A 115343-nucleotide genomic window follows, 5' to 3' on the forward strand; every position below is an offset into this window, starting at 1 on the left:
CAACCTCAATACCATTTTCAAGGATAATCTCATTACATCTGACGTATGTGCTGTTATTATACAGCAGTGTGACATCATAACAACTTCCCGGCGAAAACGGGGTAAAATAGCGTTTATTCTCTTTGATAGTATCCAACAAAAAAATTTCACCGGATTCTTTGGATGTAAAAAAGAGATTATGCACACCGGAACGCCCCGGTTCGTCAGGAAGCATAAAACTCATACTCAAGCCTGGTAATTCGATATAGAACATTTTAGGATGCCACTTACCGGCTGAAATATCTGAAGTATCTGCCGGAATACTTTGGAGATGATCTTTTGCAGACATAGGATTGTCAAGAATAAATATCAACAACAATATGCATATAACATGTAATAATTTCCAGAGCGTTTTCTTTGTTTTCATAATAACATCTTTATTACTTTGTTCCGTAGTAATTTAAACCACGTATTTTCTTCTTTTTGTTTTCATCAGTCACTATAAAACTTACCCTATGTTGAGAGTCGTACATTATTGGTTACTACTTTAGCTTGAGAAGAAAACCATTCATCTGCTAGGGCTTCTGCCGCTTCTTCAGAAGGATAGTATCCTTTCCAATATGCAACGCATCTCCAAAAACAGTCGTTGTTATGCATTCCCCAATAGTTATTTCTTTCACTTTTAGGGATTACACTTATCGTTTTCACCAATTCTTCAAGGGTCTTTTTGTTAACTTTTTCATCGTAATTAACGTGAGTTCGGCGTAAGAAAATCAGATAAATATTAGGAAAATGGCGGAAAAATTAGTATTTTTAAATCGTTGAAAATAAAAACGTCACTAATAATTACGCTATGATTTCCAGCCATAAAGTTACAGAATTTTATTTCATAGTGGACGATTTTTTCGAATAATTTAACGCTCTGATTAAGGATTATTCGCTACAGGAAGCAAAAACAAGGACGAGGAATCGTAAATTCACGATGTCGCAAAGCGAAGTGATGCCTATCCTAATCCTCAACCGTTTTGAAGAAAGAAAATTATGGAATATACATTACGCGATTGGAACATTTCTGCCCGTCCTTTTTCGACAAACAAAAGGTCTCAGAAAGCTTTGGAAAAAACTGGCTTCACATTGGAAGCAAAATTGGAAAAAGCAATCTATAAAAACGGAGAGTTTCTGGATGAATTGATCTACTCGATTGTACAATAGCCCTGATTGAATAAGCAATTGAATAGGAATAAATTCCCCGAAATCATAACCTTGGGTTGAGGAATCTGGTCTGTTATTGGTTGAGATGGTTGATTTGTTCCTTTGATATGTCACATCCCGTGCAGCCGCCACAAATGGAGTGGTCTCTTCCTGTGAAAAAGAAACGATATATTGACCGTGCGAGGATAACCCCCACGATGACACCAATGATAATGACTATAAATAGTTGTAGATTCATACCATAAAAACAACTTTGCGCCGTGAAAAGTTTAGATACCCACTTCTTACATAAAGAGGCTACCTATCTGGAACACCAGAAATGCTACTAACCAGGCGAGCCCGGTCGAGTAGAATACGCTGAACAGCGCCCATTTCCATGAATGGGACTCCTCCTTGATGGCAACCACCGTGGCCACGCAGGGGAAATAGATCAGGATGAACAGCAGAAATCCCGCCACCACGAGAGGGGTGAAGATGGGTGATCCATCGGGATAGGATTCTGCTTTTAACCGCTGCTGCAATGATTGCTGATCTTCACTGTCGCCGGTATAAAGTACACCCATGGTGCTGATCACGATCTCCTTGGCTGCCATCCCCGAGAGCAGGCTGACCGATATTTTCCAGTCGAACCCGAGTGGGCGCATTACCGGTTCTATAAACTTCCCGATATTCCCTATGTAGGAGCTCTCCTGATGGGTCGTATTGCGGATATGCTCTATCTCTGTTACTTTCTCCTCTCTCTCTTCTTCACCTATTTCGTTCCGGTCGAGTTGTGCATCGATCAATGCAATTTCGTTATCGAAGGCGGCATCTCTTTCTGCATTATAAGGAAAATATCCTAAGAACCAGATGATGATAGAGGCAATCAGGATGGGACCTCCCATTTTCCGGAGATATTGGCTCGACCGGTCCCACATATGGGTAATGATAGACTTGTTGGTCGGCATCCGGTAGGGTGGGAGTTCCATGACGAATGGGGTCTCTTCTTCTTTAAAGGCTGTCTTGCGTAATATCTTGGCCGTGACGGCAGCGATTAAAATACCAAATGCGTATAACCCCAGCATCACCAGGCTTCCATATTTGGGTATGAAAGCACTCACGAAAAGGATATAAACCGGTAGCCGGGCACTGCACGACATAAATGGGACGATGAACATGGTGATCATGCGGCTGCTTCGGCTTTCGATAGTACGGGTCGCCATAATGGCCGGTACATTGCAGCCAAATCCCATGATAAGCGGGATAAACGACTTCCCATGCAGGCCGATCCGGTGCATCAGCTTATCCATGATAAAGGCCGCCCGTGCCATATACCCCGAGTCCTCCATGAAGGAGATAAAGAGATATAATATCACGATATTGGGAAGAAAGACGATAACACCTCCCACTCCGCCGATAATACCGTCTACGATCAGCGCTTTCAGTGGTCCTTCAGCCATGCTGTTCCTCACAAGATTGCCCAGTTGTTCTACCAACCACTCGATCCACTCCATCGGATAGCCTCCCAAGCGGAAAGTGGCTTCGAACATCACCCAAAGGAAGAGGAAGAAGAGGGGAAACCCTATATACTTATGGGTTACGATGGCGTCCAGCAATTTTGTTTTTTCGGAAAAGAGTGTTTTTTCAGTCAGCGTTTCCTTCAATCCGCCAGCGATAAAACCGTATCGGGCATTTGTAATGGCTGATTCAGGGTCTTCACGAAGTAGTTTCTCAATATAAACCCGCTCTTTATCCCGACGGGAGAAGATCTGTGTATGTTGCGGCAGTGTGTGGACACGCCTCTCAATATCCTTGTCCCCCTCAAGCAATTTGACACAGATATAACGCAATGGCATATTCCATCCTGCATACTGGCTCGGATCCACACTTTTGAACTCTCGTTCCATGATGGCGATCGATTTCTCCAGCACCCGTCCATAGGGAATCTGCACAAAGTCGTACTGATCTTTCTTGTAGACTTCTATCACTTTCTCGAGCAATTGGGGAATCCCTTCGCCTCTCTTGCCTACGGTGGGGACAATAGGAATATTGATCAATGACCCGAATGTCTCATAGTCGAAGGTCCGGCCGCTCTCTTCCAACTCGTCATACATGTTCAGGGCAATCACCATCGGCACTTGCAGATCAATCAATTCAGTGGTAAGATAGAGATTGCGTTCTGCCGCTGATGCCGATACGACGTTCACAATTACATCAGGTTTTTCCTCCAGAATATGTTTTCTTACGAACAGTTCCTCCGGAGAATATGCCGACATCGAGTAGGTGCCGGGAAGGTCTACCAGGGTGAACTCATATCCGTCATGACGCAAGATACCCTCTTTAGAATCGATCGTCACACCGCTGTAATTGCCCACATGTTCATGGGCGCCGGATGCCAGGTTGAAGATGGTGGTCTTTCCCGAGTTGGGATTACCGAGAAGAGCCACCTTTATTTTTTTATCGGTATGGATGCCTTCGTTCTTATGATGAAGGATGATATGCTCGTCGTCGTTGATGAGACTTGTTCCCTGTTGTTGCTGAACATCTTCCTCATAAACCGCTTCTTCCCTGTATGGAGCACCATTCCGGGCATCCGCCGCGATCATCGATATTTCAATCATCACCGCCTCACTCCGGCGCAGCGATACCTCGTACTCCATGATCTCATATTTGATGGGATCCTTCAAAGGGGCGTTCAGTATCGATTTGACTTCCTCCCCGCGCACAAACCCCATTTCGAGGATGCGTTTCCTGAAAGCTCCGCTACCGTTTACTTTTACGATGTATGCTTTTTGTCCCGTCTGTAGTTCTGAAAGGCGCATGAATGATTTTTTATCTTATGATTAATTCCTTTTTCTCAACCCAATATCAGGTAAAGGATAGGGATCAGCAGACCGATCAACAGGTACCATTTCCCCCTTTGTGCGATGCCATGTTTCCCTTTGACCATTAACAGGCCTGATATTGCCAGGAAGATGAGCGAGCCGGCAAATATATCGGCCATGGGTGACCATCCTTTGATCCGGTTATAATGTAAACGGTTTACCCAATAGGCGATCGGTTTTTTCTTACTTACCTGATAATGGGCGATACCTGTCTGCGGATCATACTCTCCGATGGTGCCTTGTAGCATCAGGCGGTATTTTCCCCGGACCTCACCTACATTATTCAGCTTGGGCCTGTCACTTTCCGATTGCCATGCCTGTGTGAACTCTTCCGGTGTCAATCCCTTGTCAAAAGCGAGGCTTATATCCTTTACCTTGTAAGAGGGATCCTTGCCGTTCATGTGATTAAGCAAGATACCCGAAATTCCGTAAACGAGTGATAATCCCACCATCACGAAACCGATATCGCGGTGGAGGATCCGTATCCATTTCCTTACCTGGGGACTAATTGTGAACTTCTTCATAGTTCAACCCATCGATATAATAGATGGAGTAATAATCTTTACCCTGGGCTTTCATCCATTCTTTCATTTCGCTGATATTGGCCAATTCGGCTGCACAGGTCTCTGCCGAACCGTCTTCTTTGGCCAGTTTTTCATTGGTACTCTTTTCCATATCGGCTATCTCGACCTGGGTGAGTCGGCGTTCACGTAATATACCGTTCACCTGCAACTGAGTACCTTCCAGTTCCCTGTTAAATCCACCGATTTCGCCTTTGGCTTCCACCCGGATGGATTGTTTGTGTCCCTCCCCGGTCAGGAAGCATCGTTTGCCGGAATGCTTACAAGTGTGGGTGACATATCCCTTGATGGTAATCTCTTTGTCGATATACGTTTCTGCAATATCGTAGATCGAATCGGCATCAAAAGCAACAACTACGGCTTGGGTGGACTGTTTATCATCCTGGTTTTTTTGCGTTTGTCCTGCATTGTTACATGAGATTGCGAGCAACGCGAAGGCGACTAAAATAAAAGATAACTTTTTCATTATTTAAACTGATTATAAATTAGTTTGCAAATTTACTGCTTTTTATTGATTATTATCTACTCTCCGGAGTTTCCTGATTTGTATGATTGCATCCAAAGGTTTACGATTTGGTTGCATACGGTACATATAAATCATTCATTACTCTTTCTGCGAGACAATTGACAAGGCGATCAATCCCGCTATTCCTGTCAGCAATATCCATAAGCTGCCCGGGAGTTTCTCCTTCTTCCTTTTTATCAGGAAGAAACACAGAAGTGCAAGGATGGCGTTGAGGATAAACGCATTCCAGGTAGCAAAATGAATCTGTGGCCCGATATACTTCGTGTTACTTTCCTTTAGCGTAATATAAGCGGGGAACAGCCATTGGGAGGCTTTGTCCCAGTTATCCCTGTTGGCAGCGATAAAGGCTTCATCCACTCTTGTCAGGTTGTCGTTCTGCAGGGCATAAGTATACCGGCCACCAGGCTTGATAACGTTCACCGTCCAGAAGAACATATTGGCCATGATCATCACATCGTCGTTCCTGACATCGACGGGCGGAATATCGAGTTTCAAGAGGTGGTAACCCGGGGCTTCGAGGATATACATGCTTCCTTCGGTATCGAAGAGGAAGCCGTAAAAGCGTTTGTCGGGTACGGCCTGCATGGTGAAGTAGGCGATATCGATGCTGTCACCGGCATGAGTATCACGGATAAACGGGCGACCGTTCACCATCTTCATATGAAATAGTTTTCCTTCCGCATCCAACGTAAAGTAACCTTCATCATAGGGTTTGCGTATCGTCAGAATTCCTTGTGACCATTGTGCCGGAAAGGAGTAACCTCTCTTTTCCAACTCTTGGGTAAAGAGATCGCTTTTCTCGTGGTTCACCTTGTTGGTGGTCACATCGATAAACTCGATCTTCTCCTTCATCCTGAACACATCGTCGGGCGTTTCCAGGTTCAACCGTTTCGGTAGGGATTCGTACATCACATACAAGCCGAAGTTGGGGGCGCTTGTCTCGTTGCTATTATAACGGAACGTGAAACTCTTTTGCCGGATCAGCGGCATTGTCACTGCCTGGCCTCTGATGGAGTCGGGCATCCTGCCGTCAGTCGATAACTGGCGGTAATACATCATCGGTAGGATGGAGTCGAATTGGGCCTCGGTGTATTGTCTACCCGAAGCATCCCTGAGGGTTGTCTTTTTCCCTTCGACCTCCCTATAGCAGAACTCTTCGATGATCGAACTGTAATAGACAAACGGGTACTTCTGCGGTGCACTGGTGGCTTTCTTGACGATAGCAGGCATCGCCCACATGGCGACCAGGGTGACAATGAGGATAATGATTATTCTGTAAAACGATTTGTTCATCATACTTCAGCTGTTATTATTGGACCCCGTTCTTGAAGCGGGTTACCGAGACGAAAGAAAAGGCAAAGACTGCCACCACCATCACGATTAAAAAGGGCAGGAAGGGGGTATAAGCACCGGAAGGACCCTCCATATAAAAGAAGGAGACAAGGGCGACTGCCGGCAAGGCATTCAGCACACGTTGCATCCATACCGGCTCGAAAGAGATCCATGCGCCCAGCAAGTAGGTGGCATATCCGGCGAGGAGCCAGGGTAGCATTTTCAGGAAGTTGGCCATCACGATTTCACTGCTGAACGATGCCGATATCCCTCCCAGAAGGATGAGACAGGTGATCATGAACAGTAGCGAAAGGACAACCACGCCGTATCCCAGCATTGCACACAGGTTCTTCGACTCGTTGAGGGGCAGATGGAGTGTCAGCTTCAGTCTTTTGGACTGCATTTCCGGGGCGAACTGCACGATGGCAAAGAGCAATCCTGCCGCTCCCGGGAAGAACTTGATCAGCGATACCAGCATGAGGTTATTCTCTATAATCGATCCCCAGAGAGGGATCACACCTGCCTGTATCAGTTTCGAGATATTCAAAAAGATATATCCCGTCACGCCCGCGAAGACGATAGCCAGCAACCATACTAATCGGCGGGTTTTGATCCATTCCTTGAAAAAAAGTGATCTGTACATATCCTTAATATTTACCTGTTAGGCCGATAAAAGCATCCTCGAGTGATAACTTTGTTTCGGTGAGATTGTGGATGTCGGCTCCGTTTCTCTTAAGTGTTCGGACTACCTCGTCCGTCGGTGCGAAGGAGTAGGTTTCCCAATGGTCTCCTATCTTCTCTGTATGCCACAACGGGTTGTCCGTCATTGGTTCCTTGTCGGACTGGAAGTTGAAACGCCTGAATTGATCCATGATATAGGAGGTGGGCTCATGAAGCAGTATCTTACCATAATCGAGGATAATGCAATCGTCTATCAGCAGTTCCATGTCCTGGATGATATGGGAGGTGAGGAATACCGTTTTGTTTTCTGCTGAGATATATTCCCGAAGGTATTCCACGAACAGGCGCCGGTAACCGGGATCGAGACCCATTGAGAAGTCGTCGAGGATCAGCAGGTCGGGGTCTTGGGCGAAAAGCAATCCCAATGCCACTTGGGAGCGTTGGCCGCAGGACATGGTACTGATTTTCTGTGTAGGGGTGACCTGTAACTTTTTCAGCAGCTCGTAATAGGCTTCCCGTTTCCAGCTCGGGAAAAAGCGGCTGTAATATTTCTCGATCTGCTGCACGTTGAAGTAGGAATGCTGTATATGTCCTTCGAGGAGTAGGCCGATGCGGCTTTTAGTTGCAGGTGACAGGTGTGCCATATCCTCGCCGAAGATGCGGCAGACTCCTTCCCGTGGTTTCAGGTAGCCCGTCAGTATATTGATGATGGTGGTCTTGCCCGTACCGTTTTTTCCCAACAGCCCTAGGATCTTCCCTTTCGAGACGTCGAAGGATAGATGCTCGTAAATCAGCTTCTTACCGTAATAATGGGTGATATTCTCACATTGAATAATCTTCTCCATTGGTTATATTATATTTTATCTCGTTCAAAATATCAAAAGGTCTCCGCTTTAGTTGCAAAAACGTCCTCCTCTTTATTTATAATTTAATTCCGGCAGTCAGTTGGACTGCGATTGCATTTCTATCCTTTATTCCCCAAAAAGAGAGGTTGCCCGAGACAAACCATTTTACTTTATCCTTGAGATATTCGTATCGTACCATACACTCGGCCGATAAAGGGCTGGACAGCATGACCTCCAGATCGGGAGCCATCGAGGCATTGAATAGATCGTCGTTGTCGGACACATTTTTTTGAGAGTTAAGTAGCGGCCGATAGCCTACCTTCAACTCCGTGATCAATGAAGACTTGTCGCTGATAAATTCTATTCCTGTCCTTGCGGAAATATCGAGATGGATATGGGTGATTTGATAATCGGGCGAGATATAACGTTCAGCATAGGAGATAAATCCAGTCCCGGCTTCTACCCACAGATCGTTTTTTGTGCGGTACCACTCCTGGAGAAAACTTGCTTTTGTGCTTACCTTATCACGTACATATCGTCCCGATTCACTCAGAAGGCGGTATTCATACAAGATCCCGTCCGAATTACCTTCTATGGGAACATTCTCATAGATGCGTTCCTTGCCTTTGCCTTGCTGCAAGTATCCTTCGATCTTGATTGCCCTGGTGCCGTACCTACTCTTTTGGGAGGGTCCTGCCTGGAAATTGACGGAATTAATGCGAAAGAGGAACGGATACATGTTTGCTTTCGAGTAGGATTCCGTGTTTTCGGACAGCCACGCTACCGATCCGAGCCATCCGCTTCCTGTTTTTGGTAGCATAAATAGCGACAATCCGTAGTTGTTGCCCTCGTAGAGCCAACTGAAAGTTGATCCGTAATCCGACTGCTGGCGATCATACATCCCGAATCCTTTCATTGCGAAGTAGGTGTCGCTACGGTGAGACTCGACGGTAGTTACACTTAACCGCTGCTGATAGAGCCCGGCGGATAAAGTGGCACCCAAACGGTAATCTCCGGTCGGCATAGCTGCGCCTATCCTGAGATAGGGTGCTGAAATGGTCGTTTGGGGACGCGGGTCGCGCTTGCGGTAATCATTCCCAGCCCTGTAACCAGCTTCCGCACTCCAGGTATATTTACCGGCCGTCAAGCTGAATCCCCCTGACAGGAGGTACTCTTCACCCAGCACATTGCCGCCGATGGAATCGGTTACCTGATAGGGGCCGATCCTGTGCAGGTCTGTTACATTTGTCCATTTGGTGCCGTTCCGTGTATGGTTCCGGTACGAAGCAGAACCCCAGAAAGCTGATCGTACATCCCGCTGGATACCTTCGGCAGATAACTTGAAACTATTGCCGCTTCTACCCTCCCTGATAAGATGGTAATTGGGGGCATTATGCTGTTGCCATGCCGCTTCTACTGTCACCCGGTCTCTTACCGGACGCCATAGGGCAGCCGAAGGATGGCTGTAAGTAGTCTCGAAAAAGCCGATATAGGGAAGCGTGTACCGCACATGGGTGCTGTCGCCCGCTTGAACCGATAGGGCGGACAACAACAGCAGGTATATACAGTACACTCTTCTATTCATGAGACGCTTGTTATTGTAGGACAGTAATCCTTAGTTGGCTTTGAATTGTTTGGGTTGCGGATCTGCATCCGGGGTAAAATCGACCGTGGAGTTGTTGGTATCCTGGTAAACGGTCCTGCCATCAGCTTCCACATGGCTTACCTTTCGACGGACACTCTTACCGCTATAGGTTTCTGAACAGTAGGTGAATCCCAAGTCGAGTGACGGTGTAATTGTTTTTACCTTTATCTTGTCAGGATGACCCAAATCTACGGCATCCAATACCTTGGTATTGTCAAGTTTCACGGAAGACATTTCATTTCCCGCGTTATTCTTCCTTTTATCCATATTTTTCTCCACATAGTCGGCAATATTATCGGTCTTGAACAGCACAAAACCCCGGTTTGTCAGCACCGGCAAGACCCAAATGGTGGGAGAATAGGAAAAATGCTTGATCAGGTCGGGTACTTCGGGTACCTGGAGGGCAAGGCTATGTTCGTCGTACCACTGAAAGTCGGCGATGGAGAGATCCAACAGGTTATTGTCCACCGGATCGAATTCTGTAGGATGATTAATCGGATAGGGGGCAATCAGAATGCTCTTTCCCGGATCGACAGGATATTGTGTTCCATTTCCCGGTACGGAGTATAGTGTATGTACAAAGGTATGATTAACCATGTCGGGAGCATAATAGTTGGGATCAGTGACACTGGTAACCTGTGTTTCCCCAATGGCCAGACCGTCGGCATACATCTTTTCTCCGGAATTGTTGTATATCTCCACGAACTGCACTTTGTTGTAGTTTTTATTGCCCACCGAGGTCTTTGTGCCGGCTGCATATATCTCCTTGATCACCCATCCCGAGTTGCTGGTACTGATAAATGCCTTTATGACAACCATCTTGTTAGCCATGGAAGAGGAGATAGAAACGTTCTCTAGCAAGCCTGCAACCGATTCGGTTTTGGTTTGTTCTTTTCCTTCATAGTCGGTGTAGCTATAACTGATTTTACCAGTAGCCTCGAAATTGTAAACCCCTTCTTCGAGGGTCGTCATTGTCGTTTCACCGTTAGCATTGGCTGTAAACTCTCTGGTAACAGCGGTATTATTGTTTTTTACCTTGATAGCCAGCTCATCGAACTTTGATCCTGTGGGAGCTCCGCTCAATTCAACTTTTGCAGTCAGGTCTACGACTTGCGGAATCGGATCATCTTTTTCGCAACTGCTCCATACACTACTCATCAATGTGATGAGAGAAATGTAAAATGCTGATTGTAATACTTTTTTCTTCATTTTGAATATTATTTGATTGATATATATTATTTAAATTTTTATACTGATTTCCGCGCCAAAAAAGGGATATCCGTTACTACTCCCGCGAGTTTGGGAGGATACCGTTCTTCCATATTTGTCTTTATACGATGGCAGATAATTAAAAATCCGGTTCACGTAAAATCCGATCTGCATAAAATCGCCGATCTCCTTACTCATCTTCAGATAGACGTTGAGTGCCAACGGGACGATCGTTGGATCAAAATAGTGGCTCATGTAGGAGTCGGTCAGATGTTTCATTATCGGGTTGTTTGCTTGCTCAGCTTCGAAAGTGTAATACCGTCCTGCATCGTCCAGGTATCCTACCGGCAAGCCGTTGTTCCAGGGCTCCTGGGTTTTTGTAAACCATACCGCCTGAAACGATGAGGTGAATATCATCCGCAGCTTGGGGATATGGGTATCGAAGTCGAGGTTGGTATTGAACTGCGACCGTGTACGGTTCTCGGTGTCGTGGTAATTATATATTCCCACGTAAGGATAGGTGCGGCCGTTGATCACGGCTGACGGCTTGAAGTACCGCAAAGCATTCAATTTATATTCCGTCAGGAACCAGGCCCCGTTGAGTCTTACCGAGGTGTAGAGGGCATCAATCTTCCCCAAGTGAAGAGTGTATTCAACGCCCCGCTTGTTGACATACGAATTGTTCTGCGCCATGGAATAAAGTGAAGAGATGGTGTCGTTGGTAAAGGTGAAGTCCCTGAGATCGGGTTTCTGGGTAATCGTCGATGGATCCACTGAAGTAGGATCGTACTTTCGGTAGGTATGCGACACAAAAGTGCTTTCACCGGAAAAACCGTTGTTGAGCCGCTCGTTGAAGACAGTGACGTCGAGCGATATCTTCCCTGTTTTTATCTGTATACCAGTCTCATATTTACTGTTCAGGGCAGGTTGCAGATGGTAATTGGTAGGATCTTCGATCCATGTCCTCACATTCAAAAGGCGCAAATCGGGATTTAAGGCATAGTAGTTCAATTGTAAATAGTCGAAATAGAGCGGCGCAGGATATAGCTGTGCCTGGGTGGGGAAGCGGTAATGACGGCCCACACCTGCCGTCAGTGCGATACGGACTTTTTCTCCGTAGGCTTGAAAATCGGGTAAATCCAACTTTGCATTGAACCGTGGTTCGATATACCACTTTCCGGAAACAGCGTATTCTTGCGGCAGCATAAAAGGAGTAGCACGCAGGCCGGCCGTTACCGTCAGCGATGATTTCCCGATGTTGTACTTTAACCGGTCCTCGATATATAATCCCACATTATGTATAGCAGGAATATCCACATAAGGTCTTGGACGGGTACTCTTGGTCGCGGGGTAGGGCGGCCTGTTGAGATCGTATATTTCGCCTTTCCCGAAATTTTTGTTGTATCGCCATTCCGCCCCAGCGGTAAAAAGATGATGAATCGTGCCGGTAGTGGCACTTGTTTTACCTCTGATAATTGTAGTCAGGTTGAATGGTTGGCCGTCGACTTTGAGGAGCGACGAATATTGCGCCGGTAGGTACTGTGCTTCATATTCACCTTCGTTGATGGCGGAGGGAAGGGGCATCACGCCGGGGGTGATCAGATGTTTGCGATCCATCAATGTTCTGGCGTAAGAGGCTGAAACGTTGTAATACAACTCCTTTAAAATTTTTTGCGGCATAGTGAGCGTGCCGGCGGAGGACAAGCTGAAGTTGTTGTAGTCGTTATAGTCGTAATCGTCTTTTCCCTTCATCGCATCCGGATCGCTCTTTTTCTTGTCGAAGCTGCCGGTATAATGCATGTCGGCCTCTAATTTGAAGTGCACATCTTCCGAAAGGGAGAACCTGTTCTGGTACCTCCCCGAAGTGGTGAAGCGTGTATAGGATGATAGCTCCTTGCGGGGATCATCCTTGTAGTTCGTATAGTCCAGGTCGATATTCAGCGTGCCGGCATCGCCCGGCAATAGAAACCCTTTTCCAATAGCAAAAAGTTTGTTGTTCAGATCGGTCTTTACCCGCCCTTCCAACGGTGTTTTTCCCCTTTTCAACGCTATTTTTACCAGCCCGGAAGTGAGATTGCCGTATTCCACAGAGGGGATTCCCCGTACGATCTCTATCGACTCGATACGGTCGGTAGAAATGGAGCGCAGGTCAGCCCCATAGGCAACGGTGGGTTTTGGAGTTCCCCCATATGCGATGGTGGGATCGGAGGTCGGGGCATATACATTCTGAGCCGCATCGTTGTTCAGCGTTACCCCGTCAATCACGAAAGCCGTTCCCAATGAGGTGTTTACATCACTCCCTGCTTGCCTTAGTTGCATATATTTGGGAGTGGTCATCGTCACTTCTTTCGTCAATCCTCCAGGTAAGAGTTGTAACACATCGGCAAGACTGGAGGGTTGGATATGCTGGAGTGCCTCTTTTCCGATGACGGATGAGGTGTTCTCATTGGTGTTTTCTTTGGCGGAGACAACTACCTCTTCCAATGCAAAACTACGAGGCTTTAATGAGAAATTGATTTTTGTGTCCTCTTGTAGGGATAATACCGTGTCAACGGTCTGGTAGCCCAGAGAGGTGACGGTCAACCGGTACGATTCTCCCGGTTCGCACAGGAGGGAATAACGCCCGTTTATATCACTTGCAGCACCGCTGTATAATTCGTGGATATATAAAGAGGCAAAAGATAGAGGTTCCTTTGTGCTGGCGTCGGTGATATTTCCAGACACTTTTATATATTTCTTGTTACTGTCATCCGCAAAGAGGGGATTGATAGAGACAAAAACAGTTATCAGTATATATGTCAGACAAATATGTTTCATTTGCGCTTTTAAGGAGCGCAAAGAAACAAATTTTATCATTGTAAAACTATCCCTTAAAATGAGTATATTTTTATGGAAATATAGCAGAAAGTAGTAGTAGGTTTAGGTTTCGAGGAATTTAAAAACATACAATTACTTTGTTATTGTCTAACTGAAGGTTACTTTTGTTTTTTATACTAAAGGGCATATGAGAAAATTTTGATACACAACAAGAGTTGATTTATATTCACTCATCATTCATTTAATAAATTATGAAATCAAGAATTATTTTATTATTCGCAGTAATTTCCTTTTCATCTTTATCATTTGGTCAAATAAATAAAGGTAATTGGATAGTTTCGGGTAATTCACTACTTCAAGTTTCCTCGTCAAAAGTTGAAGGAGCGAGTTCATCATCTACAACAGTTGCTTTTACTCCTTCTGTCGGATACTTTGTTGCTGACGGATTCTCTGTCGGATTGTCTGCAAGTTTATTGACCTCTGAAGGTAGTACAATATATTCTATTCTGCCCTCTGCTTCCTATAGTGGTACCATAGGGTTTTCCCTCTTCTTTTAAAAAAATTCTATTTTAAATTTATTGTAAGGGAGACTTATTGAGTACTCCCTTTTGTTTTTTTCGGTTTCTTGTAATTTTGCTCTATTGCAATGTTGGAAGCATTGTATTTTTCTGCCATATGATTTCAGTATTTTGAGTTTGTCTTTAACGGTAATCTATTTATTGTATTTCTAATTATATCAGAATGATTTCAGCAATGAATGGTATTTGTAAGTCAATTTTATACCATTTCCCTTTTTCATTTCTTCTAAAAAGTCTTACCTTCGCAATTGGGTTATTTGACAGTATAGCATCGCAAATTGCAGAAAATTGCACTACTGCTAACTTGTCACTTTCATCTGTTAAGTCAAACCGTATAGTATAGTAACATTTATGAATTACAGAATTGAAAAGGATACGTTGGGTGAGGTACAGGTACCTACCGACAAGCTGTGGGGTGCGCAGACCGAACGGTCACGCAACAACTTCAAGATTGGAACTCCTGCTTCCATGCCGAAAGAGATTATTTACGGCTTTGCCTACCTGAAAAAAGGTGCGGCATATGCCAACCACGAACTGGGTGTATTGTCACGGGAAAAACGTGATTATATTGCGCGGGTATGTGATGAGATTCTCGAAGGCAAACTCGACGACCAGTTCCCGCTGGTTATCTGGCAGACAGGATCGGGAACGCAGAGCAATATGAATGTGAACGAAGTGATTGCCAACCGTGCTCATCAACTGGCAGGAAAGACAATTGGCGAGGGAGAAAAGACACTGCAACCTAATGATGATGTAAACAAATCTCAGTCCTCCAACGATACTTTTCCCACCGGAATGCATATCGCTTGTTACAAAAAAGTGGTAGAAGTTACCCTCCCTGGTCTGCGTCAGTTGTACAAATCGTTGGCTACCAAATCGAAGGAGATGGAAGATGTGGTGAAGATCGGTCGTACCCATTTGATGGATGCTACTCCTCTTACACTGGGACAGGAATTCAGCGGCTATGCTGCACAAGTGGAATATGGAATCAAGGCTATCGAGCATACATTGCCGCATCTGGCAGAACTGGCGTTGGGCGGTACTGCGGTGGGAACCGGATTGAATACTCCTAAGAATTATGATGTGACGGTTGCCCGCTATATTGCCGAATTTACCGGTCTTCCTTTTGTGACTGCCCCCAATAAATTTGAAGCGTTGGCTTCTCATGATGCAGTGGTAGAAGCGCATGGAGCATTGAAACAGGTGGCTGTGTCGCTCAATAAGATCGCCAATGATATCCGTCTGCTGGCATCGGGGCCGAGAAGCGGTATCGGAGAGATCATTATCCCTGCTAATGAACCCGGCTCTTCCATTATGCCCGGAAAAGTGAATCCTACCCAGTGTGAAGCGCTCACCATGGTATGCGCCCAGGTGATCGGCAACGATATGGCAATCGCTGTAGGAGGTATGCAAGGACATTTCGAACTGAACGTCTTCAAACCGGTGATGGCTGCCAACTTCTTGCAGAGTGCACAACTTTTAGGGGATGCTGCTGTGTCGTTCGATATCCATTGTGTATCGGGCATCGAGCCGAACAGACCCCGTATCAAGGAACTGCTCAACAACTCGTTGATGCTAGTGACCGCTTTGAATACCAGGATCGGTTATTACAAGGCAGCAGAGATTGCCAATGCAGCCCACAGGAACGGCACGACCCTCAAAGAAGAGGCAGTTCGTCTGGGTTATGTAACTGTGGAAGATTTTGATAAATGGGTGCGACCCGAAGATATGATCAAATCGCTGGATTAATAACAGATATTTTATACAGCATCTATTTTATACGGCATCGTTTTTCGATGCCGTTTTTTCTTTGTAATTTTGCCCGTTAATAGAAAACAACCTCCGACGAATTTTAACATAATCATATTTATGGCAACAAAACCATTTATTTATCAGGAGCCATTTCCGATGTCAAAAGACCAGACAACCTATTACCTGCTCACCAAAGAGCATGTATCCGTGGCATCCTTTGAAGGGAAAGAAATACTAAAAGTCTCGAAAGAGGGATTAACCCTATTGGCGGAAACAGCCTTCCGTGATGTGGAATTCCTGCTGCGCCCCGACCATCAGGAACAGGTGGCAAGCATCCTCAACGACCCCGAGGCGAGTGATAACGATAAGTTCGTGGCACTCACTTTCCTGCGCAATGCCGAGATATCCGCGAAAGGGATTCTTCCTTTCTGCCAGGATACGGGAACGGCGATTATTGTCGGGAAAAAAGGACAACAGGTATGGACAGAAGGGAACGATGAAGAGGCCCTTTCCAAAGGCGTCTATAATACCTTCGTGAACGAGAACCTGCGCTATTCCCAAAATGCGCCGTTGAACATGTATGATGAGGTGAACACGGGTACCAACTTGCCTGCGCAAATCGATCTTTATGCAACGGACGGGGAAGAGTATAAGTTCCTCTGCATCGCCAAAGGAGGAGGATCTGCCAACAAGACCTATCTCTATCAGGAGACCAAAGCGCTGCTAACACCGGGCAAACTGGAGGCCTATCTGATTGAAAAAATGAAGTCACTGGGTACCGCTGCTTGCCCTCCTTATCACCTGGCATTCGTGATTGGTGGTACCTCTGCTGAAACCAACCTGAAGACGGTGAAACTGGCTTCCGCCAAATATTATGACAATCTGCCCACGGAAGGAAATGAACTGGGACAGGCTTTCCGGGACATTGAACTGGAGGAGAGACTGAAGAAAGCTTCCGTAGAGCTGGGCTTGGGAGCACAATTCGGAGGGAAATATTTCGCCCATGATGTGCGGGTTATCCGCCTGCCACGTCATGGTGCCTCCTGTCCCGTGGGGATGGGTGTATCCTGTTCAGCCGACCGCAACATCAAGGCAAAAATCAACCGTGAAGGTATCTGGATCGAGAAAATGGAGGATAATCCCGCTCGTCTTATCCCTGAGGAATACCGTGAAGGAGGTGAAGCGGGAGGTGTGAAAATCGACCTTAACCGACCGATGAGTGAAATCCTCGCGGAACTCTCCAGATATCCGGTCTCTACCCGTCTTTCGTTGAACGGTACGATCATCGTCGGTAGGGACATAGCTCATGCCAAGTTGAAAGAACGCATCGATCGTGGTGAGGGACTCCCACAGTATATCAAGGATCATCCCATTTACTATGCAGGTCCGGCCAAGACTCCTGAAGGATATGCTTCCGGATCGATGGGACCCACTACGGCAGGACGTATGGACTCTTACGTGGATCTGTTCCAGTCGCACGGCGGCAGCATGATCATGCTGGCAAAAGGGAACCGCAGTCAGCAGGTTACCGATGCCTGTAAAAAGTATGGTGGCTTCTATTTAGGTAGTATTGGTGGCCCGGCAGCCATCCTGGCACAGGACAGCATCAAACGTCTCGAATGCGTGGAGTATCCCGAGTTGGGAATGGAAGCGATTTGGAAGATTGAAGTGGAAGATTTCCCCGCATTTATCCTGGTGGATGACAAAGGGAATGACTTTTTTAAGGTAGTCACACAACCTAATTGCTCGATAGGGTAGATAGGGTAGGAAAAAAGAGGTGCCATCTTTCCGCAACCCTTTGGAGGGTGTGAAAAGATGGCACGTTATGTAAGACCGGGGTTATGCTGTTAATTCAATACTTTTCCGGTCTCGTCTACATTTACTTTTCTTTCGGAGTTGCCTTTTTCAAGTTCCAATAAGTAGTAGTTACCGGTTGGAGTTTCTACATAATCGGCATCATCAATATGATATCCTGTGTAGGCGGGATCGTTCACGATGTTTTTGACAGCCTCGGGCAATCCGGCAACCGCTACATCCCAAGATGTTCTCAGCCAGTTGTTCTTCAGGTCGAAAACAACGTCCTTGCTTATATTATCGTGAATAATATCTGCCTCGATAGTTTTGTTGTCTTCCCGTTCAATCTTTACGACCTGGGCACCCGGATATTTGTTCTCGATAAACGATTTGATATCCTTACTTACTGCATCGGATACAAGATCATCTTCACAGCTCAGAAATGGCAGTGTTATTACCGCCAGAGCTAACATTATTAGGTTCATTTTTTGTTTCATTGTTTTTATTTTTGAAGTTTATTTTTTCTAGAAGTCAAAAAAAATGGAAATAAAGAAGTTAAGAAGTGGAAAGGGAACCGAGTCTTCAATCTTCAATCAATATAAATTCAATCTTACTCAATCTCCTCCTAATCCTACGCCTAAAATCTTAAATCCTAGAGTCTTGGTTCTTTTTAATCATCAATATTTGTTACATTAAAATTGGCATCGAATTCCAGTTCTAAGCCATTAGCCAACTCAATTTCATACCTGTTTCGACTCTTTTTTTCTATTTTTATTATTTTTGAATCAGGATAATTTGTCTTTACATAACTGCTGATTTTTTGAGGGATCACTTCCTGAGGAAGTTCCGTGTATTTACAGTTGATCTCTTTCCAGACACCTTTGTTGTCGAATTCTGCTTTGTTACCGTTAGTAAAAATGACCTCATAACTTTTCCCCGAAAACTCACGTTCCATCTTAACCAGTGCAACCGACTGGTCAGGAAAATATTTTTTGATCATTTGTTGAGAATTAGCTGGCAGTTGATTAAAACTGATGGATTTGTCGTTCCCTGCGTAGGTTGTTATATGGGCAGTTGCCAGGAACATGCATAAAAGAATTAATTTTCTCATCTGTGATTTTTTTTTCTGTTTGTATATGACAAAATTATCACTCGATTCTGAAAGGAATTTGAAATTTCAGGGATAGATATTGAAACAATGAAAATTATTTTCGAAAAAATAGTCAATATGCAGTTTTTCCTGATCGCAAATAGATTTAATCAGAGCCAATCCAAGGCCGGAAGATTCCGGTTTTTTATTTCCCTGGTAGAATCTTTTGAAGATAAGTTGGGAATCGAGTGCAAACTCTTGTCCGCTATTTTTGAAAATAAGCTTCGACGCAGAGGTTTCTATTATTATTTTTCCATCTGTGACGTTGTGCACGAAAGCATTTTTAATAATGTTGTTGATCAATATCTCGGCCAATGTTTCATTCATCATTATTTTGAATATACCGGACTCCTTAATCTCTACGTTGATATTCAGGTGGGTGTACACTTCTTTGTAGTCCTGTAAATTCTTTTTGATCATGGAATTGAACTCAATTTCGGTTGTCCCTGAAAATTGGTTGTTTTCTATCCTGGAGAGTAGCAGTAACGTTTTGTTGAGGCGGGTAATCTGTTCGAGCGTTTGAAGTGTCTTCGATAACTCTTCCAGTTGTGATTCGGTGAGGGAGTCGTCCTCCATCAGATTTTCCAGACGATTACGGCATACTGCCAATGGCGTTTGAATCTCATGGGAGGCGTTCCCTATAAATTGTTTTTGTTCCTCGAAGACTTTTTCGCTACGTTGCATGCTTTGAACAACGGCCTCATTCAATTTTTTGTATTCGGTGATGTCTGTATCGTTATTCAAAGCAATATTTTCTCTCCCTATCTTGTATCGGTTAAGCCACCCTAATAGTTTATGCAAGGGTTTGTTACTCTGATGATACACCCAGATATTAACAATGAGAATGCATAGTAACAATCCGAAATACAAAAAGATCATCCAGTAAAGAATAGCCTCTTTGAGATCTTTCTTTTCAATAGTGGGTATGGCGACAACCAATTCGTGGAATCTACCGCTATCGTCCATATATACTGTGGTGAGTATGCGTGCCGGCTCTGTCTCGCGTTTGAGCGGGATATAAATCATTGAATCCATATAATGGATGTGGGGTTTGCTTTGTGCCTCCTCCCACGTTATCTCTTTCAGATAGTATTGGTTGTTCGAATTATTGTTTTCCGAAGGTATTTCTTCTCCTGCAAGTTGTCGCATAATGATTTGTTCCGCGTAATCTTCCAATGAGTCGTCAGTTTCGTCGTTTATCTCATTGATCATCCTTATATAAAAGAGGATGGCCCATATAGCCAGGACGATACTAAGTACAATACTTAGGCGGATGATGATATGGTAGATCAACTTCATGGGTGCTTATTCAATGATTAGTTTGTAGCCGATACCGTATACGGCTTTAATCTCTATATTTGCCCCTGATTCCTTTAACTTCTTCCGTAGGTTTTTGATCTGTGCATAGATAAAATCGAAATTATCGACCTGATCGATATGATCTCCCCATACCGCTTCTGCCAGTGTATGTTTATTGATTAGCCGGTTTCTACGGTTGGCAAAATAAAAGAGTATGTCGTACTCCTTGCGGTTAAGTTCTATATCCTTGTTGTCGACTGTAACCTTGAATCCTTCAGGATAAATTTTCACATTGCCAATCTCAATATCCATGTTCCCATCTTGTTGTTTTCGTCGTACCACGCTCCTGATCCGGGCAATGAGTTCGGCAAGATGGAAAGGTTTAGCCAGATAGTCATCCGCACCCATTTCTAAACCTGCAATTTTATCATCCAATGCGTCTTTGGCAGAAATAATGATAACACTGTCTCGCTTTTGTATCTTCTTGAGCGCCTTAAGAATTGATAACCCGTTTCCATCCGGAAGCATAATATCCAACAAGATACAATCGTATTCGTAATCTTCTATCTTCCGCAAGGCCGATTGATAGGTAGAGGCACATTCTACCACATACCTTTCTCTTTCCAGAGTCCTCTTGATTAACTCCTGTAAAGATGGCTCATCTTCTACGATCAGTATTTTCATCTTTTATGTAGAACTTAGAAGTTAGAACTTATCCACTTAACCACATAGGCATTTAACCACTTCCCAAATAACGATATCATTTCTGAATTAATTCTGAAAACCGATATACCATATAAGGTATAACCCTTTTGTCTGTTTTTTAGTTCTCGATTTTATTATCCTATTTATTATTCTGGTTAGCCGGTTTCATCCGGATTACTTTTTTTATCTTTGTATAATATAAGATGCGCCTCAACATAGTTCAACAAGTTAGACTATTCCTGCGTTCGGCAAAACGAGTAAACTCGTTCTGCTCTCTCTTAACCGAATAGTTCAAGCAAGCTTGGCTCTGTATTCGGCTTTCATTATCTTTGTGCTTCAAAATGGTAGACAAGATGGCAAGAAAGAAAAAACAACTACCCATACTGGAGAATATATTGATTACAGATGTGGCAGCCGAAGGTAAGGCGATTGCCAAAGTAGACGGCAGAGCAGTTTTTATCCCTTTTGCTGTACCCGGAGATGTGGTGGATATTCAACTGACACGGAAGAAGAATAGTTTTGCCGAGGGTAGGGTAATACGTTTTGAAAAGTATTCAGAAGATAGAACTGAACCGTTTTGTATTCATTTTGGTGTATGTGGTGGTTGTAAATGGCAGATGTTGCCTTATGAAGGACAGTTGAAGCACAAGCAGCAACAGGTGATCGATAATCTGGAACGGATAGGGAAAGTTGATCTACCGGGCGTTAATTCCATTTTAGGTGCGCCTGATACAATTTTTTACAGGAATAAACTGGAATTTACCTTTTCAAATAAGAAGTGGCTGACCGAAGCACAAATCTCCAGCAGTGAAGCTTTTGATAATATGAACGCATTGGGTTTTCATATTCCCGGTATGTTCGACAAGGTGTTGGATATCGATAAGTGTTGGTTACAGGATGATCTCTCTAATCAGATCCGAAATGCAGTTCGGGAATTTTGTCTGGAAAACGGCTACTCCTTTTTTGACCTTCGGGACCAGACGGGACTGATGCGTACACTTATTATCCGCAACAGTTCCATTGGAGAATGGATGGTGATAGTGGTCTTTTATGATGAGGATCGGGAGAAAAGGGAAAAGCTGATGAGTTATATTGCCGAAAAATTTCCCCAAATTACCTCGTTACTCTATATCGTCAACCAAAAAGCCAATGATACCATAACCGATCAGGAGGTGATTACCTGGCGTGGACGTGATCATATCTACGAAGAGATGGAGGGTTTGAAATTCAAGATAGGACCTAAATCGTTTTTCCAGACCAATAGCAAACAGGCGTATAATCTATATAAGGTAGTCCGTGATTTTGCACAATTGACCGGAGAGGAAACGGTTTATGATCTTTATACCGGAACCGGGAGTATTGCCAATTTCGTGGCACGGAATGCCAAAAAGGTAATCGGGATAGAATATGTGCCGGAAGCCATTTATGATGCGCACGAGAATTCCCGCCTGAATGGCATCGACAATACAATTTTCTTTGCGGGTGATATGAAAGATGTGCTCACTGCCGATTTCATAGCTGAACACGGTCGCCCTGACGTGATTATCACAGACCCGCCCCGTGCCGGGATGCACGATGACGTGATCGATACGATCCTTTTGGCTGTACCACAACACATTGTGTATGTGAGTTGTAATCCTGCCACCCAGGCGCGCGACCTGAGCCTTCTCGACATCCGGTACAAGGTCACCCGTGTACAATCCGTCGATATGTTTCCACATACGCACCATGTGGAGAATGTGCTATTGTTGGAGAAAAGAGAGTATCTGCGTGATTAGTAGTTATATGTTATGATATAGCTACCTTTGATGATACCTGTGTTATATAGTTCTGCCAGACGCATAGAGAAGAAAATAATCTGTATAAAAACGAAACGACATGAAGAAATACATAATGAGTTTATCTCTTTTAGGATGTGCTGTATTACCACCTGTGGAAATAAATGCACAAGATGATAAAAGGCCGAACTTTATCGTGTTTATCGCGGATGACCTCGGCTGGGAAGATATAGCTCCTTATGGTCATCCTGTGATAAAGACCCCTAATATTGACCGGATTGCTGCACAGGGATGTCGTTTTGATAAAGTGTTCCTGACGGCCAGTAGTTCATCCCCGAGTCGCAGTAGCATAATGACAGCAATGTATCCTCATTCTACTGATGCAGAAATCTTGCACAAACCTTTACCCGAAACTGCTGAAGTTGTAGCTACGCCATTGCGTGGAGCAGGCTATTTTACCGCTTCTGTGGGTAAGTGGCATCTTGGTCCCAATGTAAAAAAACAGTTTGATCTTGTGCAGGATTATGGAGGAAACAGAAGAAATAAAATGGGGAATGACTGGGTTGCTATGATCGCCAATTGTCCTAAAGACAAGCCCTTTTTTATATGGGCAGGATCGAATGACCCCCATCGTCCCTATAATGATATTAAGGAGGTAGTCTATACTCCTGACGATGTGATTATACCTGCTTATTTTCCGGATACACCAGGCATGAGGCAGGATCTTGCGGATTACTATAATTCTATTGCCCGTTTTGACAAACATGTAGGAATGGCTTTGGACGAACTGGAACGGCAAGGGTTAATGGATAATACAGTGATAATGGTCATGACGGATAATGGTCGTCCTTTTCCGCAATGTAAAACAAGAACGAACCAACAAGGCATGCGCACTCCATTGATTATTCGTTATCCGGGTACCGTAAAAAAAGGTAGCACATCCAATGCATTAATTAGTTCTATTGATATAATGCCAACCATTCTGGATATTGCAGGAACTTCTTATTCAAAAGAGGTGGATGGTATTAGTTTCAGACAAATCTTGTCTGATCCGGAGGCTTCTTTTCGAAAATATGCATTTGCAGAACATAACTGGCATAATTTTATGGCCTATGAACGGGCCATTTATAGTGAGCGTTATATTTATTCGATGAATTATTTACCGGATCTTCCGGCAACTCCTCCACTTGATGCCCTGCGTGGTGCCGGTTATCAATCAATGATTTTATTATGGAAAGAGAATAAACTGAAACCGGAACATTCAGATTGTTTTATAGTTCCAAGACCCGGGGAAGAATTATTTGACTATTTATCTGATAAAGACTGCATGAATAATTTAGTGTCAGAAAGGAAATTTCATAAGGTGCATAATGAGTTGAAAAAGCAACTTAAAAAACATGCTCAAAAAACTTCAGATAAATTTCCGGGACGTGATAAAATCAGACAGGAGGATTTAGATCGCACGACAGGAGAAAAACTAGATAAATAGAATCAGATAACCTGTTTGTACGTCGTTTCCCGGTAGCCGCTAACAATCAATAAGGACTTTTTACCAATAATAGCGGGTAATTTTTCCGGTATTTACTGCTGTACTTTTGCAAAATCGGCATCGGGAGAATTTCCGAAACTGTTCTTTTCTTTGCCCAGACCCAGGAAATCGAATAAAAACCAGAATATTGTAAATGAAGGTACTACATCTGTAACCGGTAATAGTTCTTCAATGAAAGTAATCAATGAGGTGTACTTTCCTTTTCTCTCGCCGAACATTTTGTAACTGATAGAGGCGGCTATAGGTGCCCATACGACATCAATAAACGGACCGATGCCAGGGATGGCCAAAGAAACCATCCCGACAGCATCCAAAAGTATGCACTTAATCAGTTTTTTATATTTACTATCCATAGCTTTGGTTTTCATTTGAGGGCAAAAATAGATAAAAAAGATTTACCGGAATAAAAAAACAGGTTTTTTTGGATTTTCCTGATAAATCTCTATCGTGAAGAATTATTCACTATCGGACGACATTTCAAGCGGAGTATATGTCCTTTTCGATAGTTCCTTGTCCATCGTGTAAATGCCAAAACCGTTATCGCCGATCAGCTTTAAAGCGTCAATCATACCCTGTGCTGTTTCTTCCTCTTCTACCTGTTCACTGACGAACCATTGCAACGTGTTCTCAGTGGCAAAATCGTTTTCTCTGCGCGACATCGCTACCAGGTTGTTGATAAGGGAGGTAACAACCCTCTCATGTTCCAGAGTGACTTCGAATGCATGTAGCAAGGAATTCCATGACGTGTCTACTTTGTCGATGGGTTGTAACTCCACCCTGTTCCCTTTAGAGACCAGATAATGCATCAACTTGTGAGCATGGTCCTGCTCTTCCTTGAACTGTACCTTAAACCAGTTGGCAAAACCGGGAAGACCGTTGTTTGCAAAATGCACCGACATGGAAAGATAGAGATAACCCGACCAAAGTTCGGCATTGATCTGTTTATTGATAGCAACTTCTAATTCTTTACTTACCATAGTTCCGTCTGTTTATCATTATTAATGTCTACTGACGTTAAAACGTTTTTATGCTTAAAATGTTTAAAAGTAGATAGTTTCGGAAATATCCCATATATTTCAAAAATTAACCTTACTTCGGAAATTAAATTAATTGTTATCTTTGCAAATTGATTGCGTTCTTGATTGAAGAGATGCTTCCGATATTTTTAGGTGGGAGCTTATTCATTAAATTTTTTTCAAATGAATTTCTTAAGGGAAAAAATGATGAAATATGATGCTCCGCAGCGTGCAAAGGCGGCGGGTATCTACCCCTATTTCCGGGCTATTGAGAGTGACCAGGATACCGAGGTCGTCATCAACGGAAAGAAAGTGTTGATGTTCGGCTCAAATGCCTATCTGGGGTTGACCAATCATCCGAAAGTGAAAGAAGCAGCTATTGCTGCAACAAAAAAATATGGTACCGGCATGGCTGGTTCCCGTTTCCTGAACGGAACACTCGATATACATCTGGAGTTGGAACGGAAACTTGCCAACTTTATGAATAAGGATGAGGCTATCGTTTTTTCTACCGGCTTCAGCGTTAATGAGGGTGTATTAGGATGCATGACGGGAAGAGATGATTTTATCATCTGGGATGAAAGAGATCACGCATCTATTATAGAGGGGCTTCGTACTTCTTACTCCACAAAGTTTAAATTTCGTCACAATGATATGGCGCATCTGGAGAAGCAACTGAAACGTTGTCATCAGGGGAAGGTGAAGTTGATTATTGTGGATGGAGTCTTCAGTATGGAAGGAGATCTGGCCAATCTGCCCGAGATCGTGAAATTGGCGAAGAAATACAATGCCAATATTATGGTCGATGAAGCTCATAGTCTGGGTGTTCTTGGCCGGAAATACAGCGGCCGTGGAGTATGCGATCATTTTGGGTTACTGAATGATGTGGATCTGGTAATGGGTACCTTCAGTAAATCGCTTGCATCAATCGGCGGGTTTGTGGCAGGGGATTATCCTGTCATTAACTATTTGCGTCACAATGCCCGTACCAATATATTCAGTGCCAGTATTACTCCCGGTGCTACCGCAGCTGCATCAGCAGCCTTGGATATTTTGAAATCGGAACCTGAACGGGTAAAAGCATTATGGGAACTGACTCATTATGCCATTAAACAGTTGGAAGAGCGAGGATTTGAGTTGGGGCCTACTTCCACACCTATTATGCCACTTTATGTACGTGATAACGACAAGACTTTCCTTGTTACCAAACTTCTGTTTGAAGAAGGTATTTTTGTCAATCCGGTAGTTTCTCCAGCAGTTTCTGCCGGAGATACCCTTATTCGTTACTCGTTGATGGCAACACACACTAAGGAGCAGATCGATTACTCTATTGAGCATATTACCAAAATATTTAAAAAGTTAAATATTTTACCATAGGGATTCTCCTGATTTGAGCAATATGCAATATTTGATTGCATATTGACTGTTGTGTTGAATTAATTCCGGGATCTATTATTAAAATTAACATCCTCAATCGGATTAATTCCCGAAAAAATATCTACTTTTGTATGCAATAAAAAAATAAAGATAGAATCTTATGTCATTTATTGCAGATAAAATCATCATGGAAGGGTTGACTTTCGACGACCTTCTGTTAGTTCCCTCTTACTCGGAGGTACTCCCCAAAAATGTAGATCTCTCTACTCAGTTTTCCAGAAATATTTCGCTTAATATTCCAATGGTGTCGGCTGCGATGGATACGGTGACCGAAACCACAATGGCTATCGCTATCGCCCGTGAGGGAGGAATCGGTGTGATCCATAAGAATATGAGTATCGCTGAACAGGCCAAACAGGTACGGGCTGTAAAGCGTGCAGAAAATGGAATGATCCTTAACCCGATCAGTATCACTCCCGACAGGAAAGTGTCCGATGCGCTGACCATGATGTCGGAGTTCAAGATCGGGGGTATTCCCGTAGTGGACGGCGACGATAGACTGGTAGGTATCGTAACAAACCGTGACCTCCGGTTTGAGAAGTCGATGGAAAAGCGGATCGAGGAAGTGATGACAAAGGATAAGCTTGTTACCACCCGCCAGACGACCAATCTGGAAGATGCCGCCGAGATCCTCCAGCAGCACAAGATTGAGAAACTGCCCGTAGTCGACTCCAATAATAGGTTGGTCGGACTGATCACTTATAAAGATATCACCAAAGCAAAGGATAAGCCGTTTGCCTGTAAAGATGAACAGGGGCGTCTTCGTGTAGCTGCAGGGATCGGTGTGACACATGACTCCATTGAAAGAGCGACCGCACTCATTGAAGCTGGTGTGGATGCAATAGTGATCGACACTGCACACGGCCATTCCAAAGGAGTCGGTGAGATGTTGAAATTAGTGAAGAAAACCTTCCCCGATATTGATATCGTAGTTGGTAATATTGCTACTGCCGATGCTGCCAGATTTCTGGTGGATGCCGGCGCCGATGCCGTGAAAGTGGGTATTGGTCCGGGATCTATATGTACTACCCGTGTAATCGCCGGAGTAGGTGTGCCGCAGTTATCGGCTATATATGAAGTAGCTTCGGCATTGAAAGGTACTGGTGTTCCGGTGATTGCCGACGGAGGTTTGCGCTATTCCGGGGATATTGTAAAAGCATTGGCTGCTGGTGGTTCTTCTGTAATGATGGGTTCATTGCTTGCCGGTACGGAAGAGTCGCCGGGAGAAACTATTATCTTCAATGGACGTAAGTTCAAGTCTTATCGTGGAATGGGATCGCTCTCTGCCATGCAGCAGGGTTCGAAAGACCGTTATTTTCAGGATGTAGAGGATGATATCAAGAAACTTGTTCCGGAAGGAATTGAAGCACGTGTACCGTTCAAAGGGACATTACAGGAGGTGATCTATCAGATGGTGGGAGGTTTGCGTTCCGGTATGGGTTACTGTGGTGCTGCAAACATCGAAAGGTTGCATGAAGCCAGGTTTACCCGTATTTCTGCTGCCGGATATGCTGAAAGTCATCCACATGGTGTAATGATCACACGTGAAGCACCGAATTATAGTAAGGGGAGTGAATAATTTCTAATAGAACCAGGATAATTAGAGTCAAGAATCAAGACAATGCATTATTGGTTGTTCAGATTCCTGGCTCTGTTTTTTAGTATTTGATCCTGAAATTTTCAAATATCCTTTATCTATCAAGCAACCTTTAACTTTAGATAATTTTTTCGGAATTAACTTCAGATTAAAAGATAGTCATAAATTTATTGTATCTCTGCAACGTTTCGTTTTCTACAAACGTCAATATAGTAAACAGGGAAACTTTATGTCGGAACAACGATTAATACTTGCTTGCAAGCAGGGAAAATTGTGGGCTAGAAAAGAGGTGTACGAACAGTACGCTCCGTCCATGATGGCTCTGTGCAGACGCTATGTATCCGATGTAGAAGATGCCAAAGACGTGTTACAGGAAGGATTCCTGAAAATTTTTATTGAAATAGGGCAATATTCGGGAAAAGGTTCTTTTGGAGGCTGGGTGAGAAGAGTATTTGTAAATACCTCACTTGATTATATGCGAAAAAAGAATCGTCTGAAACAGAAGGAACTGTTGACGGATGTTGAAATGGATTATTACGGGGATATTCCGGATATATCAGATATCACAGCTGATGACTTAATGCATTGTATCAATGAACTTCCCGATACCTACCGAACGGTTTTTAATCTTTTTGCGGTTGAGGGTTTTAGTCATCGTGAGATTGCTGTGTTGCTGGATATGCCTGAGAGTACATCACGATCGGCCTTTTTCAGGGCGAGGCAGTTATTACAAAAGAAAATCAGAGAGTTAATGGAATATAGATAACAGCGAGATGCAATCAGATGATAAATATACAGATAATCCGGATGACTTCTCGAGGGAAGTTGGGGAGAAGTTACGGGAACATCAGATGCCTGTCGGTTCTGATATCTGGAACTCGTTGGCGGAGAAACTCCAGCCACGTAAAGGTCGTGTTATCGTCTTTTGGCCATGGGCTGCTGCCGGTGTAGCTGCCGTAGCATTGGTGTGGTTCTTCTTGCTTAATCCTTGGGTCGATGAACCGTTACTGACGCAAAATTCATCATTACCAGAACAGGCCGGACAGTTGTCGATCCCTCTCCAGTCGATTCCGCATAGTAAGGAGAATCATGCGGATAAGGAATTGATCACAAAACAGACCGTGAATGAAGACAGTGACAAGCTAACGAAAAAAGAGAAAGAGAGAAAAAGATCAAAGCATGAAAGAGCAGTAAATCAGCAAAATAAGGTGAATGAAAATGGTGTTGGAAGATTGACAAAAATTTCAGAAACGGAAGAAAGTGAAGAATCAGCAGAAATTATAAAGTCGCAAGAGGTTGCGGAATCAATAGAGTCATCAATGCCGGAGGAGACTATGCCACTGGCAGAAAATCTACTATCCTCACCCATTCAAAAGCATCGGAAACAATATTCCCTAATGGCTGCATTGGGGAGTGGCAATGCTCTTCTGGATTTATCATTGGAGAATTACAATGTTGATAATCCGATCTTTGGAGATTATTCCCCTGGAGATAAGGGCGAAAGCAGTGGTGGAATCGGTTCAGGCGTTGAGTATAATTTGTTATCCCCGGAAGATTATACCAATATCGAACATCGTCCTCCTGTCTCCTTCAGTCTGATGGTTGATTTTCCGATCGACAAGAATATAAGCTTGGAAGCCGGGTTATCCTATACTTATCTTTTTTCGCGATTCAGCCGGAATGACCATTTCATTTATCGGGCTACATTACAACAACATTATGTGGGTGTCCCGTTAAATTTGAAATATACTATGTGGCAAAATGATGCGTGGAGGGTATATCTGTTTGGTGGCGGGAGTATTGAAAAAGGCCTTCGTTCTGTGTATAAGCAACGGATTGAGCGTAATGGAGGCGTAGTGTATCATACCAATGTGCATGGTGATATCGATGGATTTCAGTTTTCGGCGCAGGGAGGCGCCGGTTTCAGCTATCGGTTGCGGGATAATCTGGCGCTGTTTGGTGAGCCAAGGATCGTCTATTATTTTCAGAATAACCAGCCGATGAGTTCCCGCACGGAGAATCCATTGATATTCGGATTGAATATGGGAATAAGAATACAATTCAAATGAATAAAGCGTATGAAGAATTTAAATTTTTTACTGTTGATTGCCGGATTACTTCTTTTGCCGGGGTGTAAGGATTATGTGGATGAATATGTCACCTATACCGTGAATGAGCCGGTCTTTATGTCCGCTTCCGAATTCAGAAGCAGTGTAGATGTGGAACAGCCAAAGCCTATTGAAAAACAAGGGAAAATTGTATTTTACAACGATTACCTCTATATTTCCCAGCCGGAGAAAGGAATTCATGTGATTGATAACCGGGATCCATCGAATCCTCGGAACATCGCCTTTCTCGAATTGTTGGGTAATGCAGATATGCATGTGCGTGACAATGTGTTGTATGCCGATTCGTATATCGATTTGGTTTGGTTCGATATCACTGATCCGGCTAAACCGGTATTTAAAGGACGGAAGGAAGAGGTATTTCCTCAAGCGTTCCCTATTCCGGAAAACGGGTATGGAATTGATTCCGAGAAGTTGATGGATCGGGATAACAATATTGTTGTAGGTTGGAAACTTGTTGAAAAAAAAGTATTGGTCCGCAATTATAAACCCCGCTGGTGGAGTTGGGGTGGCGTGACAGAGGATAAGGTATATTCTGATGCCGCCTCGAATGGTGGAGGAGGTGTAGGAGTGGCAGGTTCCATGTCACGGTTCGCCATTTATCAGGACAATCTGTATACTGTCATGAATAATCAACTCGGTATTTTCGATCTGTCGAAGGAGGTGCCTGAGAAGATCGGTGAGGATCTCCATGTGGGATTTAGTGTAGAAACTATCTTCAGCTATAAAAATTGCCTGTTCATGGGAACACCCACGGGGATGATCATTTATTCGGTGGAAAATCCCTTAAAACCGGAATATCAGTCCATGATTACGCATGCCTTCGGCTGCGATCCCGTGGTAGTGGAGAACGATATCGCTTATGTGACCGTCCGTTCGGGAACTTTCTGTGGACAAAATGCCAATGAATTGATCATTGTAGATGTGAGTGACGTCAAGAAGCCTAACCATATTGTAACCTACGGGATGAAAGGTCCGAAAGGCCTGGGGATAGATAACGGAATCCTCTTTGTATGTGATGAGGGTTTGAAAATATTTGATGCTAAGGATCCGCAGACCATTATGGCCAATAAACTTGCTCATTTCGCGGATATTGACGGGTTTGATGTTATCCCCTTTAATAATGTGTTGATGGTGATTGCTGAAGACGGTATATATCAGTACGATTATAGCGATGTGAAAAGTATAAGGCGATTGAGCCGTTTACCGATCGGTAAATAAACTTCCCTGTTTGCTCAATTTCCTGCTGCTGTTGGAGAAATCCGGCGGCAGCTTTTTTAATGTAGAGAGGTATGATAAAACTTTGTGGGCTCTTTATGGATTGCTACTCCACAATACCTTGTTGCATAGGGACAAAGATAAAATCGCCATGTTCCGATTTCTTGAATTTATTCTCGCTTATCCTACGGATAAGGGTCATTTTTTGACCACCCTTTCCTCCTACAGGCGCGACCATCCATCCTCCTACCCGAAGCTGTTGTAAGAGTTTCTCCGGAACCTTTTCGGGTGCAGCGGTAATGAGGATCTTGTCGAAAGGAGCATGCTCGGGTAAACCCTCGAAGCCGTCACCAAAAAAGAGATTCGGGTAATATCCCAACTCATTCAGGGTCTCTTTGGCTCTTTCATACAAATTATAATACCTCTCTATGCTATAAACCTCTGCTTCCATTTCACACAATACTGCAGCCTGGTATCCGCTGCCAGTCCCTATTTCCAACACTTTCTCGCCAGGCTTCAGTTGTAATAGTTCAGTCTGATAAGCTACTGTGAAAGGTTGAGAGATAGTCTGTCCGCTTTCGATCGGTAATGGGCGATCCAAATAAGCATATGCCGAAAGTTGCTCATCAATAAAGGAGTGTCTCGGGATATTAGCGATAGCACTTAAAACTCGTTCGTCGGAAATGCCTTTTCCTTTTAACGTTTTTGCAAGTTTTTTGGCCTCATCGTGCTGTTGGGGAAAATCTGTCATATGAATATCTGAGTTTTTTTGCTGTTTTTTTATATTGTTCGATGTGCAGGTGATCAACCCTGTACAGCAAAGGATAATGATGAGTACCGCAATGGGATGCTGTTTTCCTCTTCTCATAATATGTGATTCTATTGTGATAGAAGCAAAGATAGTGATATTCTGTATTTTATCTGATTTTTTCGTTATATTATTTTCAGTTCAATAAAAAGTCGTATATTTCGAACAATTTTAATAGCGATAATTAAAATGCGAAAGACAATTTTTTTCTTTATTTTTTTCTTTTCAATGCTATCCGTTATGCCTCAGAATAGTGATATAGAATCCGTTATTAAGTTGTTAAAAGAGAAATATGCTCCGGACAGTCGTGTAGAGATATTTGATATCGAGGCATTGCAACAGGAGGATTGTATTCTCCTTAAAGGGAAAACCACCTGTAAGGCTGCTTATGAAGAATTGATCCAACAGGTAATGAGTATATCGGAAAATGTGGAAGACAATATCTGTCTCTTACCTGATAAGGGGTTGGGAGATGAAACCCGGGGGGTGATTTATAATTCAGTGGGTACGCTTCGTGCTGAACCGGGTTACGGTTCAGAACTAGTATCCCAGGGATTATTGGGAATGCCGGTAAAGATACTGGAGAAGCGTGGTGGATGGTTACGTATTCAGACTCCCGATAAGTATATTGGATGGATGTCCGGATCGATCGAGAGAATGACGGATGAGGAGTTGAAAAAATACCTGCAAGAACCGAAAGTAATCATTACATCCGTCTCAACACAATCATTCGGTAAACCTGAAGATATCTCTTTTCCGGTCTCCGATCTGGTGGCAGGCAATATTTTGAAATTAAAAGGATCGAAAGGTAAATTTTATCATGTGGTCTATCCTGATGGGCGTGAAGCCTATGTCAGAAAATCTGATGCCAAGGAGACGGCTGAATGGTTGAAAGGGATAACATTGACCGGAGAGAGTATCGTCAATACCGCTTACCGGTTCCAGGGGATACCTTACCTTTGGGGAGGTACTTCTTCCAAAGGACTGGATTGTAGCGGATTCATCAAGACCGTCTATTTCCTGCACGGTATTGTCCTTCCCCGTGATGCTTCGCAGCAGGTTCATTGTGGTCAGTTGGTGGATTCTTTGGGTGATTTCAATGACGCCATGCCCGGAGATTTGTTGTTTTTCGGCTCAAAAGCGACGGAAGAAAATGCCAAAGAACGGGTGGTGCATGTTGGTATCTACATCGGGAATAAACGGTTTATACACGCCTCCGATTATATCCATATCAACAGTTTCGATCCTGCCGATCCACTCTATGATGAGTATAATACGAACCGTTATCTCCGTACCAAACGAATTATAGGAGAGATAGGTACGCCGGGAATTGAAGAGATCTTTGAAAATGAATTTTATAAATAATGAACATATGATACAAAATCGCCGTCACTTCCTGAGAATGTCAGCCATCGCGGCAGCATCACTGGCTGTACCGTCACTGCTGCCGGCTTGTACTTCTCCCAAAAACAAACAATCCAAAAGCACAATGAAACTATCCTGGACTCCCTACGACTTGCAATTGAATCATACTTTCACCATCTCTGGCTTCTCACGCAAAACTACTCCTGTTGTACTGACCAAAATAGAGTACGACGGACTCGAAGGATATGGTGAAGCGTCCCTACCTCCTTATCTGGGTGAAACTCAGGAGTCGGTAATTGAATTTTTGCGAAAGGTGGATCTCTCCGGATTTAACCCCTCTCGCGATATCGAAGAGATTATGGCTTATCTCGATGAAACCGCCGATGCCAATACAGCCGCAAAGGCCGCAATAGATATTGCTTTGCACGATCTGGCAGGAAAAATCGAGGGTATGCCGTGGTATAAGATAAGGGGAATGGACAAGTATAATGTGCCGGATACTACATTTACCATTGGTATCGATACCGATGAAGTGGTGCGGGAAAAAACCCGTGAAGCGCTGGGTCGCTTCAATATCCTGAAGGTGAAAGTGGGTGGCCCCGATGATAAGAGAATGATTGAAGCGATCCGTTCGGAAACTGATCTGCCGCTGGCCGTGGATGCCAATCAGGGATGGAAAGACCGTCAGCAGGCGCTCGATATGATTTTCTGGTTGAAAGAGCAGGGGATCGTGATGGTAGAGCAACCTATGCCGAAAGGTGATCTGGATAATATTGCCCGCCTCACCGAAGAGAGTCCACTCCCCATTTTTGCGGACGAATCGATACAGCGCCTTGCCGATGTGGAGCGGTTGAAAGGTGTATTTTCCGGTATCAATATCAAGCTGATGAAGTGTACCGGTATGCTTGAAGCGTGGAAAATGCGAAACTTCGCCTATTCATTGGGGATGAAGGTGATGATCGGGTGCATGACCGAAACATCCTGTGCCATCTCGGCTGCATCCCAACTCTATGCCGGAATGGACTTTGCTGATCTCGACGGCGCCCTCCTGATAGGAAATGATTGTTTCGATGGAGCAAAGCTTGAAAATGGGAAGATTATCCCCAACGACCAGCCCGGTATCGGTGTAAAACCGATTCAAGAATTAGCTTTTGGAAGATAAAAAACTTGTGCGTACATTTGCGCGATTTTTTTACTTCTTTTGTAGGTTATCGAATGAATTATTTGGTCACAATCGGGCTTTTGATTTGCTCCAATGTCTTTATGACATTTGCGTGGTACGGACATTTAAAACTGGCAGAAAGTGCATGGTTCAGCAAACTGCCGCTTATTGGGGTGATTGTTTTTAGTTGGTTGATCGCCTTTTTCGAATACTGTTTTCAGGTTCCTGCAAACCGTATCGGGTTTGAAGGAAATGGTGGTAGTTTTTCTCTACTACAATTGAAAGTTATTCAGGAAGTAATTACCTTGGTCGTCTTTGTCGTTTTTTCCTACCTCGCTTTCGGCACTCAATTGAAATGGAACCACCTTCTCGGTTTCGTCTTTCTGGTGCTGGCTGTCTATTTTATTTTTAAAGGATGATGAACCATATATGAGACTGGAATACAAAACCGTTTTTAATACCGTTTATGCGTATGTTGGTAATAATGCACCTTTATTGTTTTCTCAATAGTGTCGGCGTTTTTATTAAGATATGCCATATTGTATCTGATCACACTTTTTTTCTTTTCCAAGCCAGACTCCGGCTTAAATGTGATATGGAGATAAGTGGTTATATGTGAGCCATTGGTGTTGGAGACTGTTTTATCCTGAAAATCAAAAGAATCTACCATATCCCATGATTGCTCTCCCGTTTTTTTGTTCCATATACCCTCTTCCGAGATAATTACCAGAGTAGGATGCAGTGCTAACTTCATCAATAAAAACAAGATACCGACAGAAGACAGTAAAGCAAGGATTATATCAATAACAAGCTCAACAGAGGTGCCATTCATTAACCGATCGGTGGTTTTGTAACATATCCAGACACATACGGCAAGTGGTATCAGATAATAAAAAAGCGATCGTTTTATCTCCAATTTACGGGGAATAGAATAATCATCCTCCAATATCACCTTGAGGGTGTTATTTTTAATTCTTTCCCTGACAATATGAAGGGCCTTTAGCCTCTCTTTCCTGATAGAGAGATGCCACCTGGAAGGGAAAATGTTTACTGAAAATCGATTGTTGGGTGCCCTCTCTCTAAATTCTTTTACATCATCTACGTTCTTGTAAGCCCATGTTTTCCATTTGTCCCCAAAATAGGTCATTATAGCACCAAAAGCACCAAATGAAGAAATCATTAAGATTATTGATAATATGGTGAATGGTAGAGAGCCTTCAAAGGCTGCTAAAATATAAATAGCTGTTGCCATGATTAACATCATAGCTATTAGTGCAGGATATACAACCCTGCTACGGGCTTTTCTTATAGCTTGAGAAACGGTAATATATTTTTGCATAGTTATTAATTGTTCAGGCTGCCTATGGATACCACATACACGCAAAGATCACGTATGACCGTGTTAGATCATACTGAATATCCTGGATGCAAATATAAGATGTTTTTCTTTGGTTATGAATGTTTTATGAATATTTATTCGGTAATTTGGCCATTTTTCATTCGGCAAGTTGATGAAAAAATGAGGAGGAATTACTTACTTCACTAACTCTTCAAATAATCGATCAAATGTTTTGTCCAGATCGTCGGTCTTTCCGGGGTGGGGGTGCGATGTCTGGATAATGGAACTGCGAACGGCTGTTAGCCAGCGGAAACGTTCGGGGATTTCCAGTTGCGCGATGGGGCCACAATTCGGATTGCCCTGTGCAATCTGTTTATGTGTTTCAAGGTTTTCGATCACGTCACTATAGTCCGCTTCCGAACGCATCAGCCTGAATTTCTCGGGACAGAGATGGTATTCAAACCGGATATACTTCTCCCGCTTGCAGAACAGAATAAGTCCCACATTGAAGAACTCTTCCCGTTCAATCCTCGGTACCAATCGAATAACGGCATAATGATACAGTTTATCCTCTTGCATCTTTGGCAGTTTTTAGAAAGTTTTGAGAATATCGCAATCGAGTCTTTAAAAGATTCAGATAGACTCTTCGGATCTCATCCGGTACCTGCTGTGTATGATTCCATTCCAGCCATTCATCAGGAATAAGTTCAGTGATCTCCTCCAACAGATCAGACGAGAGCACCTCATGGGCAAGTTGATCTGCCTCGTCAAGCATTGACGCCTGGGGTAATAGGACGTGATCTTTGATATGAGGGAACGGGTTAAGGGCGTGCCTCTCAAAATCGTTCCACGAATGATGGAAATAAAATGATGCACCATTATCAATTACCCATAACTCACGGTGCCACCACAACAGGTTGGTATTGTTGAAGGTGCGGTCGATATTGGTGGTATATGCATCGAGCCAGACAATCTTTGATGCCAGGAATGAATCAATTTTCACTGTAGGGTCGTAAGCTATAGCCCCCGAGAGGTAATGTAGCCCAAGATTGAGTCCTTCGCTGCTTTTCAGTAAATCCTGAATTTCCTCATCACCCTCGCTGCGCCCGAAATCCTCATCGAGAGTGGCAAAGACCAATTCGGGAATTTGTAATCCCAATGCAGAGGCAATTTTTCCACCGAGCAATTCCGAAATCAGCATCTTGGTGCCGTGTCCAGCGCCCCGGAACTTCAGCACATATTTGAATCCGTCGTCCGCCTCTGCCAAAGCCGGTAACGATCCACCCTCACGCAAAGGTAGAATGTAACGGACAACTTTTACTGTGCGTAGTGAAATATCTTTTCCCATTGGGTGCAAAGATACGATAATATCATTAAATTTCTTCTGATTCTATCAGCAGACACCCCTTACTGTACATCTCGTGGATTGCTTTTTCGTCGTCGCCCGGTTGTGCATTGACGGCACCGATGGCGTCGGTGATTACATAGGTATGGAACCCCTGTTCCACCGCATCGATGGCAGAGGCCTTCACACAGTAATCGGTGGCCAGACCGCATACATAAAGGCTCTCAATATTGTTTTCATGAAGGAATCCGGTAAGCGATGCACTAGTCGCCTCAAAAGCGGAATAGCCATCATCTTTATTGCCTGTACCCTTCAATAACTTCAGATCTATTTTGTTGTTTTCCAGATCGGGATGGAATTCTGCTCCTGCTGTTCCGGCTACACAATGTATTGGCCATTTCTCAAAATGCACTGTCTCCTGCGGATGCCAGTCCTGCGATGAAATAATCAGGTCGAATTTATCCATAATCCCGTTGATTACCGATACTATCTTGTCGCCATCCTTTACAGCCAAGGCTCCACCGGGACAGAAATCATTCTGCACATCCACGATAAGTAATGCTTTCTTCATATGGTTATTTTTACAAAAACACAAGTACCAAGAGTCAAACCTACCACGTCATTCACATTGACCACATTAGGAACGCCCTTCCCTCTTTATATACAACAAAACAAAACCGTTGGGGGTTCGATATTTAATATCATTTATGGTTATAATTGGTGTTAATGACCTTTCAGGAATCACCCGGGTTATTTACGGATAAATGGAGAACCCGATGGAAAGTTGTACGTTTCTGGTTCGCAGCTTCTCGGGGATATCTTTAGCGTGCGGATAAAACGAAAATGCTATCCCTAAATCGAGTTTTAACCATTCCTGTTCGTTTAACCCTATCTGGTAGAAAGTGGCGGGTTCAAAAAGCCACATATTTTCTTTTCGTAATCTATTCAGTCCCAGAAATTCTTGTGAGTCTCCCGGATAATTATCTTCGATATCATGGTATTTCATGACCGAGACTTGTGGAATGAAACTCATTTTAAAATTCTTATTAAAGTGAAAATTTAGATTAGGCTTCAGGTAGAATTTATGATAATTGCCGTGAAAATAAAAGATCCTAGTGTCCCTAGTAGTATTGCTTGTACTGTATAGGAAAGATTCTGAACGGCCAAAATTAGTTCCGATAATAGGATTGAAAATCATTATTTTTTGTTCACCGAATGGAATTAATGTTCCCAAACCCACATCGAATGCTTTTCGGGTATAGTTGATTTTAGAAGTAGACTTTGTCTGCAGGATATCGTTGTCACTGAAGGCATCCTTTTCTTTCCTGTAAAATCCGCCCAATGTACCCATGAACCGGTCTGAGAATGCATAAGCAGTACCTAGATCGAATCCGACAGTATAAGAATTCCTGGCTCCGCTAGAATTGAGTAATTGATCGAATTCGGAATTCTCGTGTTTGGGAAGAATAGCGATATTGGCAGTAACTCTTTTGTCTCCCTTTTTCTCCAGGTAGACGGGAGCCTGAGCAGACGGAGAATTGAAGTATCGGGGATTTTGGATTCTGCATGAAGAAATACAAATCATAATCACGGCTAAACTGCAAAAAGTAACTGTTTTATTCATGTCATGATTGGAATAATTTGGTCAAGTTAAAAAACGGTATATTATAGCTAAAATTCTTTCTGTTCTTGGTTCAGTTTGTCTCTTTTTGCCCATTTCCTCCAGCTGGCAATATAGTAATTCTCCGGATCTTCCCGTAATAAAGGTTCTCCACCTTATGCTTTAAAACCAACTTTCTTACGCTCGCATTGTTATCCGGTAAAGTTACATCGAAATATAATATGTTGATATAATAACTGAAGAATTTTGCACTAAAAAAATCTTCTTTTAACAAGAGGAGGAGATTAATATGAGCTTTTTATCGTGATTTGGATTGTATAAAAATCACTAATTGTGGTGATTGACAGACACCTCAATTTGGTGTTCCTTTGCAATCGAACATATGTATTCCGGTATATTGGATACAATTTCTGTTAAAGAGATCGATGATAAAATGAACAGGATTCTTTCCTTGTATCAAAATATTCAATAGTATGAAAAAATCAATTTTATCAATATTTGTTTTCTATAGTACTCTTTTTGTGTTTGCTGTCGATAACGATCCGGTTAAGGGAGCCAACCCCAATGATACATTAAAAGTGTATTATCTGAATGAGGTAGTGATAAGCAGTTCTGTGAAGGAGACCAATGCATTGAGGAATCTGCCTACTGCTGTGTCGGTGATATCACCTAAACAGTTACAGGATGCACGTATTGAGTCGCTTCCTCGCTTGAGCGCTTTTATCCCTAACTTTTTTATTCCCTCCTATGGAGCGAAAGTCTCCACACCAATCTATATTCGTGGGGTAGGAGCCCGTCTCGGATCGCAGACAGTAAGCCTTTATGTGGACAATGTGCCCAGTTTCAGTCCGTCGGCATTCGATTTTGAATTTCAGGACATACAACGGATCGAGGTGCTTCGTGGAGCACAGGGTACCCTTTATGGACGCAATGCTATCGGGGGTATTGTCAATATATACACTCTTTCTCCTCTCTCTTTCCAGGGTACTAAATTTCAGGTAGGCGGAGGTAATTATGGGCAATTCTCGATAAAAGGGTCCGATTATCGGAAGCTCTCCGATCGTTTAGGCCTTTCAGTTGCCGGCTATTATAAGCGTGACGATGGATATTTTATGAATAGTTATACCGGAAAGAAAGTCGATGCGTCAGAAAATGCCGGAGGTAGATTCAAACTGGAGTGGCAAGCCTCTCCTTCGTTGAAGGCAATGTTTTTTGGGAATTATGATTATGTCTCCGGCGGCGCTTTTCCCTATATGCATGAGGACTCTACTGCAGCCAGTTTCAATGAACCGTCATCATACGATCGTCATCTGTTTACCAACGGGTTGTCGCTCAATTATACGGGAAGCGGTTACACTATTCACTCTACTACAGGTTTTCAATACCTGAAAGATGATATGAAGATGGACCAGGATTACTCTCCCAAGTCTGTATTTTCTATCAACCAGAAGCAGAAGCAGCGCTCCGTAAGTCAGGAGGTGACTGTGAAATCGGATATACAAGGAGATTATCGTTGGGTAGTAGGTGCTTTCGGTTTTGTTGACAATCGGGAGATCGATACGCCGGTAGCACTTAAGGAAGATATGGTGACTGTGTTGCAACGTCCTTTGGACAGGCTTATGGAGAGCCTTGGAGCACCTCTGCGCCTGGTGTATGAAGGTGACCGGATTGACCTCCCAGGGATATATACCAAACCATCGCGTGGGGTGGCTTTGTTTCACCAGTCCACTCTTCATAACCTTTTTGGTGTGGAGGGATTTTCGGCTACAGCCGGCATCCGGTTCGATTACGAGCATACAGGCCTCGATTATTTCACTGAAAGTGATGGGGGAAATGTGAATATGGTGTTTCAGACTCCCAGGCCCATCGATCCCGTATTTGTGAAGGGAGATACCTTGCTGGAAGGATCTTTTCGGAAAGATTTCTGGGAAATACTCCCTAAGTTCGCGCTAAAATATCAGATGTCACCTACTTCACAAGCCTATCTTTCCGCATCAAAAGGATATAAGACGGGTGGATATAATGAACAGGTCTTCTCTGATGTGCTGCAAGATGCACTTAGGGAATCATTGTTTAGAAATGTAAAGCCCTATGTGCCTCGCAACGTGCAGCTTCCCGAAATGCCTCCCATGACCCCAATTGAGGATCAACTCTCTTATGATCCCGAAACCAGTTGGACTTATGAATTAGGTGGTCGTTATGAGATATTGGAGAGAAAACTTTCCCTCAACTATGCAATCTTTTACACCCATGTCGATAATCTGCAGCTCACAAAATTAGCCAAACAGGGCACATCGGGACGTACTATTGACAATGTCGGGAAATCGGAAAGCAAAGGATTTGAGTTGAGTTTGAAATATGTTCCATTGGAGAATCTTTCTCTTTTCGGCGAGTATGGGTTTGTCGATGCCCGATTTGTCGGGAATGAGAAAGATACTGCTATAGTGAGTTATGCCGGAAAGCATGTGCCTTTTGCTCCTCAGCATACATTAAGTCTGGGAGCCAGCTATATACACTATCTTCCTGAGGGTTCATTTATTGACCGTTTGGTGGGAAATATACATTATCAGGGGGTAGGGAAGATTTATTGGACGGAATCAAATCAAAATGAAGCCGGAACGGAAAATCTTTATCAACCTTTTTATGGAATTACCAATGCCAGTGTTGTAATAGTGAGGGGTGCCTTTGGATTGGAATGCTGGGTTGAAAACCTTTTTAACACGAAGTACAACTCATTTCTATTTGAGCAGGAGGATGTAACGACCGCTGAAACCAATACCTTCGTGCAACGCGGATATCCCACCCGATTCGGAGCCACGTTGCGATATACTTTTAACAGATAGTATTATAATCCGTTGAATAAACAAAAGGGAGGTTGTCTTGGCGATCTCCTTTTTTATATGGTAATCTTCCCAGTCAGGATTCGCAAGATAATCAATATCGCACCGGAGAGCAGCAGTATGATAACGATCCATTCCCACCGTTTAGGTTGTTCCCGTCTCTCTTTTTTTGCTTTGATAAACAGTAGGGAACCGATACCGTAAAAGAGTACTGAAAGAAACAGGTACTTGATCCCTACCGCATAGATCACATAGACTGAATAAAGAGTGCCGAGCAGGGCAATAATCAGGTTCCGTGCTGTTTTCTCTTCTTTTCTGTAATGGATTGCGGTCTTTACAGCGTAAAGTGATGATAGAAAGTAGGGTATCAATACGAGTGTGGTGGCTATGGTAATGGCGGCAAGATAGGTCTCATTCAGTCTGGGTGACAGAATGGCAAGGAGAAATACCTGCGTGAAACATTGAGTAAGTAACAACGCATTCACCGGGGTTCCCTTACTGTTCACTTTGGCTAACTGGCGGGGCATTACACCGTCCCGGGCGGCGGCATACATAGTCTCCACCGAGAGTAATATCCAGGAAAGGCTGGCTCCCAATACCGAAATCATAATCCCCAGTTTGATAATCACACCTCCTGCAGCACCTATAATTGTTCGTTCGAGCACTAAAGCGAGTGGTGTCTCTGAAGAGGCCAGTTCCCCTGCCGGAATGGTCGACATCGCTATCAGCGTGATAAGCATATATATCCCCAACACAATTAAGGTTGAGAGAATAGTGGCGGTACGTACGGCTTTCTGTTTTCTTGCCCTGCCCGACAATACGGAGGCAGCTTCTATCCCTACGAAACACCACAGTACGATTGCCATGGCATCTCCTACTTGCTGTATCGGTGTTGTTTCCGATCCTGTGGCAGCGAGTTTCCATTGCCAATCAGGTACGAGAAAGAGGTCTCGGTCGAAAAGTGCCGGAGCCAGCAGGATAATCAGCACGATGGGGATAAGCTTGGCAACTGTCACTATGAAGTTGAGAATGGCGCCTTCTTTTACACCTGCCATCAGGATAATATAATAGAGCCATAGGATAGTCGATCCGATAAAGAAAGATTGCAATGGCGAAAGGGCATGTTCGCCTAGCAGGTCGTTCAATGTTTTGAAAAAGAGAGCAAGGTAACTTATATTGCCCAGCCAGCCGACCGACCAGTATCCCCAGGCAGAGTTGAATCCCATATAATCGCCAAATCCGTCGCGGGCATAAGCGTAGATCCCACTCTTGAGTTCGGGTTTCCGCCCTGCCAGATAGACAAAAACCAATGCCAACATCAATGCACCTGTCCCTCCGATGATCCAGGTGAGCATCGTGCCTTGGGGATTAGCTATCCGGATGAGGTCTTTCGGTGAATTGAAGATGCCTGATCCGATCATTGAGCCGAGACCAACGAAGACCAGTAGCCATAACCCTAACTTTTCATCTTTTTTCTTTATCATTGTATCAATTCACTCTTTCTTATGCTATCCGAATATCCAGATTAGCAGTACGACGATAACCAATGATGGGAGCATATTCATAATACGTAGTTTTTTGATGCCTAATATATTAATGCCGAGCCCAATGAGGAGGATGCCACCGGTGGAGGTGAGCCCGAGGATGATATCATCTGTAAAGAGGGTTGCAGCGTATTTGGCTAACAACGTGAGAGAGGCCTGAAAAATGAAAAGAGGGATAGCGGATATTGCGACACCCACACCAAAAGCAGAGGCTAATAGTATAGCAGAGAAGAAATCCATCAGCGATTTAGTGAAAAGCAGATCGGGTGAACCTCCCGTGCCTTCCTGGATAGTGCCGATAATAGTCAGCGAGCCCACACAGAATAGAAGAAAAGCAGTCACCAATCCTTCCGAGAATTTTTCATTGCCGATGCGAAAACGGTGCTTCAACCAATCACTCATCCGTTCGGTTCCTTTTTCGAGGTCTGCCCACTCTCCTAACAATGAGCCGATAGCAAGACTGCTAACCACAATAAGTATCTTCTCCATCTCAATAGCCATCGATGCACCAATGGCCATGGTGAACAGGCCAATAGCCTGAAAATAGATGGTGGTGACACGTTCCGGCATCCGCTTTTTGAGTAGCAGACCAATTATACCACCGCCCACTACTGCTGCTGTATTTACGAGGGTTCCAATCATTTGTTGTTTGATAATCTGCAAAAGTATCATTTTTTTTATAATAGTTGTTCTTACTTATTGCATCTGATATATTATTTTTTCATTTTTGAAGGAAAGTCATAACTTTGCATTACGTTGTAAAAGGATGCAACCGACAAATCACAAAAATATATGTACAATTGGTTTGAGTGCAAGATAAGATATGATAAGATGCTGGAAACCGGCATGCAAAAAACAGTAACGGAACCGTATCTGGTAGACGCTTTGTCGTTCACTGAAGCGGAAGCGAGAATTATTGAAGAGATCAAACCCTTTATTTCGGGTGAATTTTCCGTATCCGATATCAAACGGGTGAAATACACGGAATCATTCTTTAATGAAACGGGTGATCGTTATTATAAGGCGAAACTCTATTTTATCACACTCGATGAAAAGAGCGGCTCGGAGAAGAAAACGGCGGTTCATATGCTGGTGCAGGCATGCACGCTTAAAGAAGCGGTAGAGATCGTAGAGGGAGAAATGAAAAAAACCATGATTGACTATGCTATTGCTTCGGTGACGGAGACGGCTATCATGGATGTGTTCCCATATGGGGGAGAGAAGAATAAAAAGGAGGAATAGTGTCTATACGATTTCATATTGATGCTTTGCGCGAAACTGTTCCACCGGGAGTGAAACTGGTGGCGGTATCTAAATTCAACCCAGCAGAGATGATTCTTGAGGCCTATGATGCCGGGCTACGGGTTTTCGGAGAGAGTAGGGTGCAGGAACTCCTTGTTAAAAAAGATCAGCTACCCGGAGATATAGAGTGGCATTTTATCGGTAGTCTGCAACGAAATAAAGTGAAGCAGATTGCTCCTTTTATCTCACTTATTCATAGTCTCGATAATGAGCGGTTGATGCTGGAGATTGAAAAACAGGGAGCGGCCAATAACAGGGTTATTCGCTGCCTGTTGCAGATCCATATCGCCGAAGAGGAGACCAAGTCCGGCTTTTCGCCTGACGAATGCCGCCGATTCCTTGAAGGGGGGCTATGGAAATCATGTCCACATATGCGGATTGCCGGAATAATGGGGATGGCTACCTTCACCGACAATGAAAATCAGGTTCGTAAAGAATTCCGACAATTAAAATCACTCTTCGACGAATTCAGAACCGGGTTCTTCCCTGACGACCCTGATTTTATGGATATCTCAATGGGAATGACAAGCGATTATTCTCTTGCCATTGAGGAAGGAAGCACCATGATACGGATAGGAACTCTTATCTTTGGTAACCGTTAGCCCACCATCTGCTATCAATTCCTGATTTATTTTTGATATAGGCTATTGATTTTATCAATAAAATGCCTATTTTTGTTGGAGATTATATGTTTGAAAAACATCATACGTTCATGGTCAATTTAGAAACAACCTTTGCAGGGCTACGATTAAAGAACCCATTGATAGCTGCGAGTAGTGGCCTTACCAATTCACTAAAGAAAATTAAAGAGTTGGAAGAGGCCGGTATTGGCGCCATTGTGTTGAAATCCCTATTTGAAGAACAGATTGAAAATCATTCTGAAAAACTTTCCCAAATTGCTGACTATCCGGAAGCAACTGATTATATCAATACTTACATCGAGATGAATCACATGGAGAAGTATCTCGATCTGATCCGCTTGACCAGAAAGGAGTGTGATATTCCTATTATTGCCAGTATCAATTGTTACAAACTGAACCGTTGGGTTGAGTTTGCTAAAATTATTCAGGATGCTGGTGCTGATGCGATTGAACTGAATCTCTTTGTATTAAATGCGGGAGAATTTAGTGATACCTATCTTGAAGAATCTTATGTGAATATCGTAAGGGAATTAAGAAAAATCATCAAAATTCCTATTGTGATAAAGATGGCAAAAAATATCAATAATTTGCCAGGATTGGCAGGGAAGCTGAAGGCGTTGGGAACAGGCGGGATAGTACTTTTTAATCGCTTTTACCAACTCGATATCGATATCAAAAATCTGGAGATCACTTCAGGACCGGTATTCAGTAATCCTTCCGATTTCAGTGAAACACTTCGTTGGACAGCTATTGTCTCGGGGCGGGTACCTGATTTCGATATTGCCTGTTCATACGGTGTGCATTCCTGGGAAGATGTAATCAAAGGGATTTTGGCCGGGGCCAGTGCTGTTCAACTCTGCAGTATCCTTTACGAGCAAGGGCCCGATGTAATAGAAGATATTCTTATGTGCATGGAGGAATGGATGCGTCAGAACAGCTATAATCGCATTGATGAATTTAAAGCCAAATTGAATTATGCGAATATAAAAAGCCCGGCACTCTTCGAACGAGTACAATTCATGAAATATTTTTCCAGTTACAAGTAAGATAAGAAGATGAACATACAGCAATTAGAGTATATTATCGCAGTAGATAATTATCGTCATTTCTCCAAAGCCGCGGAGGCCTCTTATGTCACTCAACCCACGTTGAGTATGATGATCCAAAAACTGGAGGAAGAGCTTGGAGTGAAAATATTCGACAGGTCCCAACTTCCGGTACACCCTACCGATATCGGTGAGCGGATCATTACCCAGGCACGCATCGCAGTGGCCCAGGTAAATCAGATCAAAGAGATTATTCAAGAGGAGAGAGGGATTGTGAAAGGTGTCTTTCGTCTGGGAATTATCCCTACCGTATCTCCTTATCTCTTGCCGAAGTTGATGCAGGTTCATCGTGAAAACCGATATGATGTCCGTATCGCTATCTCCGAACTGACTACCGCTCAAATACTGAAGGGACTCTCCAATGATTCGCTGGACGGAGGTATTTTGGCTACACCTCTGAAAGAACCTTCTGTCAAGGAATATCCAATCTATTATGAACGGTTTTTTGCATATGTATCTCCCCTGGAGAAAGCACTTTTCGCCAAAACCGCGCTCGATGAAAGTGATCTGAATGCCGCTCCACTGTGGTTGTTGGATGAAGTGCACTGTTTCAGGACACAGATTTTGCACCTTTGTAATTTGAAGAAAAAACGAGGTAATAATAATTCTATCTATTCTTACGAGGCCGGAAGTATCGACACACTGATCAATATCGTGGATCAAAATGAAGGAATTACTGTTATACCGGAAATGGCACTTTCCAATATGAGCGAGAAGCAGAAAAAGAATGTACGTCCTTTTAAGAACTCCACTCCGGTACGTGAAATCAGCCTGATCACCCGACAGGAATTTTTGCGGGAACGTTTGATCGGTATCATCATTGACGAAATGAAGTCTGCCGTTCCCAAATCATTCCAGGATACTGCCATGAAGAAATATGTAGTGCCATTATAGACACGACATAGGTTTCTCTTGCATTCTTCATATTTGGCTTATTTATGGATATACAGGCAATTATCAACAAATATTACAAAACGGGGACAAAACTCTATGATATTTATATGTCGCATGTAACGGATGTGACCAATAAATCCCTATCTATAGTCCAAAACCATCCGGAATTGGCAGTGGATGTTCGTTTTATTGAGGAGGCAGGTATGCTTCACGATATAGGCATCTTTCTTACAAAAGCGCCTCATATTGCTTGTGAAGGTACTTTCCCTTATATTTGTCATGGTTATCTGGGGCGTGAATTACTTACAGAGGAAGGTTATTACAGGCATGGTTTAGTGAGCGAACGGCATACGGGTACCGGCTTAAGTCTGGAGACCATTATCAACCGAAAATTGCCGGTTCCGCATAGGGATATGCGACCGCAGAGCCTGGAAGAGAAAATTATTTGCTTTGCAGATAAATTTTTCTCCAAATCACAGCTAGGAAAAGAAAAGCCTTTAAAAAAGATTAGACAGAGCCTCGCCAACCACGGATCACATCAGGTAGAGCTCTTTGATGAATGGTGTGAGCTTTTTCTTTAAAACCGATAATCACTTCTTTTTTTTATTTTTGGCAAACTATTTGCAGTAGAAAGGTGGATAGGTACCTAAGTGGTTAAGTGGGAGAGTAGGAATCTTTTTCAATCTATAATTAATCTCCTTTAATCTCAAGTTCAAAATCTTGACTCTTGGTTCTATTCTTTCAATAAGAAAAAACAAAATAATAAATATGAGCAATAACAATCAATCGAATAGGGATCCCGAAGAGATCCATGAAAAGGAGTTTGAAGGCCGTGAAGAGGTCATGAACGAAGGGAATAAAGACAAAATGGCAGGTGATGTCGGAGAGTTGAATGGCTCCGACGAGTTGGTGGGGCAACAAGAGGATGATCTTCAGCAAAAATATAATGAGTTGAATGATAGTTATCTTCGCCTACATGCTGAATTTGATAACTTTCGGAAGCGTACGCTCAAAGAGAAGAGCGACCTGATCAAGAGTGGTGGTGAACGGGTCTTGCTCGATGTTATCACATTGGTAGATGATTTTGAACGTGCTCTTGAATCATTGCATAAAACAGATGATCGGGAAGCCATGTTGGAAGGGATGGATCTTATCTATGCAAAGTTTATCGCTTTCATGAAACAACACGGGGTGAATGAGATCGAGGCGATTGGACAGCCGTTTGATGCTGACAGTTTTGAGGCAATCACTACTATTCCCGTACAGGATAAGTCGCAGAAAGGGTTAATCATTGATTGTATCCAGAAAGGATACCGGTTGAACGATAAGATTATCCGTTTTCCAAAAGTAATTGTGGGAGAATAAAATGGCAGCAAAGAGAGATTTTTACGAAATATTGGGAGTATCCAAAACTGCTACTGCCGACGAGATAAAAAAAGCTTACCGGAAGAAAGCCATTCAGTATCACCCTGATAAAAATCCCGGTGACAAAGAAGCTGAAGAAAAGTTCAAAGAGGCGGCCGAGGCGTACGAGGTGCTGAGCGATGAACAGAAACGGGCACGGTACGACCAGTTCGGCCATGCCGGCGTAGGAGGAGCTGCCTCTGGTGGTTTTGGCGGTGGAGGCATGTCGATGGAGGATATCTTCTCTCAATTCGGCGATATCTTTGGTGGCCATTTTGGCGGATTTGGTGGATTTGGAGGCTTCGGTAGTTCCCAACGCGGTAGGAGAGTCAATAGGGGATCCGATCTTCGCGTGAAGGTGAAGCTGAATTTGAAAGAGATTCTCAATGGCGTGGAGAAGAAAATCAAGGTGAAGAAGTATGTCTCCTGTTCTCATTGTAATGGTAATGGTTCAGAGAATGGTAATTCGACCTCTACCTGTAGCACCTGTAACGGTTCGGGTGTAGTGACACGCGTGACCAACACTATTCTCGGCCAAATGCAAACGTCATCTACCTGTCCCACTTGTAACGGAGAGGGTACGACCATTACCAAAAAATGTACCCATTGTAGTGGTGAAGGTATTATACGAGATGAAGAGATACTTTCTATCAGGATACCTGCCGGTGTAGCTGAAGGAATGCAACTCTCCATGTCGGGAAAAGGAAATGCTGCCCGGAGAGGAGGCGTGAATGGCGATTTGCTGATCGTCGTGGAAGAAGAGGAGGATCCCAACCTGATCCGTGACGAAAATGATGTGATATACAACCTTTTCCTCAGTTTTCCGATGGCTGCTCTTGGTGGAACGGTGGAAGTACCAACTATCGACGGGGTGGCGAAAGTGAAAATAGAACCGGGTACCCAACCCGGGAAAGTGTTGCGTTTAAGGAATAAAGGCCTCCCTTCTGTCAATGGATTTGGTAAAGGCGATCAATTGATCAACGTGAATGTATACGTACCAGAGAACCTGGACGACAAAGAACGGAAATGGTTGCAAGAGATGGATAAGTCGGAGAACTTTATCCCGTCTAAAACGGAAAAGCGAAAAGTATTCGATAAATTCAAAAGAATGTTTGATTAAGATTAAAGAGGAGAGTTAACGACTGAAATACAGGCTATGAAAAGTTCTAAAACATAGTATTATGATATTGACACAATGCGGACAATTAGATATATAGCCTTGCTAATCATTTCGTTGAATTGTATGTTGTCTTTACAGGCAGCCACCATTCTTCCAATCGATTTGCAATGTGAGTATTTGTGTAATCCTCAGGGAATCGATACTCCCAAACCCCGGCTAAGTTGGCGACTTGCTCCCACTGATTCTATCGGAAAAGGGCAGAGACAGACCGGTTGGCATATTATTGTAGCCTCCTCACCACAATTATTAGAGCGGAATGCAGGCGATATATGGGATTCGGGGCCGGTAGAATCATCACAGTCTAACCATATTGTGTACGGAGGTGATCCTCTTATCTCAGGACGCAAGTATTACTGGAAAGTACGTACTGCGGACGAATCAGATCAATGGAGTTCGTGGAGTGAAGCTGCTACCTGGCAAACCGGACTGTTGTCTGCCGACGATTGGAAAGCATATTGGATAGGAAGTCCACAGGCAACAGGAAGAAAGGTACTTTCTCAACCCGAGGATAATACTCAACCAGACCCTTGGTTTCGGAAGTCATTTGAATTGGATCAATTCCCTGAACATGCAATGATATATGTGGCTTCCATTGGTTATCATGAACTCTATATAAACGGAAAGCGGGTAAGTGATGCGGTGTTGATGCCTTCGGTAGCGGACCACAGCAAGCGGGCACGCTATATAACCTATGATGTTACTTCCCTTCTGACAACCGGTAAAAATGTCATTGCCTTATGGTTGGGTGTATCCTGGTCGATCTATCCTTCTTATCAAACGGAAGATAAGCCGGCTTCGCCAATTGTGCTAGCACAGGTCGATATTGAGTTCCCTGACGGAGGGCACCGGCAGATAATAACCGATGATACATGGAAAACGCATCCAAGTCCTAACCGGCTGATTGGTTATTGGGATGCTCATCATTTCGGAGGTGAATATTATGATGCCATGCTGGAATTGCCGGGATGGAATGAAGCCGGTTTTGACGATTCGACTTGGGAAAGAGCAACGGTATTTACTCCCCGATTAATCGTTTCGGCCGAAATGTGCGAACCTAATATTTTATATCAGGAACTGATACCTCAATCTATTGAAGAAATCGAACCGGGTATATATCGTGTAGACATGGGGGTAAACTATGCCGGTTGGTTTCAGCTACAATTCGAAGGAAATCCGGGTGATGAAATTAAATTCGAGTTCTCTGAGTGGGAAGATAAAAACGATAGTTACGGTATTCACAGTATATATCGTATAGGGCGACAAGGGAAAGGTATTTTCTGCAATCGCTTTAATTACATGACCGGGCGTTGGATAAGGATTACAGGGCTTACTGCCAAACCTTCTGTATCTGATATTAAAGCGTGGATGATACACCCCGATTACCGCCGTACAGGATTCTTTGAATGCGATATTCCCGCATTTAATGAGATTTATAATACAACATTATGGACATTCGAGAATCTCAGCTTGGGTAATTACGTAGTGGATTGTCCACATCGGGAACGGCGCGGATATGGAGGAGATGCGTTGGCTACGACCCGGACTGCGCTGGGAAATTACGGAATGGGGGCTTTCTATACCAAATGGATGGAAGACTGGCGCGACGTACAACTGCCTGACGGCGATATACCTTATACCGCACCTACTTATCAGGGAGGTGGAGGCCCTTCATGGAGCGGTTTTAGTGTAGTGCTTCCCTGGGAGATGTACCAACAATATGGTGATAAGCAACTATTGGAAATAAGTTTTCCTACTATCGAGCGTTGGCTAGCCTTCATGGAAACAAAATCCAAAGACAATATGCTAGTCCGTTGGGGAGGAAAATGGAGTTTCCTGGGAGACTGGATATGGCCCAATGCCTGGGATGAGCGCTCGCGTATGGAGAAACAAGGATTAGCGTTGGGGGATACACCGGAAACACTTTTTTTCAACAACTGTGTCTGGATCCACAACCTGGAACTGGCCGCCCGCATTGCCGATATTATTGGTAATGGTAAAGGAGAGCGCTTCCGTTCAAGGGCCGGAGAGGTACGCCGGGCAATACACAATAAATTCTTTAATCCGGAAGATAATAGTTATGTAAACGGATATCAGGCCTATTTGGCAATGGCGCTGGCATCAGATATCCCTCCTGCCGAATTACGAACCAAAGTGTGGGAACGTCTGGAATACGAGATAAAGATAAAACGGAACGGGCATTTCTGGGGAGGTATTACCGCCGGCGCCTATTTATTTCATTTTTTGTTAGATGCCGGCCGGCACGACCTGATAAACCTGATGGTTGGCCAAGAAGATTATCCCGGATGGATCAATATGATACGGAAAGGTCCGGGTACCTTCTTTGAAGATTGGCGTTGCAACGGGTCGGCTTTACATAGCTCATATTTATATGTGGGCAGTTGGTTTATTGAAGGTTTGGCTGGAATACAACGTCCCGTTTCGGGTAGCAGCCATTTTGTAATACATCCCTGGATAAATCCTGATGGTCCCACTGAGGTAAAAGCTCATTATAATTCTATGTATGGATCTATAACTACGCATTGGAAACGATACGGCAACAGAATAGAAATACAGGTGACCTTACCTCCTAATACTACAGCTACAGTAAAAATCGTTGATACTGATTTAGAAGTAGTATCTGGAAATCATAGTTTTATAATGCTTTTAGACAAGTATAATGAGAAAGGATATGAAGACTAGAATAAATCATTTGATTTTTGTATTGATGATGGCTGTCTCTGTGATGGCGCAGGAATCCGGTAATCCTCCGGGCATTGTAGTGAATCATATCAGTAAAGAGACCGGGCGCTACATTGGCTCGCCAAGTTTGTGTGTTCTTCCCGACGGGACCTATATCGCCTCGCACGATGAATTTGGTCCCCGCTCATCGGAGTATCGTTCTGCTCAGACCCTTGTTTTTCAATCGAAAGACAAGGGTCTGACGTGGAAGAAAATTACCCAAATCGACGGACAGTTTTGGTCCAATCTCTTCTTTCATAATGGTAACCTTTATTTGATGGGAACCAATAAACATCATGGTAATCTGATCATCAGAAAATCGGAAGATGGCGGACATACCTGGACAATCCCTTGCCTGAAAACCAACGGATTGATTTTAGAAGGCGAATACCATACCGCCCCGATGCCGATGATTTATCACAACGGCCGTATCTGGAGAGCTGTGGAATATGCAACAGCTCCCACATCCGAATGGGGAAAACGCTATAGCGCCATGGTACTGTCCGCTCCTATGGATGCAGACCTGCTGAATGCCGATAACTGGCAAAAAACAAATTGGCTTCCTTTTGATCCTGCCTATTTGAACGGCAATTTCAGGGCATGGCTGGAAGGTAATGTGGTAGTGGATCCCGACGGGAATATGGTAGATATTCTGCGTGTAGATATTCCAGTGGGTATGGAGGAGCAAGCTGCCGTGGCGCGGATATCGCAAGATGGGAAGACTGCTTCTTTTGATCCTGAAAAGGACTTTATTCCACTTCCCGGAGGTAGTAAGAAGTTCACCATTCGTTACGATGACAAATCAAAGAGATATTGGATGCTGGCCAACTATATCTCTTCTGAATATAAGGAGAGGCATCCGGCAGGGGTGAGAAATAAACAGGCGTTGTGCAGTTCGGCCGATTTGAGGAAATGGACGATCCATCAGATTGTGCTTGATCATCCCGATGTAGAGAAGCATGGATTTCAATATGTCGATTGGCTGTTTGACGGTGATGATATCGTCTTTCTCTCCCGTACGGCATACGACGATAAACAGGGAGGAGCAAACAATAACCATGATGCCAATTTTCTTACCTTTCACCGGATAGATAATTTTAGAGAAAAGAAGATATTGGCTTTAGATAATATCAAATCGAAATAAAACCGGATATAAATGTAGTAGAATAAAACTTTTGCCGGATATTTTTTGTTTAACCGTAATTATTAAAAATCCGGCTTAATATGAGTAGTTATTCAATCAAATCCTTAGAGCAATATTTTAAGGTATACCGTAAATCGATCCGTAAGCCAAAAAAGTTCTGGGCGAAAATAGCAGAAAACAATTTCACCTGGTACCGGAAATGGGATAAGGTCGTGGAGTTTGATATGGAGAAGGCAGAGTTCACCTGGTTTAAAAATGCCAAACTTAATATCACCAAAAATTGTATCGATCGGCATTTGGCGAACAGGGGCGATGAGAATGCCATTATCTTTGAGCCCAACAATCCTGAAGAACCTGCTCGTTATTACACTTACAGCCAGCTTTATGCGGAAGTCTCTAGGATGTCCAATGTGCTTCGTGAGCAGGGAATCCAAAAGGGCGACAGGGTATGTATTTATCTGCCCATGATCCCTGAGCTGGCATTCAGTGTGTTGGCCTGCGCGCGCATTGGTGCCATTCATTCGGTGGTTTTTGCCGGTTTCTCTTCCAACGCACTGGCTACCCGTATTAACGACTGTACCTGTAAACTTATTATTACTGCAGATGGTGGTTTTCGTGGAACCAAGACCATTGATCTGAAGCGTATCGTAGACGATGCCCTGGTTAAATCACCGACGATAGAAAAAGTACTGGTGGTAAAACGTACGGGGCATGGGATTGATATGAAAGAGGGGCGTGATATTTGGCTGCAACCCCTTCTGGACGAAGCGCCCGCTACCAGTAAGGCGGAGATGATGGATGCCGAAGATCCCCTGTTTATTCTCTATACTTCCGGTTCTACCGGGAAGCCGAAGGGAATGCTACATACTACGGCTGGATATATGGTCTATACTGCATATACCTTTAAAAATGTATTCAATTATATGCCGGGCGATGTATATTGGTGTACGGCAGATATCGGCTGGGTGACAGGTCACTCCTATGCCATTTACGGCCCGCTGCTTAATGGTGCTACTACTGTGATTTTCGAGGGGATTCCTTCTTATCCAACTCATAGCCGTTTCTGGGAAGTGATCCAAAAGCACCAGGTCAATCAGTTCTACACCGCGCCCACGGCGATCCGTTCGCTGGCCAAAGAAAAGATTGAATATGTCCGGGATTATCGCCTGGAGTCTCTCAAGGTGATCGGATCGGTTGGTGAACCCATCAACGAGGAGGCCTGGCACTGGTATAACGACCATGTGGGGAATAAGCGATGCCCCCTGGTGGATACCTGGTGGCAGACCGAAACCGGAGGGATCGTGATATCGGCTATTCCTTTTGTCACACCTACAAAACCTACTTACGCTTCACTGCCTCTTCCCGGTATCAAGCCTGTATTGATGGATGAGTTGCGGAATGAGATCGAAGGCAATCAGCAAATAGGTAACCTTTGTATAGAATATCCTTGGCCGGGTATCGCAAGAACTATCTGGGGCGATCACCAGCGTTTTATCGATACCTACTTCAAGACATTTCCGGGTAAGTATTTCTCCGGGGATGGGGCCCTGCGTGATGAAGTGGGCTATTATCGTATCACCGGTCGGGTAGACGATGTGATCATCGTTTCCGGGCATAACCTGGGGACTGCACCGATCGAAGATGTGATTAATGAGCACCAGACGGTAGCAGAAAGCGCAATTGTGGGATATCCGCATGATATTAAAGGGAATGCATTGTACGGTTTCGTAGTGCTCAAGGAGACAGGGTTATGGCGTGACCGGCAAAATCTTGAGAAAGAGATCAACCAACTCATCTCCGATCAGATCGGGGCGATTGCCAAGCTGGATAAGATCCAGTTTGTGACAGGATTGCCAAAAACCCGTTCGGGGAAAATCATGCGGCGTATCCTTCGTAAAATTGCCGAAGGAGAGCAATCTGATTTCGGGGATATCACTACCTTGGTCAATCCCGAAATAATAGAAGAGATCAGTCGGGAGAGGATATAGCTCCGGATATCAGTCTTGATCTATTTTGTTGGCACAATATCGCCCAGTTTTATGGCTTGGAACGTCATGTGGGCGACACTGCTTTCGTAGAGGATGCCGATAGTCTCCTTGTCGATCATCGTCAGGCATGAATATCCCCATCCATACTCTTCATCGAGAAGTAACTGATACTCTTCCGGAAAAGAAAGGCCTCCATCGAGACTGGCTTTGATGGTGATTCTATTCCTTTCATTTGTCGAGTTTGGGTTGGAAAACAGCAAGATATCCTTCTTCAGGATATTGTCCCTGGCATCGACCTGTAAAAGGCTGGCCATACAGATTGGTTCCTGTAATACTTTCCGGGATGAGGCATGCTCGCTCCATGTCTGTCCTAGATCGTGGGTGGTCGATATAGCACGGCTACCACCCCGGTTATCACGCATATTCAGCATCAGTAAGCCAGGTTCTATTTCGGCGACCTGTGCTTCGGTCGTGTTGGAACGTGCGGGATTATGAATGTGCCATGTCTCTCCGCTGTCTTTGCTGTACATTATACCGGCAAAGGGAATCGCGGTAGAGTCGATGAATTGTATCGGAAAAACCAGTGTTCCGTCCTGCATGGTGATACCTCTTCCGGGTCCTTGCAGCAGAAGCCTCCACGACTGATCCTTTACCTGTTTAGTGATATTGATAGGTGGCGACCATGTTTTACCGTCATCGTTACTTTTTGTCAGTACAAGTTGCCCGGTTTCGTTGATCTCCACGCCGGCTTTCGAGTTATGCCACGCTCGCCGGTTGCCCATTCCGTGTGTCCACAGGGCGATGATCCAGATGGTTCCGTTTTTCGTGTCTACCAGTATTGAGGGGTCACCTACACCATTCTGTGCTTTCGGTAATCCCCCATATTCACCGAACTGTAAAGGGATACGCATCTTTTCCCACGACTGCCCCTTGTCGGTGCTTCTGCTCAATCCCACATCCACATGCTCCTGCAGGTCCACACTGCTATTGTAACGGACATCATACACAGTCAGCAGTGAACCTCTGTTGCTGGTGGCTAATCCGGGGATACGATAAGCGGCGGCACCATCGTCGCCGGCATGGCGTACTCCTATACCCATGCGGTGTGTTACCGGTTTATCATGCTTGATGACGGGAGCCTCCTCCCCATCGAGTTTGGCAGAAACAAAATCTATCTCAACGGTGGATAAAAGAGAAGTACTCGGTTTCATCTGTAGGCTCACCCAAAAATAGTTTATCCCTGGAAAGAGATCATATGCCGCTTTAAAAACTACCTCCGATGCAGGTGAGGGCTCTTCTGCTATTTTGATGGAGTAGGAGGGATTTGCTCCACGTGTCTTACCTTCCACGTTATGGTTTGAGATGTATTGCACAGGCGCATAGTGGAAATTATTCATTCGTTCCGGTGCTTCGGTACCTCCATAATATAGTTTTATAGAGGCTATTTCCTTCGGATTAGTATTTTCAGCGAGTTTTAACCTTATCTCATCCAACATTTTGCTGTTTTGAGCATCAATACGCATATAGAATAATACGTTATCCAACCTGTCTATCAGGACAGGGATTTTTGTTTGTTTTATATATACCGTATCTGTAGCCTGGATGGAGAGAATGAGGCATGAAAGTAACAAGCCTGAAAAGATCCTTTTCATTTTTGAATTCTTTTATTTGTGTAATTTTGCTTGCAAAGATAGGCTAGATAATTCAATCAGTGTGAGTTTTATCAAGAAACTCTTATTTGTATGGATATCCAGATGGCTGACCGACAAAGTGGTGGAGAAGTAATCCTCCGAAGCAGTCATCTCTTAATTTTCTTACAATAGATTTTGAAAAAAACATTAGTTTATAAAATAAAGCACTCTTTTAATGATTTTTTGTATAAAATTATCCTCTAATAACGCAAAAATAATAATTTGTAATAGATAATATGATTTTAATTTAATAATAATACTATATATTTGTTTTATATTTAAATTCATTACTGTCCGGTTTAATTTTTTCATAGTGGCAGGAAGGGATAATCGGACTGTTTATTTAAATTATTATTGCCACTAAAGAGTTCTTTAATATTCGTTTTTCAAACAGGGACGATATTGTCAATATCCATCCTGAAGTTGGGATCGTTCACGTATAAGGGTCTGGCCTGTTTGATCAGGACTTGAGTGTAGTCGCCATAGATCCGCCAGTGGCACTTCTCGTTAGCCCCGGCCAGCATGGGTTTAGCTGTTGCCGGCCTGAGCCCCGAGTGGTATAGCTTAGATGAGAAAGCAGTCAGGCTATTCTCAATGTCCCGGAGGCTTTCCCCGGCTGTCAACTGGGCAAAACTCATGACAAGAAAATGCTCGCTACAGGTAAACTTCCTTGTACGGAAGTCTCCCTTATAGCGGTCAACGCATCTCTTGAATTGAAAATCTGATTTGAACATCATAAGTTATGCCAGTAGCGTCTTCCCTGAATTCATATGATTGATTATTAAGTAATAGACAAAAATAAGAATTTTTTTCTTATTTTCTAAATATTTGATTTTGAATTGATAAGATATCATTTTGTAAGCTAAAACATTATTTATATGATATTTTGCGTCTATTATTTGATATTATTGATCAAAATGTTTATAATTTGTTTATTTCATAATCTTTTTGATTATCTTTGCAGTGTATAAATATTAAAAAGAGAAGTATGAAAAAAATAAACAATTAACTCGTCCTTAACCGGACACTAGTGAATGTTCATTTATTTGCATAAACAAATTAAAATACAGTATACGAATATGTCACTCGAAGGAATAACGACTTAACAAATAGAGAAATTTATCCTTTTGTGCTGAGTGGTTGCATATTTTTAAGAAATCAAGACAAGGTCTTGATTAAATTATATATATGTCGTAAAACAATAATTGCCAAAATGAAAATCGACGATCCGCCCTGCTACTTACTTATGCCGCTTTTAAACCAGGTTTACGGGCGGAGTAAATTACGTGATAATGGGAATACAAGAAAAAATAATCCGTGAATGGCTGATAAATTCTCGTGTATATGTCTAATTCAAAATATAATACAAGTAAAAAATAATGCAAAAATGAAAAGGAGAAAGCAAATAAGTGTTATCTGTTTTACCGCAGTTCTGTTTTTTTTATGTTTGTCGTGTGGTAATGATTCTGACGAATCAGGGAAGAAATATGACCCTTCAAAACCGGTTCAAATAACAGAAATTGAACCTATGCAGGGAGGGTTTGCGACCAAGGTTTTTATCTCGGGAAGCAATTTTGGCACTGATAAATCTAAAATAAAAGTATATTTTGGAGAAACCCGGGCAACGGTAGTAAACTCTTCCGGAGAGCATCTGTATGTATATTCCCCCAAACAGGACGACGGAGAAAGGAATATATCCGTTGTAGTTGAAAAAGACAGTGTTGTGTATGAAAAGGAAAAGTTTAAATACACTGTCAATTTCGTTGTTAGAACCATTTCCGGGAAAAAGGGTACGGGACAGTTTAAACCGGGTAAATTGAGCGAAGCGGAATTTCATAACCCTTCTACCTTGACAGCGGACAAGAATGGTAATATCTTTTTGTCGCATTGGCGCGTTCCATATAGTTTTATTCGAATTAACGAAGAAAAAGATATCGCGGAGTTCTTGTTGCCCGGGAGTAATACGGATACGAAGTTTGCGTTGGGCGCGCCCACTGTTGATGCCAATGGCGTGGTATCGGCAATTTCAGACAACGGAGCTGTCTATTTCTCTTTTGATCCTAATGAAGGTTGGACGCCAAGGGAACGTTCTATTTTTGCAGATAATACCTATACGAGATCAACCGCGCACAGTATTGCGGCTCATCCGGTAACCGGTATGTTATACACCCGTTATTACTCAAGTGGGCAAATTATCAGGATTGATCCTACTACCAGAGCAGCGACACTTGAGGCTGAAACCGTAGCTTCGGCCGATTCTTATCTCGTTTTCGACCCGGTTCATGTTAATCTTTTGTATATCGCGTTTGATAACATACACTGCATTGGAGTATATAACCTTGATACAAAAGAATACCGTGTATTTGCAGGAGCGGCAGGGCAAGCTGGATGGGTAGACGGACCGCTAAAAGAGGCCCGATTCAACAGGCCAAGCCAGATGATAGTGGCGCCCAACGGTAATTTGTATGTAGCAGACAGAGCGAACCATTGTATTCGGGAAATTGTCCTTCCTGATGAAAACGGAGATGGCGGCATGGTTAGAACCATTATTGGCAAGGGTGGTGTAAGCGGTTATCAGGATGGCAACCCCGATGACGCATTGTTCAATAACCCAAGAGGTGTAGCCGTGTTGCCGGATGGTACCATGTACATCGCAGACTGGGAGAATAATGTCATCAGAAAATTAACGCAAGAATAATTCATCATTCATTAAACACAAGTTTATGCAAATTATCAATAAAAAAATTGTTGTCATTTATTTGCTTTGCCTCTTTCCGTTTTTTGTTTCGGCGCAAAATGTATTTAACATGGGCGGTGTGGTATCCGACGAAGAGGGGCCTTTGGTCGGAGTGAGTGTATACTTAAAGGGGAAGACGTCTGTAGGCACAACGACCAATATAGATGGTGTATTCAGTATTAAGGCATCCAAAGGCGATGTCATTGTATTTACATTTTTAGGTTATAATACCGTTGAATATCTCGTAGATAAGGAAGATAAAAATATCAAGGTATTAATAACACCTACCAGTTCCGAACTTGAAGAGGTTGTGGTTACCGCGTTAGGTACACAGCGCAAAATAAGCGTTGTAGGTGCCATTACCTCTGTGGATGTCGCTGATCTGCAAACGCCCGCAACCTCTCTATCCAATATGCTTGGAGGGAGAGTTCCGGGTATGATTACCATGCAGTCAAGCGGTGAGCCGGGTAAAAACATTGCCGAGTTCTGGATTCGTGGTATTGGTACTTTCGGAGCAAGTAGCTCTGCATTGGTATTAATTGACGGGCTGGAAGGTGACTTGAGCAGCATTGACCCTGCCGATGTGGAGTCCTTTTCCGTACTCAAGGATGCATCCGCAACAGCAGTTTATGGTGTTCGTGGAGCGAATGGGGTTGTGTTGGTAACCACCAAGCGCGGCTTGAGCGGAAAGTTGAAAATTACGGGCAGGGTAAACTATACTTTGTCTAATTTGAGCAGAATGCCCGAATACCTTGGGGCATACGACTATGCCCGTTTGGCGAATGAAGCAAGAGCTGTGCGTGAAGAAGAAATTTTGTACAATGACGCTGAACTTAAAATTATCCGACATGGGTTAGACCCTGATTTGTATCCCGACGTGAATTGGCAGAAGGAAATCATGAAGAAAAACGGATTTCAACAGACCTATTACCTGAGCGCTCAAGGAGGAGGCGATGTGGCGCGATACTTTGTCAGCTTGGGAACTTCCATCGAAGATGCGGCATACAAAGTAGCCCCCGAAAATACGGTACGGACCGCTGTGGGTTACAATACCTACAATTTTCGTATGAACTTGGATATCAACCTGACTAAAAAAACCACAGTATACTTTGGCACCGATGGTTTCTTGTCGATTAGGAAAGAACCCGGCTATGCCGATACGGATGCCATGTGGAATACCCAATCGATGCTTACGCCAATAACAGTACCCGTAAGATATTCAACCGGACAATTGGCAGCGTACAGTGCAGGGTTTGGCGGAGCAGGTATTTCACCGTATGTGTTATTGAATTACTCAGGAAGATACTCTGCACAGAATTATTCGGGAAAGCAAACGATGGCCATATCACATGATTTCTCTGATTGGATAGAAAACTTGAAACTGAGAATGCAGGGAGCCTATGACAACTATTCATGGAAAACCGAATCACGCACCATATTGCCTAATTTGTATTTGGCAACCGGACGTAATGTGTGGGGTGATCTGCTATTGACAAGAACTATTGACGCGAGAACCCCGCAATATTTCAATTCCAAGCGGATATCCAGAAAATATCATTTTGAAAGCACTTTGACATGGGACAGACTTGTGGCGGAAGACCACCGATTAAGCGCATTGCTCTATTATTATATGAGTGATCATCAGGATACAAACGATGCTGACTTCGCAGACCCGGGACGTAGGGCATTGGAAGCCCTGCCTAAAAGGTATCAGGGGCTTTCGAGCCGCCTAACCTATGGGTTCAAAGATACCTACATGATTGATTTAAACTTTGGTTACACGGGTTCCGAAAACTTTGAGCCGGGTAAACAATTCGGGTTTTTCCCGTCTGTGGCTTTAGGATGGGTCCCTACCAATTATCAATGGGTAAAGGATAATGTCGGCTGGTTTCAGCATTTGAAACTACGCGCTTCGTACGGAACGGTAGGTAGCGACGTTATAGCCAATTTCCGATTCCCATTTATGACCATCATAACTGAAAATCAAAATGTAGGATGGGGTAGTAATCTCAATGGTGTGACTGAAACGCAATTTGGCGCCAATAATCTGATGTGGGAAAAGGCGATAAAATCCAATGTAGGTATCGAAGGACGTCTGATTGACGATCGGGTGTCGTTCGTGGTTGACTTCTTCAATGACCAGCGCGAAAGCATTTTTCAACGCCGTCAAACAATACCTGATTTTGTGGGTCTGGTATGGTCTGCGCGACCTTATGGCAACGTGGGGAGTATGCGCAGTTTCGGTAGTGACGGACAACTTACTTTCACCCAGCAAATCAATGAAGATTGGGATTTTACGCTTAGAGGAAATTATACTTATTCTCAGAATGAAATCGACTATTGGGAAGAGCTTCCTACGCCGTATCCGTATCAGATGCGCGAAGGATTCCCGAATGGCGCGATACGTGGCTATATTGCTACAGGATTGTTTGCCGACGAAGATGATGTGAAAAATAGCGCTACCCAATCTTTTGGAGGATTCAAGGTGAGGCCGGGAGATATTAAATATAAGGATGTGAATGGCGACGGAGTAATCAACTCCGACGATAGGGTCTTTTTGTCCGATCCTACTTATCCCCGTCTGATGTATGGCTTTGGCTTTGAAGTAAAATATAAAAAATTGTCGCTTGGCGTATTGTTCAAAGGAACGGGTAAAACAACATTTTATCATGTTGGCTATGCTTATGGTACTTATGTGAATGGCCCCGGTTACGTACCGTTTAACGATGGAAGAATAGGGAATTTGCTGACAATGGTCAACAATCCGGAAAATCGTTGGATCCCGAAAGAGTATGCTATGGAAAACAACATTGACCTTTCTAAAGCGGAAAACCCAAATGCCCGTTTTCCGAGACTTTCGTATGGATACAATGCCAATAACTCGCAATTGTCTACATTTTGGAAAGATGATTCCCGTTACCTCCGACTTCAGGAAATTACACTCAATTACAATCTCAGAAACGAGTTTATCAAACGGTTTGGTCTCTCTTCGGCTGATATACAATTTGTGGGTAGCAACCTTTATGTTTGGGACAAAATTAAAGATTGGGATCCGGAGCAGGGATTCAGAAATGGGCGTGCTTATCCCATACCGACGAGATATTCTTTACAAGTTTTTCTGAACTTTTAAAAATAAAAAAAATGAAAAATAAATTAAAACACATAATAATTTGTGCGAGTTTGGCAATCATGCTATTGCCGTCATGCAATTATCTTGATGTTGCCGATAATTTTGAAGAATCATTTAAGTGGGATTCCATCTTTGTTTCCCAGAGAAATTTGGAGCGGTATGTATGGACTATACCTACTTTATTCCCGGATGAAGGTTGGAAATTCGATAAATTAGGCTCATTTGCCTGTGATGAAGCTTTTTCGATTATGATAAGTGACTATACTGCGCTCGATTACGTGCAGGGAAACATAACACCCACTAATCTCAGGTCATTCAATATATGGCCCGAAATGTATATTGTGATTCGCAGGGTGAATACTATTCTCGCCAACATCGACAAAGTAGTTGATCTGGAAGATGGCAGTAGGGAAAAAAACGAATTGTTGGGTTATATCTATTTCATGCGGGCTTATGCCTATTACAGATTGGTCATGCACTATGGCCCCGTGGTTATTTTGGGGGATGCCGTGTTGGAAACGAATGAGGAAACAGCCTATTATGACCGGTCCAGAGCGACGTTTGACGAGTCTGTCGATTATGTTTGCGGTGAATTGGAACGCGCGGCAGCCCTTATGCCGGAAACTGTTCCCGCAAGCTTTTTCGGACGCCCCGTGTCCGCTTCCGCGTTAGGTTTGAGCGCCCGCTTACGGCTTATCAGGGCCAGTCCGTTGTGGAATGGAGGTAGTGCGGCTCGCAGAACGTATGGTACATGGTTCAGGTCGACAGACAAAAAACATTATGTGTCGCAACAATATGACGAAAAGAGATGGGCAGAGGCCGCGGCGGTTTGTAAACGGATTATCGATACCAATCTTTATTCGCTGCATGTTCTTCAGAGACGTGCCGACAGTCCGAATTTACCGGATAATGTGTCGAAACTTAATTTTCCCGATGGAGCAGGAGATATTGACGTGTTCAGATCCTTCCACGACATGTTCAACGGAGAATCGCCTGTAATGCGTAATCCCGAATTTTTATGGGCTCAGATGTCATCGGGGTTGCTCAACTATACGCGGCATGCTTTCCCGTATGAAATATTTAACGGATATGCTACTGTTTCCGTACCGCAAAAGATGATTGACGCATTTCGTATGGCTGACGGACGTACCATCTATAATTCAAGTAAAGAATATCCTTATGAAACCGATGGTATATGGAATGGAATGAAAGATAGTATCTTTTCCGGTTATACACTGAAAACAAATGTACACAAAATGTTTATCAACCGTGAGGTCAGGTTCTATGCAAGTATCGGATTCAGCGGTGCACACTGGCCTATGCTTTCCACTTCGAACAATGCAAGAAGAAACCAGCAATTTTGGTATAATTTAAGTGGTAACGCGGGCAAAAACACAGTTCGCAATTTGCCTTACAACGTAAATACCACCGGCTATACATTGAGAAAGTTCGTACATCCTGAAGATTCATGGGGACTCACCGGCCAAGGTACCGAATACGAAAATTCACGGCGCGTGGCAAAGGCATATCCCATTATACGTTATGCCGAAATCCTGCTTGCTTATGTGGAAGCATTGAATAATCTGACCACCACCCATACCATTCAAGGGAGCGACAATAAAACCTATACGCTATCGAGAGATATGGGAGAAATGGCTAAATATTTCGACATGGTTCGTTATAGGGCAGGTTTGCCGGGATTGACTCCTGAAGAACTTTCCTCGCGGGAAACGATGCAAAAATTGATAGAAACAGAACGTATGGTTGAATTACTTCATGAAAACGCTCGTTTCTGGGATGTACGACGTTGGGGCAAGTATGAAACAACAGAAAGGGAATCCATTATGGGTATGGACATGGACGCTGACGGATTGGCTTTTTACAATATAGTTCCGGTTAATCAGGTGGTTGCCAGAAATAGGGTAGTGGATAAAAAATTAATTCTTCTTCCTATTAATTTGAACGAGGTAAGAAAGTCGCCTTCTCTGGATCAGAATCCCGGTTATCAATATTAATAGGAAATAATATGAAACGAGCATGAACCTCATTACACCCAAGATGATGATGATTGCGAGTTCCATACACCGAAAAGAAAAAATAAAATAATCGTATGAAAATATCAATAAAAATATTCATTGCGGGTCTCATCATGCTACAGTTTGTCGGTTGCGACAGTGAATCCATTTATAAGGATGAGCACTATAAAAATTTGGTTTATCTTTTAAGTAAAGGGAATGAGAATGTTTTTATAGCATCCTACACGCTTAACGAAGAAAGTCCGGTACAGTATGTTACTGTCGGATGCGGAGGTTCCAACACCAACGATAAGCCGGTTGTGGTGAAAATTGAGCCGAGCCCTGAAATGTTAGACAGGTACAACAAGATAAATTATGATTACGAGAGTCAATATGCCAAATTATTGCCGGAGTCTAAATACGAAATTCCCTCGTACACGGTAACAATACCTGCCCGATCGGATTATCACTATCAACGGATGGACGTGAAAGTGTGGCCGGATGGGTTGTCGCCGGATTCGGTTTATTTCGTTCCTCTGAAAATCGTAAGCGTATCCGAGTATGAAGTAAATGAGCAAAAACAGGACGTTCTGTTTCGTGTTACTATCGAGAATGACTATGCAACCCAGTATCCGCAAACCTATTACCGGAAAAGCGGTCAACTCTCAAATCCCCTTGTTGTAATGAGTGGAACAAAATTGGTGCATCCACTGGCAAAGGACAAAGTGAGGATGTTTATTGGTAATGAGCTGTATAATGACGATACAACCCCTCAAGATATTGCCAGAAAATCAGTGGTGGTCCAGATAAATGCCGATAGCACCGTCGTTGTTTCCCCATATGATAGTTCCATGATGGAAGTAGAAATGCTTTCTAATGCTCCCGGTTATAACCGATACAATCCTTCGTTGGTGCAAGGTCTTACAAAACAGCGGGTGCTCTGGTTGAACTACCGATTCCGTCAAAAGAACGTCACTACCGGAGAATTTGGCAGTTGGAGAGATGTAGAAGAAAGGTTGATACGTATAGAAGAATAATATTTAAAACTACAATGAAATGAATAACATTCAAGATAAATTTTTATTTCATCTAACAGGCATCGTTGTTTTTGTTGGTTTGATGCTTTCCGGTTGTGCCAAAGGCCCCGACAGAGATATTGAACACAACATTTTCGTTACCCATGCGGATTTAAGCATGATAGAAGGCGATGAAATTCAAATCACTGCAAGTCCTACCAGCCAAACCTTTAAATGGGAAAGCAGCAATATAGCTGTTGTAACGGTTACCTCAACAGGTTTGGCGCGGGCTATCGGCGACGGTTCATGTTTTATTTATGTAACAAGTAGTGAAGGTTTAAAAAGGACAATACCTGTAGATGTTGTTGAGTATCTTCCACTTGCCGGGATTGATGTAGTAAATGCTGCTAATCTCGTAAAGGTGGAATCATTGTCCATTTTGCTCGGACAGACGATGACCTTGAAACCGATAGCCGCACCGGAAAATTACAATGAAAGAATACCATTCAACGTAGTCTGGGAATCGAAAGATGAGAATATTATTGTAATAGATGAAGCTACAGGTGTATTGCAAGCTGTTGATTTTGGCAGCACTGAAATTACCGTATCATCGGTGGAAAAACCGGATGTAAAAAGAGTAATCAAGGTAGATGTACCCGAAATTCGGATAACGGACATTGTAGTATCTCAATCGTCTATAGATTTAATAGTGGATGAGACCGCGACCTTGACCACATCCTTCCTGCCGGTAAATTATAGTGTGAGAGACGAATCACTCGTTTTAACCTCTTCCGACCCTTCTATCGTGTCGGTAACAGATGGTACTTTTAAAGCTATGAGAGCTGGTCAAGCTACCATAAGAGTGGCCTTAAATGAAGATCCGGGCGTATATACAGAGGTTCCGGTATATGTGGAATCTCCCTCTTTGATCGACTTGTCGAAATTTAAGGGTACAGGATTAAATGATAACCTCGTTTATAAACGAGTATATTTTGAGAAAGGCAAGCCAATAGATGTGCCGGCTCTTTCTACCGCAGATATTTCTGCCGTATACAACCGTGATTTCATGGAATGGGATCCGGCAACGCAGACACTCACATTTACAGGAGAAACAGGTCAGTGGGATGTTTACTATTCAAATAAGTACCGTTATTTTTGGATTAGACAAGATGAACGTAACGGTAGTACAACCGGTGTTTACTGGTTGAGAGGGCAAGGATTCACTCAGGCTCCCGTATGGAATTCCGATCTTGGAGGATCCAGCGGAGGATATTGTTGGGGACTTGCAAAAGTAAGATTTGCGGCATATATGAAACCGTTGGGTAATAATAGATTTCAGGCATCGATCTATATCACATCGGCGGCTCAGTCTTCTGCCTTTTGGATTACCATAAAGCATAATCTTTGCTCCTGGTCGGATCCTCCCGGAACTCCATTGACGTTGGTAGCGCCTGCGGGATTTACGGCAACGAATACCGATATCAATGTTCGACCCGCTGGTTTTGGAGGAGGTTATTATCGTTTTACAATGGATTTGAACACCAACCAACGTATTCTCGAAAAAATAAACTGACGATTTTTTATTTACTGCCGTGAGATTTTTTTCACGGCAGTTTTTTGGCGCGCCGTGCGTGATGTGATATATCCGAACTGAATGTGTTGGGGGAAGAATAGATTAAATTGCATTATATACATTGACGATCTCTGATAATTGATATCTTTGTAGCTTAATGTATATAATGTCTAAATTACTATATCTAAAGAAGATGTTTAGGAGACGTCTACTCTTTCTAAGCATCTTCTTCTTTTAAATCATATATATATGCAAAACAGACGAAACTTTCTAAAAAAAATGGCTATAGGCACTGTAGCCATTCAATCAACTCCCTCATTGCTCTCAGCAGCAGGAAGCAAGTGGAGTAATGAGGTGAAAAAATCGGTATCTCCCAATTCTTTTGTTAATATCGCCCTGATAGGCAAGGGAGGTATGGGAACTTCAGATACCAACACTTCTTTGTCGGTTGACGGGGTGAAGCTTGTCGGTGTGTGTGACCTATACGATAAGCGCTTGAAGGATGCCAAGGCACAATGGGGAAATGCGCTTTTCGTTACAAAAGATTATAAGGAAATTCTTTCACGGAAGGATGTCGATGCGGTAATCATCGCCACACCCGACCATTGGCATCAGCTTATAGCCATTGAAGCAATGAATGCCGGCAAACATGTGTATTGTGAAAAACCGGTCATTCATAAATTGGGAGAGGGAAAAGCCCTGATCGAAGCACAGAAAAAAAGCGGAGTACTATTTCAGACGGGCAGCCAGGGTATGGCTTCGTTAGGGAACAGGGCAGCCCGGTTATTGGTCCAACAGGGAGTTATCGGAGCGGTTAATTTTGTTGACGGGCAATTTACGGCGGCTCCGGGCAGGTTGAATTCCTTTACAGCTCCCGATGATGCCTCGGAAGAGACAATCTGGTGGGAGCGTTTCCTGGGAAACGCACCTAAAATACCTTTCAATCCCCAGCATTTCTTTGCATGGAGAAACTGGAAGGATTATGGTACGGGCATAGCCGGAGACCTGTTTGTGCATGTCCTCTCAAGCATTCACTATATCATGGATGCAATAGGGCCGGAAAAGGTATATACTACCGGAGGAATACGTTATTATACCGATGGTTTACGAGATACGCCTGACGTTATGCTGGGATATTTCGATTATCCGGACAGGAATAATTTAGGCGCTTTTACGGTACAGTTGGGCGCCAATTATGTGGACGGAGTGTCGAAAAAATGGGGTAGCATGGATTTCCGGATTGTCGGTTCCAAAGGGACGCTGGATGTCGGTTGGGACAACGTTGTCCTGAAGACGATGGGAGATGTTGATCCCCGTGATTTGCAGGTACTGGAACAGTTGGGACAAGGGATGAAAAGCCCTGAAAAGGTCTCTTCCCGAGAGTATCTGTTTTCGGTGAAGGAGGGATACAAAGGAGGCCATTATGACCATCATTTCAATTTTATCGACGGTATCAGAAATAACAAGCCTCTGACTGCGGATGTCCTTTTTGCTGTCCGTACAGCCGCGCCGGCACTGCTAAGCTATGAAAGCTATTTGCAAGATAAAGCAATCAAATGGGATGCCCGGAACTTAAAAATAATGAAATAATGAAGATGAAATATACAGCGCTTATTGTTACTTTTTTACTTATAGCTACCTCTTGCCATGTCTCCAAAGAGAGTCAGGTTCCACAGACAAGTGATAAAGAGGGTACGTTCCGGCTGTCGAAAGAAGAAAAAAAAGAGGGGTACAAGATTCTTTTTGATGGTACATCCATGTCGCAATGGACAAGTAATACGGATGAATATGTCCTGGAAGACGGTTGTATTGTCATGTACCCCAAAACAGGACATGGCAACTTGTACACAAAACAGGAATTCGATAATTTTATTTTGCGTTTTGAATTTCTGTTGACTCCGGAGGCAAATAACGGATTGGGATTGCGGCATAAAATGGTGACCACTCCAAGTGGATACGATGGAATGGAATTACAGATACTGGATAATGAGGCTCCTATGTATAAAGACTTAAAACCCTATCAGTACCATGGATCGGTATATGGCTGGATACCCGCAAAGCGAGGTTTCCTGAAACCCGCAGGAGAGTGGAATTACCAGGAGGTAGTGGCGGATGGCGATCATATTAAGGTTATCCTTAATGGAACGGTTATTGTGGACGGCCACTTAAGGGAAGCCACAAAAGGAACTCCTGCCGATAAAATCCCGGCTACCTTATTTTACGAAAAAGGTCATATCGCTTTTTTAGGGCACAACTCTGTGGTTAAATTCAGAAATATCCGGGTAAAAGAACGTTTTCGTTAAGCGAGCGTAAAGTGAATTTATTTACTTTGCCGAGCGCAGAAAACGCCTGATGAAATCGAATTGAAAAAATAACTCTCCGTATAATGTGACAGGTTTTTTCAACGGATAGTCTTTGGTATTATGAAATATCTGTTGTCGTTTTTTTTGTTGATCCTTGGCACCCAGGTATTTGGACAGGAATTAGATATGGAGATAAAAAAGTTATCTCCATATATTGAAGCGCTTCAAAATTTTTCCAAAAATATTCCGCAGGAAAAGGTGTACCTGCACTTCGACAACACATCTTATTATCAGAACGATAAAATCTGGTTTAAATGTTATGTTACTTCGGGGCAGCGCCAATTAAGCCTATTGAGCAAAACGCTGTATGTGGAACTGCTGAATCCGGGCGGTGAAATCGTTGACAAACGAATTTTGCCGATTGAGGACGGGGTGTGTCATGGTGATTTTACTTTGAATCGCCTTCCGTTTTATTCGGGTTTTTTCGAAGTTCGCGCCTACACTAAGTATATGCTTAATTTTGATGAAGACATTATCTTTTCACGATTGATACCTGTCTTCGACATACCCAAAAAAGAAGGCAATTTTGAAGAAAAAAGCATGTTGAATTTTACCCGATGGGGTATTCGCAATTATACGGTTATTCGCAAAATTGAGAAAAAGGAGAAAAAATTAAATTTGCGCTTTTTCCCCGAAGGGGGCAATTTGGTTCAGGGAGTTGCGTCACGTGTTGCTTTTGAGGCTACGGATGAAATCGGGAATCCGGCAGATGTCACAGGTGTGGTGAGGGACGCCACGGACCGGGAAGTATGCCGCATCATTACCCTGCACGAAGGAAGGGGTGTTTTCACGTACACCCCGACAGATGTGGATAGGAGACAAAGGGATATTGCCGAGGTTGAATACGCCGGAAAAAAATACAGGTTTGAATTGCCCACCGCTTTACCGCAGGGAGTTGTGATGGAGGTGGATCATTTATCGCATACCGACAGTGTTGGCGTTACGCTACGAAAAAACGCCTCTACCCCTGCGGAAATACTCGGCATAGCTGTCTTAAACGGAGGAAAACTACAAAACGCTTTTTTCTCCTACGTTGAAGAAGCCGATTTTGTTTTTAAAATAGATAAGAAACAATTTTCTTCCGGAGTTTCGCAAATTGTATTGTTCAATGCAAATGGAGAGGTTCTTTGCGACCGTTTGGTGTTTATCCAAATGAAAGAATTTTTGAATAACGACCTTTTACATTTCAAAATAAAAAGCGGAAAATCCACATACAAACCTTTCGAAGAGGTCAATATGGAAATATCTGTAACCGATAAGAAGGCGAATCCGTTAAGCGCCGTTTTTTCCTTTTCGGTAAGGGATGGCGAAAATGAGGTTTTACATCGACAAAATATTTTAACCGACCTTTTGTTGATGTCGGAAATTAGGGGGTTTGTCCGAGATCCTGTATATTATTTTGAAAAAGGCGATGAACGTGCGCTTGATGAATTACTGATGGTACAGGGTTGGAGACGTTATCCGTGGAAGCAAATGGCCGGACTTGAGCCGATTGACATAAAGTATCTTCCGGAACAAGGAATCGAAATTCACGGAAAGGTGGTTTCCTTAGTCAGACAAAAGCCACAGCCAGAGGTTGATGTTTCCATGATGTTGACTAAAAAAAGGGAAGAAAATGCGGTTGGCGGTGATTTTATCAAATCCCTTGTTACCGATGAACAGGGAGGTTTCTCTTTTGTGTCGGATTTACCCGGCAGGTGGAGCATGATATTGACGGTAAGTGAAAAAGGAAAGAAGAAAGACCACCTGATATTATTGGACAGGGCGTTTAGCCCCGAACGGAAGAAGTATCGCTATGCAGATATGCAGGTGATCACTGCCGGTAAAAATAACGAACCCATGGGTGAAGAAGAATTAGCCGGACAGGAGAATGATGATTCGGACTTGTCTCTCACCGCTAATAGAGATTCAATGGCCGGTTTGGGAATAGATGAAAAAACGCATCTATTAGATGAAGTGACCGTAATAGGCAAAAGAAATACGAAAACACGGGATATTTTACGCAACCGTTCCACATCGGTAGCCTATTATGATGTACACACTGAAATGGATAATATTTTTGACCAAGGCGAATATATAGGTAATGATTTAGACCGGTTATTGATGAAAATGAATAAGCATTTTACTAAAAGTGTTTTTGACAAAGAAAAATTATTATACAAACAGCAGCCACCGCTTTTTATCATCAATTATAAACACGCCAGTTATAATGACCCGAAATTCGACAGTTACATACATCAATATTTGAATATTGATGCCATTAAATCTGTTTATATCAATGAAACTCGGGACATAATATGTCATTACGCACCAAAAGGAGTTAATATTGACTGTTCTGGTTATAGCTGTGTGGTATTTATAGAAACGTATGAAGGGAAAATTCCTGTCAGCGGCGCCAAAGGAGTACGGAAAACATGGTTGGAAGGATATAGCGAGGTGAGTGAATTTTACAGCCCTAACTACGCTATCTTACCACCTGAACCAAATGACTATCGGCGCACTTTATACTGGAATCCCACGGTAACAGCCGACGAAAACGGCAATGCAAAAATAACATTTTATAACAACAGCAGATGCACGAATTTCAGTATAAGCGCGGAAACTGTTACACCGGAAGGGTTAATCGGGGTTTTTGCAAACGAATAACTCAAATTGCACCCCCCTTATACCAAATGGAATATTTATTACTCAAGTTTCAAAAATTGGGGGCTGAGTAGTTACGTATGTTTTTTGCATAAAATTGCGAGAAAATATAAAATTTGTGTATAACTTTGAAACAGTAACGTATTGTATAAGTGCGACATTATATTACAACAGAATGAGATTAATCTTATCATGCATATTGATGTGTGTTTGTTTTACAACAAAACCTCAGGAATTGACCGAACAGTTCCGTGATTTTGAGTGCTGGCATTATATTCCTAATGGATTTCGAAGTGTAATCGATCAAAAATCAGGTAATTTGTTTGAAGCCATTTACGAGCCGAACTTCCTCTTTCAAAATCATCGTTTCTTACAGTTCGAATTACAACACAGCGTTCCCTTGCCCAAGGACACTGTTTTCATTTCGTTTGATTTTAAAAGCTTCAGGCTGGATTCGTTGTCGCTTAAGCTATATTTATACGGTGAAAGGGAAAGATTTATCGACTCCCTTGTCTTTCAACTTCAACCCGACGGACACAACCTCTTGCAATTTAACAATACCGATACCGAATGGATGGAAATAACACTTGATGGACGAAGCACATACAAAACCGATACTATTTCCTTTCAAATAGTAGATGCCAGTTTTCGGGCCAAAAATCAGGATATAGATGAGTGGTTCCGGTCTTTGGATTTCGATATCGACGCAGCATCATTATTTCCTCTGAAAAAAGTTACACTATTAGATGAATTGAACAATAAAAAAATCATCGGACTCGGTGAATCCGTACATGGAAGTCGGACACTATTTAAGGAAAAAGCCGAAATCGCACAGAAACTACTTGATAAAAACGTGAAACTGATCTGCTTTGAGGGTCCGGTTGATGTATGTCTGAACTGGGATCTTTATGTGCAGGGAGTACATCCCTATCGCTACCGCGATATCATATTGAAAGATTTGAACTCGTCTCTCTCCGATGCCGCTGATATGGTGGATTTTCTGGATCAGATACGGAAAATAAACACCACGCGGAAGGAAGGCGATAGGATACATATTGTCGGTTTGGATTTGCGTTCGGATAAATCTAATTTTTATCATTATTTCATGGCACATAAGAATTTGAGCCGCGATAAGCAATTCCTTAACCCATTGTTACTCCAAATGCGTTCTTTGGAATATGACAATCTTAATTATAAAAGTAATATTATTGTCAATAAACACAGAATAGAAACAAAACAACGAGACACTTTAAGATTTGAGTTCAGCAGATTAACAGAATCCATCCTATCCGAAAAAAAGTTGAAATCGATGATGCGGGAAAGGGATTACCGTTTTTTATTAGATCTTTTGTCGCTGAATGTTCCTACAACAGATGATGGAAACGAGGATAAAAGCATCGACCGCGACAGTGTTATGTGGAAAATTTTTCAGAAAGCGATAGCACACTATGCCCCCGGCGAAAGTGACCGTGTAGTTATTTTCGCACATAGCCTGCATTTGAGCAGGACACACCACGTCCGATACAGCTTGAGCGGTTTAATGAAAATTGAAAGCCTGGGAAGTCATATTGCCGAAAACTATCCTGATGATTTTTGGTCGATGAGTTTTCATGTGGGGGGCGGTGAGATAAAATCATACGACCGTGTTTTTAACTTGTTCAGGAATGATCTGATAACCGGAATAGGGAAATTGCCTAAACCTGTGCATGGTAGTTTTGAAAGGTCGGCAAAAAACATTGTTTTAGACAAGTTTTATTGCAAAAGTAATGACTTGGGACGCGATTTGTATACTTTCCGGATGGTAGGAGACGGTGCGGGAAAAGGTCAGTTTTATTTCTTGTCGAAAGACCGTTTTGATGCATATGTTTTTATCAACGCGTGTGCCAATAGCAGGGCAGGCGGTTACGATGCCGGTTACACATATCCCGATATTACGCATTATACCGACTCCCTGAAACTGATTGACATGCCTTACAACAAAACTTTTGCATTTGAAACTGTTTGTTTCGACATTACGATACCTGAAAATTTCAGGTATAAAAACCCTCGATCAGGAGTAGTCGCAGGCCTTCATACAACTATGACAGGGATTTTCGAATCCAGAGACAGGCATTGCCTGTTAATATGGGATTCTTTTGTGAAGATATATGACAAAGAAGCTAGTTGGCATAATGATCCAAAAATAGGTTCAGTCCGGAAAAAAAGCATGATAAAGGAAGTGATGCTCCATTTGAAACTTTCACTGGAAATGAATATAGATATGAGGTATTATAATAAATCATCCGATAGGGATATAGAAAATAAAAATTTCGAGAAAGTATACTATGCCGCAAAGGATAAAATTGTGGACGATAAAGGTGGCGAATATGCAAAAAAGACATTCAATGCCGACCATGTTGTTGAATATTTCGTTGATGACAACATTTATTTTATGGGAAAAGATTATAAACATAAGCAAGTGATCATCATAGGCAAAGGCGAAGACGTGGTGACTCTGTATGGCTACTACACCGATCAGGGTTTTTCTAATCGGGATAAATACCGGAAAGATATAGAATCTGTTTTAAAATTTCATTGAACGTGCCAATATTATTTCATTAAGATTGTTTTTCCTTACCCGTCCAGAACCGCTCGATATCTTCCAACGACTTTCCGGCGGTTTCCGGCATGAGTTTCCATACGATCAGCATATAGGGGATACACATGAAGGCGAAGAGGAAGAATGTGCCGGCAGGCGTAGCATTCTCCAGCATCCATGGTGTGAGTTGCCCGATCAGATAGGTGCCGATCCATAAAGAAAATCCTGCGACAGACATGGCCAGTCCCCTTATTTTTGTAGGATACATCTCGGAGAGGAAGACGAAGATCACTGCGCTGATCGATCCTGCCGTAAAGAAAATATAGGCAAGGAAACATCCCAACAGGAATAGACTCGACATACCCAACGATTCACCCATCAGGAAATAGATACCGATAAGGATCAATGACAGAATCATACCGGAGACACCGATATACACCAGTTTCTTGCGTCCTACCTTATCAATGATCAAAAGGGCAAGCACGGTAGTGCCCATATTGACCAGTCCGATCAACGACTGGTAGAAAAGGGAATCGCCACTGGAGAGGCCACTTGTCTCGAAGATCGAAGGGCCATAGTACAATACGGCATTCACACCCATAAATTGCCCGAGGATGGCGATGGCAGAACCAATCAGTACTGCCCTGAAAATACCCGGTGATAGCAGTAACTTCCAATCCGATTTCTCTTCCGACTGCAACATCTGCTTGGTTTCGCTGATCTGGAATGATACTTCCGATACTTTGGTATAGATTTTGGAGAATATGCCGGATGCGATCTCCTCTTTTCCCTTTACAATCAACCAACGGGGACTTTCAGGAATAAAGAAGATAATGATGAAAAATAGCAGGGCAGGAATGGTTTCGACACCCAGCATTCCACGCCAGCTTTCACTACCGAAGATTTTAAGAAGTAATGGGCTTTCTGAGGAAAAGTCGAAGGAGAGGTTGAGCAGGTACCAATTCGCCAGATAGGCTCCCAAAAAGCCTGTTGTGACCGCCAGTTGGTAGAGTGAGACCATTCTGCCACGGTGAGAGGCCGGTGAGATCTCCGAAATATAGAGCGGGCAGACAATAGACACAATGCCAATGCCTATACCGCCAACGATGCGCCAGATGACCAGTTGGTTAAAACCCGGAGCGATGGCACATCCCAATGCCGAAGCAGTGAACAGTACAGCCGATAATAACATCGTCGTTTTACGTCCGAAATAATCACTCAAAGCCCCTGCAAACAAGACTCCTACGATGGAGCCGATCAGTGCGCAGCCCACATACCAGCCACTCTGAAGTGTTGTCAGCATAAATTGACCGGTCACCTGTGATACGGTTCCCGAGATGACAGCGGTATCGTATCCAAACAGGAAACCGCCTAACGCTGCGATAACCGAAAGAAAAATCACATAACTGCTGATATTCTCTGTTTTTTGCATATTTTTTAATTATAATATTCTATGTGTGCTACACTGTTATCCCTTCCTGTAGAGGTAGGTTATTCACTTCTTATTACAGATTAAAGTACTCTACATACCGGTTATAAAGATTCCCGGCCTGGCTGTATGCCGACTGAGGACTCATAAAATGTGAAAATTCAAAGGTGATTGCTTTATCGTAACCACATCGTTTGGCTGCTTCTAACTTCATCCGTAGCTTATCGAATTTGATCGGTAAAAACTTGATTGGCATATCCCGGTCTAACGATTCAGTATTTGTCCAGCATTGCATACCGTATTTGTCAGCCAGCTCTTTATTTACCGTGAAAAAAGCGTCCAACTCGTCGTAATCGATTTGTCCATCCTGGAATGCAACCGCATCTACCACTTCGTGGATCCCGGCAAATATTTCATCCCACTCTTTCTCGTGTTGCTGAATCGATACCGCATCTTCTTTGGTAAGGGCTGTCGCGCTTGCTGCCACTGCCTTTTTTCCATCGATCCATGGCGAGATGAAGGTCGGTAATCCTCCGGATACATCCTTACACTGTTTGCCCATAGCATAGAAGGCGTCAATAGCCCCTTTGGTGGCACGACTTATTTCACCGCTCACATACCATCCTCCGAAACTCTTGTATTTCTCTCCGTAATTTTTCCATACTTCATCGATGATATATTTATTGTCTTCGATTTCGTGGGACATGTCACCGGTCGCCCAATAATGACCGGAGTCGTATAACCCGAAATAGAATTTCAAGCCATATTTTTCGGCAAGGCGCAGGTACATGTCTACCAGATCGACCGACGGCATAAAACACCCTTTACTCAGTAAGTATTTCGAAGGATAGGTAATAAACTTCCTGTATCCGGAACGGATCATGATGACCGTATCAATACCCATTGCTTTCATATATTGGAAATCCAGATCCCATTCCGCCTCTCCCCAGTTTTGGTGGGGGATATCATGTGAGATCTCATCCAGGAATGTGCCGGTTATTTGTATCCCGTTATTCTCAGGTACAATAAGCTTACTTTTCAACGCATGGTTTTTATATATATTCGAGTGGCTCTCACCTGCTGAAGATGATCTCTCTGCTCCGTTGCAGGCGGATAACGTAGGAATCGCCGCTACTGAAGCGCCTGCCAGTGCCGCTCTCCTGATAAAGTCTCTTCTGTTGTGTTGCATTGTATATGTTTTATAGTGTTTGACTATTGATCTGAAAGATAGTATCACCGGTTGTCCATTTACATCACAAAATAAGTAATAAATATAACCGGTTCCAATTTTAAATTTATTTTATTGATTAAAGTCCGTTCATATAGCTATTGTTAGAACGATCCATTACTTCAATCTCTGTTTTTGATGTTTAGTTGGCCCGTTTTATGCCTTCTTTGATGGCATTCCATTGATTGTTGTTGATCACATGCGATATTTCAAAAACCATTAAACCATCGGTATTTTTTAAACATAGATATACCGCATCGGATATGGCTGATGCTTTATTTCCATAGGCATAAGTGCCGATCGATCCATATACCCGGCAGTCACCTTTTGTATAGTTGTAATAAGTTGTTACAAAATTTTCTACCGACCAGTCGGATTGTGGGTTCTCCGATTTCCAGACATTTTCCGCATAAGCTCCCAATGAAAAAACATCAATCTGATCGGCAAAACCAGTTTTATGATACGTTTCGGTATATATGCCGCTACTGGTGGGTTTATAGTCCTTGCTTGCCCAGTTTTGTCCTACACTATAGCGTGATTTCCAATGTGCTGATGACCATACATGGAGTTCCATTTCAGGATTGATTGATTTTATTTTCGAACGGATATCTGTAATAAGCTGAGTAATTGTCATTGTGCGGAACTCAATCCATCGACTATATAAGGGGCCAATCCCTCCTGTGCTTGTGATGATATCATTTCTGTTTGTAACGGTTAATCCGCTATAAGTTTCGAATGCATGGATTGTAGCATCCCCAAATCCATAATTCCCTCCATACCAGCGACAATAATCCAGGCAGATACCTTTCAGCTTAGGATATTTTGTGGCAATTTCCTCGATGATTGAAAGGATAAATGATTGTACTTCCGGCAGGCATGGGTTCAACATGGCGGCATCCACCCCTGTTTGATTACGTATATCTACGAGATGATCCGGATTATTATCCGGCATTTCCACTTGTGTTTTTCCATCCCATGAACTGTCGTCATAAATCAATCCTTCTTTTGTCCTGGTATAACCGTATCCCATGACTGAAAGACTCGCGATCACTTTCATATCCAGGCGTTCGGCTTCTTCAATCCAAAAACCAAGATAATCCCAGTCACGGTTGACCACTTCATGATCCCATTTCGTCAACGGTGGCAATATATCACTGTCATACAATGCATATCCGATTCCGGGTTTGACATCGACATAAACCTCAGTAAAGCCGGTTTCTTTCAGCTTTTTCATGTAGGATGTGATCGTTTCTTTCCTGGCAAATCTGCTAAAATTGGCATGGGCGTCGATCCACATCTGGATCGGTTTTGTTGATCCTGTTTCTTTTGTTTCTTTAAAAATGATCTCTTCTTTGTAACCGCTGTTTTTATCATCGTTGCATGAACAAGCGAAGAAAATGTTGGATACAAGAAGAAAGACTGAAAAAAGTTGTCTCATATTCCTGTTACTATATCCTGAACCTGTTTAATAAATTGCGACAGCGTTGGTGACTGTTCGTTGGTTGCCGTCACTGGGCTTGATGGTTTCTGCCCCGTTGACCAACATGCATGAAGAACCTCCTCCGTCTAAATTGATAGCTTCTGTACAACCTGCCCGAAGCAAGATATCGGATACTTCTTTCAGCGTCAATCCCGGGGCATTAGGCGTTTTGTTCCTCCCCTCACACACAAATAACACGAGATGTCCCGAAGGATGATAGCCGATGGCTGAACGCGGGTGATTAACCGTTGGTCCTACGCCGCTCAGAGCATCGAACATTTCCGGTTCCCACAGGTTTTTATATGTACCTTTTGTAATCAGCAATGGTCCGGCTCCTATGGCATGTTGCGGTTTCCATACTTTCCCTCCTTCCGGAAAACCGGGTGAAGGAACGGGCTGTGGTGCTTCTCCTGTTTTGTTCGGAGAAGGATGGGGATAAGTATAGAGGGTGTTCTCCGATTCGTAGACCCAATAAGCCCCAAACGTATTATCGGGATTTGTGCCGAATGCGCCCAGCGTAGGATAATATTCGGTACTTTTACCATTATAATCCCTGTAGACTATTTGTTGTGCCCCGGAGATAATTTTTCCATCCCTGACCATTAACCCTAGAGAAGTCCCGCTCCAGAAATACCCGCCGTTTAATACTATCCCGGGCCGCGAATTGTTCTCATAGAACTGCTTAGGGGTTTGAGAGCCAGTTTTCTCTCCCAATACTCTGAAACGTGCTTTTCCTTCAGTGATATCTGCTACGGCAATGTAGGCCTGGACCTGTTTCCCTGAGATGCTTCTTGTGTATTTATACACAGAGAGGTAATCCGGTAGAGTTCCGAAATCACTCCTTTTTTCCCATTCGTCGGAGGGCGGCTCAAATGAAACGGAGGCGAAATTGGCCAGTAGCCGGTATGTCAGGGTCTCATTTCCTTTCTGGATTTTGAACGAAGCGTTCGCCGTCAGATTGTATGTGGAAGTAGTAATGGATGGTTCGATCATCTTAACATCTGCGGCCGGTATTATATTGATCTCTGTTTCGGAGATATTTGTTCCCATAGGGAACTGGATGGTTACCGTACGCATGAAATTATCTATTTTGACATCCAATGCTTTCGGGCGGTTTACTTCTACAGCGGTGATATACCTGAAGTCGAAGTCGGTCTGTCCTGTTTTTTCTCCACAACCGCTGCCCGTGAATGGAATGACAATGAGTAGTATATTGTATAGTAAATTCTTTTTCATTCCTGTTTGTTCTTTTGTTTCCAGAGTGAATCCGTGAATCTCAATGTGACTTGATAATGATTCTGAAGCATATTAAAGAGATCGACTCTTTAAAAAGCCCTTTTTTGTCAATTCAGTATAGAGGATTTCAGTATCCACGGGGCCGGCAAAAGCTGTACTGCCTGGCTTGTTTAACAGTCCGGTGTATTGATAGATCAAGATCTCTTCCACGAACGGTGAGACAGCCTCCAGTTGCCGGATAACTCTTTGGGCCGGCGCCGGCAGTAAGGCACTTTGGTATACTTTCCCCTCAAAACGGAATATCTCCACATCCGCCCACAAACGGGCGTGCGAGGCTTTGCTGTGAATGCGGTGTAATTGCTCGAAATATCCCGCACTTTCGTCTACACGGGTCTTCTCTACCCCGATCTCATCCTGGTAGGCGATATAATCCACATTCAGTTTCTCTAACTGACCTGCATATTTGTCATCGGCGATCACATTCCTCGTCCCATAAGGCGCAATTAATGTCTTCGTGCCGGGAGTTAGTTTTGCCGCTTCGGCAGAAGATGCATTGACATAATTGATAAAGAAATCTTCATAATAGCCTGATATCCCCGTCTCATTCGGGAAATACCATCCGTAGAAACTTTTATGATGTGCATATTTTTCGGCAATCTCATTCATAGCCAGCAGACGCATCTTATTGATTCCGGGGTCGGTCATCAGAAGGTAAGGATTCGTCCAGTCACCAAAAAAATCGTTGCTCACGAAAAATTTTACTCCATATTTGTCGGCGGCATTCAGGATCGTGCCGAGTGGATCTTCGCAACCCATATCATGTTGTGGAAGTAATAGGGAAGGGTAGAATATTTTATCGTAAATAGCCACATTGAGTAATACCAGATACCGGATGCCACTGTCGGCAATTTCCTTTACCTTCGCATCCCACTGTACCGCGGAAAATGTTTTCAGGGTTTCATTCCAGTATTTTCCTTCCACGAGGCTATGGTGTTGAAACTCAAACCATGATCCTGTTATCGGTTTTATTTTCCCCGGATTATATTGGATGGACGCCCGGAGTTCAGGAAGAAGACTCCCCGCCAGAAGCGTCGCACCGCATGATCGTAAAAAATGACGTCGTTTCATAGCGTAAAAAGTAATTTATTTGTCTGTAGCCAATGCCCGGTCAATCCCTTTTCTGACATCATTCCATTGGTCATACATGATGAGGTATATCATATCAAAGAACATTAGGCCGTCACCCACAGTCAACGTCAGATAAGTGGCTTCTTCACAGTTTTTAGGCTGCTGATAATAGTTCAGGCCATACAATCCTCCGATGACAGGGATCTCATTTCTTGTGACCTTCTGGGCTGTAAGAATGCCTCCTTGCACCGTCCATTCACTGTCTGTTCCGTAAAGTTCTTTTCCGTAAGCGCCGGTCATATAAAAATCCAGTAAGCTTGCATAACCATAGTTCTTATAGTCGGGTGTGGCCCAGCTATAATACCTGGATGCATCATATTCTTTGCTTGCCCAGTTTACACCAAGTTCATAATAGCTTGAATACCAACAACCGGTATACGTCCCAAATCGAAGGTTGGGATTTATATTTTTGATTACACGCCTTGTCTTGTCAAAAAGGTCATGAATGACTTTTGCCCGAAATTCGAGCCATTGCTTGTAAAACTCCCCGGGTACGGGATTATTGCCATTCCACCGGAGAATATCTTGTGGGAAATTTGTGATACTTTTTCCGATATACTCTTCAAACTTTTTCCGGGTTATATCGGAAAAATCACTGTGTAGCGATTCGAACCGTCCGTAGTCGTAGACAATTCCGTCCAGTTCCGGGTATTGGGTGGCTAATTCGGCTACAAGGTCTAATATATATTGTTGTACGTCGGGGTGAACCGGATTAAAGAATTTCGTAAAGGAGTTGGTATCATCCATAATCGAAATTAATCCGGATGAATAGTACATCGTGGTAGCCCAATCTTTTTTCTCAGGCTCCCGGAAGAGCATGCCGCCGTCCCGGTTTGTACCACCGACCATCGCGCAAATGCTGGCATTCAGTTTCAAGCCGGCCCGATGTGCTTCCTCGATAAACGTACCAAGATAATCCCACGTTGCAGTCCTTTCCACTTCTCCTATTTTTTTTGCCTGTTGTGCCAGTTCACTTCTGAATAATACATCCCCGCACCCGGGGCGTACATCCAGTACAATCTCAGTAAATCCCGAAGCCTTTGCAAGGTTGATATATTTGACAATATTCTCCTTGCTGTTCGCCGTATACTTGAAGTTAGCCGAAGCGTCCACCCACAGTATCTTAGGTTTTTGACTGACAGGTATTTTCTCTCTTTCCGGCGCATAAGGCCATTCCCATGCTACCTCTTTATGCTTCTCTTCACAGGAGGAGAATAAGCAGAGGGAGATGAAAAAGGAATAGAGTAAACAGAGGCTTTTTTTCATATCAGTATTTCATTTTCTCCAGTTCTTCATCCGAAGGCCATTCGGGTTCGATCCCCCGCGAACGGAGCAGTAACTGGAAATCACTCAAAACAGCTTGTTGCTCCCGTACCTGATGAGGAGTGTACCGGTTGTCCATCGAGAAAGAGAGAAGCTCTCCAACGGCTTCACCGATGTTCCATTCCACCGGATGCAGGCGGTAACAGCCATTGGTGATATGAGTCGTTCCTATATTCTTGTTCGCAGGAATAAGGTTCTTCATCCGGATGGGGAGTAAAGCCCCCAGAGGGATTTGAAACCGCAGTGCGTCCATGTCGATATAATTTTGCATGCCGGTAGAGGGGTGCAGGTCGATGGGATAATACCCGATTCCTACGCTGTCATGGAAGAAAGCGGCTTTATCCTTATCCCCGGTGGCTACCAACGCCCTGTTTTCTTTTCCCACATGCTGTTCCGTCACGGTGAAGAGAGGTTTGATACGTCTCGACTCCCTCACGTAGGGATATTTTGCCAATCCGTCATCCGATCCCAGGATATCTTTCCGCAGCCGTAACCCGGGCCATCCTTTTCCTCCGTCATGCCGTGGTGCTTCGGTTTGCAGCCAGTACAACAACGACAGGCTCAGTTGTTTGCCTCCTTCTACATAAGAGTGGAAGTTTTTGTCGGATGCTCCGATCAGGTTCCCCAGGAAATAGTCGTTCTGAGGCCAGTTCACCAGTGAAATATCACTCCGGTATGCTTCTTCTTCGAAGTTGTTTTTATCGACAATCCTCCGGTAACTCCAGAGATTGAAGATATTGCCACATCCTTTTTCTGTGGGGTCGAAGCATAATTCCCGCTTCTCTAACGTCCGGGGATTGGAATAGTGGAGATCCAGTAACTTTCCCGGCCAGGGTTGTTTCAACTGAGGCGTGAATTTTCTCCAGAACGAATAATCTTTAGGTCTGGGAATCACATGGTTTTCACCGGGAAGATAATCCATTGCAAAGCAGACTGTGAAGGCCTGTACGTTGGAAGGATCGGCTTCTTGTGGGGCATGTAACTCCCCGGTCTCTTTTTTGGATTCGCTCCCTGTAACGAATTCTGTTCCTGTTAAGGGTAGGAGATCGCCCAATTCGGTAGCATCCACAAAATATTGGCCTTTCAATATTCTGATATCACCTGTCAGGATGTTTTTTACAGTGATATCCTCCACTATATCTTTGTTGGTAACACTGTTAATAGCCTTGTGCCGATATAATAGTGTCAGTCTGCCGGAGCTTATATAGGGAGCCAGTAATTCACTGATCACCGCCAGTGCTACCCGGGGCTCATGACAGAAGCGTGATACCGATGCATTGCCAGGATTCAGGTAAAGTACATCTTTAAGATGTTCTTTCAGCGGATAGTTCCTCCTGTAATAATCCCTTATTTTGTTCCGGAAATCCCGGTATGTCTTTGTGGATCCGGTATGTTCTATCCATGGGTGCTCATCGGGCGGGACTCCCTGTTGTGTAAGTTGTCCCCCCACCCAGTCCGTCTCTTCCGTAAGAATTACTCTTTTTCCGTTTCTGAGTGAAGACAGTGCTGACGCGACACCTCCCAGGCCACCCCCGATGATCACGATATCTGCCGTTAATATCTCTTTATGCCGCATGACGGATATCTGTTCCAGGACATTGGTCTCCGACATGCCATGCAAGCCGGGAGGCGTGATCAACAGGGTGCCTCCCGCCGATATTGTTTTCAAAAAATTTCTACGTACCATTGTTATAGTATCTCTTCTGCAACCTGGTTGAAGTAATCGATGGATTGCCTGATCTGCGGCAGGTTGTTTTCCCAATCCGCTTCATATTCAATCGTAAAATATCCCTTGAAGTTTTGTCTTTTCAACTCTTCCATCATCCCTTTCACGTTGAGGATACCCTTTCCCCATACCACATCTTCGAGGCTCTGCTCTTCCCCTTGCGGTGCGATATCCTTGAAATGCAATGCGATGATCTTCCCGTCGAGTTGCCGCATCGAGGCAACGGGATCCAGCCCCATCCTCCTGTAATGGCCCACATCCACGCAGGCTCCCAACAGGGCGTCCCGTCCGGATATGCAGCCAAGTAACACTTCCGGTTTCCAGTAAGAATGCTCACTCGGATGATTGTGGACCGCCACCTTTATGCCATATTTTTTAGCCAGTCCTTCCACTACGTCCCAGTCCTCATGTGCCGGTTCTGCGCTGATGAATTCCAGCCCCATCTCTTTGGCAAAAGTAAGGATTTGTTCCCATTCCTCCCTTTGTGCCGTCCATACTCCCGAAGAGATGATGGTCACGTTCCTGGCGGCTGCCTCCTGTTTCAGTTTCTTTCGCTGTTCCCCATCGAGCCCATAGCCGAATACTGCTTCACCGAATCCTTTCCCCATCCTTTGACCGGGATAGATCTCGATAAACGGAATATCCAACTCCCGGGTCTTGTCCAATGACTCTATCACCGTAAAAAGATGGAATGTGTAGGACTGCATCGACAAATGCCATCCCTGTTTTTTCGCTTTGGTTTTCGTGTTGTCCTGTGCACATCCTGCATGTAATAAAAGGCAGGAGAGTGCGATAAATACCATTTTTGTTATTTTCATCGTTATGTTCTTCGTAGTTGTTTATAATTTTGGCATATCGGGCAGTGTAAACCCGTTCTCATACGTGTGTTTTATCCATTCGTTTGACATCTCCAGGGCATTGAACTCTGCAAACCGCCTGTCGAATTTTGGATCCCCGTCGATCACCGCATACTCATCGTGTGTCACAATGCTGATCTTGTCGTTCGGGGATATGTTGGTAAACCGCATGTTCTCCCCGTCCCATTGCAGTTCGCGATGGAGTCCCTGCAAACCGGAAAGGCGTACGGCCAATACTCCCATCACCACCATTTCATTGAAAGGTCCTGAAAACCGGAAATTGGAAGATGGTTCAGTCCTGTTTTCCGGAGATTCCTTGCAGGCCCTGATCCAGTCCTGTTCATGGGCGTTGGTATCCCAGATATTGCCGTTCCCCCCCTTGATGCGGGGAATAGTCGGTTCGGGCTGTTTAAAACCGGCCATCCTGGATGTGGGCAGCAGGGTAGGATTCATCCCGTAACAGCCGGTCATAATTTTCCCTTTGGTGCCAACCAGGATAATTCCCCCGTTGGAATCCCCCATCATTTCACCGTCTTTGAGCTCTTGTGGCCTGTCGGGCAGTAACCCGCCGTCGTACCAGTGTACGGTGAGTTCGGGCATATTGACTTTTCCCTTTGCCGGCCGTGCGGGGAACTTATAGGTCACCTTCTGTGCCTGGGGAGGGGAATAGAGGTTGGCCAGTGTGGAACTTGCCGAGACGCTTACCGGGTACTCCAGGTCCAATGCCCAGTAGAGGGGATCCATGATATGGCATGCCATGTCGCCCAGCGCTCCTGTGCCGAAATCCCAGAACCCTCGCCAGTTCCAGGGAGTGTATGCGGGATCGTAAGGGCGTTTTTTGGCAGGGCCAATAAACAGGTTCCACTCCAATGTTTCCGGAACGGGTACTCCTCCTTTGGGTTCTCCCAGCCCCTGTGGCCAGATGGGGCGGTCAGTCCAGCAATGTGCCTCATATACATCGCCGATCACTCCGGATTGCACCCATTCGGCCACCTGGCGACACCAGTCGAACGAATTCCCCTGATTACCCATCTGGGTGGCTACCTTGTACCTTTGGGTAAGTTTGGTGAGCAGTCTGGATTCATACACTGAATGAGTCAATGGTTTCTGTACGTAAGTATGTTTCCCCAGTGTGATGGCATGAGCTGCTACCCCGGCGTGGGTATGGTCGGGTGTTGCCACCATGATGGCATCGATGGATTTTCCCATCTGGTCGAACATCACCCTCCAGTCCTTGAACTGCCTGGCTTTAGGGTAATCGTTGAATGTTTTGGCGGCATATCTCCAGTCGACATCACAGAGTGCGACGATATTCTCTGTCTTCATGTTCGCCAGGTTGCGACGCCCCATACCCCCTACGCCGATACCGGCGATATTCAGTTTGTCACTGGGAGAAATATGTCCCCGCGTTTTCCCCAATACGGTATTGGGCACTATGGTAAGACCGACTGCACCCATGGTAGCGGTCTTTAAGAAATTTCTACGTGAATAGATTGTCATGAGGTTTATTATTTTAGTTTGTTGGATATGAACTCCAGTATACACGCATCTTTCGGTGATAGTTGTATTGTCAGGTTTATCTTTCCATCGCGATATGTTCCGATCTTATCTTTCCCCTCTTTCTTTATAAGGAAAATGTCCCCGTTAGGTTGCAATCCGTAAGTTTCCGTATCGAACTGCAGTTTTACCGGGAAGGGATAGTCGAGGATACTCGCCACGGCAATCCCGAGATGGTGGTCGTCCGATTTCCATGCAGCAACATATACTGTCGGGTAGTTGCCTTGTAACTCCGTTACCCGTTTCGCTTCTCTCCCGGCATAAATGGAAAGCCTGGAAATTTTCATCTCCTGCTCCGGGGCTTTTATTTCGGGCGGCCGGACAAATTCCCCGTGGAGTAAATATTTCAATCCCTGTGAACGGACTCTTGCCAGTTTCATCAGGTAATCGATCTCTTCTTTACGGTCGTTGGCCAGAAAATCCTTATAATTGGCAATCATCGGTTGTATCCCCCAGACGAAAGACCTTGCCTGTTCCATTAAGAATTGCTTGTTAAAACCTTCGTTGAGTAATTGCAGTGTATCGGAGGGGGCAAAATCCTTTGGCCACAGATCGTCATACGGAGGTGAAAGCAAAGAGGAATAACTTCCGTAAGAAACTGCGTAGGGGTGATAAACCGCTTGAAACAATGGGATAGTTTGCCACCCCTCAACGCCTGCATATCTTTCTTTGCTTACCTGGAGCGTGAGGAACAGATCCAGGTAGGGTAACCAGCATTCGTTGACTCCTTCACCCGAAAGAGCGATTTTGGCTGTCGAGCGTGACGAGGCACGGATTTGCCGGGTAAGTGTTCCCGATCCTTCCATCCAATAATTACCTCCACCAACCGGATGGCCGTGGGAATGGTCGTAGCAGAGATAACCCAGACATGCCTGATCCATATATATACCTCCTACATGATAGTGGTTGATGGCTTTTTCGGCCAATGATGCATATTTGTTTCTCCAGAAAGAGGTGCCCATGCACATGGTTGTCAGTGCCTGTCCGGAGAAAATATTATAGACATGGGTAATGGTTTTCCCGTCAATTCCTTTCACCGCATACCGGGATGCATTCTCTTTTTCCCAGCTTTCGGTAGCATTTCCCCACTGGATCTGATTCATATAGACCAGTGCCTTTATTCCCTGTTCGTCTGCTTTTGTGATCTCATTTTTAAACAGTGGCTCCCCATCACGAGGTGGAAAATATTCGGGAAACCCTTCGTCATAAGGACAACCATGCCACCAGTGCCACAATACGCTGACCGGTAAGCCTAACCGCTTTTTTAACTCCTCCGCCGGTAACAATACTCCCTGTACTTTACCGCGATTCCAGACCCATAAAGCGGTCTCTTCAACCCATGACGGAACCTGTCGGTTTTTCAGGCGGCTTTCCCTGGCCCACTTCTGTTGAACGGCCCATTGCCGATAATATTGCGCTGCCGTGATCCAATCTCCTTTAAATATACCTGTTATCGCTTCATATTTTGGAGAATAGGCGACTGATAAGTTGTGATATTCGGGAAAATTATCTATCTGCCACCACAGATATCCCTGTGAATCCAATCCGATACCGAAATTTTTACGGTAAGCCAGGCTGTCATTGCAGGATAAATATAGACCGGTTTTACCGGGATTGTACAACGCCATCAGTTGCATGGACAAATGTCCGGGGTAGGCCCAGCCAAGATATTGCTGGTTGTTTTTCTGCATATGTTTCCGCGGCTCTTTCAATAGGGAGCCCATCCAATCAGCCACGGCCAGCTTCTCCTGCTGTAAATCTTTTATCCCGCTGATTTTGGGGAAAATCACTTTTTCTATGTCGATTCCCCTGATGCCATTCAGATAAATTTTCCATTTGGCAACTGACTCGTGCTCATCCAACCGTACGGTTACCACTACCTCAAAATCGGGATGATCAATCTCGCGAAAATCCGACCAGGTCATTTTCATGTATTGGCTATTCACTTTTTCTATATTGCACAGCGATGCTGAAAATATATCCAACGGAATCACTCCCGAAGAGGTATGCAGATGAATCTGCCAAAACGAGTTTTTGGGGTTGTCTTCGGCAATGAGAGATAAATCCCCTGTTATATCATCAAACCTGTGAAGCGTTCCGTCCTTTGAATTAAACCCTAATAATAGCTGTCCATTTTCTATACAAATGATTTCGCCAGGATCTTCAGATGATCTGGAATGTACCGGGGTATAGTAATAAATGAAGAGTATAACGGCAAAACATCGTATAATATGCATAGCGTTGAGAGAGTTTCTTGACAGAAAAAGCAGGAAGAAGAAAAATAGCTTTCCTCTTCCTGCAAGGTAAAATAATTTATTCTAAATTGACATCCCAAACGATAACTCCGCCATTCGTACATAAAAATGCTACGGTGGAAGAGTTCCCATCGGGTGCTACACGGACTTTTACTTCTCCCGTGGCATTGCCGTTTGCGCCAAGGGCCGGATCAAGCGGATAGTATAACCAATCTTCCCACACACGTGTATGGATCAAACTGGTGATATCCTTTATGCTTGAGGGATCTTTCATCATTGCTCTCAATGAAAAGATTTCCCTCATCCAATTATAGCCGTTTTGTTCGATCAGGAAGATATATCTTGCCCCGTTCATATCGGCATAATCAAAGGCATGTCCGCCGCCAAGCCATTGATGAAATACATCTTGGATATGGTGTTCTGATTTATATATGGCTGTATTTGTTACACCATCCATATAAGTAATCGCGACCTGAGCCTGTCCATTCACAAAACGATTGATAAAATAATTGGTATTTTCCCCGAACTCCACAGGAACAACTTTAGCTTGCACTCCCATGGTATAATCGATGTCGAAATTGATCTTTTTGGGTGTTTCCGAAACTACTTTACCATCTTTTACTTCCCATCGCAGGATCGTGTTGTTATTCGACACTGCAAGATATACGAAAGCATGTTTTGTTAAATCGCCTCTGACATAAATCTTCCTGCCGAGTTGGGCGCCCGGCATATTCTCGAGTACATATTTGAAGAGGAGTTCAGGCTTGGCGGTTACACCTCTCCACCAGAACATATGAATTTCTTGACCGGCTGCGGTAGCGGCATTGCACGATGCTATATTGCCTGCATCGTCAGTAGTCATGTGGAGCGGCATTTTAAATCCTAAATTTTGCCAATCGATACCTTCCCAGGACATGTCACCCACTTTCGCACCGTCTGATATATTAAAATAGGAGAATCGCGCCCTGTCATGGACTACAATATAATTTCCACTTATACCGATGGCTCCATTGTTATGAGGAGCAAATCCCAATTCTGACCCCGTTTTCTTCCACAGTTCTTTTGTGCTGATGGCGGAAGGGATAACGTCTAATGTGATGGTATATGTTTTTTTTGCACCATCTGCACCGGTAACACTAATTATTACAGGCTTGGAAAAATCCATATACTCTCCGAGGGGAACAGATGATTCGACAATAGCATTGTTCGGGACACTGACCGACATCCGTATCTTAGTGACATCTGTCTTACGACTCCCGTCTACTTCCAAATGAATATTGTTATTTTCATCGGGTGTTACTGTAAAATCGGTATTGGTTCCATTGGGCAGCATAATTCGGATACCCGTTATTTCGTTTCCCAAAGTGGGGATAAGTTCCTCTGCCGCTTCACAGGAAAACAGCAGTATCAATCCCAGAAGTCCGGCTATTTTATATAAATTCTTCATTGCTATTTTCATTTTTAATTACCATTTATCTATTTGTTTACATTCCGGATTATTTTGAATTTCGGATAATGGAATGGGGAATTGATAATAACGCTCTTCAAAAAAGCGATTTTGACCGTCGCAATCTACTCTTTCGTAGGTGAACGTATTATCGGCATTTTTTGTAATTTTCATTCCGTGCATTCGTTTTCCGCCCAATATATCCAGCGCTATTTTCCATCGTCTTAAATCCCAATAACGTTGCCCTTCAAACGCTAATTCTATTTTACGCTCTTCACGGATAATCTGTCTCAGGTTTGCCTGATTTGATTCTGTGATATTGGGTAATTTAGCTCTTGCACGCACCTTGTTCAATGGAATGAGCGCTTCATTGGGTTTGCCGGCTTCATTCAGTGCTTCGGCCTGATTCAACAGTACTTCGGCGTAACGAACTTCTGACCATGCTGTAAGTCCTTTTTTAGTCATATCGGTAACCCCTTCGTCCAACAATTTACGGATGTAATAACCGGTAGTAGTGGTATTGGGATGATTGGCTGTTCCGAATTCCTTGAATCCATCTTTTCCTCCTACAAAGGTTTCTATAGTACGCCCTTTCCAGGGAGCACCATTGTATAAAATGGATGCATAGAAGCGTGACTCCCGGTTCTGATAGGGATTGGCGGAATGTTCCGGTTTATTCCAGTCAAATCTGGTACCGTCTGCCATGTAATAGGAATCCACTATCTCCTGAGTAGGTACAGCCAGACATTTTACATCTGTGTTTTCCGGGGGAAAATCTCCGCTGGGGGTATATAATTTGTCAAATTGGATCGAATGGGTGAGCTGTCCGTGGAATCTGTATCCCAGTACCGTTTCTTTACAAAAATCAGGTTGCTTGAATACATCGGCGTACTCAGGTAATAAATCGTAAAGTGTTCCCTCTTTGTCAATTACTTTCTGGGCAGCTTCGGCGGCTTTATCCCACCGTTTGGCATAAAGCATCGCCCTTGATTTGAAGCCATATACCGCTCCTTTTGTTATACGGCCATAATTGTCTTTATCCCATTCGTCCGGTAGATTTTCAGCCGCAAAATCCAAATCTTTTTCAATAAAATCCCAACATTCATTTTCCGGGCTCCGTGCTTTGAAAGCTTCGTTCGGTCCATCGATATAGTCACGAATCACAATACTTCCGTGCCCCCTGACGAGCATAAAGTGCAAATAAGCCCTGAAGAACCGTGCCTGCGCTTCCATCAGCTTAACTATGCTCTCATCATATTTTGCATATGTCTTAAGTCCATACAGAAATTCATTGATACGTCGGATCCGGTTATATTCATACGAGTAATCGCTTAAAATATTCCCTGCAGGGCTGATATTTCCCGTATAAACTACTTTGTTTACGTCTCCCCCGGCGCCTCCCATTACATTGGCATTATAGCGGAGGATATCAGAAAATCCGTCATGCATACTCACCTCGGCATATTTGAGTCCATACGGGCCATATTCATAAATGGGTTTATAAAATCCGTTTATGTATAGATAGGTATTCTCTACCGATTTCCAGGCATCCATTTCGGTATACTTTTCGCGTGGCTCCGGATCTAAAAAATCGGAACAACCGGCAAATACCAAAACGATCGCAGCGAGTGTTATTATTTTTGATCTTTTCATCATTCTTGTTTATTAAAATGTTAGACTGATACCAAATTCATACGTCCGTTGTTGCGGATAATAACCGTTTGTAATCTCCGGTGTTTCAGGGTCTATATTGTATTTTGTCAATTCAGACCAGGTGAAAAGATTACCACCGGTAAGCATAAACCGAATGTTATCGATACCCATGCTGTGGACATAATTATTCTTTAACGTATATCCCAATTGAGCATTTTTCAAACGTAGGTAACTGCCGTTGCGGATCCACCATTCGGATGCCCAACCGTTAGTGTTTCCTTTTTCTGCTGCGATAGTTGTCAAACGGGTAAATTCGGCATTCGTGTTTTCGGGTGTCCAACTGTTCTCAATCAGGAAATAGGGTGAGTTCCCATTTCCGTGGAACGGGCGGGTAAATATAGTGGCATCCACATTTCCGTTGCCATATACTCCACTTAAGAAAACATCGGTGATGGCAGCTCCTTGAAAGAACAGAGAGAGATCAAAATTTTTCCATGTTGCTCCTATATTGAGGCCATACATCAATTCCGGTAAATTACTGTTACCGATGAATGTATAGTCTTGAGCTTGGTCAATCTTTCCGTCACCATTCAAGTCCATATACCGGATATCTCCCGGACGGATTTGGTCTTTACTTAAATGGCCCAACGTAGCACTGTTGATAATCTCTTCGTTAGATTGGTAAAGGCCTCCTGTTATAAATCCCATTTTTTCCCCCATTTTCCGTCCGGTGCGTTTCTGATAGTCAGGAGTATTCGGGCTTTCATTCATTTTCAGTATTTTATTGCGCGACCAGCCTATATTTCCTCTTACGTTGTAATGGAACCCGTTGATACTGTTTTGGTGCGTCAATATCAGCTCAAAACCTCTGTTGCTGACCTTTCCCCCGTTCATAGTGCTTGGGTGGTTCCCTCCCAGAGAAGGGGGATAGAGTGCGCTGCTTGAGATTAATATATCGTTGGTCAATTTGTAGAAATAATCGAATTCCATTCCGAAGATGCCTTTATTGAATATCAGATCAAATCCGACATTATAGGTGGCAGTCTTCTCCCAGGTAATATTCCGGTTCACATTTCCGGCAGTATAGATAGAAATATATTCCTTATCTCCTATATACAATGTCGGTGGATTTGGGTTCATCAGATTCAGATACTGGAAGTCTGCAATCCGGTCGTTACCCAGCAATCCTGCGGATGCCCGTAATTTCAGGTTTTCAACTTTATCCTTAAGATCGGCGAAAAAAGACTCTTCGGATATTCTCCATCCGAATGAGGCTGCGGGGAAGAATCCCCATCTGTTTTCCGGCGGGAAGCGGACCGATCCATCATAGCGGGCTACCAGTTCTGCCAGGTACTTGTCTGCATAACTGTAATTCATGCGCCCAACATAACCGGCACGGTTAAATTTATAACTACCGCCCCTCACTCCGTTTGCTTTCGTACCCAATAAAATATCTTTTGCCATATTTATTTCGTGCAGTGTCGTCAAATCGAATCCCTGCACACTCACACCCATATTTTCGCTTTCATAGGAGGATTGCTCATAGAGCAATAAGGCAGATATATCATGTTTGCCAAAAGTAGCAGCATAGCTTATAGATGGCTGAATGGTTAACCGTTGTGCCTGGGAAGCATTGTTGCCCAATACCGGTTCTTTCGGATCACCATGATTGGCCTCTACTATTTCGTACTGTTCTGTTCTGACATTATAGCTGTTCATTTTGAACTGTTCGCGCCATGATTTTGAAGTGGTATAATCCTTGTCGTATGATGTTTTTATTTTTAGATTTAACCCCTCTATCCACGGTAAATCCCATGCTAATGTCATTGAGGTAAGCAATACATTCAGTATAGAATTGTTATATCCGGTTTGGCTGTTAAATGCCATAGGATTGAATTTGGACGATTCACTGATATTAGCTGCTACCGGTAATCCGTCGTACTCGGTGGGGGTTATTGGTAACATTCTTTGTGCCAGGTTGATAGGGTTATTCCAGTCCTGATTTCCCACGGAATAATATCCACTTTTACGTCCTTCCTGACGGGCGCCTAAGTCGAGGCCCAATGTAAAGCCATTATTCAATTTGACATCTACGTTGGAACGAAGATTGTATCTTTTGAAAGAGAATTTGTCAAGGATACCGTCCTGATCATAATAGCCCAGTGAGAGGAAGTAGTTGGTTGTTTCGTTGCCTCCGTTTACCGAGATATTATGATGAGTAGTCATGGCTCCGTCTTTCATCAGCGCTTTAAACCAGTCGGTATCGGCATATTTCCCCTCAGGATCGCCATTTAATACCTTATTGTATACGGCTTCGGTGAAAATTGGATCCAATCCATCCATTTCTAATGCTTTGTTGTACCACTTGATGAAGTCTGGACCATTTAAGAATTTAGGATAGTTGGTATTCTGGTTATACTGTACCTTTCCGGTATAGGTTATTTGCGGCTTTTGCAAATTACCCCTTTTTGTCTTGATCAGAATAACACCACCAGCTCCTTGCATACCGTATACGGCGGCAGAAGATGCATCTTTCAAGATGGTGATACTTTCAATTTCATTCGGATCTAAGTTATTGAATGAGCGTTGTACGTCATCCACAATAATCATCGGCGCGGAATTTCCCAATGTAGAGATACCCCGGATAAGAAGGTTGGAGCCGTCTGCACCGGGTTGTCCTGATTTTTGTGTGGCCACTAATCCGGGTAACTTTCCAGCCAGAATACTTGTCAAGTCACCTGAAGGTGCACGCACAATATCTTTTGAATCTACTTGGGCTACTGAGCCGGTAACATGTAGCTTTTTTTGTATTCCATAGCCTACCACTACAACTTCGTCCAATAATTCTGTATCTTCGGACATGACTATATTTATATTGGTCTGTCCGTTTAAAGGAACCTCGAGTGTCTTAAAACCGACATACGAGAATTCAAGAACTGCATTCCTGTCTGGAACGCTGATCGTAAACTCTCCATTCACATCGGTAATCGCACCTTGCTTGGTATCTTTAACCAACACATTCACGCCTATTAAGCTTTCGCCTTTTGAATCTTTCACAGTACCTCTGATATTGCTTTGTCCATACATATATGTGTTGCAAATCAGGAATATGAAATAACTCAAAACGAATGCCGTTCGTTTTACTTTTCTTCCGGAGAAGAGTGATTTCATTTTTTTCATTGAACTTGGTTTAATTTTAATTTAACAATCAATTTATTCGTCTTAAATTTTTAATAAAAGTCTTATGGCAAAAGAGATCCTTCATTCTAAGTCATTTGTTCACAATCATTATTCTTGTCTTTTTATGATAATATCGGTGAGTTTATTGTATAGTTCAATATCTGATGAGTCTTTTGATTGCGATAGTTGGAAAAAAGCATCGCCTCCCTGGTAATAGGCCACATTTAAAGAGTCAAATACCTCATATTGGGAGAATACATCCAAATAATCATATAATCGATGTCCCCATCCGTTTTTTGCCAAAGCTTTTTCGTCAAATTCAACTTCCATATTCATACCATGTTTTTTAGCTCTTTTACAAGCCTCCTCAAGTTGTGAATACGGTACATTTTCATTAAAAAAATAATTGGGTTGATAATAAACCTGGTTGAACCCCAGTGTCTTCCATTCCTGATAGCCATCCGAATTAAAGTAAGGAATCCAGTAAAAATCGTAATCCTTTTTATAAATGATATCCGCAATATATTTTGCCAGATCCCTGCTATTGGTAGCCTCTTCTGCCAACCAGTAAAAGCCCACCAATTCCACATACTCGAAATTTGCTTCCCTGAAGAGTTGTTCAGCATATTCTATGTACCATTTACAGGCAGCTATCCTGTCTTTACGATTGGAAAAATCCAATTGTCTATTTTCCAGTTCTCCCCAATCCTTCTGATTGGGGATGGGTTCCGGAATGCTTATGATCACTTTCCTTTTCTCATACTTACCTGATATGGTTTTGCTTTTTACCAGATCCTCTATCCGGCTATTCAGTGCATGAACAGCATTGTTCTCTGTAAAATAATTCAGAAGAAGGTTTTCCCATTCAACTTTTCGGGCGGCATTTTTCTGATAACCGGATGCAAACCCTCTGCCATTTCCGTCTGTTATTTCTAAAAATAGAAATCCATCGAATAATAACTTGTGCTCACCTTCCTTTATCGAATAAATATAAGGTGAGAAATGATTTTTGTCCCATTTTACACTCCGGTGAGCGCCTCCATCATAAATCAGAACCATATCTTTTGGTACAGTTTTATGATTTTTGGTATTGTCCAATTCAATATCTTCCTTGAAGATAATCTCTTCATCCACCTTGTTATAACTGTTGGAACAGACAATCATGGTTGCCATGATTATCGGAATAAAGAGAAAATATGAGGATAATTTATAAAATGGTTTCATTGTCCCTCTGATTTAAATTTTCCAGTATTTTCCAACATTGATACAATCCTCTCGGTACATGAAAGCAGCCTTTCCATTTTCCACCTTTCAGCTCGAGCAATACTTCCCCCTGACGATTTAAATAACCCCACCATTCGGGGTACTCAGGATCTTTGAAGTGCCCCCAGGTGTAATTGTGTACTTTTTTGAACCATTGCAGGGATTCATTAGAGCCGGTCAATTGATATCCCTTTAACAGTGATATCAATGTCTCTATATGCACCCACCATAGTTTCTGATCCCACTCCAATTCCTGTGGAGGAAATCCCTTTCTGTCCATAAAGTAAAAAATGCCTTCATACTCTTTGTCCCACCCATATTCTATAATATTAAGTGTAGTCTCATTTGCTTTCTTAATCAGTGCAGGTCGATTAAGTCGCACCCCGAGATCCATAATAAACCACATGGCTTCTATCCCATGCCCGGGATTGATCAAACGGCCGTTAAAGGAATCGGATAGAGAACCATCCGGATTCACATTTTCTACAATAATACCACCCAATTCGGGACGCAAAAACAGTTCCATCACTTCGCGAATGCATTCCTCCATCATCTGCTCGATAATTTCTTTATCAAGCAGATGCTCAATTTCCAGTGTAAGATTACTGAGGATCATAGGCAGGGAGAATCCTTTGAGCGGACGGGTGCCCGTATAAGTTTTGTCCCACTTGCCTTTCGGGTTATCTTTTCTGTGGAGAATGATTTCGAAGGTGCGTTTGGCGATATCGGCATATTCCTGATTGCCGGTAGCCAGGCTCAACTGTCCGAACGCCATGGTGGCAAAAGTATAGGAGAAGATATTGTATGGTTTCACCAATGGCTTTCCTTCCCTGGTGAGCGAAAAATACCAGTTCAGGTTACCATCGTGCCCGTATTTCTTTAGAAATTCCGCCCCCCGTATAGCACAATCGAGCCATTCCTGCCGTTTTTCTACCTTATTATATAGCATGGAAAACATCCATACCTGCCGCCCTTGAAGCCAGATGAACTTATCGGTGTCGAATACGTTGCCTTGCCGATCGAGACAGGTGAAATATCCACCATATTGTCTGTCCTGAGAGTGTGTGAGCCAAAAAGGAATCACATTCTCAAATAGTTCCGTTTTATATTGTGACGCCAGTATGTTAAAATCATTCATTCTATCCATCGTTATAATAATTTATACTGTTTTTCTTACCTATTCTATGGAAATTAAATTATAATATATCGACAAAATAAGAACAATAAATTTATATATACAAGTATAAAAGTAAAATAATTTATTATATATTGCATTATTAACAAAATATAACTATTTAAATGCCGTATATAAGTCGGATGATGAACTATAACGCACCCGCATCTTAATGATTTTTATCTATGAAAAAGATGAATAATAAGTATTTTTCCATAGATAATTGGATATTTGTAAAAAAGGTGATTTGATGATTCAGAAAGGAGTAGATGTGATCCGGATGGACGTAAAATCAAGAGTGTGGGTTCGTTCAAAAAGTATGTATATTTTTAAAGCACAGTTATGGAATCCGTAGAACTTTGGTTTTGAGAATAGTATAAGGTCAATGCCTTTATATGTCGCTTTCTGTGTCTGACAAAAAAATATTGTCAATAGAGTTTATCTAAAAATTGGGTAGCTTCTTGCAGTGAACCTGTTTTTCCTACATCGATAAGCTGTATATTGTCAGTCGTATAGTAATTTATTGTGACCTTGTCACAAATAGAGAGGAAGAAATCGATAATCGGGAAACGGTCGGGACAATCGGTCATATATTGGAAAATGGAGGGATCAAGAATTTGAATGCCTGCAAAGGCCAATTTTCTGTAGTGCTGTGGGTTAAAATTTGAAAGTGGCGATTTTACTTCACCGGTTGATTCATTCATCCATCCTCTTAAATGGCTATCGCTGTCGAAGAGGAGATAGCGGGAGGTTTTACGTTCACTGCAGACGAGAGTGGCGAGGGTAGAATGAGGTTGGTTCTGCCCAGGGTGGCCAGGGGCTGAATCTAAAAGGGTGCGGTTTTGTATAGCTGTCTCATACAATTTCCCCAAATCTATATTGGACAAAATATCAACATTATGTACCAGAAATGGTTTGTCGTCGTTGAAAAATTCAGCCGCTTTTTTGATTCCGCCTCCCGTATCGAGCAGTTTTTCCCGTTCATCGGAGAATTTGATATGGACATCAAAATGGTGATTGGTCTCTACAAATTTGATGATTTGGTCGGCAAAATGGTGTATGTTGATGATGATTTCATCGAATCCGGCGACTTTCAGTTTTTCGATCGTATGCTGCAATAATGGTTTTCTTCCGACCGGTACCAACGCTTTCGGCATGGTGTCGGTAAGGGGTTTGAGTCTTGTGCCGAGCCCGGCGGCAAATATCATCGCTTTCATCTGAGAATCTGTTCCAGATTTTGTTCCCGGTGTACCAGGGAGACCTTTATACCGAATTTTTTCGAGAGATGTTCCGCTGTTTTCTGGGCGGCGTAGACCGATCGGTGTTGTCCTCCGGTACAACCAAACGATATCATCAGGTCGGTGAAACCACGATCCTTATATCGTTTCACATGCCTGTCTACCAGAGGGTAGATGTTGTCGAGAAACTCCAGCATTTCACCATCCTCTTCGAGAAATTGTATCACCGGCTCATCCAGACCGGTTACATTATTATACCGTTCATATTTTCCAGGATTATTGATGGCTCGGCAATCGAACACATAGCCACCTCCGTTGCCGGACGTGTCATTGGGAACACCTTTTTTGTAGGCGAAGCTATAGACTCGCACGTGCAACTCTCGCTTTTGGGTATCGGCAAATTGCTTTAGCTCTGTCATCTCCTTCAATATGCCGCAGAGATAGGGATATTCTTCAAACCCCTCTTTCAGCAACTCCCGGAGGTTATTCAGTGCGAAAGGAATGCTTTGGATAAAATGTGGTTTTTTCTCAAAATAGCCCCTGAATCCGTACGCCCCGAGCACCTGCAGTGTGCGGAAAAGAACGAACTGGCGTAGTTGTTTCAGGAAATCGGTTTTTTCTACCTTTTGATATTTTTTTAAAGTTTCGATATATGTGTCTATCAGTTCATCTCGCAGTTCCTCCGGAAAATTGGCTTTTGCCTGCCATAGGAATGAGGCTACATCATAATAGATGGGTCCTTTCCTGCCACCCTGAAAATCGATGAAATAGGGATTGCCTTCCACCAGCATCACGTTACGTGATTGGAAATCACGATACATGAAAGTCTCCGATCGGTCACGCAACAGGTTTTCAGCCAATTTGTCAAAATCATTCTCCAGCAGATCTTCCTGAAAATCCATACCGGTAGTTTTGAGGAAGTTATACTTGAAATAATTCAAATCCCAGTATACCGAGCGGCTGTTGAACTCCGGTTGAGGATAGCAGGCCTTGAAATCCAGATCCAACGCCCCTTTCACCTGAAAATTGGCAAGCATTCCTATCGTTTTGTGCAGAAGGGTTTTCTCTTCGTGACTGAAAACGCCCGTGAGCCTGCCTCCTTTGATGGCATCGAACAGGATCTCATCTCCCAGGTCTTGTTGGATGTAGAACATCTCATCCTTTGAAACGGCCAATACTTCCGGAGTGTTTAGCCGCTGTTGATGGAAATGTCGTGCCAGTGCAATGAATGTCCGATTCTCTTCGCGCGATTCACCATGTACACCGATAAGTGACAGATCGCCTTTCTTCAGCCGGAAATATCTGCGATTTGATCCTGAAGAGGGTAATGCTTCCAGTATGGGATTAGTTTTGCCGGTGTATAAGGTAAAAAGGGATAAAAGCTGTTGCATATCATTTTTGTTATAATTTTACTTCATTCCACTCTTCCAGTTCCGTCAGCCATATGTGCACCGATGCGTCGCTTGGCATACGCCAGTCACTGCGAGGAGATAGGTTTACGGATCCTACTTTAGGACCGTCCGGTATGCAGGAGCGTTTGAACTGTTGGGCAAAAAATCGTCTATAGAAAAGTTTTAACCATTTTACCAGTTCCTCGGGAGAGTATTCCCCGGCAAATGCCTGTTCAGCCAAAAAGCGTATGCGTGAGGGTGCGTCGCCATACCGCAGCATACGATGCAGGAAGAAGTCGTGCAGCTCATAGGGTCCCACAAACTGCTCCGTTTTCTGTGCGATCTTACCGTCTTCGCCGGCAGGTAGCAGCTCTGGACTGAAGGGAGTATCCAGGATGTCATGTAGGATATTACGGGAGGCCTCTTCTTTTGTCAGGGTATCGGCGATCCATGTTACAAGGGTTGCTACGAGGGTTTTGGGCACACTTGTATTTACACCGTACATCGACATATGATCACCGTTGTAAGTTGCCCACCCCAATGCCAATTCCGACATATTTCCTGTACCTACCACCAGGCCGCCGATCTTGTTGGCATAATCCATCAGTATCTGGGTCCGTTCACGTGCCTGACTGTTCTCATAGGTTACATCTCGATTGTCGGGATCGTGTTCGATATCCTTGAAATGTTGCATGACAGCGTTTACAATGGATATTTCTTTCACGGTGACTCCTAGCGATTTCATCAGTGCGATGGCATTATCGTATGTCCTTCCGGTTGTTCCGAAGCCGGGCATGGTGATGCCGTAAATATTTTGACGTGGTAGGCCTAATAGATCGAATGTTTTGACGGTTACTAAGAGAGCCAGTGTAGAGTCCAATCCTCCCGAAACTCCAATAGTAACTTTCTCTGTACCGGTATGTAACAATCGTTTTGCCAGCCCGTGTGTTTGAATATCGAAAACTTCGGACAGGCTTTCATCTTTCTCTTCCTGTGTAGGGATAAAAGGATGAGGGTTGAATCTGCGAAACATCTTGTCGGGAGTCACGAAATCGATATAACAGTTGATTTTCATTGTGTTGTGTGATGTTGCGGACAGATAGTTGCAGTTCTTTAACCGGTCGTAGCGCAATGCTTCGATATCGATATCCGCAATAATGAGTTCGCTTTCTGCAGAGAACCGTTCAGACTCCACTAATATCGATCCGTTTTCAGCGATGAAGCAGGCCCCGGAAAAAACCATATCGGTAGTTGATTCATTCCAGCCGGCTGAAGCATAGATATATGCCGCATTGCAACGCCCTGATTGTTGCTGTACGAGGGATCTGCGATAACGGTTCTTGCCCACCAGTTCATTGCTTGCTGAGAGGTTAAAGATCAGATCTGCTCCTTGTATCGCCAGCTCGGATGAGGGTGGGACAGGCATCCAGAGATCTTCACAAATTTCTATGCCAAAACAACCGAAAGTGGTATGGAAAATCATCCCTTTCGATGAGATCGGTACCTTACTGCTTTCGATATCTACTGTGAGATCGAATTTGTCTCCTTCTATATTTACCGTTAAATCGGTAAGGTCGTCTCCCGAGGCAAACCATCTTTTCTCGTAATATTCGTTATTATTTGGAATGTAAATTTTGGGAACTAGGCCCAGAATCCCCTCTCCCGACAATACGGCAGCTACATTATAAAGACTGTTCTTGATACGTAATGGGAGACCTACGATTGTGATAATAGATGGCCTCTCTTCTAAAAATCGAACCAATTTGCATAACGATTCCAACGCTTTCTGTTGCAACGCTTTCTGGAAAAAAAGATCACCGCAGCTATAAGCCGTCAGGCACAGTTCAGGGAAGCAGAGTATCTGTACGTTGTTCTGTAGTGCCTGTTCTATGACCCGTTTTATTTCTTCGGTATTGTAATCGCAGTCCGCCACCTTGAGTTTTGGAGATGCTGCTGCTACACGCAGAAATCCATAATCATTTATATTCATGTAATTATTTTATTTTAGTGTAGGAGATTCATCATATCTAATGAGAATACGATCGTTATCACAAAGATAATGAATAGAATCCATTATTGAGAGCTTAAATTCATTCTATATCTCCACTGATCGAAGTAAAGATTCCATTGGCCGGATTCGACTTCGCCCCGCTGAAAGTCTACAGTTTCACTACGGGGATATCTCTTTGGCGGATAGAAATCCCCTGAAAAGTCGGTGTTGAGATATAAACGATAGGAGTCGATTCCGCTCATGAAGAACTCGCGTCCTGGCGGAATGGGGATTGGTCCGCCCCTTCCAAATGAAATGTCGACCGGAACCCATCCTGTCCCTTCAAAATAGACTTCTGCCCAGTCGTGCAGGTTCACCTCTCCCGGATGTGTCATCCATCCACTCTGCCATCGGGCAGGAACACCCTTGTATCGCAGCATAGTTATCAATAGCAATGCCACTTGTCCGCAATCACCTTTACGGTTTTCGATGACATACTCGGGGATATTGGCGATGGTAGAATATTCCAATGCACTTGCCCAGGGGTAATTGGCTGCAATATAACGATAAACAGCCTGAAGGATTTCTACTGGTGTTTGGGCATCCCGGGTTACACTGTCGGTAAGTTGCCTGATATTTTGTGAAAACCCGATGTGTGGTCGTTGTTCCGCCGTATATCTCTGGAATAGTGAACTGCTTTTATCGTATGGCACTGCCTCTATCTCCGACAGATCGAACCACTCTCCACGGGAGTTGAATTGGAAATCGATCCAGAAAACAGTCGGTTCGCCTGCTACGGTTTTCTGTTCCATATAGAGACTCGTGTGTACCGTTTTGTCATCTGATAAGATGTAATCGGATTGTGAGGTCGCCAATAATTCAACGTTTGTTTGTCTGTCTATATCCTTTCTGGGAAAAGGTAACCATACTTTTAATATTTCTCCTTCCGGAACCGCATCTGCATTTACTGTCAATGTATAGCGTGCTTTCATTCTCTTTTCAGGAAGCAGGTATTTTCCTTTTATATCACTACCGGTTTTGTTATTGAAAGCATCAATTAACAATGTATCGAGAGGTACATCTGTGCCGGGGGGAGATCCTGCGGTCAATCCCCTCGCCGATTCATCCACCCTGAATAGATTGGGTGCGGCGTTTCGGAAATATCGTTTCTCACCGTCAATGATCCTGAATTCGAGCGCTTTGGATTGTTCCCAACTATTCAGCATTGAATCGGAGGGGGTAAAGAGCCGGTTCTTTTTGATCCACAAGATTATATCATCCCTTGTTCTGTTGAAGTCCAGTTTTACCCTATGCAAAGAGTCTTGGGTAAAAAGAAAGGTGCGTTTTTGTAGTTCGCCAATCTCTCCTTTCGATATGATGGAGTCAATCAATGCTGTAGCCCTTGTGTAATTTCCGGATGCTATCTCCTTGTTGATCTCTCCGGCAGGACTTTGTTGCTTAGGAGATGAACAACCGGGCAGAAACAGCAAAATGAATAGGCCTAAAATCGTTCTCATCCGTTATGATTTTTGAGTTGATTTCTCGTCAGTTGCAAGCGATTGGTTTAGAGTCTGATTGTTTGTATGATCCGTACTATTTCGGGCATTGTCTCAAGCAATGTTCCCATCGAATCGAAAACGATCGAAGCGCCTGCCTCTGACAGTACGGAGTCGGGGAGGGGGCCCGTATTCACCGCGATAGTGAATATGCCTGCTCCGACGGCCGACTCTGTACCCAATGGTGCATTCTCTATTACAATTGCCTGATTGGGTTTCAAATTGCCTCCTTTCTGTAATCCCCTCAGGTAAGATTCCGGATGAGGTTTACCTTGTTGCACGTCGAAAGCAGTGACCATCGTTTCAGAAGTGAATACCCCCGGAAAATGTATTTCGAGCCTGTTTAACAGTGAGGGTTGTCCCGATCCGGTAACGAGTACGGGCTTTAGTCCCTTTGTCTGTACATATTTTAAAATCTCTATGGCACCGGGAATAAGCTCACCAGTGTTATATTGCTGAAACAGTTCTGTTTTACGGGCGTATATCTTTTTCACCTCTTCATCTGTTGCATCACGGTGCAGGTTCCGTTGAAAGACGGCGTCAATAGTCGATTGCCCGATCTTGCCTTCCTGAAGATAAAATTCGTGGGGAAGGTGTTTTAACCCCATTTCATCCATTGTCTGTTGCCACGACTTGTCATGTGCCGGCATGGAGTCATAGAGCACACCGTCCATGTCGAAAAGTACCGCTTTCAGATCGAATTGTATAAAATGATTTTTTTGGAGATATTGTACAAGAAGTTCAGTCATTTCTGTCAGTTCTGCTGTTGTCATTGTCGGTGATTTTTAATATGAGGTGCATCTTATATTCTTCAAATATAGATGATTTTCTTTTGAAAACCACGTTTTTGGAGAGAAAATATCTGGTCAGTTTATTAAAAGAGATAAAAAAATCGGGTAAACGTTAAGCCTACCCGATTTTTCAATATATAGAAGTTCGTTATGATCTTGCTTTGATTGCCTTGGTCGCTTCTTCGTAGCCCGGTTTTTCGAGCAGCGCGAACATATTCTTTTTATAGGCTTCCACTCCCGGTTGGTTGAAAGGATTGATGCCAAGCAGATAGCCACTGATACCGCAACCCTTTTCGAAGAAATAGATCAACTGCCCGATATATTTTTCGTTTAATTTAGGTATTTCTATCGTCAGGTTGGGAACACCGCCGTCCACGTGTGCGATGCGTGTACCCAGTTCCGCCATCTTGTTCACTTCGTCCACCCGTTTTCCTTCCAGGTAATTCAATCCGTCGAGGTCTCTGTCATCATGAGGGATCAGCACTTTTTCGTTGGCTTCACCAATTGTTATCACTGTTTCGAAAATAGTGCGTTCACCCTCCTGTATCCACTGACCCATGGAGTGCAGGTCGGTAGTGAAATCGACCGCAGCCGGGAAGATGCCTACTCCCTCTTTTCCTTCACTCTCACCGTAGAGCTGTTTCCACCATTCGGCCAGGAAATGGAGTTTGGGATGATAATTCACCAGGATCTCGATTTTCTTGCCCCGTTTATACAATTCATTGCGGATTACAGCGTAAATAGCGGGCAGGTTGTAATCGAAAGAGATGGAGGGGAGAGTACCTTTTTCTATTTCCACAGCGCCGCCTACCAGTTTTCGGATATCTATTCCTGCTACGGCAATCGGGAGTAATCCTACCGGAGTAAGTACTGAATAGCGTCCTCCAACATTATCAGGGATCACAAATGTTTTGTACCCTTCTGTATCAGCCAATGTCCGAAGAGCTCCTTTGGATGCGTCGGTAATGGCTACAATCCGTTTTCTTGCCTCTTCTTTGCCTACTTTACCTTCCAGTTGGTCTTTCAGCAACCGGAAAGCGATAGCCGGTTCGGTGGTGGTACCTGATTTGGAGATATTGATGATACCGAACTGCTTGTCGTTGAGGTACCCCATCAGCTCACACAGATAATCTTCTCCGATGTTGTTCCCCGCATACAGGATAACCGGATTTTTGCGTTCATTCTTATCCTGTAGCCAATCGAAAGAAGAGGAGAGTGCGTCGATTACGGCACGTGCGCCGAGATAGCTCCCGCCAATACCCACCACTATCACTGCATCACAATGTGTGCGTAGCACCGTTGCTGCATCTTCGATTTCCCTCAATACCTGGTCGGTGATGGAAGAGGGGAGCGTTACCCATCCCAGGAAGTCGTTACCTTCGCGGGATCCGTCATGAAGCGCCTGATTGCAGGCCGCAGCTTGTGCCGATTGTTTCAGAATATCCTCTTCCGAAAGGAACCCGGAGAGATCTTTGATTTGTAATTGAATAGTATCCATTTTTATTTAATTGTTGAATCGTTGAATTGTTGTATGATTGATCGTTTCCTGTTTCTAACTTATACTCCTCCACTTTGCTCCTAACCATTTAGTCACCCAATCACCTTTCCATCTTTAAAAGATATCGATCAGTTTCTTGATGCCGTTTTGCGGAGAGAGCTTTTCGTAAAGAATCTGGTAGACCGTTTCGGTGATGGGTATATCAATATTAAAGCGGCTGTTGAGCTCATGGATGCATTTTGCTCCATAATAGCCTTCAGCAATCATTTCCATCTCCAATTGTGCCGACTTCACAGAATATCCTTTTCCGATCATCGCCCCAAGCGTTCTGTTTCTACTGAATTGAGAATAGCCGGTCACCAGCATGTCGCCCAGATAGTGCTGTTCGGTGATATTTCGTTCAAGAGGAACAACTCCGTTAAGGAAACGGGACATCTCCTTGGCACAATTGCTCATCAGTACTGCCTGGAAATTATCACCATAAAGCAAACCCTGACAAATTCCTGCTGCGATAGCGTAAATATTTTTTAATACGGCAGCCAGTTCAATACCTACTACATCGTCCGATACACCTGCTTTGAGTACCCTCGAAGTGATTGCTTCCGAAAGCAGTTTAGCCCTTGTCTGATCTTTACTGGCTACAGTCAGGAACGAGAGACGCTCCAGCGCCACCTCTTCCGCATGACAAGGACCTGAAACAACGCCTATATTTTCGAAAGGTATCTTGAAATTATCGGCAAGAAATTCACTCATTACCATGTTGTCGTTCGGGATAATCCCTTTCAAAGCTGACACCATGAATTTTCCGCGGAAGGTATTGTTCCAGATGCGGCGGAAGTACTGTTTCACATAGGGTGAAGGGATTGCGATGATAATAGTGTCTGATTCCTTGATGGCCTTCTCCAGATTGGAGTAGAAGGTGATCTGTGCCAGGTTGAATTTTACATTGGTCAGGTAGCTGGGATTGTGTCCTAACTTATAGAAACCCTCTATCTGATCGTCCCGCCGGATAAACCAGTTCATACTTTTCTGGTTCATCAGTACGATTTTTGCCAGCGCCGTTCCCCATGTACCGCCGCCAAGAATACAGATTTTGCCGATAGAATCCATATATATCTATTTACAATCAGGCTTTAAATTTCCGAAGCTTTGGTTATCCATATTTTCACCTCATCGGGAGTGGGATTGACCAAATTGAGTTTGAGTTTTTTATTCAATCCGCATATCTCCTGATGGAGCTTGTTGGGATTTAGCTCGTTGAGGCTTTTTACCCGTATATAGCCGGCTTGCTGGAGCGGGTCGACCCACTCCTGCGGTATACCGATTTCGGTGTATTGTGATACCGTATCTTTCTTGACAGTTTTTTCCGGTCGCATCATCGGGAAGAGAAGTACTTCCTGTATGGCTGTCTGTTCGGTAAGCAGCATGGTAAGACGGTCCATCCCGATCCCCATCCCAGATGTGGGAGGCATACCATATTCCAAGGCACGGAGAAAATCCTGATCAATGAACATCGCTTCGTCGTCTCCTTTCTCGGAGAGGCGTAGTTGCTCTTCGAATCGTTCGCGCTGGTCGATCGGGTCGTTCAACTCCGTATAAGCATTCGCCAGCTCTTTCCCGTTGACCATCAATTCAAACCGTTCGGTCAGTTCGGGGTTGTCGCGGTGCCGTTTGCAGAGAGGCGACATCTCGATGGGATAGTCGATGATGAAGGTGGGTTGGATATATTTCCCTTCGGCCTTTTCACCGAAGATCTCGTCAATCATCTTCCCTTTACCCATGGTTTCATCCTGTTCCACACCCAGTTGTTTACATACATCACGCAGTTGGTTTTCGTCCATTCCACTGATATCGATACCTGTATGTTCCCTTATGGCATCGATCATCGTCACCCTCCGGTAGGGTGCTTTAAAATCGATCTCGGTATCACCGGATTTCACTTTTGTTGTCCCGAGTACTTTTATCGTGACGAACTCCATCATCTGCTCGGTGAACTCCATCATCCATTTGTAATCTTTATAGGCAACATATATCTCCATTGCCGTAAATTCCGGATTGTGCGTACGGTCCATCCCCTCATTCCGGAAGTTGCGTGAGAACTCATAAACCCCTTCAAATCCACCCACGATCAGCCGTTTCAGGTAAAGCTCGTTGGCAATACGGAGGTAGAGATCGATATCGAGCGCATTCATGTGCGTGACAAATGGTCGTGCAGCAGCTCCACCGGGAATACTTTGCAATACCGGCGTATCTACCTCCAAATAACCATGGCTGTTAAAGAACTCACGCATGGCATCGAAGATGCGGGTACGTTTCACGAAAATATCTTTCACTTCATCGTTCACCAGCAGGTCGACATACCGCCGACGGTAACGCAATTCAGGATCGGAGAATTTGTCATATGCCACGCCGTCTTTCACTTTCACGATGGGTAGCGGTTTTAGTGATTTTGACAATAAGATGAGTTTTTCCGCATGTACGGAGATCTCACCGGTCTTGGTCCGGAAAACAAATCCTTCCACTCCTATAAAATCACCGATATCGGTCAATCTCTTAAATATTGTGTTGTATAGTTCCTTGTCTTCGCCCGGGCAAATATCGTCACGGGTAATATAGACCTGGATGCGGCCTTTTGAATCCATCAATTCGATAAAGGATGCTTTTCCCATGATACGGCGACTCATGATACGCCCGGCAATACTTACCGGACGACGCTCTGCATCGTCGCTGAATTCGTCTTTTATCTCTGTGGAATAAGTATTTACATTGTAGAGGGCGGCAGGGTAAGGTTCCACTCCCAGCGTTCTTAACTCTTCCAGGCTTTGCCTGCGTATGATCTCCTGTTCGCTCAGTTCTGAATTATGCATAAATAGGATCTTTTTCTCAGCCGTTTACATTGTAAATATATTTATCTCGCTCAATTATAATGAAATATATATTCTTTTAATGAGTATGGATAGGCTACGGCTCTTTGGCTGCAAAAGTACAAAATAATTCATAAATAAACATATATCTCCATGATAACAATGTTAAACAGATTAGTTCCCTCTGTAATAGCCGTATTTGGAAAACGTTCGATAAGATCCTTGTAATGACAATAGTTTAAATCATCTGAAAAATATATACCTTTGTAGTCTGGAATCATTTTGTTTTTGAAATAATGTTCCGTGAATAAACTGCTGAAAAAATAGATTATTTTTTAAAAAAATAATCTGATATAATTTATGTTTTATGTCAAAAGTTGATCTCAAAGGCCTGGGAGTAGCCTTAATCACTCCCTTCAAAGAAGATTATTCCATAGATTATGATGCGCTTTCGCGGTTGGTGCAATTCCATCTGGAGAGTGGTACAGATTATATTGTTGCGTTGGGTACAACGGCAGAAACACCTACGCTTTCAAAGCAGGAGAAGAATGAAGTGGTACGTTTTATCGTAGAGCAGGTCAATGGCAAAATTCCGGTAGTAATGGGGCTGGGTAGCAACAATACTGCCGAACTGGTCTATGATCTGAAAAATACCGGCTTCTCAGGAGTAAGTGCTCTTCTGTCCGTTACTCCTTATTATAATAAACCAACTCAGGAGGGTCTTTATCAACATTATTGTGCTTTGTCCCAGGCGTCCCCGTTACCTGTGATACTTTATAACGTACCCGGTAGGACCGGTGTAAATATGAATGCCGAAACAACGTTGCGGTTGGCCCGTGAGTGTGATAATATCGTGGCAGTGAAAGAAGCTTCCGGGGATCTCGCTCAGATCAAAACAATCATAGACAAGTCTCCCGAAGGATTCCATGTCATCTCGGGCGATGATGCCATTACTACTGATGTGATTGCGCTCGGTGGGATAGGGGTGATCTCCGTCTTTGCAAACGCTTTCCCTGTTGAGATGGTATGGCTGGTGAAGAATGCCCTTCAAGGTAATATTGCTGATGCACGCCGTAAGATGAATGCCGATTTTGAAACATTGTTCCATCTTATGTTTGTGGAAGGAAATCCTGCCGGAGTAAAATGTCTGCTCTATTTGAAGAGAATGATACAAAATAAGCTTCGTTTACCGTTGGTTCCGGTAAGTGAAAAAACACTTCAGGAGATAAAAGGTGAATTGGCAAAATTCAGTTGAATATATGGAACGGATTATATATCCAATTATCATTATTCAAATCATTACATTAATAAATCAATATAATGTTTTCAGGAATTATAGAGGAAGCGGCCACGGTGGTGGCACTTAAAAGGGATAAGGGAAATCTGCATATTACCTTGAGGTGTAGCTTTACCGAAGAGTTAACGATCGATCAGAGCGTTTCACATAACGGTGTGTGTTTGACAGTGGTCTCTATTGAAGGAGATACATATACCGTAACAGCCATTCAGGAAACCCTTGACCGTTCGAATCTGGGTCTGCTGGAGGTGGGGAGCAAAGTGAATTTGGAGCGCAGTATGAAGATCAATGGCCGGCTCGATGGCCATATCGTGCAAGGACATGTAGATCAGACCGCTGTTTGTGTGGATGTCAAAGAGGCCGACGGTAGCTGGTACTATACGTTTGAATATACTTTTGACCGGGAGATGGCCAAAAAAGGATATATGACTGTCGATAAAGGATCGGTCACCGTGAACGGTGTAAGCCTTACAGTTGTGGAACCTACTAATAACAGTTTTAAGGTGGCTATCATCCCCTATACATATGAGCACACCAATTTCCATCAGATACGGAAGGGATCGGTCATCAATCTTGAATTTGACATTATCGGTAAATATATCAGCCGGATAGCGGCATTGAATGTCTTATAGGGATATGGATTTTTTAGAATTTGTTTCCACCCGCCAGAGCGATCGTGCTTTTGATCCTGCACGAGAGGTGGAGAAAGAAAAAATTGAACGGATCGTGGAGGCGGCGCGATTGGCTCCTTCGGCTTGTAATGCTCAGCCATGGCATCTCATCGTGGTGGATGATCCGGAATTGAAGAATAAAGTAGCCGATGCAACTTCTGCCCGTGCATTGGGAATGAACCATTTCACCAAGCAGGCGCCCGTGCATATCGTGTTGGTGGAGGAAAAGGTAAATCTCTCTTCGGGTGTGGGAGGATGGGTAAAGCAGAAAAATTACGCCCAGATGGATCTTGGAATAATTGCTGCACATATCGTACTGGCAGCTCATTCCGAAGGACTGGGATCCTGTATTCTCGGATGGTTCAATGAACCCAAGATGCGTGATCTCTTGTCGATCCCCGACTCGAAAAGAATATGGCTCGATATTGCAATAGGATATAGCGTGCAGCCATTGAGATCCAAAAAACGCAAATCGCTCGAGGATGTAGTCTCTTACAACGGTTATAAAAATAGCGTAAAAAAGTAGTTTCCAAATTGATTTGAATCGTTTATAAACATTAAACTTTGATCTTTTTAACACGATGTTTGTCCCGATTTTTGGTGACATCATAAAAATATGTCATCTTTGTACACTCTAAAAAAAATTATGAAACAAGGCGGCTAAGAGCTGGTTATACCGAAACAGATGAATATTAGGAAAAAACGTTTCTCTTTATTGATCGCTTTTCTCACGATTACCTCAATTATTTTCGCACAGCAGGTAGGATCAAATTCGCCCTATAGCAGATATGGGTATGGGCTTTTAATGAACCCAACGCCGGGCGCCTCCGAAGCAATGGGAGGAATCGGTTACGGGCTGAGAAGAAGTCAACAGGTGAATTGGACCAACCCGGCATCCTATTCGAAACTCGATACGCTTACCTTTATCTTTGATGTGGGAATTTCGGGGCATATGGCGCGGATGGATGACGGGACAAACAACCGCGATTTCTACAATGGCAACCTCGATTATGTTGCCATGCAGTTCCCGTTATTGCATAAGGTGGGTGCGAGCATCGGTCTCCTTCCTTACTCCAAGATGGGGTATAACTTTGGTGATGAACGCTCGCTTTCGAATATTGTCTATCGTGAGACTTACAGGGGAACAGGCGGATTAAGCCAGATATATGGAGGAATCGCATGGGAGCCTTTCAAGAATATTTCAATAGGCGCCAATCTATCGTATATGTTTGGCAGTTTTTCACGCAGTAGTGTCGTTATACCTGGCTCAGGATTGGTAGGAGAAACAAAATATGAATATTCGATCCGTGAACTTAAATATGATCTGGGTGTACAGTTTACTTATCCCCTCGAAAAGGGGCGTTCAATCACGATTGGTGCGGTTTATTCGCCGAAACTGAATGCCACGGCCGATGTAAACCCCAGCGAGATGCTATATGTCAATGATCCCTATCAGATTCCAGGGATACCGCCTTCGCAGATACTGAAGACCGATACGCTGAAGAATGCCTCCTTTCAACTACCCCATACGTTTGGCGCTGGCTTCACTTTTAATACTCGACAGTTAGTTGTAGGAATAGATGGTACCTATCAGATGTGGAAGGATCTTAATTATCCCGGCGTGTTGGACAACCTGGCCTCAGGAGATCGTTTCAATAATGCTTTTCGGGTAAATACCGGTGTGGAATATGTGATTAACCCGGCGAGTCAGAATTTTTTTCATCGCGTGCGGTTCAGGGGAGGCCTTTCCTATTCCAACTCCTATAGCAATTTCGGAGTGAATGATCCCAATGACCGGAGTGGCACTTCCGGGATCACCGTTGGCTCTTTCAACGAATACGGTATTAATGTGGGGCTTGGACTTCCCTTCTGGGATTACATGTGGGGGCGTATGTCTATGCTGAATATCGGATTTGGTTATACCCGGCAGCAACCCAATGCCAGCCACATGATAAAGCAAGATATGTTCAAGATCTCCATAAATATGAACCTAAATGAGACGTGGTTCCTTAAGTCATTGTTTAACTGATACTGTAGGGATATCTGCGAAGTCGAATGGAAGAGGTTCGTATATAAAATCACAATAGGCCGCTGTTTAAACTTTTCTATTATCACTTTGTCCAACCTGCTGAAACGATGTTTTCGTCTGTTAAATGAGTTGAATAATTATTCTCAGGACGTCAAGGAATATGAAAAAGTTGTTGTTATCGGGACTAATGACTATAATGGTAGTCGTTATTGTTTTCGCACAAAAGCCTGGATATGATCCTGTCAATGCTCCATATGGACATGGAGAGGATAGTATTAACTGCCGTTTAAATTTAAGTCTTATGCAGACTTCTACCAAGGCGGGAGATTTTACCGGTGCATTGAAACCGTGGATAGCCGTCTATGAGAATTGTCCTGCATCAAGTAAGAGCATCTATATTTATGGTCCCCGTATTTTTAAGGCGTTATATGCTGCAGAAGCAGATATAGTCAAAAAGAAGGAATATCTCGATAAGGTAATGGAGATATATGATACACGCCTTACATATTTCGGAAAGGAAGATAGCAAAGGTACAATTCTTGCTTTTAAAGCCTATGACTATATGGAGTTGATGGGCGATCAGGTGGATCAGTCGGTTGTATATGGAATGTTGAATGAGGCTATCGGAGAGATGAAAGATAAGATGGAACCACTCGATGCCTATTCTTATTTTATGATTGCTTCGTTGTACCTCTATCTGGGCGATAATTCGAAAAAAAAACAGTATATTAGTGATTATTTCACTGTGATGGGATATGTGAATAAGGCTATAGTTAATGCGAAGAATGCAGGTGACGGAGCCAGTGCCGACTATCTTGGTATGGTGAAAGAAGGTATTGTGAAAGGGTTTGTCAGTAGTGGCGCAGGTGATTGTGAGATATTTGCAGATTATTATGCCGAAAGGGTCGAACCCAATAAAGAAAATAAGGAATTCCTGAACGAAGCGGTCGGAGTTCTTGCTATGGTAGGCTGTTCGGATACCGATCTCTACTTTACCGCTGCTCAATATCTTTATAAACTTGAACCTTCGGCCGGAATTGCTATCAGGTTGGCCAATAAAGGAGTGAGAGAAAAGGATTACGAAACTGCGGTGAGGTATTATAGCGAGGCAGCCAATATGGAGAGCGATAAGAATAAGGCATCAGGTTATATGATGCAACTTGC

The 115343-nt window shown here is 43.5% G+C and carries 88 protein-coding genes (1 of these 88 running past the window's edge); 39 read left to right on the forward strand and 49 right to left on the reverse strand.

The window, feature by feature from the left end; translation table 11 throughout:
- On the reverse strand, positions 1 to 406 hold a 406-nt coding region (locus VB073_RS01210; RefSeq protein ID WP_323402316.1), incomplete at its 3' end, for a hypothetical protein.
- Between the two features lie 614 nt (positions 407 to 1020).
- On the opposite strand from VB073_RS01210, the gene VB073_RS01215 reads away from it, so the two are divergent.
- A complete protein-coding gene (locus tag VB073_RS01215; RefSeq protein WP_323402317.1) occupies positions 1021 to 1191 on the forward strand; it encodes a GNAT family protein in 171 nt (56 codons plus the stop codon).
- A 284-nt stretch (positions 1192 to 1475) separates the two neighbouring features.
- Here the strand turns inward: VB073_RS01215 and feoB are convergent, their stop codons facing one another.
- The 9 genes from feoB to VB073_RS01260 form a co-directional block, all read right to left on the reverse strand.
- Entirely contained in the window at positions 1476 to 3992 is a 2517-nt protein-coding gene (gene feoB / locus VB073_RS01220; RefSeq protein ID WP_323402318.1) for a ferrous iron transport protein B, read from the reverse strand.
- Between the two features lie 35 nt (positions 3993 to 4027).
- Positions 4028 to 4579, reverse strand: coding sequence for a peptidase (locus VB073_RS01225; protein ID WP_323402319.1), 552 nt, complete (start codon positions 4577 to 4579; stop codon positions 4028 to 4030).
- Entirely contained in the window at positions 4560 to 5102 is a 543-nt protein-coding gene (locus VB073_RS01230; protein WP_323402320.1) for a hypothetical protein, read from the reverse strand. The genes VB073_RS01225 and VB073_RS01230 overlap by 20 nt, the downstream gene beginning before the upstream one ends.
- 138 nt (positions 5103 to 5240) lie before the next feature.
- Positions 5241 to 6458: a DUF4857 domain-containing protein gene (locus VB073_RS01235; RefSeq protein WP_323402321.1), complete on the reverse strand. Its 1218-nt coding sequence runs from the start codon at positions 6456 to 6458 to the stop codon at positions 5241 to 5243.
- A 13-nt stretch (positions 6459 to 6471) separates the two neighbouring features.
- The gene (locus tag VB073_RS01240) at positions 6472 to 7137 is read right to left on the reverse strand and encodes a hypothetical protein (protein WP_323402322.1); all 666 of its coding nucleotides are present in this window, start codon (positions 7135 to 7137) and stop codon (positions 6472 to 6474) included.
- A gap of 4 nt (positions 7138 to 7141) precedes the next feature.
- Entirely contained in the window at positions 7142 to 8020 is an 879-nt protein-coding gene (locus VB073_RS01245) for an ABC transporter ATP-binding protein (protein ID WP_323402323.1), read from the reverse strand.
- Positions 8021 to 8096: 76 nt separating this feature from the next.
- Entirely contained in the window at positions 8097 to 9605 is a 1509-nt protein-coding gene (locus VB073_RS01250; protein WP_323402324.1) for a DUF6850 family outer membrane beta-barrel protein, read from the reverse strand.
- 30 nt (positions 9606 to 9635) lie between these two features.
- Positions 9636 to 10874, reverse strand: coding sequence for a DUF4876 domain-containing protein (locus tag VB073_RS01255; protein ID WP_323402325.1), 1239 nt, complete (start codon positions 10872 to 10874; stop codon positions 9636 to 9638).
- Positions 10875 to 10904: 30 nt separating this feature from the next.
- Positions 10905 to 13691, reverse strand: coding sequence for a TonB-dependent receptor (locus VB073_RS01260; protein ID WP_323402326.1), 2787 nt, complete (start codon positions 13689 to 13691; stop codon positions 10905 to 10907).
- Between the two features lie 251 nt (positions 13692 to 13942).
- Between VB073_RS01260 and VB073_RS01265 the strand changes: the two genes are divergently transcribed.
- The 3 genes from VB073_RS01265 (at position 13943) to VB073_RS01275 (ending at position 17779) form a co-directional block, all read left to right on the forward strand.
- Complete coding sequence (locus tag VB073_RS01265; protein WP_323402327.1) at positions 13943 to 14248, forward strand: hypothetical protein; 306 nt, start codon at positions 13943 to 13945, stop codon at positions 14246 to 14248.
- 372 nt (positions 14249 to 14620) lie between these two features.
- Positions 14621 to 16018, forward strand: coding sequence for a class II fumarate hydratase (gene fumC, locus VB073_RS01270; RefSeq protein ID WP_323402328.1), 1398 nt, complete (start codon positions 14621 to 14623; stop codon positions 16016 to 16018).
- Between the two features lie 120 nt (positions 16019 to 16138).
- Positions 16139 to 17779, forward strand: a complete 1641-nt coding sequence (locus tag VB073_RS01275; protein WP_323402329.1) for a fumarate hydratase — start codon at positions 16139 to 16141, stop codon at positions 17777 to 17779.
- An 89-nt stretch (positions 17780 to 17868) separates the two neighbouring features.
- Here the strand turns inward: VB073_RS01275 and VB073_RS01280 are convergent, their stop codons facing one another.
- From VB073_RS01280 to VB073_RS01295, 4 genes are all read right to left on the reverse strand, one after another.
- Positions 17869 to 18300: a PepSY-like domain-containing protein gene (locus tag VB073_RS01280; RefSeq protein WP_323402330.1), complete on the reverse strand. Its 432-nt coding sequence runs from the start codon at positions 18298 to 18300 to the stop codon at positions 17869 to 17871.
- A gap of 185 nt (positions 18301 to 18485) precedes the next feature.
- Positions 18486 to 18926 carry a PepSY-like domain-containing protein gene (locus VB073_RS01285; protein ID WP_323402331.1) on the reverse strand — a complete coding sequence of 147 codons (441 nt, stop codon included), beginning with the start codon at positions 18924 to 18926 and terminating at the stop codon, positions 18486 to 18488.
- Positions 18927 to 18992: 66 nt separating this feature from the next.
- A complete protein-coding gene (locus VB073_RS01290) occupies positions 18993 to 20264 on the reverse strand; it encodes a HAMP domain-containing sensor histidine kinase (protein ID WP_323402332.1) in 1272 nt (423 codons plus the stop codon).
- Between the two features lie 6 nt (positions 20265 to 20270).
- The gene (locus tag VB073_RS01295; protein ID WP_323402333.1) at positions 20271 to 20948 is read right to left on the reverse strand and encodes a response regulator transcription factor; all 678 of its coding nucleotides are present in this window, start codon (positions 20946 to 20948) and stop codon (positions 20271 to 20273) included.
- A gap of 374 nt (positions 20949 to 21322) precedes the next feature.
- On the opposite strand from VB073_RS01295, the gene rlmD reads away from it, so the two are divergent.
- Both rlmD and VB073_RS01305 read left to right on the forward strand, forming a co-directional pair.
- A complete protein-coding gene (gene rlmD / locus VB073_RS01300; RefSeq protein WP_323402334.1) occupies positions 21323 to 22747 on the forward strand; it encodes a 23S rRNA (uracil(1939)-C(5))-methyltransferase RlmD in 1425 nt (474 codons plus the stop codon).
- A 100-nt stretch (positions 22748 to 22847) separates the two neighbouring features.
- Positions 22848 to 24236 (forward strand): sulfatase, encoded by a 1389-nt coding sequence (locus VB073_RS01305; RefSeq protein ID WP_323402335.1) that lies wholly within the window; start codon positions 22848 to 22850, stop codon positions 24234 to 24236.
- Between the two features lie 92 nt (positions 24237 to 24328).
- Here VB073_RS01305 and VB073_RS01310 read toward each other — a convergent pair whose 3' ends face one another.
- Both VB073_RS01310 and VB073_RS01315 read right to left on the reverse strand, forming a co-directional pair.
- Positions 24329 to 24649, reverse strand: coding sequence for a hypothetical protein (locus VB073_RS01310; protein ID WP_323402336.1), 321 nt, complete (start codon positions 24647 to 24649; stop codon positions 24329 to 24331).
- 102 nt (positions 24650 to 24751) lie between these two features.
- Complete coding sequence (locus tag VB073_RS01315; RefSeq protein WP_323402337.1) at positions 24752 to 25273, reverse strand: ferritin; 522 nt, start codon at positions 25271 to 25273, stop codon at positions 24752 to 24754.
- A gap of 222 nt (positions 25274 to 25495) precedes the next feature.
- On the opposite strand from VB073_RS01315, the gene spt reads away from it, so the two are divergent.
- From spt to VB073_RS01340, 5 genes are all read left to right on the forward strand, one after another.
- On the forward strand, positions 25496 to 26689 hold the full coding sequence (spt, locus tag VB073_RS01320) for a serine palmitoyltransferase (RefSeq protein ID WP_323402338.1): 1194 nt from the start codon (positions 25496 to 25498) through the stop codon (positions 26687 to 26689).
- 160 nt (positions 26690 to 26849) lie between these two features.
- Positions 26850 to 28328 (forward strand): IMP dehydrogenase, encoded by a 1479-nt coding sequence (gene guaB / locus VB073_RS01325; protein WP_323402339.1) that lies wholly within the window; start codon positions 26850 to 26852, stop codon positions 28326 to 28328.
- Positions 28329 to 28575: 247 nt separating this feature from the next.
- Entirely contained in the window at positions 28576 to 29112 is a 537-nt protein-coding gene (locus VB073_RS01330; protein ID WP_323402340.1) for an RNA polymerase sigma factor, read from the forward strand.
- Positions 29113 to 29119: 7 nt separating this feature from the next.
- Positions 29120 to 30415: an outer membrane beta-barrel protein gene (locus tag VB073_RS01335; RefSeq protein WP_323402341.1), complete on the forward strand. Its 1296-nt coding sequence runs from the start codon at positions 29120 to 29122 to the stop codon at positions 30413 to 30415.
- A 9-nt stretch (positions 30416 to 30424) separates the two neighbouring features.
- Positions 30425 to 31693 carry a hypothetical protein gene (locus tag VB073_RS01340; protein WP_323402342.1) on the forward strand — a complete coding sequence of 423 codons (1269 nt, stop codon included), beginning with the start codon at positions 30425 to 30427 and terminating at the stop codon, positions 31691 to 31693.
- A 103-nt stretch (positions 31694 to 31796) separates the two neighbouring features.
- On the opposite strand, the gene VB073_RS01345 is transcribed toward VB073_RS01340, so the two are convergent.
- Positions 31797 to 32558 carry a protein-L-isoaspartate(D-aspartate) O-methyltransferase gene (locus tag VB073_RS01345; RefSeq protein ID WP_323402343.1) on the reverse strand — a complete coding sequence of 254 codons (762 nt, stop codon included), beginning with the start codon at positions 32556 to 32558 and terminating at the stop codon, positions 31797 to 31799.
- 129 nt (positions 32559 to 32687) lie between these two features.
- On the opposite strand from VB073_RS01345, the gene VB073_RS01350 reads away from it, so the two are divergent.
- From VB073_RS01350 to VB073_RS01360, 3 genes are read left to right on the forward strand one after another with little or no spacing between them, the layout of a single operon-like run.
- Positions 32688 to 33863, forward strand: a complete 1176-nt coding sequence (locus VB073_RS01350; protein WP_323402344.1) for a C40 family peptidase — start codon at positions 32688 to 32690, stop codon at positions 33861 to 33863.
- Positions 33864 to 33873: 10 nt separating this feature from the next.
- Positions 33874 to 35025: a dipeptide epimerase gene (locus VB073_RS01355; RefSeq protein WP_323402449.1), complete on the forward strand. Its 1152-nt coding sequence runs from the start codon at positions 33874 to 33876 to the stop codon at positions 35023 to 35025.
- Between the two features lie 53 nt (positions 35026 to 35078).
- Positions 35079 to 35444 carry a DMT family protein gene (locus VB073_RS01360; protein ID WP_323402345.1) on the forward strand — a complete coding sequence of 122 codons (366 nt, stop codon included), beginning with the start codon at positions 35079 to 35081 and terminating at the stop codon, positions 35442 to 35444.
- Positions 35445 to 35479: 35 nt separating this feature from the next.
- On the opposite strand, the gene VB073_RS01365 is transcribed toward VB073_RS01360, so the two are convergent.
- The 5 genes from VB073_RS01365 to VB073_RS01385 form a co-directional block, all read right to left on the reverse strand.
- On the reverse strand, positions 35480 to 36364 hold the full coding sequence (locus VB073_RS01365) for a hypothetical protein (protein WP_323402346.1): 885 nt from the start codon (positions 36362 to 36364) through the stop codon (positions 35480 to 35482).
- 195 nt (positions 36365 to 36559) lie between these two features.
- Positions 36560 to 36943, reverse strand: a complete 384-nt coding sequence (locus VB073_RS01370) for a DUF3037 domain-containing protein (RefSeq protein ID WP_323402347.1) — start codon at positions 36941 to 36943, stop codon at positions 36560 to 36562.
- Positions 36930 to 37700: a HipA family kinase gene (locus VB073_RS01375; RefSeq protein ID WP_323402450.1), complete on the reverse strand. Its 771-nt coding sequence runs from the start codon at positions 37698 to 37700 to the stop codon at positions 36930 to 36932. The genes VB073_RS01370 and VB073_RS01375 overlap by 14 nt, the downstream gene beginning before the upstream one ends.
- A 37-nt stretch (positions 37701 to 37737) precedes the next feature.
- Positions 37738 to 38280, reverse strand: coding sequence for an isochorismatase family protein (locus VB073_RS01380; RefSeq protein ID WP_323402348.1), 543 nt, complete (start codon positions 38278 to 38280; stop codon positions 37738 to 37740).
- 183 nt (positions 38281 to 38463) lie between these two features.
- Positions 38464 to 39333 carry a hypothetical protein gene (locus VB073_RS01385; RefSeq protein ID WP_323402349.1) on the reverse strand — a complete coding sequence of 290 codons (870 nt, stop codon included), beginning with the start codon at positions 39331 to 39333 and terminating at the stop codon, positions 38464 to 38466.
- Positions 39334 to 39803: 470 nt separating this feature from the next.
- Here VB073_RS01385 and VB073_RS01390 point away from each other — a divergent pair, with 470 nt between their 5' ends.
- The gene (locus VB073_RS01390; protein WP_323402350.1) at positions 39804 to 42173 is read left to right on the forward strand and encodes a TonB-dependent receptor; all 2370 of its coding nucleotides are present in this window, start codon (positions 39804 to 39806) and stop codon (positions 42171 to 42173) included.
- A gap of 53 nt (positions 42174 to 42226) precedes the next feature.
- Here VB073_RS01390 and VB073_RS01395 read toward each other — a convergent pair whose 3' ends face one another.
- Both VB073_RS01395 and VB073_RS01400 read right to left on the reverse strand, forming a co-directional pair.
- Complete coding sequence (locus VB073_RS01395; RefSeq protein ID WP_323402351.1) at positions 42227 to 43654, reverse strand: basic amino acid/polyamine antiporter; 1428 nt, start codon at positions 43652 to 43654, stop codon at positions 42227 to 42229.
- Positions 43655 to 43678: 24 nt separating this feature from the next.
- Positions 43679 to 44386, reverse strand: coding sequence for a DUF554 domain-containing protein (locus VB073_RS01400; RefSeq protein ID WP_323402352.1), 708 nt, complete (start codon positions 44384 to 44386; stop codon positions 43679 to 43681).
- Positions 44387 to 44506: 120 nt separating this feature from the next.
- Between VB073_RS01400 and VB073_RS01405 the strand changes: the two genes are divergently transcribed.
- The 10 genes from VB073_RS01405 (at position 44507) to acs (ending at position 56112) form a co-directional block, all read left to right on the forward strand.
- Positions 44507 to 44956: a DUF4494 domain-containing protein gene (locus VB073_RS01405; RefSeq protein WP_323402353.1), complete on the forward strand. Its 450-nt coding sequence runs from the start codon at positions 44507 to 44509 to the stop codon at positions 44954 to 44956.
- Positions 44956 to 45618, forward strand: a complete 663-nt coding sequence (locus VB073_RS01410; RefSeq protein ID WP_323402354.1) for a YggS family pyridoxal phosphate-dependent enzyme — start codon at positions 44956 to 44958, stop codon at positions 45616 to 45618. The genes VB073_RS01405 and VB073_RS01410 overlap by 1 nt, the downstream gene beginning before the upstream one ends.
- 110 nt (positions 45619 to 45728) lie before the next feature.
- Complete coding sequence (locus VB073_RS01415; protein WP_323402355.1) at positions 45729 to 46703, forward strand: dihydroorotate dehydrogenase-like protein; 975 nt, start codon at positions 45729 to 45731, stop codon at positions 46701 to 46703.
- Between the two features lie 9 nt (positions 46704 to 46712).
- Positions 46713 to 47657 (forward strand): hydrogen peroxide-inducible genes activator, encoded by a 945-nt coding sequence (locus tag VB073_RS01420; protein ID WP_323402356.1) that lies wholly within the window; start codon positions 46713 to 46715, stop codon positions 47655 to 47657.
- A gap of 44 nt (positions 47658 to 47701) precedes the next feature.
- Positions 47702 to 48238: an HD domain-containing protein gene (locus VB073_RS01425; RefSeq protein ID WP_323402357.1), complete on the forward strand. Its 537-nt coding sequence runs from the start codon at positions 47702 to 47704 to the stop codon at positions 48236 to 48238.
- Positions 48239 to 48425: 187 nt separating this feature from the next.
- Positions 48426 to 49022 carry a nucleotide exchange factor GrpE gene (locus VB073_RS01430; RefSeq protein ID WP_323402358.1) on the forward strand — a complete coding sequence of 199 codons (597 nt, stop codon included), beginning with the start codon at positions 48426 to 48428 and terminating at the stop codon, positions 49020 to 49022.
- Between the two features lies 1 nt (position 49023).
- The gene (dnaJ, locus tag VB073_RS01435) at positions 49024 to 50181 is read left to right on the forward strand and encodes a molecular chaperone DnaJ (protein WP_323402359.1); all 1158 of its coding nucleotides are present in this window, start codon (positions 49024 to 49026) and stop codon (positions 50179 to 50181) included.
- 123 nt (positions 50182 to 50304) lie between these two features.
- On the forward strand, positions 50305 to 52941 hold the full coding sequence (locus VB073_RS01440; protein WP_323402360.1) for a family 78 glycoside hydrolase catalytic domain: 2637 nt from the start codon (positions 50305 to 50307) through the stop codon (positions 52939 to 52941).
- Positions 52931 to 54124, forward strand: a complete 1194-nt coding sequence (locus VB073_RS01445) for a sialidase family protein (protein WP_323402361.1) — start codon at positions 52931 to 52933, stop codon at positions 54122 to 54124. The genes VB073_RS01440 and VB073_RS01445 overlap by 11 nt, the downstream gene beginning before the upstream one ends.
- Positions 54125 to 54204: 80 nt before the next feature.
- Positions 54205 to 56112, forward strand: coding sequence for an acetate--CoA ligase (acs, locus tag VB073_RS01450; RefSeq protein WP_323402362.1), 1908 nt, complete (start codon positions 54205 to 54207; stop codon positions 56110 to 56112).
- 20 nt (positions 56113 to 56132) lie between these two features.
- Here acs and VB073_RS01455 read toward each other — a convergent pair whose 3' ends face one another.
- Positions 56133 to 57764 carry a sialidase family protein gene (locus VB073_RS01455; protein WP_323402363.1) on the reverse strand — a complete coding sequence of 544 codons (1632 nt, stop codon included), beginning with the start codon at positions 57762 to 57764 and terminating at the stop codon, positions 56133 to 56135.
- Between the two features lie 425 nt (positions 57765 to 58189).
- A complete protein-coding gene (locus VB073_RS01460; RefSeq protein ID WP_323402364.1) occupies positions 58190 to 58540 on the reverse strand; it encodes a DUF4372 domain-containing protein in 351 nt (116 codons plus the stop codon).
- Between the two features lie 650 nt (positions 58541 to 59190).
- On the opposite strand from VB073_RS01460, the gene VB073_RS01465 reads away from it, so the two are divergent.
- The 9 genes from VB073_RS01465 (at position 59191) to VB073_RS01505 (ending at position 75858) form a co-directional block, all read left to right on the forward strand.
- On the forward strand, positions 59191 to 60501 hold the full coding sequence (locus VB073_RS01465; RefSeq protein WP_323402365.1) for an IPT/TIG domain-containing protein: 1311 nt from the start codon (positions 59191 to 59193) through the stop codon (positions 60499 to 60501).
- Positions 60502 to 60526: 25 nt separating this feature from the next.
- Positions 60527 to 63670, forward strand: a complete 3144-nt coding sequence (locus tag VB073_RS01470) for a TonB-dependent receptor (protein WP_323402366.1) — start codon at positions 60527 to 60529, stop codon at positions 63668 to 63670.
- A gap of 11 nt (positions 63671 to 63681) precedes the next feature.
- Complete coding sequence (locus tag VB073_RS01475; RefSeq protein ID WP_323402367.1) at positions 63682 to 65685, forward strand: RagB/SusD family nutrient uptake outer membrane protein; 2004 nt, start codon at positions 63682 to 63684, stop codon at positions 65683 to 65685.
- 95 nt (positions 65686 to 65780) lie between these two features.
- The gene (locus VB073_RS01480; protein ID WP_323402368.1) at positions 65781 to 66722 is read left to right on the forward strand and encodes a BT_3987 domain-containing protein; all 942 of its coding nucleotides are present in this window, start codon (positions 65781 to 65783) and stop codon (positions 66720 to 66722) included.
- Between the two features lie 19 nt (positions 66723 to 66741).
- Positions 66742 to 68274 (forward strand): Ig-like domain-containing protein, encoded by a 1533-nt coding sequence (locus tag VB073_RS01485; protein WP_323402369.1) that lies wholly within the window; start codon positions 66742 to 66744, stop codon positions 68272 to 68274.
- 279 nt (positions 68275 to 68553) lie between these two features.
- A complete protein-coding gene (locus VB073_RS01490; RefSeq protein WP_323402370.1) occupies positions 68554 to 69864 on the forward strand; it encodes a Gfo/Idh/MocA family oxidoreductase in 1311 nt (436 codons plus the stop codon).
- Positions 69864 to 70577 carry a DUF1080 domain-containing protein gene (locus VB073_RS01495; RefSeq protein WP_323402371.1) on the forward strand — a complete coding sequence of 238 codons (714 nt, stop codon included), beginning with the start codon at positions 69864 to 69866 and terminating at the stop codon, positions 70575 to 70577. Before VB073_RS01490 ends, VB073_RS01495 begins: the two co-directional genes overlap by 1 nt.
- A gap of 120 nt (positions 70578 to 70697) precedes the next feature.
- Complete coding sequence (locus VB073_RS01500; RefSeq protein WP_323402372.1) at positions 70698 to 73283, forward strand: hypothetical protein; 2586 nt, start codon at positions 70698 to 70700, stop codon at positions 73281 to 73283.
- 172 nt (positions 73284 to 73455) lie between these two features.
- Entirely contained in the window at positions 73456 to 75858 is a 2403-nt protein-coding gene (locus VB073_RS01505; RefSeq protein ID WP_323402373.1) for an erythromycin esterase family protein, read from the forward strand.
- Positions 75859 to 75877: 19 nt separating this feature from the next.
- On the opposite strand, the gene VB073_RS01510 is transcribed toward VB073_RS01505, so the two are convergent.
- The 23 genes from VB073_RS01510 to lysS all read right to left on the reverse strand — a co-directional run bounded on the left by VB073_RS01510 (position 75878) and on the right by lysS (position 110185).
- On the reverse strand, positions 75878 to 77290 hold the full coding sequence (locus VB073_RS01510; RefSeq protein WP_323402374.1) for a sugar porter family MFS transporter: 1413 nt from the start codon (positions 77288 to 77290) through the stop codon (positions 75878 to 75880).
- Positions 77291 to 77363: 73 nt separating this feature from the next.
- On the reverse strand, positions 77364 to 78476 hold the full coding sequence (locus tag VB073_RS01515; RefSeq protein ID WP_323402375.1) for a DUF4434 domain-containing protein: 1113 nt from the start codon (positions 78474 to 78476) through the stop codon (positions 77364 to 77366).
- 181 nt (positions 78477 to 78657) lie between these two features.
- Positions 78658 to 79953: a family 10 glycosylhydrolase gene (locus VB073_RS01520; RefSeq protein WP_323402376.1), complete on the reverse strand. Its 1296-nt coding sequence runs from the start codon at positions 79951 to 79953 to the stop codon at positions 78658 to 78660.
- Between the two features lie 27 nt (positions 79954 to 79980).
- Entirely contained in the window at positions 79981 to 81231 is a 1251-nt protein-coding gene (locus VB073_RS01525; RefSeq protein WP_323402377.1) for a phosphodiester glycosidase family protein, read from the reverse strand.
- A 72-nt stretch (positions 81232 to 81303) separates the two neighbouring features.
- Positions 81304 to 82359: a DUF4434 domain-containing protein gene (locus tag VB073_RS01530; protein ID WP_323402378.1), complete on the reverse strand. Its 1056-nt coding sequence runs from the start codon at positions 82357 to 82359 to the stop codon at positions 81304 to 81306.
- Between the two features lie 15 nt (positions 82360 to 82374).
- Positions 82375 to 83685, reverse strand: a complete 1311-nt coding sequence (locus VB073_RS01535; RefSeq protein ID WP_323402379.1) for an alpha amylase family protein — start codon at positions 83683 to 83685, stop codon at positions 82375 to 82377.
- 1 nt (position 83686) lies between these two features.
- Positions 83687 to 85429, reverse strand: coding sequence for an FAD-dependent oxidoreductase (locus tag VB073_RS01540; RefSeq protein ID WP_323402380.1), 1743 nt, complete (start codon positions 85427 to 85429; stop codon positions 83687 to 83689).
- A gap of 2 nt (positions 85430 to 85431) precedes the next feature.
- Complete coding sequence (locus VB073_RS01545) at positions 85432 to 86286, reverse strand: sugar phosphate isomerase/epimerase (protein WP_323402381.1); 855 nt, start codon at positions 86284 to 86286, stop codon at positions 85432 to 85434.
- 21 nt (positions 86287 to 86307) lie between these two features.
- A complete protein-coding gene (locus VB073_RS01550) occupies positions 86308 to 87825 on the reverse strand; it encodes a Gfo/Idh/MocA family protein (RefSeq protein ID WP_323402382.1) in 1518 nt (505 codons plus the stop codon).
- Positions 87826 to 87833: 8 nt separating this feature from the next.
- Positions 87834 to 90119 carry a DUF6259 domain-containing protein gene (locus tag VB073_RS01555; protein ID WP_323402383.1) on the reverse strand — a complete coding sequence of 762 codons (2286 nt, stop codon included), beginning with the start codon at positions 90117 to 90119 and terminating at the stop codon, positions 87834 to 87836.
- Between the two features lie 76 nt (positions 90120 to 90195).
- Entirely contained in the window at positions 90196 to 91584 is a 1389-nt protein-coding gene (locus tag VB073_RS01560) for a DUF5018 domain-containing protein (RefSeq protein ID WP_323402384.1), read from the reverse strand.
- 18 nt (positions 91585 to 91602) lie between these two features.
- Positions 91603 to 93240, reverse strand: coding sequence for a RagB/SusD family nutrient uptake outer membrane protein (locus VB073_RS01565; protein ID WP_323402385.1), 1638 nt, complete (start codon positions 93238 to 93240; stop codon positions 91603 to 91605).
- Between the two features lie 9 nt (positions 93241 to 93249).
- Positions 93250 to 96417, reverse strand: coding sequence for a TonB-dependent receptor (locus tag VB073_RS01570; RefSeq protein ID WP_323402386.1), 3168 nt, complete (start codon positions 96415 to 96417; stop codon positions 93250 to 93252).
- Between the two features lie 108 nt (positions 96418 to 96525).
- Complete coding sequence (locus VB073_RS01575; RefSeq protein ID WP_323402387.1) at positions 96526 to 97641, reverse strand: DUF4855 domain-containing protein; 1116 nt, start codon at positions 97639 to 97641, stop codon at positions 96526 to 96528.
- Complete coding sequence (locus tag VB073_RS01580; RefSeq protein ID WP_323402451.1) at positions 97625 to 98818, reverse strand: AGE family epimerase/isomerase; 1194 nt, start codon at positions 98816 to 98818, stop codon at positions 97625 to 97627. The genes VB073_RS01575 and VB073_RS01580 overlap by 17 nt, the downstream gene beginning before the upstream one ends.
- 464 nt (positions 98819 to 99282) lie before the next feature.
- Positions 99283 to 100071 carry a nucleotidyltransferase family protein gene (locus VB073_RS01585; protein WP_323402388.1) on the reverse strand — a complete coding sequence of 263 codons (789 nt, stop codon included), beginning with the start codon at positions 100069 to 100071 and terminating at the stop codon, positions 99283 to 99285.
- A complete protein-coding gene (locus tag VB073_RS01590; protein WP_323402389.1) occupies positions 100068 to 101483 on the reverse strand; it encodes a phosphotransferase in 1416 nt (471 codons plus the stop codon). Before VB073_RS01590 ends, VB073_RS01585 begins: the two co-directional genes overlap by 4 nt.
- A gap of 10 nt (positions 101484 to 101493) precedes the next feature.
- Entirely contained in the window at positions 101494 to 103473 is a 1980-nt protein-coding gene (locus VB073_RS01595; RefSeq protein WP_323402390.1) for an NAD(+) synthase, read from the reverse strand.
- A gap of 83 nt (positions 103474 to 103556) precedes the next feature.
- Entirely contained in the window at positions 103557 to 104990 is a 1434-nt protein-coding gene (locus tag VB073_RS01600) for a transglutaminase domain-containing protein (protein WP_323402391.1), read from the reverse strand.
- A gap of 47 nt (positions 104991 to 105037) precedes the next feature.
- Positions 105038 to 105802 (reverse strand): HAD family hydrolase, encoded by a 765-nt coding sequence (locus VB073_RS01605; protein WP_323402392.1) that lies wholly within the window; start codon positions 105800 to 105802, stop codon positions 105038 to 105040.
- Positions 105803 to 105968: 166 nt separating this feature from the next.
- Positions 105969 to 107318 (reverse strand): glucose-6-phosphate isomerase, encoded by a 1350-nt coding sequence (locus tag VB073_RS01610; protein WP_323402393.1) that lies wholly within the window; start codon positions 107316 to 107318, stop codon positions 105969 to 105971.
- 114 nt (positions 107319 to 107432) lie between these two features.
- On the reverse strand, positions 107433 to 108428 hold the full coding sequence (locus VB073_RS01615) for an NAD(P)H-dependent glycerol-3-phosphate dehydrogenase (RefSeq protein WP_323402394.1): 996 nt from the start codon (positions 108426 to 108428) through the stop codon (positions 107433 to 107435).
- 23 nt (positions 108429 to 108451) lie between these two features.
- The gene (lysS, locus tag VB073_RS01620; RefSeq protein ID WP_323402395.1) at positions 108452 to 110185 is read right to left on the reverse strand and encodes a lysine--tRNA ligase; all 1734 of its coding nucleotides are present in this window, start codon (positions 110183 to 110185) and stop codon (positions 108452 to 108454) included.
- A gap of 364 nt (positions 110186 to 110549) precedes the next feature.
- Between lysS and dapA the strand changes: the two genes are divergently transcribed.
- The 5 genes from dapA to VB073_RS01645 all read left to right on the forward strand — a co-directional run.
- Positions 110550 to 111437: a 4-hydroxy-tetrahydrodipicolinate synthase gene (gene dapA / locus VB073_RS01625; protein WP_323402396.1), complete on the forward strand. Its 888-nt coding sequence runs from the start codon at positions 110550 to 110552 to the stop codon at positions 111435 to 111437.
- 65 nt (positions 111438 to 111502) lie between these two features.
- Positions 111503 to 112111: a riboflavin synthase gene (locus tag VB073_RS01630; protein WP_323402397.1), complete on the forward strand. Its 609-nt coding sequence runs from the start codon at positions 111503 to 111505 to the stop codon at positions 112109 to 112111.
- A gap of 4 nt (positions 112112 to 112115) precedes the next feature.
- Positions 112116 to 112676, forward strand: a complete 561-nt coding sequence (locus tag VB073_RS01635; protein WP_323402398.1) for a nitroreductase family protein — start codon at positions 112116 to 112118, stop codon at positions 112674 to 112676.
- Between the two features lie 159 nt (positions 112677 to 112835).
- Positions 112836 to 114179 carry a hypothetical protein gene (locus VB073_RS01640; protein WP_323402399.1) on the forward strand — a complete coding sequence of 448 codons (1344 nt, stop codon included), beginning with the start codon at positions 112836 to 112838 and terminating at the stop codon, positions 114177 to 114179.
- A gap of 160 nt (positions 114180 to 114339) precedes the next feature.
- Positions 114340 to 115343 carry the 5' portion of a hypothetical protein gene (locus VB073_RS01645; RefSeq protein ID WP_323402400.1) on the forward strand. Its footprint extends 361 nt past the window's final position, so 1004 of the gene's 1365 nt are visible here — the first part of the coding sequence; the start codon lies at positions 114340 to 114342; its stop codon lies off the right edge, out of view.

This window comes from Proteiniphilum sp., assembly GCF_034927365.1.
In the GTDB taxonomy this organism is placed as follows: domain Bacteria; phylum Bacteroidota; class Bacteroidia; order Bacteroidales; family Dysgonomonadaceae; genus Proteiniphilum.

Coding starts and splice junctions, on each gene's coding strand:
- VB073_RS01285 (WP_323402331.1), bottom strand. CDS start 18,926: ATGAGAAAATTAATTCTTTTATGCATGTTCCTGGCAACTGCCCATATA.
- VB073_RS01570 (WP_323402386.1), bottom strand. CDS start 96,417: ATGAAAAAAATGAAATCACTCTTCTCCGGAAGAAAAGTAAAACGAACG.
- VB073_RS01415 (WP_323402355.1), top strand. CDS start 45,729: ATGGTCAATTTAGAAACAACCTTTGCAGGGCTACGATTAAAGAACCCA.
- VB073_RS01345 (WP_323402343.1), bottom strand. CDS start 32,558: ATGAGAAGAGGAAAACAGCATCCCATTGCGGTACTCATCATTATCCTT.
- VB073_RS01265 (WP_323402327.1), top strand. CDS start 13,943: ATGAAATCAAGAATTATTTTATTATTCGCAGTAATTTCCTTTTCATCT.
- guaB (WP_323402339.1), top strand. CDS start 26,850: ATGTCATTTATTGCAGATAAAATCATCATGGAAGGGTTGACTTTCGAC.
- VB073_RS01250 (WP_323402324.1), bottom strand. CDS start 9,605: ATGAATAGAAGAGTGTACTGTATATACCTGCTGTTGTTGTCCGCCCTA.
- VB073_RS01550 (WP_323402382.1), bottom strand. CDS start 87,825: ATGACAATCTATTCACGTAGAAATTTCTTAAAGACCGCTACCATGGGT.
- VB073_RS01305 (WP_323402335.1), top strand. CDS start 22,848: ATGAAGAAATACATAATGAGTTTATCTCTTTTAGGATGTGCTGTATTA.
- fumC (WP_323402328.1), top strand. CDS start 14,621: ATGAATTACAGAATTGAAAAGGATACGTTGGGTGAGGTACAGGTACCT.
- VB073_RS01480 (WP_323402368.1), top strand. CDS start 65,781: ATGAAAATATCAATAAAAATATTCATTGCGGGTCTCATCATGCTACAG.
- dnaJ (WP_323402359.1), top strand. CDS start 49,024: ATGGCAGCAAAGAGAGATTTTTACGAAATATTGGGAGTATCCAAAACT.
- VB073_RS01365 (WP_323402346.1), bottom strand. CDS start 36,364: ATGCAAAAATATATTACCGTTTCTCAAGCTATAAGAAAAGCCCGTAGC.
- VB073_RS01490 (WP_323402370.1), top strand. CDS start 68,554: ATGGCTATAGGCACTGTAGCCATTCAATCAACTCCCTCATTGCTCTCA.
- VB073_RS01390 (WP_323402350.1), top strand. CDS start 39,804: ATGAAAAAATCAATTTTATCAATATTTGTTTTCTATAGTACTCTTTTT.
- VB073_RS01470 (WP_323402366.1), top strand. CDS start 60,527: ATGCAAATTATCAATAAAAAAATTGTTGTCATTTATTTGCTTTGCCTC.
- VB073_RS01440 (WP_323402360.1), top strand. CDS start 50,305: ATGTTGTCTTTACAGGCAGCCACCATTCTTCCAATCGATTTGCAATGT.
- VB073_RS01590 (WP_323402389.1), bottom strand. CDS start 101,483: ATGCAACAGCTTTTATCCCTTTTTACCTTATACACCGGCAAAACTAAT.
- VB073_RS01615 (WP_323402394.1), bottom strand. CDS start 108,428: ATGGATTCTATCGGCAAAATCTGTATTCTTGGCGGCGGTACATGGGGA.
- VB073_RS01515 (WP_323402375.1), bottom strand. CDS start 78,476: ATGCAACACAACAGAAGAGACTTTATCAGGAGAGCGGCACTGGCAGGC.
- VB073_RS01255 (WP_323402325.1), bottom strand. CDS start 10,874: ATGAAGAAAAAAGTATTACAATCAGCATTTTACATTTCTCTCATCACA.
- VB073_RS01430 (WP_323402358.1), top strand. CDS start 48,426: ATGAGCAATAACAATCAATCGAATAGGGATCCCGAAGAGATCCATGAA.
- VB073_RS01460 (WP_323402364.1), bottom strand. CDS start 58,540: ATGATGTTCAAATCAGATTTTCAATTCAAGAGATGCGTTGACCGCTAT.
- VB073_RS01465 (WP_323402365.1), top strand. CDS start 59,191: ATGAAAAGGAGAAAGCAAATAAGTGTTATCTGTTTTACCGCAGTTCTG.
- VB073_RS01400 (WP_323402352.1), bottom strand. CDS start 44,386: ATGATACTTTTGCAGATTATCAAACAACAAATGATTGGAACCCTCGTA.
- VB073_RS01535 (WP_323402379.1), bottom strand. CDS start 83,685: ATGAAAAAAAGCCTCTGTTTACTCTATTCCTTTTTCATCTCCCTCTGC.
- VB073_RS01445 (WP_323402361.1), top strand. CDS start 52,931: ATGAAGACTAGAATAAATCATTTGATTTTTGTATTGATGATGGCTGTC.
- VB073_RS01295 (WP_323402333.1), bottom strand. CDS start 20,948: ATGAAAATACTGATCGTAGAAGATGAGCCATCTTTACAGGAGTTAATC.
- VB073_RS01585 (WP_323402388.1), bottom strand. CDS start 100,071: ATGAAAGCGATGATATTTGCCGCCGGGCTCGGCACAAGACTCAAACCC.
- VB073_RS01420 (WP_323402356.1), top strand. CDS start 46,713: ATGAACATACAGCAATTAGAGTATATTATCGCAGTAGATAATTATCGT.
- VB073_RS01455 (WP_323402363.1), bottom strand. CDS start 57,764: ATGAAAAGGATCTTTTCAGGCTTGTTACTTTCATGCCTCATTCTCTCC.
- VB073_RS01560 (WP_323402384.1), bottom strand. CDS start 91,584: ATGAAGAATTTATATAAAATAGCCGGACTTCTGGGATTGATACTGCTG.
- VB073_RS01310 (WP_323402336.1), bottom strand. CDS start 24,649: ATGGATAGTAAATATAAAAAACTGATTAAGTGCATACTTTTGGATGCT.
- VB073_RS01235 (WP_323402321.1), bottom strand. CDS start 6,458: ATGATGAACAAATCGTTTTACAGAATAATCATTATCCTCATTGTCACC.
- VB073_RS01640 (WP_323402399.1), top strand. CDS start 112,836: ATGAATATTAGGAAAAAACGTTTCTCTTTATTGATCGCTTTTCTCACG.
- VB073_RS01485 (WP_323402369.1), top strand. CDS start 66,742: ATGAATAACATTCAAGATAAATTTTTATTTCATCTAACAGGCATCGTT.
- VB073_RS01225 (WP_323402319.1), bottom strand. CDS start 4,579: ATGAAGAAGTTCACAATTAGTCCCCAGGTAAGGAAATGGATACGGATC.
- VB073_RS01605 (WP_323402392.1), bottom strand. CDS start 105,802: ATGACAACAGCAGAACTGACAGAAATGACTGAACTTCTTGTACAATAT.
- VB073_RS01370 (WP_323402347.1), bottom strand. CDS start 36,943: ATGCAAGAGGATAAACTGTATCATTATGCCGTTATTCGATTGGTACCG.
- VB073_RS01280 (WP_323402330.1), bottom strand. CDS start 18,300: ATGAACCTAATAATGTTAGCTCTGGCGGTAATAACACTGCCATTTCTG.
- VB073_RS01575 (WP_323402387.1), bottom strand. CDS start 97,641: ATGAAACCATTTTATAAATTATCCTCATATTTTCTCTTTATTCCGATA.
- VB073_RS01425 (WP_323402357.1), top strand. CDS start 47,702: ATGGATATACAGGCAATTATCAACAAATATTACAAAACGGGGACAAAA.
- VB073_RS01340 (WP_323402342.1), top strand. CDS start 30,425: ATGAAGAATTTAAATTTTTTACTGTTGATTGCCGGATTACTTCTTTTG.
- VB073_RS01545 (WP_323402381.1), bottom strand. CDS start 86,286: ATGAAAATAACAAAAATGGTATTTATCGCACTCTCCTGCCTTTTATTA.
- VB073_RS01475 (WP_323402367.1), top strand. CDS start 63,682: ATGAAAAATAAATTAAAACACATAATAATTTGTGCGAGTTTGGCAATC.
- VB073_RS01405 (WP_323402353.1), top strand. CDS start 44,507: ATGTACAATTGGTTTGAGTGCAAGATAAGATATGATAAGATGCTGGAA.
- VB073_RS01380 (WP_323402348.1), bottom strand. CDS start 38,280: ATGAAGAAAGCATTACTTATCGTGGATGTGCAGAATGATTTCTGTCCC.
- VB073_RS01540 (WP_323402380.1), bottom strand. CDS start 85,429: ATGGTACGTAGAAATTTTTTGAAAACAATATCGGCGGGAGGCACCCTG.
- VB073_RS01350 (WP_323402344.1), top strand. CDS start 32,688: ATGCGAAAGACAATTTTTTTCTTTATTTTTTTCTTTTCAATGCTATCC.
- VB073_RS01395 (WP_323402351.1), bottom strand. CDS start 43,654: ATGATAAAGAAAAAAGATGAAAAGTTAGGGTTATGGCTACTGGTCTTC.
- VB073_RS01505 (WP_323402373.1), top strand. CDS start 73,456: ATGAGATTAATCTTATCATGCATATTGATGTGTGTTTGTTTTACAACA.
- VB073_RS01520 (WP_323402376.1), bottom strand. CDS start 79,953: ATGAGACAACTTTTTTCAGTCTTTCTTCTTGTATCCAACATTTTCTTC.
- acs (WP_323402362.1), top strand. CDS start 54,205: ATGAGTAGTTATTCAATCAAATCCTTAGAGCAATATTTTAAGGTATAC.
- VB073_RS01525 (WP_323402377.1), bottom strand. CDS start 81,231: ATGAAAAAGAATTTACTATACAATATACTACTCATTGTCATTCCATTC.
- VB073_RS01230 (WP_323402320.1), bottom strand. CDS start 5,102: ATGAAAAAGTTATCTTTTATTTTAGTCGCCTTCGCGTTGCTCGCAATC.
- VB073_RS01630 (WP_323402397.1), top strand. CDS start 111,503: ATGTTTTCAGGAATTATAGAGGAAGCGGCCACGGTGGTGGCACTTAAA.
- VB073_RS01385 (WP_323402349.1), bottom strand. CDS start 39,333: ATGAATAAAACAGTTACTTTTTGCAGTTTAGCCGTGATTATGATTTGT.
- VB073_RS01580 (WP_323402451.1), bottom strand. CDS start 98,818: ATGAATGATTTTAACATACTGGCGTCACAATATAAAACGGAACTATTT.
- VB073_RS01240 (WP_323402322.1), bottom strand. CDS start 7,137: ATGTACAGATCACTTTTTTTCAAGGAATGGATCAAAACCCGCCGATTA.
- VB073_RS01600 (WP_323402391.1), bottom strand. CDS start 104,990: ATGAGAACGATTTTAGGCCTATTCATTTTGCTGTTTCTGCCCGGTTGT.
- lysS (WP_323402395.1), bottom strand. CDS start 110,185: ATGCATAATTCAGAACTGAGCGAACAGGAGATCATACGCAGGCAAAGC.
- VB073_RS01635 (WP_323402398.1), top strand. CDS start 112,116: ATGGATTTTTTAGAATTTGTTTCCACCCGCCAGAGCGATCGTGCTTTT.
- VB073_RS01510 (WP_323402374.1), bottom strand. CDS start 77,290: ATGCAAAAAACAGAGAATATCAGCAGTTATGTGATTTTTCTTTCGGTT.
- VB073_RS01275 (WP_323402329.1), top strand. CDS start 16,139: ATGGCAACAAAACCATTTATTTATCAGGAGCCATTTCCGATGTCAAAA.
- spt (WP_323402338.1), top strand. CDS start 25,496: ATGAATTTCTTAAGGGAAAAAATGATGAAATATGATGCTCCGCAGCGT.
- VB073_RS01335 (WP_323402341.1), top strand. CDS start 29,120: ATGCAATCAGATGATAAATATACAGATAATCCGGATGACTTCTCGAGG.
- VB073_RS01500 (WP_323402372.1), top strand. CDS start 70,698: ATGAAATATCTGTTGTCGTTTTTTTTGTTGATCCTTGGCACCCAGGTA.
- VB073_RS01610 (WP_323402393.1), bottom strand. CDS start 107,318: ATGGATACTATTCAATTACAAATCAAAGATCTCTCCGGGTTCCTTTCG.
- VB073_RS01330 (WP_323402340.1), top strand. CDS start 28,576: ATGTCGGAACAACGATTAATACTTGCTTGCAAGCAGGGAAAATTGTGG.
- VB073_RS01215 (WP_323402317.1), top strand. CDS start 1,021: ATGGAATATACATTACGCGATTGGAACATTTCTGCCCGTCCTTTTTCG.
- VB073_RS01290 (WP_323402332.1), bottom strand. CDS start 20,264: ATGAAGTTGATCTACCATATCATCATCCGCCTAAGTATTGTACTTAGT.
- VB073_RS01530 (WP_323402378.1), bottom strand. CDS start 82,359: ATGAAACGACGTCATTTTTTACGATCATGCGGTGCGACGCTTCTGGCG.
- rlmD (WP_323402334.1), top strand. CDS start 21,323: ATGGCAAGAAAGAAAAAACAACTACCCATACTGGAGAATATATTGATT.
- feoB (WP_323402318.1), bottom strand. CDS start 3,992: ATGCGCCTTTCAGAACTACAGACGGGACAAAAAGCATACATCGTAAAA.
- VB073_RS01360 (WP_323402345.1), top strand. CDS start 35,079: ATGAATTATTTGGTCACAATCGGGCTTTTGATTTGCTCCAATGTCTTT.
- VB073_RS01565 (WP_323402385.1), bottom strand. CDS start 93,240: ATGATGAAAAGATCAAAAATAATAACACTCGCTGCGATCGTTTTGGTA.
- VB073_RS01245 (WP_323402323.1), bottom strand. CDS start 8,020: ATGGAGAAGATTATTCAATGTGAGAATATCACCCATTATTACGGTAAG.
- dapA (WP_323402396.1), top strand. CDS start 110,550: ATGTCAAAAGTTGATCTCAAAGGCCTGGGAGTAGCCTTAATCACTCCC.
- VB073_RS01260 (WP_323402326.1), bottom strand. CDS start 13,691: ATGAAACATATTTGTCTGACATATATACTGATAACTGTTTTTGTCTCT.
- VB073_RS01595 (WP_323402390.1), bottom strand. CDS start 103,473: ATGAATATAAATGATTATGGATTTCTGCGTGTAGCAGCAGCATCTCCA.
- VB073_RS01315 (WP_323402337.1), bottom strand. CDS start 25,273: ATGGTAAGTAAAGAATTAGAAGTTGCTATCAATAAACAGATCAATGCC.
- VB073_RS01495 (WP_323402371.1), top strand. CDS start 69,864: ATGAAGATGAAATATACAGCGCTTATTGTTACTTTTTTACTTATAGCT.
- VB073_RS01555 (WP_323402383.1), bottom strand. CDS start 90,119: ATGCATATTATACGATGTTTTGCCGTTATACTCTTCATTTATTACTAT.